This window comes from Acidovorax soli (assembly GCF_014207955.1).
GTDB classification, from domain to species: Bacteria; Pseudomonadota; Gammaproteobacteria; order Burkholderiales; family Burkholderiaceae_C; genus Acidovorax; species Acidovorax soli_A.
Genome location: NZ_JACHLK010000011.1, coordinates 52,169 through 164,108 on the forward strand (window position 1 = coordinate 52,169; position 111,940 = coordinate 164,108).

Below are 111,940 nucleotides of genomic sequence, written 5' to 3' on the forward strand. Positions count from 1 at the left end.
GTCACAGCCGCTCAGCGCGCAAGACGCAATGACGAGCATGCTGGGCAGTAGATTTTTCATGCCTTTTTGCGATCCACAGCAGCACCCCTTGGCTCGCTGCGCACATCAACGAAATAGGCAATGACGCGAAACCCCAAATATCCGATGAGCGCCCCCATTGCCAACCCCACCCTCAGATCCAACAAGCCGCGCTCCCTTGCGGGTATGAGCCAAGCCATGACCGCGGCCCCGATGAGTGCACCGCTGAACATGAAAAGAGCTGCGGCAATATGGTTGGGGTTGTGGTGCATGGCCGACCTATGCGCGGTCTTCCTGCAACAGGTCCTGAACCAGGCCTCGGCGCTGCAAGAACTTCAGCACTGGATAGGCGGCCAGTCCCATCAACAAAAACACTCCGCCCAAAATAAATGCCCCCACAACAGCCATCACCAGATCCATCCAAACGGAAGATGCAAAGCTACTGAGATCCCCCCGAAATAGCTCCACCACATACAACAATGGGGTCCAGACCAATGCCCCAACGAATCCTACAAAGAACTGAAGCTTGAGCAATGCAGAGAGTGATTTCATATATAAAAATTTGTGCTTATTTTAGCCTGGCGGATTTCATCGGCATAACAAAATTGATTACTTTCTGACGAGTTCTATGGCGTCCGGATCGACGGAAATCGAATGAAACTCAGTGCTTCCATCTTCTCGTTGCCAGCTTAGGCTGACCCACACGAGACCGTCGTCATACACATCAAATACTTCAAGAACCTGATTGAGCATGGACGAAACGTCTGAATGCTCGGATCCAGCAAGCCGTTTGAGAATAGACGGTCGGATATGAAGCAAGCGAACATGATCTCCTCGCTTCACTTCTTTACCATTTCGATCAAGTCCTGGCTTGTGTGTCATTCATCGCCTTGGGTTGTATGGATTAGGAAGGCCGCCGTTGTTGCTGCACACACAGTGGCACTGCTCGCCCCCAGTAGCGGGCTGCAGGGCCCCTTCATGCAGATGCCAAGCGCCGGTGAGCCGCCTTGAGCCCCCGCACCAGTTGGCCCATGCGCTTGCTCCAGGCGGCGCCCAAATCGGCGTGCTCTTGCGTCACCATCAGCCCACGCAACTCCGAACGCTCAGGGTCTTGCACCGCAGCCAGTGCCAGCAAGGCACGCTGCACCAGGGCCGCCGTGCTCTTGGGCGACCGCCTCTTGGCCCGTTTGGCCAGCGCAGCCATACATTCGTCGCTGGCGATGTCGGCAGCGAAAGCCAGGCCATGCATCTTGGCAAGCACGGTGGCCGCGGCGACCACCTCTGCGCATTCGGTGACCTCCAGGTAGGCGGAGGGCTCGGCTGAGAGAACCTGGTCGAAGGCTTCGTCGATGCGGCCAAGGCCAAGACCTGGCTCTTCTTCCAGCCCGGCCAGCCAGTCGCTCGCGTCGTCGTTTTCTTGCGCTCTGGCGCCCCAGGGGCCTGTGGTGGAGGGGTTGGGGGCCACCTGCATCACCTGCGGTGCCAGTGCGGGCGCAGCAGCAGCACTGCTGCTACTGCCACTGGGGCGCACCTTGTAGTACGCGTGGTTGCCATCGATCAGGCGGTCCACAATCGTGGCGGCGACCAGCGCTGGCTTGTGGCAAAAAAGCAGCCGGTCCAGCCCCGCGACCTCCTTGGCGGTCACGAACTTTTCAGTCCCTTTGTGGGTGACCATGGGCCGCCCCATGGTCCAGGTGTTGCTGTCGTAGTCATAGCAGATCGCCACGGGAGGCGGGAACGAAGCTTCGGCATCCTGGAAAGGCACATGCCCGACCACCAGCCAGGTGCCGTCCTTGATCGCCGAGTCGGTGCCGGAGACAAAGAACGCGATCGGGTGGGTCGCGACTTGCGCCAAAGGCTCGGGCTTTGCCGACCAGTGCGCGAATATGCCGAAGGTGTGGTCTTCGAAGATTCTGGCGTAGGCGAAGCGGGCTTCGGGCAGGGGGATGGTGACGATGTCACCGGGCTTGTATTTGATTTTTCCAGATTTGGCCATAGCCTCCTCAAGTCATCTCATTGACGTTGCACTCACGCATGCTTGAACACTGCCGCGATTGATCGGCACGGGGCCTGAGGCGATGGGCAGGCACAGGCCATTGCTCGTACTCGTTTTTTTCGCTAAACCCACTTTCCTTTTGCCTTCGACAGCTTCGGAAAGCCCAACGCTTTGGCGCGTTGAATAGCCCCATCAACCACGGCGGGCAGAGCCAGTAGGTCAACTATCGCCACGCCAATCTCCTGCGCCTCATGCCCCCAATACACGCGCCCCTCGCCATTGTCAGGGCTCAGATCGGACGTCTCGCCAATGGGTTGCATTTCTTGCCCCAACTGGGTGCCCAATCCAAACCGCACGACAGAGACCGCATCCTGGAAGTAGTACCTGGCCGAGCCGTCAGGAGGTGGGTCGAATAGGTTCATACCTGCATATACCATTGGCTCAATGCCCGGCATCGTGTGAGCTACGTCCGCGTATGTGATTCGATAGTAAGTTGCACCTACCTCGAGCGAATTGACATCCATGCTGTATCTCAATAAATAGCAATAAGCATCATATCCAAACCGATTACCCCCGCAAACTGCATCGGTTTTTAATCAACACTATGGCACAGGTCATTTTTGGGTCGACGGCAAAACTCTAGGCGTTATGCATTGCGAGAAGCTCGCTTTCGAGACTCCTTCAACAACATTGACCCTGCCGGATCAAAAGGTGTGCCATCGGGCGTAGTTAGTTTGCCTCCATAGACCCTTACCAGGTTCTGCAGAAACGATTCAACGAACTCCAACGCCGCAACCAGCGCCTCCATCTCATCCTCCCCAAACATCTCGGTAGTAAGCTCTGGGTCGTCGCACGTAAGGACAAGACAGGCCGCGTACTTCTCCATACCTGCTGTTCTAGCATCCGCGTACGGAGCCCCAACGGCCACATGAACAGGGGTCTGATGCCCATCAGATCCAACGAATATCAGATCGCGCTCTGCAATGGCCACGAATGAGATGGTCATGGTTTCGGTGCTGCGTGCTTGAACACTGCCGTGATTGGCATGGAGCCTGAGGTGATGGGCAAGTACAGTAGAGCTCAGGTGTTGCACTTCAACTCTGAGACCTCCAAGTAATTCTCACAGAGCAACAGCGGCATTATTCAAATCAACAATTAGTCCCCCAAAGACTCAACGACTCACGAACCACTCTCAGAGAATTAATGGTTTCAGGACTATTTTTCAATTCAGCAGCCAACCCTTCAAACGGAGGGTGTTCGCGCCAATACTCACTTAGCCTGAGTATTGTATTTTTCTTATACGAATTATCCTTTTTGTCGCAAGAAACACCATCACTCAAATCTACCTGCAACAGGTGGCGATGAATATTTAAATCAATATCAGCCCTAACAATATTAAAATCAGGTGTATTTTTAATTTTTTGAACAATAGTTAAATTCCGGGCGATATCAATAATTGCTTGACCTTCAATCGCCGCTGAAAACCTATTAAATGCAACACCATACCCCAGCATCACGCCCAAAAGAAACATCAATATCACAACAGAACCAGCGATAAAATTATTTTTTACCTGAATCATTTTTTCGGATCCGATGGATTATAAGGATTGCCCGGCAAAGGGGTTAAATCACAATCCGCCTCACAAGAGGCACCAATTTCAAGATAATTTCCCGCCTGAGCTTTTGCTTGACAGCATGCGCGACATGCTTGATAAGTCGGCATCTGCTCATGACATTTGACCCGACGGGTCTTCTTACCTCCCGCCGTAATTACATCCCATAGTCCACACGATTGAGAGGTTTCAGGCGGTTTCCCTATAGGCATGTTTGGGCTTGAAGCCAGTCCGAACGGGTCAATAAAAGATAGAGCATTCCCCTCCACATACCCAAACCGATTGAACCCGCCCTCCAGCCCAATCGGATCGGCCTGCGTATACCGCCCCCGCTCCGCACTGTAGCTGCGGAAGTAGTTGTAGTGCCAAACCCCGGATCCGGCAGTTGACCACGCCAGTGTCCTCCAGTGACCGCATTGACGCAAGCAGGATAAGGCTCCCCTGGGCACCCCGGTTGGGCGATTGACAAGGCGCTATGCACCCGATAGCACCGCGCTCGCCGCACCATGCTGCGTTGCTCGTCCTTGCGCACAACAGTGCGCCGCGTCCTCACGCCTTGCCTGGCACGCCGATCACGGCACCCTCCGGCGCATTCAACTGCCGCATCCAGGGTCGCTCTCCTTGTCGTAGTACTGCCCCGGGTAGCGCAGGTTGAAGGTGGACCTCGGGGATGGTGGTGCTGCCCGTGGTGGGGTTGGTGGTTTCATTGATGAAGCGCTTGGAGCCTAGCGTGGGATCACGCAAAACTCCGAGGACGATGAGAATTTATTCAGCCGCCTGCTAACTACTCGTCTTAGAAATCCCATAACCTCTACGGCGCCTGCCCAAAAAAAATACCGCACACAGGAAAAGAAACAGCTCCCCAATATTAAAAATTAGAGAATTAATAGAAATTTCATTTCCACTTTCCACCACGGAAAAAATCAAAGGCACCAAGAAAAAAATTAGCCAAACCACCAAAACACCGACGAGAAAATATAAAAAATTTTCAACTGAGAAATTAATTTTTCTCAATTTTAGAGCACCATGAAATAGCAAACAAAAAATAGATAAAAATAGCAGATAATGAGTCAACTCATGCAGCGCCAATAAAATGAAATTGGTAAATTTGCAGACAGCCGAGAGATCTGAAATTAATACAGAACATCCAAACACTTTATGACTTACAGTCAAAAAATTTGATGGCAAAAATGGAGTAAACGCATATAGGACAAGAAAAGTATAGAAGTAAATAAAAAAAACTACACCACCTACAAATATCCACCCGATAGCCGCAATTGACTTATCGTAATTTGTATTCGTAAATTTCATGGTGCTTCTTCATTCGGCTTGGAAGGAGGCGGGTTTCCATTGCAACCCAAATTGCATCGATCAAACAAAGCTTTACTTTTGGCTGGAGACATTCCACGCATTATTCTCTTCTGGTGTCTTGCCTGACAACAATCAACGCAACCTCCCGCGTCAGTGCAATTTATATAGCAAGGTTTTTTGGGATCAGGATTTGAGCAATCACTGCATGCGCTCGGGGTAAGTCCCATCGGATCAACAAAACTCAACGGATTTCCATTCACGTAGGCAAACCGATTGAACCCACCATCCAGCCCAATCGGATCGGCCTGCGTATACCGCCCCCGCTCCGCACTGTAGCTGCGGAAGTAGTTGTAGTGCCAAACCCTGGATCCGGCAGTTGACTGCGCCAGTGTCCTTCAGTGACCGCATTGATGCAAGCAAGGTATGGCGCCTTTGGGCACCCCGGTTGGGCGATTGACAGGGCGCTATGCACCCGATCGCACCGCGCTCGCCGCACCATGCTGCGTTGCTCGTCCTTGCGCACAACGGTGCGCTGCGTCCTCACGCCTTGCCTGGCACGCCGATCACGGCACCCTCGGGCGCATTCAACTGCCACATCCAGGGTCGCTCTCTTTGTCGCAGTACTCCCCTGGGTAGCGCAGGTTGAAGGTCACCTCGGGGATGCTGGTGCTGCCCGTGGTGGGGTTGGTGGTTGCGTCGGTGAAGCGCTTGGAGCCCAGGGTGGGCTGTTCGTCGCCAAAGGCGCTGTAGGCCCATTGCCAGAGCACTGATAGCACGGGAGGCAAAAGGCAAGACCTGACCCCTTTATCCCTGCGGTGCCAGTGCGAGGGCATCAAACCGATGCAGCGCTTGACCCAAAACGATCAGCAGGTCTTCGCGATTATCATGGTCCAGCACGATGGGCTCACGCCGGTCCCCCGCGAGGTCACGTGGTAGATGGCACCGGGGAACTCGATTCGCTATGATCTTACCATTTTCAGAATTTCTGCAAACTGACGGCTCAGCTTGGTGATGGATGGGGGGGATTTTCAGAGGGCAAAAGACAAGGCCAGCCCCCTGCATGGCGCCATTTTCCTGGATGCCTGGCGCTGGAGAAGACCAAGCGTGGAGGCTTTGCAGACCTTCCTTAGTCGTTCGACACAACTTTCTCGATTCGCATCCAGACTTCATCTGACATTCGCCCTCCCTTCCAAACCCCACTCAATAGCCGCTTAAAATCAGGATCCGTCTTTGCCCGAACTTCAGCACGATCAATAAATGCAGCTCCATGCATAGACAAAAGATCCTCCAACGGCCCCGCGGATAGATTGTCAAGAACGTAGTCGTTATTGGTCAATTCAAGCACTGCCAAGATCAATGCCCACGCCAATTCTGGATCATTCTGCACGGCATCACTAAAAGCTTCGTAGACCCAAAAAGTCTGTACTTTTAGGTCTGGGTCGCTCCCATAACTCCCGATCTCCTCGTATCTTTTGACCCAAGCGTTTGCCAGTGCATGCTGCTCACCGCTTTGAATTTTCGTATACACACCCTTCATACATGAACCTCTTTCCACAAGGCCAGAAGCGACGGCAATTGTGCAGGGAATTGAGCAATCTGACTCATTTCGCCGGCCTAACTGGAGGCTCGCCCAATTGCACAAGCAGCCTATCCAATGGATTCACCTTACACCCTAACGAATCAGCACGCTCAATCAATTTTTTTAGCGCAGCAATCTTCTCGCCCATTTGACCTTTATGCCCAATCCAAGTTCCATCACGCCTGTTAATTCTGGTTATATGCGCTTTATTATAAAGATCCTTCCTATCCCTAAGCAGCTCAAAGTACCTTGATCGAATTTCATCAGCAAGCGCCCTTATTTGCTGCTCAAGCAAGATGCAATCGTACTGATTGGCGCACCACTCAATAGTTTTAGTAATTACAGGCTCGACAATTGGATAAATTATCCCACCAAGAACTAGGCCTCCGGCGCCTCCACAGGCTACTGGATTGGCTGCACAAATCGGCAGTACCAGCGGCAGCGGAAGTGTTTCTTCTGAAAGCCCTAAAAAATCTACGCTGCTAAGAGCATCCCCCCTCACATACCCAAACCGATTGAACCCACCATCCAGCCCAATCGGATCGGCCTGCGTGTACCGCCCCCGCTCCGCACTGTAGCTGCGGAAGTAGTTGTAGTGCCCAACCCTGGATCCGGCAGTTGACCGCGCCAGTGTCCTCCAGTGACCGCATTGACGCAAGCAGGATATAGCTCCCCTGGGCACCCCAGTTGGGCGATTGACAAGGCGCTATGCACCCGATGGCACCGCGCTCGCCGCGCCAGGCTGCGTTGCTCGTCCTTGCGCACAACGGTGCGCCGCGTCCTCACGCCTTGCCTGGCACGCCGATCACGGCACCCTCGGGCGCATTCAACTGCCGCATCCAGGGTCGCCCTCCTTGTCGTAGTACTGCCCCAGGTAGCGCAGGTTGAAGGTCACCTCGGGGATGGTGGTGCTGCCCGTGGTGGGGTTGGTTGTTGCATCGGTGAAGCGCTTGGCGCCCAGCGTGGGCTGTTCGTCGCCAAAGGCGCTGTAGGCCCATTGCCAGACCACTAATAGCATGGGGGGCAAAAGGCAAGACCTGACCCCTCCCCCTTGCATCGCGCGATCCACAATGCATGGACCGCGAAGCGTCCCGTTATTTTTATCGGGCAAAATACAAGGCCTGAATCCTCCAAAATTTCCAACGCCTTTAGGCTGTATTCATCGACTCCATTAACGATGAAAATTTTGATGCCATTTTTTTATCTTTTGGCAAACCCAAGTCTCCTTGAGTATACGCAGCAACCAGACGCAGACAAGCTAGGCCACTTCCTTCTACTGCCGCTTTTTTGTACCAAATTCGGGCCAACAACAAGCTTCTATCTATAATTACGCCCTCTTCATACCACAACCCCAACAAATACCCACCATACGCCTCGCCAGACTCGTATGCAAGCCCCGCATAATCCATGGCTTTTGCACCATCAAAACCAAAAGGGCTAGCACTAGCGTATTGAAGTGCCAAATTGCATGCCGCCATCCCATAGCCCCCTTGAGATGCCTGCACAGCAAGATCCAAAGCCAACCCCAAATCAACTTCAGTGCCACAACCATACTCATAGCAGTATGAAAGCTCAGCCAGCCCTGGGGGAAAATTGGAGGCTGCCGCGATTTTTGCGTATTTTAATGCCAAATCACATTTTTGATTAAATCCATTTCCGCGAAATATAATAGAACAAAGCGTAGCGGCATATGCATCCCCCCCCATTGCAGCAGCTTCAAATTCTCCAATCGAATCCCGATTAATTTCCGGCCAAATGGAAACCAAACTCCGCCCCAAAACTTGCAACTCGGTCAACTCCCCATTGACCATGATCAAGTATCTATGCAATGGACTCAAAACATTCATCATTTACCAACTCACTTTGAGTAGAAGTCGTCTATCAAATCCCGAGGAGGCTCCGATGGAGCAGAGGGTTCAGTATATGGACCACAATCTGCAATGTACTTCCTTCGCAGTATCTGATAGCTAGCCCACGCCTGCGCTTTCGCCATCGCCGGAAAATCTGGCCTCGATAGCATTCTTATATACGCATAGTAATATTGGTCCAGTATTTTTTTCATTTCTTCGCAATAACAGCCACCGCCACCTCCACTACCGCCGCCAAAAATTGGGTCATTTGCGGCACCACCCCAAGGCACGCCAACTGGCGGCCTTGGCTTTGGTATGGGTTGAAGTCCCTTCGGATCAGCTTGATTTAGTGCATTCCCCTCCACATACCCAAACCGATTAAACCCACCCTCCAACCCAATCGGATCCGCCTGCGTATACCGCCCCCGCTCCGCACTGTAGCTCCTGAAGTAGTTGTAGTGCAGGTTGCTCTCTTTGTCGTAGTACTGCCCAGGGTAGCGCAGGTTAAAGGTCACCTCGGGGATCGTGGTGCTGCCCGTGGTGGGGTTCGTCGTTTCGTTGGTGAAGCGCTTGGCGCCCAGCGTGGGTTGTTCGTCGCCAAACGCACTGTATGCCCATTGCCAGGCCACCTGGCCGTCGGGCTGTGTCAACTTTCGGGGCGTGTTCAGGTGGTCGCTGTGCACGGCATAAGCTGTTCCATTGACGATGGCGGCAATGGGCATGGGGCCGTTGGCCGTGGGCAGGTAGATGTATTGGGTGGTGCCGGTGCTGGCGCTGCCGCCCATGCCGTATTCGCCCAGCAGGGTGCCGTCCTGGCCGTAGACATACGCGAAGCCGAGCTTTTGCGCGTCGCTGCTGCCGGGGCTCCACAGGCGGGTGAAGAATTCGTAGGCGGTCTGGATGAAGCCTTTGTCTTCCTCTTCCTGGTCTTCGGGGTCGGCCAGGATGTTGTTGAGGTTTTTGCTGCTGGTGGTGCTGCCGGTGCCTGATCCGCTACTGCTGCTTGCGAACAGCGGCTCGGTCTTGAACACGCGCTGGCCCAGCGCGTTGTGGGCGTACTGGGTGCTGGGGGCGTCCATTCCTGTGCCGGTGGTGACTTTTTCCAGGCGTTCCTGGCTGTCGTACTGGAACGTGCGCAGGCCGTCGTTCAGCAGGTCGCCAGCGGCGTTGTACTGGTAGGTGACGCTGGTGTTGGCGGTGCTGGCACCTGTCTGGGTCTGGCTGAAGCCGGTCTGGCGGTTGGCCGTGAGGGTGTAGGTGCGGTTGGTGGTGGTGCCTGCGCGCTGTTGGCTGCTGGTGAGGCGGTTGCCGTTGGCGTCGTAGGTGTAGGTGACGGTGTTGGCTGCATTGCCGGCTGCCACCTGTTTGGTGAAGCCGGTGATGCGGCCTGCGCGGTTGTAGGTGACGGTCCACGTGGCGGGGGCCTGGGTGACGGTGTTCGCTTGCGCGTCGGTGCTGGCCGGTTGCATCAGGCTCTGGGTGAGGCTGGTGATGCGGCCTGCGGCGTCGTAGGTGTAGCTGCTGAACTCGGTGTTGGTGAGTTGGCCTGCGGTGTTGTACGTGCGGCTGGCCGGGATGGCGGCTGCGCCGCCGGGCAGGCTCCAGCTCCAGCCGGTGGGCTGGCCCAGGGGGCTCCAGGTGATACCGCTGACCAAGGGTTGGCCGGCCCAGGTCAGGCCGGTGAGCTGGCCGGTGGCGTCGTAGACGTTTTGCAGCACTTGGCCACCCGGGTAGGTGGTGCTGGCGAGCAGGCCCGTGGTGGGGTGGTAGCTGTAGGCCAGGGTGCGGGTGTCGTTGTTGATGAGCTTTTGGGTCTGGCTCACCACACGGCCGTGCACGTCGCGCTGGTAGGTGGTGGTACCGCTGGCGTCTTCGATCTCGCTCAGGTAGCCCTTGCTCGCCGGGGTCTGGTCGTAGCGCAGGGTGGTGGTGCCACCGGCGTGCACGATGGAGGTCGGGCGGCCCAGCAGGTCGCGTGTGATGGTGGTGGCCTGGCCCAGGGCATTGGTGATGCTGCTGGGCAGGCCCAGGGCGTCGTACTGGGTGCTTTCGCTGCCGCTGTCGGGGCTGGATTCCGACGTGGCGTTGCCCAGGGCGTCGCGGGTGTAGGTGGTGGTGACGCTCTTGGGGTCGGTGACGCTGGTGACGGCGTCGAGCGCGTTATAGGTCAGCGAAGCGGTGGCGTTCTCGGCATTGGTGATGCTCTTGACCCGGCGCAAGGCATCCAGGCCTTGGCTGGTGGTCTCGTTCAGGCCATTTGTTTCACTAGACAGATCACCGTTGTAGTCATACTTGTAGCTGACACTCTGGCCAGCAGCGCTGGTGCTCGTCACACGGTTCAGGCTGTTAATGGTACGTGCGAGCTGCCAGACCAGTTGCCCCTGGCCACCGCGCACCTCTTCGCTGATACGGTTGCCCATGTTGTCGAGCACATAGCTGCCCGTGCTGCCCCGGTTGTCACTCCAACCAGTGAGGCGCTGGGCCGCATCGTAGCTGTAGGTGATGATTTGGCCGTGCGGCAGCGTGGCGGTCAGCACCTGACCGCCCGGGCTATAGGTGAGCGTAGTGAGTTGCCCTGCGCTGCTGCGGGACAGCATGCGGCCGCGGGCGTCGTAGGCATAGGCGGTCACCAGTCCATTGGGAGCGGCATAAGTAAGCACCCGGCCTCCAATGTCATAGGTAAACGCGCTCACATGGCCTACGGCATTGGTGCTCTGCGTGACGTTGCCCAATGCGTCATACGTATAGCTCGTTACCCCACCATTGGGGGCGGTTTCCGTGGCGACAAGTCCGGCAGCGTTGTAGGTCCACGTGGTCGTACGAGCCGAGCCGCCTGAACTGGCTTCGGCAATGCTCCGGGTGAGCCTATTGCCTGCATTGTCATAGGTATAGCTGGTTGTGCGCCCTGGCGACGAAACGCTAGCAGGCAGGGGCAGGTCAGCATGCCACGTTGTGGTGGTGGTACGCGCTTCCGGTCGGCCAGACGCCTCCGTCACGCTCAATGGCAAGCGGCGAGCAGTGTCCCATTGGTAGGTGGTGTAGACGCTGTTGAAGTCGCCCTCGCGCTCGATCAGCCCAAGGTCATTTTGGACACGGGTATAGGCTTGCGAGTTGCTGGTTGCCGAATGCCAATTGCTACCGATTACTGCAAAATAACCACCTTTGCTACTGTAGTTATAGGTTCTACTTTGACCAAGGGGATCGACAACAGAAGCGGAAGAGCCAAGACTTGGGTATGAAACCGTATATTTATTGACCCCGCCAGCATGTTCTGTGCTGACCACAAGGCCTTTCTGATCATAGGCAAATGTAGAGAATCGCTGCCCCTGAATACTTACACCAGTAAGGAGATTCGCATTCAGGCTATCTTCATAGTGATATGACCTATTTGTCCCATCACCGTACGTCACATTTTGGAGCCGCCCACTCGCATCAAAAGAATAGCCAATGGGGACGCCGTCAGATGGCAAAACGCTGACAAGCCTTCCCGATCCGTCGTAAGTGAATTCCAGCGTGCGGCCAAAATGGTTGCGAACCAGCACAAGCTGCTTGCTCGCATTGTAGGTGTACTGAACCTTCAGGCCACTCCGTTCAGTAACAGAATCCAGTAAGCCGCTCTTAAAGAGAAAAACCACTCCATCCGAGGCCCTCCGCAGCTCGAACTCATCTCCCGCGAAATTAAAAGAATTATTACCACTGAGTAGTCTCCACGGGCCTGGATCTTGACCAAAAGTATCCCGCACAAATACATTTCGCTCACCTCCTGGCAGATCCACATGCAGGATGTTCTCACTAACTTTTCTCAAAAAAGAATTGTGATTATGGCGCCACGCAAGCCCCAATCCTGAATTCTCGTTGCCAGCATCTTTGACCCAGCTGCTGTGAAATAGCCGGATCATCTGGAGGCCATAAACAGCCCCACTGGAATGGTCTACTTCAGCCTGGATCTTATCCCCCGTAGCAGGGGAAATAGGATTTCCTACTGATCCGCCATCAGTCTTTGAAAAATTAGCATTGGAAAAATCAAACGCAGGCCCTGGCTTACTTGGACCTCCTCTTGCCGGGCAGGTATTACCCCCCGGATTCCCTCCTCCAGAGCTATTGTTTGAGGGAAACGTTGGAGGTGGCGGTGAAGGCTTCACCTCAACATACCTTTCGCATCGCCACTCTTTTTTCTGATTGTCCTCAATCAAAAACCATTGCCGGCCACTAGGATAGGTCACACCCTCCTGATCACACTCGGCATGCGCCATAATCTCTCTGGTCGTCGATACATCCGAATTTTGATATATTGTGCGACGAACATCCCACACATACGATGTGGCCACTCCGTTGTAAACGGGATAGCCTGGCTCCGGCCTTACATCGAAAGCTTCATATGTTATGTTCGGCGAATTATAAGTAGCATATTTTGCCCTGACATCAGCAAATGCGGCCGTCAAGGTTCTGTACTTGGTAGTCCAATGGCTAATTCCACTAGCAGTTGTGTAGTAAATGTTCGGATTTTTCCTAATTACCACATCGGCCGCATGCCCCCCAGCATGAGCACACAGCAAAAGCGCAAACAGAACAAAATAGCGACTATTCACAGTCCCTCCCAAGCAGAAATTTTATATAACTCGAAAAATCATCAGACCGCGCATCCACTCAAGGAGAGACGCACGACGCGCGGCTGTACTTTACCCAGTCCTCAAGCAAACCTGCTCAATCCCACGAACTCAGCGCAACAAAATGTTAAAAGCATAGAAAATGCAGCTTAAAAACATCACCCATTTAGGTGAGCAGAGTTGAAACAAGCCAGCGCGAACAGCAAGCAGCCTCTCGGGAGAGTCTTCAAAAGGCAGTTGAAATGAAAAGGGCAGCAGACCAGCACTTCAGCCGACCTGGAGCATGCAGCATGGGGAATCCCCGTGACCCGCCCTGCTCTACACCCTGCTGCGCTGCGCAGATCACAATCAATGGCCGTGCTCGCTCAGTCACAAATCCAGCTTCAGGCTGACAGGGCAGGAGGCCCGCATGACAATCTCGCACGGGTCGGCTATGAGCTGAGGCGAGGTCAGCCCCTTGAGCCAAAACACCATGAGTGAGACTGTGCCGTCGCGTTGGGCCGCGCAGCAGGTTGCGAAGACTGAGGTACAAGGCCACGCTGCGTCTCCTCATGCAGAATGTCCCAATCTGCCCACCGAGAAAGAAGGAGCCCCCATGGAACGCGCCATCGAACTCGCAGGTTTCTTTGCCGCGCACGGCATCTGGTGCGTGGCCGAGGGGGAGCCCCTGACGCCCATGCTGGCCCAGGAGTCGGCGGCCTATGGGCGCAACATGCTGCGCTTTGCGGCCGACCAACTCGAAGAAGGCGTGGCCCAGGCGCAGGACTACCTGGACCAGAACCCGGGCCAGGCGGAGCGTGCGGCCATGGTGTACGACGGTTTCATCACCCTGCCCTCGGGCCGCACGGACGCCTTGATCATCGTGGTGCGCTCGTACGCCAAGCCATCTGCCACCACGCTCACCATGGCCGTGCCCTACCGCAACGCGCAGTCACCCGACGGCTTTGCTGTGCACCGACCCAAGTTCATGGGCTGGCAGGGGCCGGGCACGGCGGACTACAAGGTGCTGGGCGATGCGTTCTTTCGCGGGGTCGAATCGCACGAGGCGGCGGCGCCGGTGTGGGCGCAGCACAATGATGATTCGATCTGATGAAGGGGGCGGTGCGCTGCCTCGCGAGGGAAGCCCCCGCCAACACATGGCCCAGTTTGATGGTGGAGGAAAGCTGCTGTTCTGTGGGCTGGGGGCGCAAGCATGCCAAGACCTGACCCCACCACCGTCTGGTTGTCAGATCGATACCCAAGGTGACAATGGCAGGCATGAGCGTCCGCTTCCAACAGCCCAGTGAGATTCGCCAGCCATCAGTGGACAGAAGACATGTCACTGCAGTCCCAAATTGACGAGCTCGGTGCAAGACTCTCGGGTCTGATCCGTCGCCTCAGTGAATGTGGCTACGTCTTTGACCGGCCAGAAGCGGTGCTCCCAGGCCCCGACCCGCGCGCGGCGGAGGTGATCGACAGGATTTCGCGGGAGGTTGGGCCCGTTCCTGAAGCACTTGCATTGTTCTGGCTTCGCGTGGGGAGCGTTGATCTCTCAGGCTCACATCCCGATTGGAAAGAGCCGGCCCAGTGCCCCGATCAACTGATCGTGTTTCCGGCGTCTCTCGCGCTCTACCACCTTGAGGACGATGAGGGAGGTCGCCTTGAGTACGACCTTCCATTCCAGATCGTTGTTGCGCCAGACGAACTGCACAAGGCAAACACCAGCGGCGGCCCGCCGTACTCGGTTTCGGTTCCTTCGGCAGCGATGGACCCACCTCTCAACAACTCGTCGGAGGCGGAGACGTTCCTGGAGCACATTGACCGCGCACTGCGTTGCGGCGGCTTCCCTGGCTTGGCAGGATGCAAGGACCATGGGTGGCCGCTGGACTCCTTGAAGTGCTGATGGGCAAGCCCCAATGCGCTGGGCTGCAGGCTTTCTTCCCTTCGGGCTGGCCCTGGCATGCGGTGGTGATTCGATCTGAGGCAGCGCCGGGTGGGCCCTATGCCGCGTGGGAGGCATGCCGCTGGATGAACTCCCGCGCCTGCGATGATTTCGTGAGTTCAACCCATTGCAGGTGGCCATACGCCGGGTCCTGGCGCAGCCCTGCGAACTTGACCCGGTTGCGTGCAAAGGTCGAGTACGACCACCACAGCACCGAGTCGCGCGAGAAGAACGCCATGCGCAGTGATTCGCGGTTGCCGTGGGCCAGCTGGGTCCTCAGCAGGCCGCGGCTCACGGTGCGCCAGAGCACGCGCGGGAACACAATGCTGCGCCCATAGTTGAGCCACACGATGTGCGTGGCACGCCCCCACAGCAGCTCGCGCACGGCGGTGTAGTTGCCGTCGGCCACCCAATGCTCGCCCTCGGTCGCAGCGCGCACGCTGGCCTCGAACTGCGCGGGCGGCACGGCAGCCCACCCGGGGCCCCAGTACAGGTTGTCGAGTTCGATGTGCGGGCTGCCGGTGGCCTGCGCGAGTGCCGCGGCAAAGGTGGTCTTGCCGGCACCACTGGTGCCGACGACTACGCAGCGCATGCGGGCATGGAAGAACGATGGCAGTTGCTCATTCATGCCGCCCCGGGCCCCTGCCACCAGGTGAAGGCCTTGCGCGCGGCGGCCACCGAGGGGTAGGCATAGTCGGAGCCGTGTGCATCGGTGATGCGCACGCTGCCATCGCTGAGCTGGTGCCAGGTCCAGCCCTCCACGCCCATGGACCCGCTTTGCAGCACCTCGGCAGCAGGTGGTGGCGGAGCAGGCTCGGGGGCCACCAGCACCGGCGCGGCGACCTGGGGCGCCTGTGCCGCGGCCGCGCCCGGGCCGCCAGGGCGGGCTTCGAGCAAACGGCGGATGGCGGCCAGGTCTTCGGTCTGCCGCAGGGCCTGGAGCACGCGGAAGAACACATACGGGATCACCGCAATCGCGATGGCCAGCGCCGCAATGGCCGCCTCCTGCGGGGCGCTTTGGGCAGTGAACATGCCCGTCAGCAGCACCAGCGCGGCCACGATGGCGCCGAACAGGCTCAAGAATCCAAAGAACTTCATGGGTCTCTATCCTCCCGGTGGTTGCTTGTGGAATGGTCTGCGCCGGCTGCCCCGGTACGCCCAGGGTTTGGAATCGGCGTCAGGCCGTTGAATGTAAGGCAGCGGACCCCAGTTGCCCCGCCGCTACTTCCTGCACCACCGCCTGCAAATGCTCCACCGCGGGGTTTGCAGCGCCCACGCTGTCGCGGTGCAGTGACACGCCCACGGACGGCAGCGCGGGCAGCCCCAGCGGCTTGCCCACCGCGGCCAGGCCCGCGGGCACCTGGGCCGTGGCCCGGGGTGCCACGCCCAGCCCGGCCTGGGCGGCAGCCCAGATAGCCGAGACGCTGGCGCTGGTGAGCACCACGTGCCAGGGCCGGCCCATGCGCTCTAGTGCGGCGATGGCGGCCTGGCGAAAGCTGCAGGGCTGCTCCAGCAGCAGCAGGGGCACAGATGCATCGGGTGGTAGCGGCAGGTCTGGCTGCGCGATCCACTGTGTGGGCAGGCGGGCAATCGTTTGAGCACCGGTCTGCGCGCCTGGCTGCGCGCTGTATGACTCGCCAAACGCCAGCACCAGGTCCATCTCGCCGGCCTGCAGTTGCGCCAGCAGCGCGCTGCTGCGGTCCACGCGGATGTCGATGCGCACTGCAGGGTGCGCCCGCGCGAAGCGGGCCAGCGTGGCGGGCAGCCAGCCATCGGCAAAGTCCTGCGGCATGCCGAAGCGCACGCGGCCCTGCATGCGCGCGCCCTGCAGCGAGAGCACGGCCTCGTCATTGAGCGCAATGATGCGCCGCGCATGGCCCAGCAGCAGTTCGCCCGCCTCGGTCAGCGCCTGCTGGCGGCCCTGCTTGCGGAACAGGGGCGTGCCCACGCGCTCTTCCAGCGCCTTGATCTGCAGGCTCACCGCGCCGGGCGTGCGGTGCAGGCGCTCGGCGGCCTTGCCAAAGCCGCCGAGTTCGACGGCGGTGACCAGGGTTTGCAGGGAAGGCAGATCGAGCAGCATGACCAATAGGTTAGCCGTTTTAAACAATCAAATCAAAACTATTCGATTGTTTAAATCAATGGCGCTTTCTACAGTGCATGGACTTCCACCCTGCCCCACCCTTGAAGGACGCCTGACATGCTTGCCATGCAATACGGATTCGACCTGCCCGATGACTTCGACATGGACACCCTGCGCCGCCGCATCCCGGAGATCGGCGGCCGCTTCGATGCCCTGCCCCACCTGCACCTGAAGGCCTTTTTGCTGGCCGGCCGCACGGCCACGGCACCCAATCGCTACGCTCCCTTTTACCTTTGGGACGACCCTGCGGGCGCTGCCGGCTTTGTCACCTCGCCCGACTTTGCAGCGGTGCAGGCCCGATACGGGCGCCCGCTGGTGCATGGCTGGAACCCCATAGCCCACCTGCAGGGCCCGGCGGCCGGCCAGGTGCCGCGCTTTGCCACCCAGTACTTCGAGAACCTGCCCGACACCACGGACCTGGTGCAGCGCGCCGCCGACGAGCGTGATGCCGCTGCCGAGCTGGCCAGCGCGCCGGTGGTGCACAGCGTGTTCGCGGGCCTGGATGCCCAGGGCTGGCAGGTGAACCGCACGGTGCTGTGGCAGGGCCCGCCGCCGGCGAGTGCCGCGGGGCGGGTGTTCGAGCTGCTGTACCTGTCGGCACCGCGGGGGGTGCGCAGCAGCGGCACGGGGGATGCCGCCCGGACCTAGGCCATCGGGTCTCCCGCTGTTTGTGAGGAATATTGCCGCTTGGCGCCGGGAAACACGGCCACCCTGCTCGTCTAGCGCGGGCAGGCGCACCCACACTTGCTCCCACACCACCACCACCGAGGGAGTACTGCTTGAAAAACAAGATCCATCGCATGGGCCTGACTGCTGCGGCCTTGCTCACACTGTCGCTGCCGTCCACTGCCTCCTTGCCCAAGCCGCCCCCCATCGCCCAGGAATTGCCCGCGGCCGAGTGCCTGGACGATGAGTCACCCGAAAGCCGGCAGCGCCGGGGGTCCCGATTGCTGGTGCATGAGAAGCTGGCCTACCACCTGCAGCGGCTGCGATCGGACAACCACCATCCGCTGGCGGAGTACCGCTGCGAGGGATCGGGCAAGACCTACCACGCACGCATCGCGGACGATGCCGTCACCGTGGAGTCGCGTTACCTGCGCGAGGGCACAGTGCATGCCACCGTGGACTTCCAGAAGTCGCGGCGGCACGGGGTGCTGCGCACCCTGTGGCCCGATGGGGCGGTGCAGTCGGTGGAGTACTACTGCCGGGGCCAGCCGGTGGGGTTTCACCGCTACCAAGACGCAGCAGGCCGCCTGGTGGCGATTGCGGACCATGCCCACAGCGACTACCGCTGGCGGCGGCGCCTGCCGGGCATGACCACGACCATAGAACCCGCGACCGAAGCGGGCAAGTCCGACCGCGTGGTGCAACAGCCCCTGTCCGACATCATCCGCATCCGCATGCTGTTCGGCGTGCAGGGCGCGCATGTGAGCGCCCCTGCACTGCAGCAGCTTGCCGTGGGGGGCTACCAGTCGCTGAACCCCGAGGCGCGCCTGGCGCAACTGGTGACGGCCGGCGACCAGGGGTGGATCACGCTGGAGGGCCGGCGCGTGCGGATCATCAACGCCCCCATGGACTACACGCCCTTCTGGGAGGTGTACGAGCGCGAGCGCAAGGGCCTGCCTGGGGCCGATCCGCTGCCCTCTGAAACCAAGGAGCTGCTGGCCTGCCCCTGGATCGACGAGGCCATGGCGCCGCCGCTGCCGCACCGCGCGCTGGCCCGCCCGGCCGTTGCCGCCCTGACGGATGCAGAGCGCCAAGCCACCCCCCGTGCACGGTATGAGGCGTGCCTGCAGCAGCCGACACCCACCTGCCTGATGCCCTTCGCCCTGCCCCTGGCGCTCAATGAGCAGAGCAGCCGTGAGCTCTTGCTGCGTGCTACTGCGGTGGCAGCACTGGAGACGCGCCAGCCGGGTGTGGCCAAACCAGCCATCGAGGAACTGTTCGCCAAGGAGTCTGGGTTCAACCTGCCCAATCCGCACTTTGCGTTGCCGGAGTTGCTGCGCGCGCAGGCAGCGCTGCGCGCAGGGGACAAGGCGCGTGCCGAGGTGCATGCCAAGGCCGCGCTGGTCCACGCGCAGCGCGTGGCACCGACCTATTCAGTCCAAACCACCCTGAATGCGCTCAAGCGCGTAGGTCCCGAGTTGGCGCGCATGGGCTTTGCAGACCTGGCGAGCAGCGCCTCTGAGCAATTGAAAGCCAGCGACGCACTCAGTGCCGCGGAGATACTGGCAGCCGCGGGCGAGACCCATGCCCGGGCGGGCCGGCTGGAGGCCGCGGCAAACGCGTTGGCGCTGTTGCGCCAACCCGAGGAGGTTCGGCAGGTGCCAGACTCCCCCCGCGGCAAGCAAGAGTGGAGCTATTACTCACCGCCCACAGCCCAGACTCATGCGTTCGCACGGATCGCACAGGCCCTTGCCCAAAAAGGAGACACCGAACAGGCGCGCGCAATGCTGGCCAAGGCCGAAGCAGCATTCGAGCGAACGTCCGGCTCCTTCTTCGACGCCGGGGCGACCCGGCTGGCCTTGGCACTTGCGCATGCTGCGGCGGGCAACCCGACTCCCGCCCAAGGCTTGGCCAAACCGCCCGGCAACGAGCAGTGGAACGATGTGCGCTGGGACGCCATACAGCGGCAGGCGCTGGAAGGCCTGTGCGACGCCGGACGGGCTGCCTACTGGATGGACCGGCGGGCCTACCCGCACGTGCAGATTCCCAAGCCTTCGGAGTCGTTCGCCTTTGCGCGCTTTGGTGCCCTGGCAGCTGCGCACATGCGGTGCGGGCAGGTCCAGCAGGCGCGCTCGCTGTTGGAGCAGGCCAAGAGCTACCGATTGCCAACTCCGCCAGGCGACGTCGTGAACGCGGCACCAAGAAACGAAGGCATTGCCAGCGCGATGCTGGAAGCGGGCCAGTGGGACATGCTGGTCGAGTGGGCGGCAGGGCGCAGCCTGGGCCAGGGGTTTCAGATCCGGTGGGCCGAGCGCCAGGCCGAGGCCGGAGACCGGGCCGCCGCGCGCACCAGGCTGGCCACACTGGCCAACGCGCAAGGTCGCATGGCGGAAGTCACCCGCATCCAGCTGATGCTAGCGCAGGCACGTGTGGAGGCCGGCACGGGCCGGCCCGACTCGGCCCTGTTGTCGGCCGCGCATGCGGCGGCATCGGCCATCGACCGGCCACAGGATCGTGCCCAGGCCCTGCTTGCCGTGGCGCGGGTCTATGCCGCAGCAGGCGAGCCCACCACCAAGGTCAGGCAAGCACTGGTTGCGGCGCGCGCAGGCTTCGATACCGTGCTGGGCGGCAACAGCCCACGGCAGGCTCCCGTGGATTTCAGCTTCGCTGGTATGCAGCTGGGCCTGGTAGCCCAGGAATTCGTAGCCGCCGGATCGCTGGAAGAGGCGCTGGCAACGGCAACCCAACCCTACCTGCGGCCCGGAGCACTGGCCGCAGGGCACCAGACCCAGGGCCTCGATGCACGTGTCGAGGCGGCGATCTGGGCCCACAAGGCCCCTGGCATGGGTCCCCGGGCAGCCCAGTCCGCCTTCGAGGCACTGCCCCCAGGCACCGCCAAGGCTCAAGCCCTCGACCAGGTACTGCGGACCACCGGCACCGGGCGTGCTGCAGCAGCAGCGACCTGGAAGGACATGGCCCTGCGCGAGCTGGCAGCCAACGGCACTTACTTCGAGGCTGCCGCGTCCTCCTACGAGCGGCGGGCACTGGTCGGCCTGTTTGCCAGCTGGATGCGGTCGCTGCAGCCCCACCAGAGCCAGCCCCTGCTGAGCACCACGCAGCTGGAACAACTGGCGCGGCAGGCCCGGCGCATCGGCAATGCAGGATGGCAAGCCCGCAGCCTGTGTGAACTGGGCGCCACCGGCATCTTGCTGGGCCTGCCCGCAGGTGCACCCCTGCTGCAGGAAGGCAGCAAGTTGGCGATCGGGTACGACAGCAAGTTCTATCCCCTCGACCCACCCCCGACTGGTGCTTGTGCCCACTGGTCACGCCAGGCCGGCGAGAAAGAGGCTGCGGCAACCTTGGTGGACCGCACGATGTGGACGCTGCGCGGCGCGGTGACCCGCACGCCCGAAGGTCAGCACCCGACCCAGCCACGCGACCTGCTCAACACATCCCTCGCCCTGTTCGAGGCGGAGCAGGGCGAATTACCGCTGGACTGGGCCCAGCCCTATTGGCGAGACTGATGCGGCAGCATCTTTGGCAGGTTCACGCACCCAGGTACTTGCGCATGAAGGCCTCGTCAACCACCGCATCCCGCGGTAGCGCCTGCAACTCGCCGCGCAGGTCCGCGGTATGCGGGACCTCCTCGGCCTGCTCGGTGTAGCCCTCCATCAACCGCAGCAGCTCGCCCGCCGTGATGGGCCGGGCCGCCGCAATGGCATAGCGCTCGCGCTGGCGCGACAGGCCCAGCCACTGCCCCAGGGATCTGGGCTGCCGGCCTTGCCAGGTGAGTGCGTAGAACAAGCCCCAGGCATCGAGGAGCCAGGCCAGCCCGCCCTCGCCCAGGTGGTTGATGCCGATGTCGAGTTCGCCGCGCTTGGCATCAAGCCGGCCGATGCCGTCGAACCAGCCCTGGGGCGTGATGGCAATGCGCCGGTGGCTGCTGAGGATGAAGGGGGCTTGCATGGCGATCATGGTGCCGCGCGCAGCGGCGTTGCCGGGGTGCCGACGCGGGGGCGAAAGGAAAGTGGGGGGTGATCACCATCACGCGTGACCGGTGCCGCTTGCCCTGGCCAGTATGCCGCATGGTGTATCTTCAATGGTTCGCGCACTGCGCCGCCCGCAACACTTTGTGACACTCTGGGCATGCCCACCCGAAGTCCCATTGAACGACACCACTTTTTCTTCCCCTTCGCCAAGCCGGCCCGCTGTTGATCGCAGCGGCGCCCCTGCCCTGTTGTCCGTGGTCTGCCCCATGTTCAACGAAGAGGCCACGCTGGATCTCTTTTTTGCGCAACTGGTACCGGTGCTGGCGCAGACCGGCTTGGCGTTCGAGATCGTGTGCGTGAACGATGGCAGCCGCGATGGCACGCTGGCGCGGTTGCAGACGCTGCGCGCCACGGTGCCGGGCCTGCGGGTGGTCGACCTGTCGCGCAATTTCGGCAAGGAGGCGGCGCTGACCGCAGGCATCGACCATGCGCTGGGCGCGGCGGTGGTGCCCATCGACGCCGACCTGCAGGACCCGCCCGAGCTGATCCTGGAGATGGTGCGGCTGTGGCAGCAGGGCTTTGACGTGGTGCTGGCCCAGCGCACGGACCGCAGCGCCGACCATGTGCTCAAGCGCAAGACCTCGGAGTGGTTCTACCGGCTGCACAACCGCATTTCCGACTCACGCATTCCGCCCAATGTGGGTGACTTCCGGCTCATGGACCGCCAGGTGGTGGATGCGCTCAAGCGCCTGCCCGAGCGGCGCCGCTTCATGAAGGGCTTGTTCGCCTGGGTGGGCTTTCGCCAGGCGACGATTCCCTACGCCCGGCCGGCCCGCGCGGCCGGGGACAGCAAATTCTCGGGCTGGAGCCTGTGGAACCTGGCGGTGGAGGGGCTGACCTCGTTTTCTACCGTGCCGCTGCGCATCTGGACCTACCTGGGCCTGGCAGTCGCGCTGCTGGCCTTTGCCTACGGTCTGGTGATCGTGGGCCAGGTGCTGCTGTTCGGGCGCGATGCGCCGGGCTATGCCTCGCTGATCACGGTGGTGCTGTTCCTGGGCGGGCTGCAGCTCATCGGCCTGGGCGTGATCGGCGAATACCTGGGCCGGGTCTACATGGAGTCCAAGGGACGCCCCGTCTACATCGTGCGCGAGGAGGCCGATGGCGGCGCCGCGCAGCCCCCGCACCACCGCGACGCCCCCTGACCAGGGCGCGCGCTTTTTTCCTTTTGCCTGCTTTCATGAACACTTCTCGGTCATTGATCGGATTCGCGCTGATCGGTGTGCTGTCCACCCTCACGCATGTGTGCGTTGCCACCTTCTGCATCGAGCTGCTGGGCGCACGGCCGCCCGTGGCCAATGTGGTGGCCTTTGCCGTGGCCACCATGTTTTCGTACACCGCCAACACGCTGCTGAGCTTTGGCCAGCGGCTGAGCGCGGCCACCGCCTGGCGCTTTGGCCTGGTGGCGGGTGCCGGCGGCGTGGTCAGCACCTGCATCACCTGGGTGGTGGAGCAGGCCGGCGGCCACTATGCAATAGGCATCGCGCTGGTGGTGACGGTGATCCCGGCCTTCAGCTACCTGGGCCACCGGTTCTTCACCTACCGCGTGCGCTGATGGGCCCGTCATCGCAACAGGCTGGCTGGCGCCAGAACCTCATCGCCCTGTGCCTGCTGGCACTGCTGGTCTTTGTGCTGCATGGCAGCGCGCTGCACGCCAACTGGCGCTGGGACGACGGCACGCACCTGTTCAACACCACGCAGTACACGCCGTGGTCGGTGTTCCTCAACCCCGAGGTGACGCGCGCCGCATCGGGCAACCAGTTCGCGCCCTGGAACCTGTTCATCTACCAGCTCAACAGCGCCCTGTTCGGCATGGCGCCGCAGGCCTTCTACCTGCACCACCTGCTGTCGCTGGCCCTGGCCGCATGGGCCCTGTACCTGCTGCTGCGCCAGTGGCTGCAGCCCTGGCGCGCGCTGCTGGCGCCGGCCTTGCTCGTGGCGGGTGTGCCGGCCTTCCACATGGCGCAGCAGCTGATGGTGGGGCACTACCTGGATGGGCTGGCATTTGCCTGCCTGGCGCTGTGGGCGCAACTGCGCGCCCTGGAGCGCAGGCAATGGCGCTGGGCCTGGCTGGCGGCCGTGCTGTACCTGGTGTCCACGCTGTGCAAGGAGGTCTATGTGCCGTGGATCGCGCTGGCGCTGTTCATGCCGCTGGGCGCCGCAACCGCCCCCATGCCGTGGTTGCAGCGCTGGCGCTACGCCCTGCCCGCGCTGGCCGTGGCGCTGGGCTATGCGGCGGTGCGCGTTCTGGTGTTCTCGGGCGCGGGCGGCTACCAGCCCAGCACGCTGACCGGCTGGCACGATGTGCCCGGCGTGCTCGGCGCCATGGCCCGCATGCTGAGCCAGGGGCTGGTGGGCCCGGGCCTGCTGGGGCTGCTGGCCACGGCGCTGTGCGCAGCCTGTGCGCTTGCCCACCTGGCCACGCAGCCGCCGCAGGCCCGCCTCAAGGCCCTGGCGGCCTTTGCCGCGGCGATCACGGTGGTCGGCTTTCCGCTTTTGTTCGTGGCGCGGCCGGGGCTGGACTGGCAGCTCCACGCCCGCCTGCTGTGGGTGCCCTGGGCCGCGCTGTGCGTGCTGTGGTGCCTGCCCTGGCCGCAGCGCCTGGCGCGCTGGCATGCGCTGGCGCTGCTGGTTTTCATCGCCGCAGCGGGCCAGCAGGCCTGGGTGCAGCGCCAGCATGACCGCCCCATCGAGGCCATGTTCGACGCGCACTACGGCTTTGCCCTGCAGCCGCCGGCCGGCCAGGTGCTGCTGCCTGTGCAGTTCAACACCCCGGGGTACATGGCCGCGGTCGCCATGAGTGCCCTGGCGGCGCGCGAGCGCATGGAGCCCGGGCGGGCGCACGCCCACCCCGCCCTGCTGCACCGTTGGCCCGCCGATGCCGGCGAGCGAGCGCGCATCCGCGTCTGGCAGGAGGGCTGCCAGTGCCTTGCGCCACTGGACACACTGCCCCCCGCACAGCAGCAGGCCGCACTGCACGCGCAGCTGGACGACCAGGCCATCGCGGCACCGCTGCGCCAGCCCCTGCCCTACATCGCCAACGATTGGGGCGGTGCCATCGACGCCATCACCACCGAAGGCGGCGTGGTGCACGTGCGGGGCTGGACGCCGACCCTGGGCGCTGGCAGAAAGCTGTTCCTGACGGGCTTTGCCGGCGTACCGCCCGTGACCCTGGAAGGCGTGCAGCGGCCCGATGTGGCCAGCGCGCACGGCCGCGCCGACATGCAGGACGCGGGCTTCCATGCCACGCTGCGCTTTGCCAGCCCAGAGGCCGCCCAGGCCGCCGCCGCCAGCCTGTGCGCGGTGGTGGCCGGCCAGTTGCCGGGGCAGGAGCACCACTTCCTGATGCTGCCCATCGAAGGCGGGACGCGCTGCCAGAACGCGCTGATGCCGGCCAGGACACGCCCGCTATGACACAGCAGCGCATGACGATCCCTCCCGCCCAACCCACCCAACCCACCCAACCCAACAAACCCGCCTGGGCGGCCGATCTGGCCGTGCTGGGCGCGCTGTGCCTGCTGGCGTTTGCGGTGCACGGCAGCGCCCTGCAAGGCTTCTGGCGCTGGGATGATGGCCAGCATCTTTTCTTCCTCGGCCTGTACAGCCCCTGGTCGGTTTTCCTGGACCCGCAGGTGACGCGCACCGTCTCGGGCAACCAGTTCGCGCCCTGGAACCTGTTTGTCTACCAGGTCAACCACGCGCTCTTCGGCCTCAACCCCCTGCCCTACTACGTGCACCACCTGCTGTCGCTGGTCGGCGCTGCGGGCGCGCTGTACCTGCTGCTGCGCCGCTGGCTCGGGCGCTGGCAGGCGCTTGTGCCCGCGGCGCTGCTGTTGATCGGGGCCCCTGCGGTCCACATGGCCCAGCAGTTGATGGTGGGGCACTACCTGGACGGGATGCTGTTCGCCTGCCTGGGCCTGTGGGCCTATGTCCATGCCGTGCAGAAAGCGCAGTGGCGCTGGGCCTTGCTGGCCGCGGGGTTCTACCTGCTGTCGACCCTGTGCAAGGAGGTCTACGTCCCCTGGATCGCCCTGTACCTGCTGCTGCCGCTGCCTGCGGGCTCGCCCCGCGGCTGGGCGCGCTGGCGCTTTGCGGGCCCGGCGCTGGCCGTGGCACTGGCGTACGCGGCACTTCGCATCGCCGTTTTTTCAGGCGTGGGCGGATACCACCGGCACGCCCTGGACAGCTGGCGCGCCGTGCTGGCCTTTGCCGGCGAGCTGGCGCGCGTGCTGACCGATGGCCTGCTGGGCACTGGCGTGTTGGGCGTGGCGGCGGGCGCGCTGTGCCTGGCCTGCGCCGTGGCGGGCGTGCTGGCACAGCCTGCCCCGGCACGCCCCCGCATGCTGGTGGGGCTGGGGGCTGCGACCGTGGTCGTGGTCTTTCCGCTGCTGTTCGCGGTACAGGACTATGCGGACTGGATGGTCTACACGCGCTTTCTCTGGGTGCCCTGGGCCGCCGCGTGCGTGCTGTGGTCGCTGAAGTGGCCCGCGCCCCTGGCGCGCTGGAAGACGGCGGCCCTGCTTGTCTTCGTGGCGGCGGCGGCGCAGCAGTCGCTGGCCCAGCGCGCGCATGATCGCCCCATTGACGCCATGTTCGAGGCGCACTACGCCTTCGCCATGCAGCCGCCAGCGGGGCAGATCCTGGCGCCGTTCGAGTTCTTCTCGCCCATCTCCATGACCTCGATGATCATGAACGCGAATGCAGCGCAGTGGATCCTCGAGCCGGGCAAGCCCCATGCGCGGCCGGCCCTGCTGCGTGCCGCACCGGCCGATGCCGCCGAGCGCGCGCGCATCCGGGTATGGAGCGAGAAGTGCCTGTGCCTGGTGCCGCTCACCAGCCTTCCGCCCGGGCAGCAGGATGACGCGGTGCGATCCCACCTGGTCAATGCCGGCGCCGTCCTGCAGCTGGGCAAACCCCTCCCGCCCATGGCCCACGGGTACGCGGGGTCCATCGACGAGATCACCGTCGTGGGCCGCCAGGTGCACCTGTCGGGCTGGACGCCCACCATCGGCACCGGCCGCAAGCTGGTGATCACGGGACTGCCCCCCGAGGCCCAGGCGCGGCTTGACGAATTGGTCAGCACCGAGCGCCCTGACGTCGTGCAGGCCTACCGGCGGCCCGACATGCTGCTGTCGGGTTTTCGCGCAAGGCTCAGCTTTGCCGACGAAGCAAGCGCGCAGGCGGGCAGCAAGGCGCTGTGCGCCCTGTTCCCCGGCCAGTTGACGGGCCAGGAACACCAGTTCCTGCTGCTGCCCGTGCAGGGCCGGCAGCTTTGCAACGAGGCGCTGATACCGGAGGCGACCCGGCTGGCGAGCGGGGACGGGCCATAGATGAGCCCGGGTTCGCGCGAAGCGAAACAGGCGTTGGCTTCGAGGCACACTGCGCCTTTGCGATGCGGCCGGCCGCGGCGGCAGATCCTGGCACCGTTCGAGTTCTTCTCGCCCCCTCTGCATGACCTCGATGGTTATGAACGCGCATGCGGCGCAGGGGGCTGGAGCCGGGCCAAAAGCGCTGTGACCGTGTGCGGACAACCAAGGCGACCCGCGGATGAAGGGCATGGCGCTGAGCCATGCCCCCCGGCTCAGCGCCTGAGCGCGTTGTTGACCAGCACCGTGCGCATTTCGGGCCGCAGGCTGTGCAGCAGGTCCAGGTCGGCCAGCAGGTCGTTGCTGACCCAGACGGCCGCGGAAGACGGCACCGTGCGGCCGAAGACATTCGTACCTGCGAGAAGGCGCGCGGTGTGTGAGCCCACATAAGTCACCTCACCGGCCTTGATCACGAACTCTTTCGGTCCTGCCATGGGCGGCTTGGCCGTGTAGGTGTAGTAGCCCCCGATGTACACGTATTGCTCGGTGAAGACATACCTGCCGGGCTTCATGCGATACCCGATCAGAAGCCGGGTGTCACCTCCCGAAGTGCGCACGGCCGCGGGCCAGTCGGTAAAGCCGCCGGTGACCCGGCGGGACGGGCCGGTGGTGTTGATGTACGACAGCTCCGGGTTCGCAGGGTCGGCACTCCGAAATCCAAGCGTCAGCGAAGGCGGGTTGGCCGCCAGGCCCGGGTCTTGCGGCACCGTGTAACCCAGCGTCGCCAGCAGCAGCCCGGTATCCGGACCGACCAGGGGCTTGTCGGCAGAAAAAAGATGCTGGTTGGGTGCAGCGCATCCGGCAAGAACGGCGCAGGCAATCACCGCCAACCCAAAACGTCGGTTCACAAAAGTTTCCTTCATTGTTGTCTGTCATTCACGGCCAGAGTGCGTGCAAGAAGCGAGCACCCGGCATCCCCCTCCGGCAGCGAACATAGCGTATCCCGGCGCGATGGTCATGAAGAATGCAGACCAGGAGCCAGCACTGAGGACGAACCGCAACACTGCGCGATGCGGCTCCGAAAGCCAAAGCCAGTTTCAGCGCCCGCGGTTCTCCGCCAGCATGTTGCAGAACAAAGCGCCCTGCTCGATGGCATCGTCCAGCGCCACATGGTTGTGCGGGAGCTTGTCGAACCAGCGCGCGGGCATGTTGCGTTTGGTCGTGGCCCGGTAGTCGGTCTTGAGCTGTGCCATGGCAAAGGATTTGATGTCCAGGGCCGAATGACTGAACGGGCTCTCACCCGCAAAGCGCATCAGGTACCAGTGCATGAAAAGGAAATCGAAGCCCGCAGGATAGGCCACAAAGACCGGCTTGCCGGGCAGGCCCTTGATCCATTGCACGCAGTGGCGCATGGCGGTCTCGGGCTCCTGCAGATCGGTGCGGCAGGCGGCCCAGGCCTTGGGCTGGGTGGTCCACCATTCGGCGGTTTTGGGGTCTGCAGCAGCGCCCGGCAGGGTGTGCAGGTTGGCGCTGAAAGTGGACACCAGGGTCTTGTCGGCCGTGTACGCGGCGCAGCCAAAGCTGAGCATCGAATGTGGGCCGGGGATGGGGCCGTCGGTTTCGACGTCCGTGCTGATGTAGATCTCGGTCATGCTGTTTCAGGTTTTCTTGTTGTTGGATGAACGGCTGCCGGCCATGCACTGCGGCCGGGCCATGGCACACGCCATGCCGCTGGTCGGCGCATTGCACCATGGTGTGTCGATTGCGGCGCCAGACGGGGGCGCAGGATGGCTGCGCGGCGAGGGTGGGGGTCCTGGGCGGGGTGCCGACGCACGCTGCCAGGACATGGGCGCCGGTCAGCGCCCCTTGGGCGACGAGGGCTTGCCCGACAGCGGCGCCTGCTTGCTGCTGGGCACACCGGCGAGCTTGCCGCGCGCAGTTTCCAGCGGCGCGGGCAGGCTGCCGCGCGTGGTGGCGATGCCGCCTGCGCGCGTGGGCGCAGGTGCGGGCGGGCGCACCTTGGGGGCGGGCACCACGCGCAGCGAGCCTTCGTCGGCCAGCTTGTCGCGCATGCGCCGCGTCATGGACTGGGTGCTGTTGTCCGGCGCGGTGAACAGGAACAGCGTGCCGTGCGGGCTGGTCCAGGTGAGCTGGGTGCGCACGGCGCGGCCGTTGGTGATGAGCTCGACCCAGGCGCCCACGACGAATTCGGCATACGGCTCGGCGGGAGCCGCAGGCGCAGAGGGTGCGGCCGGGGCAGCGCTGTCCACGGGGGCCTGGGCGCTGTCGTCGTAGCCAGCGACCGCTGCCACGGAGTCCATGGGGTCGCGCGAGTCCGGCGCCGGCTCCTCGGGGTCGAGGGTGATCTTGGCGAAGTTGGCGCGCTCGAAGGCGTCCTGGTGCAGGCCCACCAGGCGCTCCAGGAAGGCGCTGGTCTTGGCGGCCGGGTGGTCGATGGTCTGCAGGCCTTCGCGCAGCTTGACCAGCAGGCTGGGGATGGCTTCGGACAGTCGGTCGGGCTCGGCCCGGGTGAGTTCGGGCTGGGCGCTCCACAGCAGCACGGGCACCAGGGCCAGGTAGCCGCCCGGGTCGTCTTCGCCATTGTCGCCCTGCGAGACCTGGGCCAGGGCCACCACCTCGGCCCAGGGGCCGGCGGCAAAGTCGAGCACGTCGGCGGGCACGCGCTCCAGGTCGGGCAGCTTCCGGATGTCGGCGGCGATCTTGCCGGCCAGCATTTCGCGCTGCTCGGCGATGAGCTGGGCCTTGTCCTTCTCGGCCTGGCGGGCCTTGGCCTTTTGCACCTGCGAGTTCCAGGCGGCCTGCAAGGCCTTGAGCACGGTCTCGAAGGGGGTGGCGTCCTTGATCTCGATGCCCGCCAGGTAACCCACGGATTCGTTGAGCAGGCGGATGAAGCGCGCAAAACCCGGGGCCTTCTCGTCGGGGAAGGCCAGGCTGCGCTGGGTCATCTCGTCGAGCAGCACGCGCGCGGGGTGGCTGGGCTCGGTGAAGAAGCTCTGGTCGCGGCGCACCAGGTGCTTGAGCGCGGGCTCCAGGTTCTGCACGGCGCGCTGCACGGAGGGCAAGAGCCGCGAATCGCGGGCGATGTTCTCCATCATCCGGCCCACCACCTCGGCGGCCATGGCCGGCGGGTCGTGCGGGGCCACCACGGGCACGGTATAGATCTGCTGGTAGGGCCGGCCCGGCACGGTGTACAGCTGCTGCGGTGCGGTGCCGGGCATGGTGGCCGCCCAGCCGGCCTGGGGCACGGCGGCCTGCGGCATGGCTGCCACGGCGGCGGCCTGCGGCCCGCCGGCCAGGCGGCCGACCAGGCGTTCGAGCTGGGCCATGTCCTCGATGGCCTCGGCCGCCGCTGCAGCGGCAGGGTTGTTGTAGCCGCTGCTGCCGCCCAGGCCCGAGTGCATGCTGGCCGGCTGCGAGGGCACGCCGCCGCCCATCACCGGCATGCCGCCACCACCGCCCGCTCCGCCATAGGAGCGCGGATCGAACGGGTCGCCCCCGGCCAGCATCTGGCGCAGGATGCCCACGGTGAGCAGCGCCTCTTCGGCCGCTGCGGCCTGCGGCGACATCATGGGCATCTGGGGCTCGCCGCTCCAGTTGTTGCCCGGGTCGCCACTCCAGTTGTTGTTGCCGCCATAGCCGCCGCGGCCGTAGCCGGTGTTGCCATAGCCGGTATTGCCGTAGCCCGGGCTGCCGTAGCCGCTGGGGCCGGCCATGGGGCCGCCATAGTTGTTGGCCATGTAGCCACCGCCATAGCCGGTGTTGCCGCTGCCACCGCCGTAGCCGCCACCCGAGCGCGTGCTGCCGCCGGGCGCCCCCACCACGGCGTAGCCCACGGGCTCCACGCCGTTGTCGCGCAGGGCCTTGACCATGGTCTTGTATTCGTCGACCAGGAGCTTGCCCAGCAGGTCGCGCATGTGCTGCATCCACAGGCCGCGCACGTCGGCGTTCACGCCGGTCTCGCCCACCACCTGCTGCAGGGCGCGGATGTAGCTTTCGGGCCGCAGCGGGTTGCGCTCGGGCTGCACGCTGCGCAGGCCCTGGGCGGAGCTGACCAGGGTGTTGAGCTCGGCCAACACGGCCTCGGTGGCGTGGGAGGCGAGCTGCTGGGCGCGCGCCAGCTCGACCTGGTTTTGCACCTCGCTCTCGTCCATGAGCGTGAGTTCACCAAAATCCAGGGCCGAATCGTCGCTCGCCCGGGGCTTGGTGCCCGGGGTGGCGGCCGGGCCTTCGGCAAAGATCTCCAGCAGGGCCATGGAGTAGCCCTTGACCAGGGCCGCCTCGTGCTGGCCCAGGAGGCGCAGGCTGTCGCTGGCCAAGTTGCGCTGCTGGATGTTGCGCACCGAGGCTTCCTCGGCCGTCAGCGCGTTGCGGGTGACCGCCACCAGCTTTTCCATGAGCGCCTCGCCCCCACGCACCGCGTTGACCACGCAGGCACGGAAAACGTTTCTCGAACTGGACACTGGCTGGGACATGGTGGGCGGGAAAAGGCAGGAGAGGAAAAGTCGAAAAAATCGTTTCCAGCTGCAATCCTACTTGACCTGAAGACCCTGTGCACAATTCCCCGCCGACCGGTGGCAACAGAGCCCCCGGCGGCACATGGCTTCTTTACATATCCTTACCCGCGCGCCCGAAAAAACCCGCTGACTTTCGCTGTGCAGCACCGGGAACGGGCGCAAAAACTGGCGCGGCCGATGCCAGTGCCCCCGTGCAAGGGCCGCCCCGCCGCACCGGGGGCGTCCCCCTTCCCGCATTGCGCAGCAATGCGAGAGAAGGGGGAAGGCGCGCAGCGCCTCAGGGGGTTGGACCTTATTTCAAGGCCTTGTAACGCATGCGCTTGGGCTTGGCGCCCTCTTCGCCCAGGCGCTTCTTCTTGTCGGCTTCGTACTCCTGGTAGTTGCCGTCGAAGAAGGTCCACTGGCTGTCGCCTTCGGCGGCCAGGATGTGGGTGGCGATGCGGTCCAGGAACCAGCGATCGTGGCTGATTACCAACACTGTACCCGCGTATTCGAGCAGCGCGTCTTCCAGCGCACGCAGGGTTTCCACGTCCAGGTCGTTCGAGGGTTCGTCCAGCAGCAGCACGTTGCCGCCGGCGATCAGGGTCTTGGCCAGGTGCAGGCGGCCGCGTTCACCGCCCGAGAGCATGCCCACCTTCTTTTGCTGGTCGCCACCGTTGAAGTTGAAGCGGCCGGCATAGGCGCGGCTGGCCATGGTGAACTTGCCGATGTTGATCATGTCCAGGCCGCCGGAGATGTCTTCCCAGACGGTCTTCTCGTCCGAGAGGGCGTCGCGGCTCTGGTCCACGTAGGCCATCTTCACAGTGGAGCCGATCACCACCTCGCCGCTGTCGGGCTGCTCGCGGCCGGCGATCAGCTTGAACAGCGTGGATTTACCCGCCCCGTTGGGGCCGATGATGCCGACGATGGCGCCGGCCGGGATGTTCATGGACAGGTTGTCGATGAGCACACGGTCGCCGAAGGACTTGGTGACGTTCTTGAACTCGATCACCTGGGTGCCCAGGCGGTCGGCCACAGGAATGAAGATTTCCTGCGTTTCGTTGCGCTTTTGGTATTCGTAGTCGCTCAGTTCCTCGAAGCGGGCGATACGCGCTTTGCTCTTGGCCTGGCGGCCCTTGGCGTTCTGGCGCACCCACTCCAGTTCCTTCTTCAGGGCCTTGGCGCGGGCCTCCTCGCCCTTTTGCTCGGACTCCAGGCGGGCCTGCTTCTGGTCCAGCCAGGTGCTGTAGTTGCCCTTGTAGGGAATGCCGTAGCCGCGGTCCAGTTCCAGGATCCACTCGGCCGCGTTGTCCAGGAAGTAGCGGTCGTGGGTGATGGCCACCACAGTGCCGGGGAAGCGGTGCAGGAACTGCTCGAGCCAGTCCACGGACTCGGCGTCCAAGTGGTTGGTGGGTTCGTCGAGCAGCAGCATGTCGGGCTTGGAGAGCAGCAGGCGGCACAGCGCGATGCGGCGCTTTTCACCGCCGGAGAGCACGCCCACCTTGGCGTCCCAGGGGGACAGGCGCAGCGCGTCGGCGGCGATTTCGAGCTGGTGCTCGGAGTCGGTGCCAGCGGTGGCGATGATGGCTTCCAGGCGGGCCTGCTCGGCGGCCAGGGCGTCGAAGTCGGCATCGGGCTCGGCATAGGCGGCGTACACCTCTTCGAGCTTGGCCTTGGCGGCGAAGACCTCGCCCATGGCCTCTTCCACGCTCTCGCGCACGGTGTGCTCGGGGTTGAGCTGGGGCTCCTGGGGCAGGTAGCCGATCTTGATCCCGGGCATGGGGATGGCTTCGCCTTCGATTTCCTTGTCCACGCCGGCCATGATCTTGAGCAGGGTGGATTTGCCCGAGCCGTTCAGGCCCAGCACGCCGATCTTGGCGCCGGGGAAGAAGCTCAGGGAGATGTCCTTCAAGATCTGCCGCTTGGGCGGCACGGTCTTGGAGACGCGGTTCATCGAATAAACGTATTGGGCCATTGGTTTCTAACCTGCAAGAGAGGGAAGTTTGCAAAAAATGTTTGCGTTCAGGGGGAGATTATCAGGCCATGCGACAATACGTTCCGCGGCGGGCTCCAGTTGCCCACTGCATCAGCACACTGCTGGGGACGAAAGAAGCAATTTCTGGGCTCCCACCCTTGAACCACATTGGCTTGAGACTGGCTCGGCAACCCCCCCGGTTGTACGACAGGCCGATACCCGGCGCCCCGGACGGGCGCATTCAACGACATGACATTTGACGAACTGAACCTGGCTCCTGCCATCCTGAAGGCCGTGCACGAAACGGGCTACGAGACGCCCACCCCCATCCAGGCCCAGGCCATTCCCGCCGTCCTGGAAGGCCATGACCTTCTCGCCGGCGCACAGACCGGCACCGGCAAGACCGCCGCGTTCACCCTGCCCATGCTGCACCGCCTCTCGCAAGGCACGGTGCCCAAGAACAAGTTCGGCGGCAAGGGCATCCGCGCCCTGGTGCTGACCCCCACCCGCGAACTGGCCGCGCAGGTGGAAGAGTCCGTACGCGAATACGGCAAATACCTGGACATCAACTCCACCGTCGTCTTCGGCGGCGTGGGCATGAACCCGCAGATCGACCGCATCAAGCGCGGCGTGGACATCCTGGTGGCCACCCCCGGCCGCCTGCTGGACCTGCAGCAGCAGGGCTTCATGGACCTGTCCACCGTGGAAGTGCTGGTGCTGGACGAAGCCGACCGCATGCTGGACATGGGCTTCATCCACGACGTGAAGAAGGTGCTGGCCCTGGTGCCCCGCGAAAAGCAGAGCCTGCTGTTCTCGGCCACCTTCAGCGACGAGATCCGCGAGCTGGCCAACGGCCTGCTCAAGAACCCCCAGAGCATCCAGGTCACGCCGCGCAACACCACGGTGCAGCGCATCACCCAGGTGATCCACCCCGTAGGCCGCGGCAAGAAGAAGCAGGTGCTGCTGCACATCATCCAGCAGCACAACTGGAGCCAGGTGCTGGTGTTCACGCGCACCAAGTTCGGCGCCAACAATGTGGCCGAGTTCCTGACCAAGAACGGCGTCTCGGCCATGGCCCTGCACGGCAACAAGAGCCAGAGCGCCCGCACCCAGGCCCTGGCCGGCTTCAAGAGCGGTGACATCCGCGCCCTGGTGGCCACCGACATCGCCGCGCGCGGCATCGACATCGACGAGCTGCCGCACGTCGTGAACTACGAAATCCCCAACGTCTCGGAAGACTACGTGCACCGCATCGGCCGCACGGGCCGCGCCGGCAACAGCGGCGAAGCCGTGAGCCTGGTGTGCATGGACGAAGAAGGCTTCATGATGGAGATCGAGCGCTTCACCAAGCAGCAGATCCCCGTGCAGGTCATCGAAGGCTTCGGCCCCGAACCCGGAGAGAAGGCCGAGCCCATCGCCATGGGCCGCCAGACCATCTGGGGCGGCGCCGGCAAGCCACCGAGCCGTGACGTGATGCAGGCCGCCGCCAAGGCCGCCCGCAGCGAAATGATGGAACGCATCCGCACCAACAAGGCCGCACAGGGCGGCGGTGGTGGTGGCGGCGGCCAGCGCCAGGCCAACGGTGGTGGCGGCGGCAATGGTGGTGGCCGTGGCGGCCGCTCCGGCGCCAACAGCAACGGCCCGGCCCATGGTGGCGGCGGCAATGGCGGTGGCGGCGCACGCGGTGGCGCCCAGTCGGCCGGCCGCGGCGGCCGGGGTGGCCGCTCGGGCGGTGGTGGTGGCGGCAACGGCGGTTACGATGGCGGCAGCAGCCGTTACGACGACCAACCGCCACGCGCCAATGCCCACCTGGGCACGCATTCGGGCCACAGCAACCCCGGCCACCGCCATTCCGGCAATGGCGGCGGCGGTCAGCCCGACCCGATGCGCACCAGCGTGGACAGCATGGGTGGCGGCCGCCGTGGTGGCGGCGGTTATCGTGGCGGCAACGGTGGAGGTGGCGGCTATGGTGGTGGCGGTGGTGGCCGGGGCAACGGGTCTCGTGGGCCGGGCGGTTCTCGCGGATCTTTTGGCAGGTAATTCCCCGGCGGCGCCCGGTGGCGCGCCGCCCGAGGTGCATGTGCTGCATGCCCAGGGCCGGCGTGCGCCGGACCTCGCACCCCATCCACGGCTGCACCTGCATGCCGTGGATTTCTCCACGCTGGGCGCCAGGCCCGTCGTACCGGGCCTGCCCGGGCAGGTGGACGACGTGTACATCACACTCGGAACCACCATCAAGGCCGCAGGCAGCCAAGAGGCCTTTCGCGCCGTGGACCTGGATGCCGTGATCGCCACGGCACGCACCGCGCTGGCGGCGGGCGCCACGCGCTGCGGCGTGGTCACCGCCATGGGCGCCGACGCCCATTCCCGCTTCTTCTACAACCGCGTCAAGGGCGAGGTGGAGCAGGCGCTCAAGGGCCTGGGCTTCGCCACGCTCGTGATCGCCCGCCCTTCCCTGCTGCTGGGCGAACGCCAGGCCCTGGGCCAGGCGCCGCGCGCAGCCGAATCGCTGTCCATCCGCGCGTTCAAGCTCTTGGACCCGCTGATCCCCGCCAGCTACCGCGCCCGACCGGGTGCCGATGTGGCGCGCGCCCTGGTGCGCGCCGTGCAGGCCGGGCCGCGCGAGGGGGTGCCGCAGGTGCGGGTGCTGATGGGGCGGGAGCTGGAGGCCTGAACAAGAAAGGCCCTACGCCGGCTAGATCAGCATCCGGTCGAATCAGGCCTTGAACTCACAGGCATTTTTGAACGTAGAGCTAAGCCGCCAGGAGTGCCGACGCGACATGGTTGGCAGCGCCTTGAGCCGTGTCACAACGAATTAACTTTACGCCCCGAGCCTTAGATTCAGACTCGATGTAGAAGATTGATTCGTGGAAGCTGTCGACCTCACGATGTGAGAAGGACTCCAACGCGCTTTCAGCTGGACAACCGACCAGAACCTCCGCCGAGTCAATCGGCAACACCTGTTCGCGGCGCAACCCCTGCAAATCAAACACCTTCAGTTTGAGAGACCGCATATCAGCCCCTATATGCCCCGGGCGAAGCACTCCAAAATTTGCAGCATACGAATGTTTCAGCACGCCAAACCTCAGATGTCGGCCAGCCACCTTTAGCCGGATGTTGAATGCCTGCAGGGCCTGCTGAGCAGCATCGACTTCACGCCGCTGAAGAAGTGCCAACTTAACCCTTTCAGCCCAATCGTCGAAAGCCTGCTTCGATGAATCGGCAGCCTCACTCTGCTTGCCAAAAGCAGACTGGCCAAAAGCACTGGAGAGACGGACAGCGACGTCGAACACTTCGTTGAAATCCCTCGCAACGCAGTCTCTCGGAAGCCCAAAATCGAAACCTCCAAACGGAGGCATCACTTGATCGGCCGGGATCCCTTTATCAAGTTGCTGCTGTATCGAGATGACGCTAGCCGTGACCATCGTCCCTACGCCCTTTCCTGCAGCCGGACCGAATAGGGAGCTGAACACAGCGGGCTGCACCGATTGGCGGATAGCACTCTGGCCGCTTGCAGCTTTAACGAGCACAGCCACCGTAATCACCTCTCCGCTGCCTGGAATTGTCTCCATGCGCAATGGTCGCCATTCGGCTTCAAAGCTAGGAAGTTCGATTGGCATCATTTTTGACAGGTGCTTCAGGTGGCTCTTCGAGGTAACGCTGCTCAGGCAAGAATCGCTGGCTTACAAGTCGATCAATGTGCAAGAGACGGTCTTCAAGGAACTGTACCAAAGACTCATAGATGCGAACACCGTCCTGTGAGTACTGTGCCGCAAGCGGGGCAGCGCCAAGTGAAGCATGCCGCAATGCCGCCAATCGTGCTCGTACTTTGCGCAGAAAAGTCGCACGCTCCTCAAGGGTCATGCCCTCAGCAATTCTCTGTGCCAGCCAGTTTGTTAACGCCACGCCCGGCTCCAGCCCCTCGCCAATGGCAGCCTCGTGATCGATCAAAAAAATTCTGGATTCGGGTGACACCAGAATGTCGGATGGACTGCGAACATCGTTGCAGATCCATTCATCGAACGCACATGCCAAGTCTGCGACTTTCAGTCTGTGAAGCAGGTCAAGGAGCATTTCGAGCGCGCGGATGGGGCGCGCCATTGACTTGCTGCTCACGTCCAACGCACCAAAAGCAAGGATCTTTGAACCGGCAGGTCGACCAACATGGATCGGATTCACTGTCACCAAGTACGGATCAGGGCAATCCAAACCTACACACTGAGCCAACTGGGCGCACAACGCCTCTACCATCATTGCTCTGGTAGAAAGGTTGAGCTTGATGTAGAGCATCAAAGGTGCTTGACTGAGCCCATAGGCGTGGCACAGCCAAATTTCATTGCGGGAGCCAGTAATGAGATTCCCTTTTCCCGCTGTGGCTGCGATGCCGAGTGGCGGAAGCTGGCTACCTCTGAACGGTCTGACATTGTCGGTTGAGCTTGGCATCTCTCCTCGGCTTTCCCCCTCAGCCACGAGGGATCCCTCGACGCTTGCCTATGATTTGGACTACAACTGTATCAGGAGCCCGAGAGCGCTAACCATGCCTACTGCTACACACAGCAGGAGTGCCAGGCTGGCTCCGGCGCAAAGGTAGGATGGAGTACTCCCAGATGCATGAGGCACACACGTAGCGCAAGCATCTACAAAGCTCCTCGATTACTTCTTGCCCGCCAACGCCACCCGCACCGCATCCGTCTTGGCCACCACGGCTTCGGCGCATGCGGCGATGCGCTCCACATCGCAGGTCGCCAGTTGCCGGTCGATCAGCGTGTCCTTGCGCGACGCCACCCAGGTTGCCGAGTAGACGATGGAGCCCGCGTCCTGCGCCGACATGGTGGCGATGCGCACCGTGAGCTGGGCCTTGGCCGCGGCGTTCTGGTAGCGCATGGAGCTGCTCTTGCGGATGCCCTCGGTCACCAGCGCGCCCAGGCGCTCGGCCTGCGGACCGTCGACCTCGGCCACCACGGCAACGTCGCGCACGGGGCCGGGTTGCTGCTGTGCATGCGCCTGCGCCGGCAGCAATGCCAGGCCGGCCATGGCGGCGGTGGTGGCGATGACCGCTGCGGCGGTCTTGGCGATGGTGGTCGTGGTGTGCTGGTCGTTCTGGGCCATGGTGTCGTTCTCCCTCGGATGCCTGGTTGTTCACGCGAATCGCGGGCAAGAATAGGCGCCCGCAGCCCGCACAAATGCAAGCCTTCGTAACATCGGGGCCAGGCGGCACAAAAAGCAACAAGGCCATGCAAGCACGGCATGGCGGCCCTTGCCGTTGCGCATGAAGGGACAGTAGCGGCCCCAGGCTTGCATCGAACAGGCCTTGGGCCAATACTTCACACCCACCTCATAGGGATGGCGACCAGGGCCTGTTCACCCTAATTTCGGGGTCGCGAAGGCCCTTGCCGGCGTGCCAATCTAGGCGCGCGACGCAGCGTGTGCATGTGCACACGCAAGGAGCGCAACGACGAGTGGCGCGCCGGCAAGGGACTTCCCTTCGGGTTGCCCGGCCTGGGGGCCGTCTGCGGCGTTGCCCGCGCTTGCAAGGTGCCCACCTTGCTGCGCACGGGCGCCTAGCATTCAGCCCCCAGGCCGGGCAACGCGATCCCCGGAATTAGTGTGAACAGGCCCTGGGCACGCAACAATCGGGCACCATCGACCGGACTCTCGCCGCTCCGCACCCATGCCAGCACTACAACACCGCTTTCTCGCCCGCTTCACCCAGGCGGTGCTGACCGGGTCGGCCGTGGCGCTGCTGGCGCCCCTGCTGTTGGTGCTGGTCGAGTTCGCCTCGCTGCCCCTGCTGCTGCCCGACGGCACACCCGACGACGGCTACACCCACACGATCACCTCGACCCTGATGGCCTGGCCGGTGCTGTACCTGGTGGTGGCCGTGTTCCACGCGGGGCTGTTCGGGCTGCTGGCGCGGCTGGGCCAGCTGCGCTGGCCGGTGGCCATGGGGGTGTCCGCCGCCTGGCCCTGCGCGGTGTTTCCGGCAATGGGGGGTGGGATGCTGGCCACGGTGGTGCTGTCCGCATCGTTCGCGGCGGGGGCCTGGGTGGTGTGCAGGATTGCGGCGGCACCCAAGACCCGGGGCGCCACCTGAGCTACTCGAGGCTCTGCCCGATGCGCCACAGCACGCTGGTGGGATCCACCAGGCAGAAGTCCCGGATGCCCCAGGGCTGGTCTTGCGGCGCAATGGTGCGCACGCCGTAGCGGCCGGCCAGGTCCTGGGCGACGACCCTTTCCCACCAGGCTTCGACGTCGGCCACCATCAGGTGCATCATGAAGTTCTCGGCGTGCTCCTTCACGTAGAAGTTCTGCAGCAGAAAGCTGCAGTGGCCGGCGTTGAAGTAGGCCATGTCGGGCGAGAGCAGCTCTTCGCGAAAGCCGAGGTCGGTGTAGAAGCGGCGCGACAGCGCGAAGTCGCGCGCCGGGACATAGGCCTTGATTTCCAGCGTTTCCATTCCCATGCGGTCGTCTCCCAGAGAGTCCATTCCTTGGAGCGGATTGTGCCCGGTGTCACAGCGGCCGCGTGCTGGCTTGGTTGCAGCGCGTGCACATGAAGAAGTAGACCAGCGGCCCCTGGGCGATGGCGCGTGCGGATTCGGGCGGCACGCCGAGGTCGAAGAAGGCGCCCGACCCCTCGTCATAGATCGAGAGGTAGCTTGCCGGGGCCCCGCAGCAATCCACGGTCAGGCCATCGAGGTGGTGCGGCCGGCGAAAGCGCTGGAGGCGGTCCGCATCGCTGGCCGGCCGAATGGCGCGCAGGAACCCTCTGTCGCGCGACCAGGCTGCACACAGCACGGCGCCCGCTCGCACCGGGGCGTGGCCGGCCAGGTCCTCGTCCAGCCTCACGAGGGCGCCTTTCTCATCCTCGGCCAACAGGGTGAAGCCTTGCAATGCCTTCTGGTGCGCCCCGCCCAGGTTTGAAAAATCGTCGGGAACAAGCAGGTGCATGGGTTCCTTTTTCTTCGCCCGGCCTACCCCTGCGGCCGGCTTGGCAGACGCGCATTGTCTGTCAGGATGCGCGCGGGGCGGGCCCGCCGCTCCCTTGAACGCGCATTGCCGCACCGCGCGACAGGCAGCAGGCATCGGCCGCATAATGAATGCTCACCTTCTCGAAGCGCCCGTGCCGCCGCGCCCGGGCGTGGACCACCCGCCGCCGCCCCATGAGATCTGCCGACCGACGCCCCCGCGTTGATGAACCCCTGCCCCGCGGCCATGCCGTGGCCAGCGGACCGCTCCAAAGCCACCACACCGACCGCCGCCCCCGCTGGACCTTGCCGCTGGCCATCGCCGGCCTGGTGCTGGCACTGGCAGGCGGCCCGGCCCTGTCCAAGGATTCGGGCAGCAAGTCCAGTAGCAGCGGCAGTGGCAGCAGCTCGAAATCGGCGCCATCGTCCGCTCCCCGGCAGAGCTTTGGCTCCTTCGGCTCCTCGTCCTCCTCGTCTGCCAAGCGCGAGAGCACTGTGGCGCCGTCGCGCTCGGCACCCGCAGCCGCCCCATCGCGCGCCGACGACCGCCCGACCCGCTTCGGCTCGTTCGGCAGCGCGCCCGCCAAGAGGGATGCGCCCCCCGCCGACCAGGCCTCCGGGCGGCCAGAGCGCAAGCCCCAGCCGGCGACCAGTTTCGGCAGCTTCGGCAGCGGCAGCCAGAAGGCGGACGCCACCAGGCCATCCCCCACGGCCCCGCCCCTGCAGGCCGCCCGGCCGAACAGCTCGGTGGCCAACGACCTGTCGAATACCACCGCGCGCAACCAGGCGATGCGCACTTTCGATGGCAGGCAGCCACAACCCGCGCAGCAGCCATCGCCCCAGGCTGCGCGCGCCGAAGCGCAGGCGGCCACGGCCGTTGCCAACGCGCGCCAGTCGTCGGCGGCCGCGCTGGCGCAGCGCCAGCCGGCCCCCGCCACGGCATCGAACTTCGGCGGCTATGCGCCTGCAGGCGCGGGCGGTGCCGCAGCGGCTTACGAGCGGGATCGGCGCATCCAGGCCGAACGGCTGGCCGACCAGCGCCAGCGCGACCTGGACGAGGCCAACGCGCGGGCCTACCGTGCGCAGCGACAGCAGCAGGCAGCCCAGTGGCCGGCAGACGACCGGCCCTCGCGCCCCTCAGCCCCGCGCAATGGCATGGGAATGGGCACAGGCGTGGGCATTGCCGCTGGCGCCGTGGCTGGCGCGGCCCTGGCCACGGCGGCCACTGCGGGAACAGCCCCGCCCTCGGCAACGGGCCCCGACAGCGGTGGATCGGCTATCGGGGGCCTGACCACCGTGGGCGATGGCAGCACCCCCTTCAAGGATGCCGCAGCGCGCGTGCCGCCTCCTTCGCCGGATTCTGGGCTGGGCGGTGCGTGGATCTTCATCACGCTCGGGGCCTTGGTGATCGGCCTGTACATCCGGTCCAAGCGGCTCAAAGCCCAGGCCGCAGCGCAGACCCAGAGGTACGTGCTGTGAGCTGGTCGCAGGCGTTTGCCAAGGCGCGGGGCCTGCTGGGCGGGCGCAGCAGCGATGCACAACCCGCGGCGGCGGCCGATGCCGGCGTGCCCCTGGGCGGGCGCATCGGCGGCTCGATCAGCTTCGATGCCGCGCCCTTCCGGCTCGCCGATGATTCCCTGGTGCCCGCCCCTGCCGACCTGGTGCAGATCGAGTCCATCTCGCGCCTGCGCTCGGCCGACCTGCAAGGCGCCGTGCACCGCCTCTACACCGCACGCGGCGACGCTGGCGACGGCCCCGAGTGCTTTCTGCAGATCTACACCGACCCCGAGGGCGAGGCCCGAGAGCTGGTCTACTACCACCGCCTGCTGCGGCTGTTCCCTGCGAGCCCCGAGGAGCAGGCGGCCTTTCTCGGCGAAGGCGGCACGGGCCTGGGCGAAGCCAGCTTCCGCCTGCACCGCGAGCAGTTCGCCGGGCTGGTCTTGCCCCAGGCGCTGGTGGACCGGGCCTTCGGCGAGAGCGATACCCTGGAGTACACGCGCAGCGCCGGGAGCCCCGCGCAAGAGCACATCGCGCCGTTTCGCGGCACCGAGAACCGCATCGACGACCGCCAGGGCCGCAACGGCCTGCGCCAGGACGTGGTGTTCATGCCCTACCGCCGCAGCGTGGCGGGCAGTGGCGAGGAGCAGTTGTTGATCTGCACCGAGATCGTCGAAGAGCAAAACGGCGACAGCGCGCGCCGCGAGATCCATGTGGACTTCATGGTGGGCCTGGTGCTGGGTGCGGACTTCGTGGCCGTGCACTGAAGGCGTATTGCGACAATCGGCCAAAACCAGACATTCATTGAACAATGCGCACCATCGTCACAACCGGCACTGCCACCCTGGTCCTTTTCGACCCCGCGTGCATGCGGCATCGCCTCGACGACGATGCCGATTGGTGGTCGCTACCCCAGGAAGAACTGCTGGAGGTCAACCGGGGGAATGCTGCGTTCATGAACGTCGGCGGCGACGGACGCTATGAACTGGAAGTCGTGGCAGAGGCGGGGCTGCCGGACGCGGACGTGGAGCTGGTGCTGCGAAACACCAGCGGGCGGTTCTTCCTGGGTGCGGGTGAATTCATGACATCCGATGGCCTGGAACCGGAGGCCGGGTATGGAAACGTATTCTTCGATGCCGAGCCGGGCTCCTACCTCGTTCGTGCGCGCCAGAGGGGTAGCACGGTCGTCATCTCATTGGCGGCGACGGACCTTCCCGCCTCGAACGCGTTGGGCGGACTGGTGCGACTTGGAACGTGAGTGCGAGACGGCCATGTCGCGCAATGACCTCACGCCTTGAGTATGGTGGCGTCAATCTCCACGAGTTGCCCCACGTAGCCCAGTCCGGCAACACCGAGCAGGGTGGCAGGTGGAACCTGGCCACCAAACCCATCGGCGACCGCGGACCATGCCGCAGAGAGGCTTGCTTGATTGCCGACCACGTACACGACCAATTGCCGAATGTCCGTGGCTTGAAATCCGTGCACTGCGAGCAGCCGTTCCAGGTTGCGCAGGCACTGCACGGCCTGTGCGCCCGGGTCTTCGGGACCTACCAGGTGGCCATGGGAGTCGAGAGGCACCTGGCCGGCCACAAACAGACGATCGCCGACGCGATCCGCGTAGCGGTACTGCGGTGTGGCTGGGAGTCCTGCATTGCGTTCGGCTTCATTCATCGGGCTTCATCACCAAGTGGTTGAGATTGGGGGGGCTTGGCTGCCATCTGCTCGGCATCTGAAAGCGGCGCAGCGAATGCTCGTAAACGCCCAACGCAATTCAGACCGCAGAACCCGGCAAGCATCAACCCGGCAACCATGGCTTTCCAGCAGTCAGGGACCGGACACTTGTGCATCACATTTTGGACTGCAAACCAGCGGGTAGTGAATCGATGGTCACTTAGGCGTAGTACTGTCCAACGACGGCTTCGGGCCCAAAGCCGTCGTTGGGAAACGCCATCCAGAAACTGCCATTGGTTTGTGGCCCGCTGGCTCAAACCAAACGTGCCCTTGGGAATCTCGGTCAGAGCAGCTGGCAAGCTCTAGTCGGCCGAATTGACACCTGCCGGCTTTCTCGGACTTTCTACCTGGATTTTAAACAGGCCATTACCTGCAAGCCTATATTGCAAGCCATCTCCAGGAGAGACTTGCGCCCAGAACGTCTCGCACGATCCAGTTATCCCGTAGGTTTTAGGGATACATCATCACGTTAGCCTTATGAACCGTTTCTTCATCGCACTCATTTCTAGCCTCCTTCTTGCAGGCCCATGTCATGCAGAAGAAAATTCAAAGGAACCACTGGGACCTGACAAGTGGCCAGTGACAGTCGAAGCAACTGTAAAGGACATACTCTCCAGCATGTCGGAACAGAGCAGGAAGACTGTTCGAGACACACCTGAAGGAGACCTCATCATGTTCCACAGGGGTTGGGGAACAGGAATTCGAAACCATTACGGCCTATGGCGCGGAAATCGCAGTCTCTTGGAGAACGCTTGTGGCAAGGGCTGCCATCCAGACGAGGCGTCTATGGTCATCATCAAAGCCGTATGGCGAAGGCTCCAAGACAAGAGTTAACCCCTTAGTCGAGTTGCCCCGTTGCAGCAAGCTTCAATGGGAAACTCCGTACAGCCGCAGTTCACGAAGAGTGATACCTCGAGAAAATTCGAGAACGATTTGCCTCAGAAGCGCCGTTCAGTGAATTTACGCTTCTAGCCGCTACTCGACCGTCGAGCTATCCAATCATTCTGATGAAATCGCGGACGCTGGCCGCGATCTTGAGGTCAGCGCCGAGCTTGTGGTCCCAGTGGCGAACCGAGCCATCACAGTGTCTCAAAAAGAAGTTCCCGCTCTCATCGGCACCGATGATGCACACACTTTTCCCGCGCCACCATGAGGCACTGAGCGGACGCCACTCGCTTTCAGGGATGAGCAGCACTATAGAAACCTCCCTCTCGCCGACTCGCACACGGTTTCTACCGAATAGTGCTTTCACTGACACGGAAGATACATCTTCAGATTTCATGAGCAGGTGAGGCAGTGGCGGAGAGACTCAAACGACCGCTTGGCCGACTGCGCAAGTCTAGCTGGCAGCGCCCGTGCCTTGTATCCCCCAAGAAGGCGACCCAGCGAAGCCGAGCAGATGGTCATCGCCAGCGACCTGGGAGTGTCCACGAGGGCCGGTCGCGGTGTTCAATTCATTCCGCTCCTGCAGTCCAACTGCATTCGCTCCGACGACCCAGCAGTGACCGAAATATGCAACTGAGCGGCCAGACCCCCTCCAGCGTCGTGCCTCAGCCCAGCAGCACCAGGCAGCAAAGATCCTCCGAGCCCTACTCAGCCCGGTGGCGCCCCCGGGCCGGCCCCACATCGGCCAGCATGCCGATCAGCGTGTCCGGGCTCACAGGCTTGACCAGGTGGTGGTCGAAGCCCGCCTCCCTGGCCCGGCGCATGTCCTGCGCCTGGCCCCAGCCGGTGATGGCCCACATCTGCGCCAGGCTTCGGGTTCCGAGCGCGCGGATGGCCTCGCAGGCCTCGTAGCCGTTGAGCCGGGGCATGCCGATGTCCAGCAGCACCAGCTCGGGGTCGACAAGCCGCGCGGCCTCCACGGCCGCCTCGCCGTCGTAGACGCGGTGCACGCTGTGGCCCAGGGCGCCCAGCAGCTCGGCCAGGGCATCGGCCGCGTCCTGGTTGTCGTCGGCCACGAGGATGCGCAGCGGCCGCACCGGCCTGGCGGCCTGCCCGCTGCCCTCCGGCAGGGCCATGGCGGCAGGCGCGGCCGGGCCGGCCAGGGGCAGGCGCACCACGAAGGAGCTGCCGTGCCCCACGCCCTCGCTCAGGGCCGCGATGGAGCCGCCGTGCAGCTCGATCAGGCGCCGCGTGAGGGCCAGCCCGATCCCCAGGCCGCCGCGCGAGCGCGACAGGGCCGCCTCCTCCTGCGAGAACATCTCGAACACTTTCTCCAGCCGGCCCGGCGCGATGCCGATGCCCTGGTCGGTCAGCGTGACCCGGGCCTCGTCGGCCGAGGTATCGACCGTGAGCTCGATGCGCCCGCCGGCGTCCATGTACTTGGCCGCGTTGAGCAGCAGGTTCATGAAGACCTGGGCCAGGCGCGTCGGGTCGCCGTCGAGCGTGAGCGACGGGGGCGGCAGCTGCAGCACCAGCGTGTGCCGCTGCTCATCGATCATGGGCCGGGCCGCGTCGATGGCGTCCTGCAGGATGCCGGCCAGCTCCACGCGGCTGCTGTGCAGCTGGATCTTGCCCTGGTTGATGCGGCTCACGTCCATGAGGTCGTCGATCAGCCGGCTCATGGCCTTGACCTGGCGGTCGATGAGGTCGGCCGAGCGCTCGACATGCGGCTGCGATGCGCCTTTGAGGCGCAGCAGGCGCAGCGCATAGGCCACGGGCGCGAGCGGGTTGCGCAGCTCGTGCGCCAGCGTGGCCAGGAACTCGTCCTTGCGCCGGTCGGCCTCGCGCAGCTGGGCATCGCGCAGCTGCAGCGCATGGGTGCGCTCCTGCACCCGGCGCTCCAGCGTCTCGTTGAGCAGGCGCAGCTGCTCCTGGGCGGTCGCGCGCTCGGCGACCTGCTGCACCAGGGCCTGGTTGACCTGTTCCAGCGCCAGGGTCTTGCGGTACAGGTCGGCGAAGATGGCCACCTTGGAGCGCAGCACGCCCACGTTGAAGGGCTTGTGCAGGTAGTCCACGGCGCCGCTGCCATAGCCTTCCACCACATGCTGGTCGTCGTTGAAGTAGGCGGTCAGAAAGATGATGGGCACATGCGCCGTCTTCTTGCGCTGCTTGATGAGCTGCGCCAGCTCGAAGCCGGTCATGTCGGGCATGTTGACGTCCAGCACCAGCACCGCGAACTCGTGGTTCATCAGCGCCATCAGCGCCTCGGAGCCCGAGGAGGCATGCACCAGGGTGTAGCCCGAGTCCTGGAAGACGGCCTCCATCACGGCCAGATTGGAGGGCTCGTCATCCACCACCAGGATCTTGACGGGCCCGCTGCCGCCGCCCTCGCCCGCCGCCAAGGCGGCCTCGGGTGCTACGGCGGGCGCGGGCGGCACCGGGAGGTCGGGTGTGGCGGGGAACATGGTGCGTGGGCCCGGGCTCAGCGGTACAGCCATACGCGCATCAGCGAGAGCAGCTGGTTGGTGTTGACCGGCTTGGCGATGTAGTCGCTGGCGCCGGCCTCCAGGCATTTCTCGCGGTCTCCCTTCATGGCCTTGGCCGTGAGCGCCAGGATGGGCAGCGTGCCAAAGCGCCGGTCCTTGCGGATCTCGCGCATGGTCTCGTAGCCGTCCATCTCGGGCATCATGATGTCCATCAGCACCATGGACAGCTCGGGCGTGCGGTCGATGATCTCGATGGCCTGGCGGCCGTTGGTGGCGCTGATGACCTCCACGGCATGGTTCTCGAGCACCGAGGTCAGCGCGAAGATGTTGCGCGCGTCGTCGTCCACCACCAGCACCTTGCGCCCGCGCAGCGCGTCCGACGAGTTGTGCAGGCGCTCCAGCATGGCCTGCTTCTCGGGCGGCAGCGCGGTGACCACGCGGTGCAGGAAGAGCGCGGTCTCATCGAGCAGGCGCTCGGGCGACTGCACGTCCTTCAGGATGATGCTGCGCGACAGCGCCTGCAGTCGCTCCTGCTCCTCGCGGCTCAGGTCCTTGCCGGTGAACACCACCACCGGCAGCTGCGACCAGGCGGGCTCGGCGCGCACCTGCTCGAGCAGCTCGAAGCCGCTCATGTCGGGCAGGCGCAGGTCCAGCACCACGCAGTCGAAGGGCTCGGCGCGGAGCGCCTGCAGCGCCGCGCTGCCGCTCGGAGCGGGCACGATCTCGATGTCGTCGTTGCCCAGCAGTTCGAGCACGGCCGCGCGCTCAATGTCGTTGTCTTCCACCACCAAGAGGCGCTTGGTGCGCGGCACGATGAAGTCCTTGATGCGGCCAAAGGCGGCCTCCAGCCCGGTGGTGGTGGGCCCCTTGACCAGGTAGGCGAAGGCGCCGTGCGACAGGCCGTGCTGGCGCTCTTCCTCCTGGGTGATGATCTGCACCGGTATGTGGCGCAGCGCCGGATCGAGCTTGAGCTGGCTGAGCACCGTCCAGCCCAGCATGTCGGGCAGGAAGATGTCCAGGCACACGGCCGCCGGCCGGTACTCGCGCGCCAGCGCCAGGCCCAGGGCGCCCTTGTTGGCGACAATGCCCTTGAAGCCGTGCTCGCGCGCCAGGCCCAGCAGGATGCGCGCGTAGTGCGGGTCGTCCTCGATGATAAGCAGCACCTGGTCCTGCGGGCCGATGGCCTCGCGGTCGTCGGCCACCTGCTCCTCGCGCAGGCCACCCAGCGTGGCCAGCGCTCGGGCGGGGGGCTGCTCGGCCAGGTCCGCCGGCCCGCGCGGCCCGGGGGTCTCGGCGTCCACATGCTCCAGCGGCAGGTACAGGGTGAACACGCTGCCCTGGCCGAAGACGCTGGTCAGCCGGATCTCGCCGCCCAGCAGCACCGCCAGCTCGCGGCTGATGGCCAGGCCCAGGCCCGTGCCGCCGTACTTGCGCGAGGTGCCGGCATCGGCCTGCTGGAAGGCCTCGAAGATGAGCCGCTGCTTTTCGGGCGCAACGCCGATGCCGGTGTCCTCCACCGCGAAGGCGACGACCTGCCGCGCCTGGCGCAGCACCGGGTGGTCCGGCGTCCAGCCGACCTTGGCGATGCCCACGCGCACCTCCACCTGGCCCTGGCTGGTGAACTTGACGGCGTTGGACAACAGGTTCTTCAGGATCTGCTGCAGGCGCTTGGGGTCGCTGGCCATGGAACGCGGCAGGTCGCGCTCGAAGCGGATGTGGAAAGGCAGGTTCTTGGCCTCCGCCACATGGCGGAAGTTGCGCTCGATGTTGTCGCGCAGCGCCGCGAAGCCGATCTCCTCGACATCCACCGTGACCGTGCCCGATTCGATCTTGGACAGGTCCAGGATGTCGTTGATCAGGTGCAGCAGGTCGGTGCCCGAGGAGTTGATGTTGCGCGAATACTCGATCTGCTTGGACGAGAGGTTGCGCGAGCCGTTCTCGGCCAGCTGCTGGCTCAGGATGAGGATGGAGTTGAGCGGCGTGCGCAGCTCGTGCGACATGTTGGCCAGAAACTCTGACTTGTACTTGGAGGTCAGCGCCAGCTCGGAGGCCTTTTCTTCCAGGGCGCCGCGCGCCTGCTCCACCTCGGCGTTCTTGCGCTCGACCTCGGCGTTCTGCTCGGCCAGCAGGCGCGCCTTGGTGCCCAGCTCTTCGTTGGTCTGCTGCAGCTCGCTCTGGCGCGACTGCAGCTCGGCCGTGAGCTGCTGCGACTGGGTGAGCAGGCCTTCGGTGCGCATGGTCGCCTCGATGGTGTTGATCACCGCGCCGATGTTCTGCGCCAGCTGGTCCAGGAAGTTCAGGTTCACCGCGGTGAAAGGCTGCAGCGAGGCCAGCTCGATCACGGCCTTGGTCTGGTTCTCGAACAGCACCGGCAGCACCACCACGTTCACGCGCCGGGCCTCGCCCAGGCTGGAGCCGATGCGGATGAAGTCGGGCGACACGTCCGTGAGCAAAATGCGCTTTTGCTCCAGCGCACACTGGCCCACCAGGCCTTCGCCCAGGGCCAGGCGCTCGGCCAGGCGCGCCTGGCCGACCTGCGCATAACCCGACAGGCGCGCCAGCCCTGCCCCGTCCTGGCCGTCCTGCCCGTCCAGGTGGTAGACCGTGCCCTGGTGGGCGTCGACCAGGGGCGCCAGCTCCGACAGCAGCAGCTTGCCCACGGTGGTGAGCTCGCGCTGGCCCTGCAGCATGCCGGTGAAGCGCGCCAGGTTGGTCTTGAGCCAGTCCTGCTCGCGGTTGCGCTCGGTGGTCTCGCGCAGGTTAGAGATCATGGTGTTGATGTTGTCCTTGAGCTCGGACACCTCGCCCTTGGCATCGACCTGGATGGAGCGCGTGAGGTCGCCCTTGGTTACCGCGGTGGCCACCTCGGCAATGGCACGCACCTGGGTGGTGAGGTTGGCGGCCAGCAGGTTGACGTTGCCGGTCAGGTCCTTCCAGGTGCCCGCCGCGCCGGGCACGTTGGCCTGGCCGCCCAGGCGCCCGTCCACGCCCACCTCGCGCGCCACGTTGGTCACCTGGTCGGCAAAGGTGGCCAGGGTGTCGGTCATGCCGTTGATGGTGTCGGCCAGCGCCGCCACCTCGCCCTTGGCCTGCACTGTGAGGCGCTGGCTGAGGTTGCCATCGGCCACGGCGGTCACCACCTTGACGATGCCGCGCACCTGCTCGGTCAGGTTGCTGGCCATGAAGTTCACGTTGTCGGTCAGGTCCTTCCAGGTGCCGCCCACGCCGCTCACCTGCGCCTGGCCGCCCAGCTTGCCCTCGGTGCCCACCTCGCGCGCCACGCGCGTGACCTCGCCGGCAAAGGAGTTGAGCTGGTCCACCATGGTGTTGATGGTGTTCTTGAGCTCCAGGATCTCGCCCTTCACGTCCACCGTGATCTTGCGGTTGAGGTCGCCGCGCGCCACGGCCGTGGTCACCTCGGCGATGTTGCGCACCTGGCTGGTGAGGTTGGCGCCCATGGTGTTGACCGAGTCGGTCAGGTCCTTCCAGGTGCCGGCCACGCCGGGCACCACGGCCTGCACGCCCAGGCGCCCCTCGGTGCCCACCTCGCGCGCCACGCGCGTCACCTCGGCGGCAAAGCTGCGCAGCTGGTCCACCATGGTGTTGATGGTTTCCTTGAGCTGCAGGATCTCGCCGCGCACGTCCACCGTGATCTTCTTGGACAGGTCGCCATTGGCCACGGCAATCGTCACCTCGGCGATGTTGCGCACCTGGCCCGTGAGGTTGCTGGCCATGGAGTTGACGTTGTCGGTCAGGTCCTTCCAGGTGCCCGCCACACCGGGCACGGCCGCCTGGCCGCCGAGCTTGCCCTCAGTGCCCACTTCGCGCGCCACGCGCGTGACTTCACTGGCAAAGGCCGAGAGCTGGTCGACCATGGTGTTGATGGTCTCCTTGAGCTGCAGGATCTCGCCCTTCACGTCCACCGTGATCTTGCGGCCCAGGTCGCCGCGCGCAATGGCGGTGGCCACGTCGGCGATGTTGCGCACCTGGCCGGTAAGGTTGTTGGCCATGGAGTTGACGTTGTCGGTCAGGTCCTTCCAGGTGCCGGCCACGCCGGGCACCTGGGCCTGGCCGCCGAGCTTGCCGTCGGTGCCCACCTCGCGCGCCACGCGGCTCACCTCGGCGGCAAAGCTGCGCAGCTGGTCCACCATGGTGTTGATCGTTTCCTTGAGCTCCAGGATCTCGCCGCGCACGTCCACCGTGATCTTCTTGGACAGGTCGCCGTTGGCCACGGCGATCGTCACCTCGGCGATGTTGCGCACCTGGCCCGTGAGGTTGCTGGCCATGGAGTTGACGTTGTCCGTGAGGTCCTTCCAGGTGCCGGCCACGCCCTCCACCGCGGCCTGGCCGCCGAGCTTGCCCTCGGTGCCCACCTCGCGCGCCACGCGGCTGACCTCTTCGGCAAAGGCGTTGAGCTGGTCCACCATGGTGTTCATGGTCTGTTTGAGCTGCAGGATCTCGCCCTTGACCTCCACCGTGATCTTGCGCGAGAGGTCGCCCCGGGCAATGGCGGTGGCCACGTCGGCGATGTTGCGCACCTGGCCGGTGAGGTTGCTGGCCATGAAGTTCACATTGTCCGTGAGGTCCTTCCAGGTGCCCGCCACGCCGGGCACGGCCGCCTGGCCGCCGAGCTTGCCCTCGGTGCCCACCTCGCGTGCCACGCGCGTGACCTCGCTGGCAAAGCCGTTGAGCTGGTCCACCATGGTGTTGATGGTGTTCTTGAGCTCCAGGATTTCGCCGTTGACCTCCACCGTGATCTTGCGCGAGAGGTCGCCGCGCGCCACGGCCGTGGTCACGTCGGCGATGTTGCGCACCTGGCCCGTGAGGTTGTTGGCCATGGAGTTGACGTTGTCGGTCAAATCCTTCCAGGTACCGGCCACGCCGCGCACCTGGGCCTGGCCGCCGAGCTTGCCCTCGGTGCCCACCTCGCGCGCCACGCGCGTCACCTCGCTGGCAAAGCCGTTGAGCTGGTCCACCATGGTGTTCAAGGTGTTCTTGAGCTCCAGGATCTCGCCCTTCACGTCCACCGTGATCTTTTTGGACAGGTCGCCGTTGGCCACGGCTGTCGCCACGTTGGCGATGTTGCGCACCTGGGCCGTGAGGTTGCTGGCCATGGAGTTGACGTTGTCGGTCAGGTCCTTCCAGGTGCCGGCCACGCCGGGCACCTGGGCCTGGCCGCCCAGCGCCCCTTCGGTGCCCACCTCGCGCGCCACGCGGCTCACTTCGCCAGCAAAGCCGTTGAGCTGGTCCACCATGGTGTTGATGGTGTTCTTGAGCTCCAGGATCTCGCCGCGCACGTCGGCCGTGATCTTCTTGGACAGGTCGCCGCGCGCCACGGCGGTGGTCACCTCGGCGATGTTGCGCACCTGGCCCGTGAGGTTGCTGGCCATGAAGTTCACGTTGTCCGTGAGGTCCTTCCAGGTGCCCGCCACGCCGGGCACGGCCGCCTGGCCGCCGAGCTTGCCCTCGGTGCCCACCTCGCGCGCCACGCGCGTGACCTCGCTGGCAAAGCCGTTGAGCTGGTCCACCATGGTGTTGATGGTGTTCTTGAGCTCCAGGATCTCGCCGTTGACCTCCACCGTGATCTTGCGCGAGAGGTCGCCGCGCGCCACGGCCGTGGTCACGTCGGCGATGTTGCGCACCTGGCCCGTGAGGTTGTTGGCCATGGAGTTGACGTTGTCGGTCAAATCCTTCCAGGTGCCGGCCACGCCCGGCACGGCCGCCTGGCCGCCCAGCTTGCCCTCGGTGCCCACCTCGCGCGCCACGCGCGTCACCTCGCTGGCAAAGGCGTTGAGCTGGTCCACCATGGTGTTGATGGTTTCCTTGAGCGCCAGGATCTCGCCCTTGACCTCGACCGTGATCTTGGAAGACAGGTCGCCCTTGGCGATGGCGGTGGCCACGCCGGCGATGTTGCGCACCTGGCCCGTGAGGTTGCTGGCCATGGAGTTGACCGAGTCGGTCAGGTCCTTCCAGGTGCCGGCAATGCCGGGCACCTGGGCCTGGCCGCCAAGCTTGCCTTCGGTGCCCACCTCGCGCGCCACGCGCGTCACCTCGGACGAGAAGCCGTTGAGCTGGTCCACCATGGTGTTGATGGTTTCCTTGAGCTCCAGGATCTCGCCCTTGACGTCCACCGTGATCTTGCGCGAGAGGTCGCCGCGCGCCACTGCCGTGGTCACGGTGGCGATGTTGCGCACCTGCGAGGTCAGGTTGTTGGCCATGGAGTTGACCGAATCGGTCAGGTCCTTCCAGGTGCCGGCCACGCCGGGCACCACGGCCTGGCCGCCCAGGCGGCCGTCGGTGCCGACCTCGCGCGCCACGCGCGTGACCTCGGAGGCAAAGCTGCGCAGCTGGTCGACCATGGTGTTGGTCGCCTCCTTGAGCTGCAGGATCTCGCCGCGCACGTCCACCGTGATCTTCTTGGACAGGTCGCCGTTGGCCACGGCAATCGTCACCTCGGCGATGTTGCGCACCTGGGCCGTGAGGTTGCCGGCCATCTGGTTGACCGACTCGGTCAGGTCCTTCCACACGCCCGAGACGCCCTTGACCTGGGCCTGCCCGCCGAGCTTGCCCTCGATGCCCACCTCGCGCGCCACGCGCGTGACCTCGGAGGTGAAGACCGAGAGCTGCTCGATCATGGTGTTGACGAGTTCGGCCGAGCGGTGGAACTCGCCCTTGAGCGGGCGGCCGTCGACCTGCAGCTCCATGGGCTGGCCCAGGTCGCCCTTGGCCACCGCGCCAATGGTGCGCGCAATGTCGGTGGTGGGGCGCACCAGGTCGTCCACCAGGGTGTTGAGGGCGACGACCTGGGCCGCCCAGCTGCCCTGCGCCGCGGGCGCCGAGATGCGCTGCGCCAGCCGGCCTTCCTTGCCCACGGTCTCGCTCAGGCGGGCGACCTCGCCGGTGAAGCCCGCGGCCTGGCGGATGGTCTGGTTGAAGGCTTCGGCGATGCGCCCGTCCGTGCCCGGCCAGTCGACCGGCAGCCGCGCCGCAAAGTCCCCTTCAGAAAACGACAGCAGCGCCGAGAGGATCTGCCGCGAGCGCGCCTCGGCCAGCGGGTCCGGTGCCGCAAGGCCCGGGGCGGGGTCGCGGGCAGGGGGCAGCAGGTCCAGGGACTCCGGTGCAAGGGTTGGTGTCATGGGACTGCACTCGCCTTTCGAATACTACTTGTTGGGACCAAACAACCAAGCGCCTGCCTCCCCCCAGAGAGTGCGAAATGAGTGTAGCCCTTTGTAAATTTATGGATGTAGGAGAGAACCGACAGCAGCGGCCCCTGGGGAAACGGCGTATGCACCCCCTGCCATATCACCCATTTGAGTGCTGCCCGAGCGCAGGGAATCTCGCCACAATGGCGCCCACATTCACCTTGCAGCCCTTGCCGATGCTGACCCTCGCCGCCCTGTTGCTGATTGCCGTGCCCCTGGGCCTGGCCGCGGCCATCGCCTGGGGCGGGCCGCGGGACATCGCGCCGCTGGCCAGTGTGAACAGCCCGTTCGACGGGGTGGATTTCAGCGGCCTGCCGCCCGTGCAGCACTGGGTGGCACGCGATGGCACGCGGCTGGCCTGGCATGCCTATGCGCCGGCGGGCCCGGTGGCCGCGCCGCGCCGGCGGGTGGTGCTGGTGCATGGCTCCTCGTCGCGCGCGCGCTCCATGCATGTGCTGGCCCAGGCGCTGGCCAGCGCGGGCCATGAGGTCGCGGCGCTGGACATGCGCGGCCACGGCGATTCCGGCCCGCGCGGGCAGGCGGCCTACCTGGGGCAGATGGAAGACGACCTGGAAGACTTCCTCCAGGCCGTGCCCCATGCGGGGCCCCAGACCCTGATGGGGTTCTCGGCCGGCGGCGGCTTTGCGCTGCGCTTTGCCGGCAGTGCCCGGCAGGACCTGTTCGAACACTATGTGCTGCTGGCGCCCTTTCTGCACCAGAGCGCGCCCACAGCGCGGCCCGATGTCGGGGGCTGGGCCTCGGTGGGCCTGCCACGCCTGATGGCCCTGCGCGTGCTCAACGGCCTGGGCATCACGGCGTGGAACCACCTCGATGTGCTGCGCTTTGCGCTGATGCCGCATCACGCCCGCACCTCACGCCCAGCTATTCGTACACCGTGGCGATGAACTTCCGCCCCCAGGCCGACTACCTGGGCGATATCCGCCAGGCGCGCGGGCAGCTCTCCATCGTGGCCGGGCAGGACGACGAGGTCTTTCACGCCGACCGCTATGCCCCCCTGTTCGCGCAGGCCGGCCGGCCCGTGCCCGTGGCCGTGGTGCCCGGCACCAGCCATATCGGCCTGGTCCTGGAGCCGCGGGCCGTGCAGGCCGTGGCCCAGGCCTGCACCGCCTGATGTCCGCCGACGCCCATGCCCCATTCCCTGCCGCATCTTGATGAGTCTCCCGCCGTATGAACCTCACCATCTCACCCAAAATGAAGCTCTCTGAACTGCGCATGGCCAGCCTGGAGTTTGCCTTCAGTGCTGTGCTCCCCCTGGGCGTCTGGTTCGTTCTGCTGTCGCCAGACGCCTCCTCCAACGTGCCTTTCCTACAGAACGCGGGCTCCTTCCTGGCCTATGCGTTCACCGACACCGAGGTGTCGCCCACCCTGCGGGTGCACTACATCCTGCTCACGGTGCTGCCGGCCCAGCTCTTGCTGCTGTCGGTCATGACCTGGCGCCAGGCCAGCGCCAAGGCCCGCTGCCACTTCTGGTGCATCTACCTGGGTTGGGTGGCCACGGTGATCGCGATCGCGCTGTTCTACTGGCCGTCTGCCATTGCCTCGGCCCTGGCGACCTACCACGCCGGCAAGGCCGCGTCCGCCTGAGCCCCGGCCCCACCGGTGTTTCCACGAGCCAGCAACGCACACCCCCAGCAGCCCATGGCACTCGACTTCATCGCCGGCAACGGCCCCCAGTTGCGCAACCCGGCCCACCATGTGGGCAGCATCGGCCACCACGAGCTGCCGGCGATCCTGCGCCTGCTCGCGCAGGCCGACTCGTTCTTCCTGCACCGGATCTTCGGCCTCTACGAGGACCAGACCTTCTCGGCGCAGGAGGTCGAGCAGGCACTGGCGCACCTGGTGCCGCTGCTGGCCAGCCCGCTGGAGAGCGACGACCGCACCCTGCTGCACAAGCTCATCGCGGTGCTGGCCTATGCCAAGGTCACCCAGCAGTCATTGCACGGCGTGGCACTGACCGAATGAATGAGTGAGTGAATGGGTAAGTGAACAAGCGGGCGGGCGGGCAGCCCCGCCCCGCTGAAGCACCCGGCGCGGCGCCCTGCCGCACCTTGGCGCGCGCCCCGGGCCCGGGCGCAACCGGGACGTGACGGAAATCACCGTTCAACCACCCGGCCTCGCGCCACAATACCAGAGCTTTCGATTTTCTGATGCGCCCTTTGCCGGGCGCCTTTTTTCGCCATTTTCAGTTTCCGATCGCACCGGGGGATGGATACTCCTCGCCCTGGATTTTCGCAATCCGTTTTTCTTCCATGGTCGTGGCAACGGGGGGCAGCCACGGTATTTTCACAGGACCGGGCCATCCGCCCGGGGCGAACCGATTCATCCCAACACCGATACCAAAGAGCAGAGAGATAATCCGATGCAAGCCACCCTGGATGCGAACGCACTGGCGCCGACCACGCGCCATGGGCATGTGCCGCTGCGCAGCACCACGGTGGTTTCCGCCACGCGCCCAATGCAGCGCCCCATTTACTTCGGATTATTCTGCCTCGCATTTTTTCTGGCCTGCGCCCTGGCGCGCCTGATTCCCGCCTTTCAGTCGCCGGACGAGGTGGCCCATCTCCTGCGCGCCGACATGATCGGAAACGGCCAATTGCTGCTGGAGAAACCCGCGCCCGGGGCGGCAGGTTATAGCGGCGGCCATACGGACCAGCACCTGGTCTATTTCGCCAGGTGGATGCTCAGGATCGCGGGGGACAGCAAGGAAGGGCTGTCGCCCACCTGGCTCATGGAGCAGGCATCGCAGCATGGGTGGGCCAACGACAGGAAATTCATGGACGTCGCGGGCACGGCCTATTACCTGCCCTTGATCTACCTGCCGCATGCGGTCGGCCTGTCGGTATCGCGCCATCTGGACTGGTCGATGCGCGCCAGCTACGACTTCACGCGCGCGCTGGTGACATTCACGGTGCTGGCCCTGCTGGCCTGGGCCTGGCAGTTGCTGCCCGCCAACCTGTTGGTGCGTGCGCTGGTGCTGATGCCCATGTCGGCCTTCCAGATCCTGTCGCCCACCATCGACGGCCTGTGCATCGCCATGACGCTGGTGCTCGCCGGACTGGCCATCGCGGAGTACCAGGCCGGGTTGCGGGGCGGCAGCGCGCCACCCAGCCGCTGGCGTTTTGCCGCCATCCTGGGCTTCACCTTCGTGCTGGTCACCTCGCGCACCCACCTGCTGCCGCTGCTGGCCCTCCCGCTGTTGCTGCTGTGCCAGCGCTTCTCCTGGGCTCGGCTCGGTGGCTTCGGGCTGCTGTGTGGGGCCAGCCTGGGCTGGACACTGTACGTGCTGCTGACCACGATGGACGGGCGCGTCGAGCGCACGCATTCCACGCTGCAGATCGTGCAGATCTATCTGGCGGACCCGCTGTACTTCCTGGGCCTGGCCGGCAGCACCCTGGCCGATCCGGACAAAGGGCCCTTCCTGGCCCACTCCTTCGTGGGCGTGCTGGGCTGGCTCGACACCTTCATCCCCAAGCCGGCCATGCGCGGCATCTGGGCGGTGCTGGCGCTCATGGCACTGCTGGCAACGGCCTATGCGCAGCGCGAGGAGCGGCCTTACACGGCACTGCGCGCCGTGCTCACGGCCTGCGCCGTCAGCAGCACGCTGCTGGCCTTCTTCGCCCTCGCAGTCACCTGGAACGACTACCCCGTGGCAGCCATTTCGGGCTTGCAGGGCCGCTACTTCATCATGTCGGCCCTGCTGTTCGCGCTGGCCATCGGGCCCCTGGAGCATGAGCGAACGCCGCTGCAGCAGGCCACCGAGTTCGGGCTCGGCTGCGCTGTGGCCGCGTATTTTCTGCTGGTGCTGGCGGTGACCCTGCACAGCCGCTACCAGCTGGCACTCTTTTGAGCCGACATATGCGTTGCAGACAAAGCCGCTAGGATGGGCCTCCCCCATCCTCCTGTCGCCACCCGGCTCCGTCCATGCGCCCTACCCCTGCCGACCACACGCCCCCGCCCCTGGCCACACTGATGGTGGCCACCTGCAATGTGCTCAACCTGGCCAACCCCGGGCGCCTGTTCTACCCCAACCAGGAGGCCTACACCGAGGCCGAGTACGAGCGCAAGATCGACTGGCTGGGCAGCCGGTTTCGCACGCTCAATGCCGATGTGCTGGCGGTGCAGGAGGTCTGGGACGAGGCGGCGCTGAAGGCGGCCATCGCGCACAGCGGGCTGCGCTACGACTTCGTGGCGGTGCCCGGTGCGGAAAACGACGACAAGCGCCACGGCGCCCAGGGCACGCCGCGCGTGGGCATTGCCACGCGCCTCAAGGTGGAGGCGCTGCAGTCGTTCGCGCAGTTTCCACCGGCCTTCCAGGTCGATGTGCCAGGCCTGGGGCTGCACACGCGCTTCGAGCGCCCGCCCCTGGTGGCCACCTTGCGCATGAAGCACGGGCAGCGCGTGAACGTGCTCACGGCGCACCTCAAGTCCAAGCGCCCCAAGTTCCTGCAGGACGCCAATGGGCATGTGCTGGAGGACAAGGACGACCGCAAGGTCGGCGCCCTGGCCTCGCTGCGCTCGCTGGTGATGCGCGGCGCCGAGGCCATGGCCCTGCGCTGCCTGGTGATCGACCTGCTGCAGCGCACCAGCGTGCCGCTGGTGGTGATGGGCGATTTCAACGACACGCCCGACAGCGTGACCACCCAGCTCATCTGCGCCACCACCGAGATCGCCTATGACCGCTCGGCGCGCGACGTGGCGCTGTTCAACGCCTACGACCTGCAGGGCGAGATGGCGCTCAAGAAGGACGTGGCCTTCTCCCACATCCACCAGGGCTCGCCCTCGGTGCTCGACCAGATCCTGGTGAGCGAGGAGTTTCTGCCGCGCGGGCGCAACAGCCTGGGCGATGTGCGCCGGGTGGACTATTTCAACGACCACCTGCACGAGGGCCGCGACCGCACGCGCTCAGACCACGGTTTCGTGCGCGCGCTGCTCAGGCTGCAGATGGAGGAAAAGCACGCGCCTGCGCCAGGCCCGTGACGCCGGGCCGGCGGCACAGCCCGGCACCGCGCCGCATCACCCATTTGCCTTTGCACAGCAGCGCATGGCGGTGCTACATTCCAGCGCGATTCAGAGGAAGCGATCGATGCGTTGGAGAATGATGGTGTTCGTATGCCTGGGCCTGGCGGCCCTGTCTGCGAGCGCGCAGGTGCACCGCTGCAAGCAGGCGGACGGCAAGATGGTCTACAGCGACCAGCCCTGCACCCGCAGCCAGACGGGCGGGGTGATACTGCCCGACCCCAGCGTGCGCGAAGTCGCCTGGGAGCAGGCACGCAACCGGGCGCAGGGCGCGGGCACGCCCAACTCCGCCCCCTGCCGCGCCGCCAAGGAGGAAATGGCCCAGCTCATGGCGTTGCGCACCCTGCCGCCCGAGGAAAAGCGCATTCGCCTGGAAGGGCAGGAGAACCGCGTGGCCGCCGCCTGTGGCACCGTGCCCCCGGGAGCGAACCAGCCCCCGCTGGCCGGCAAGGCGCCCGCCGCCAGCACGCCCGTGGTCATCGTCTACTGCGACGCCGGCCTGTGCCATGACAACAAGGGCGGCGTGCACATGAAGAGCGGGCCGGACTCTGTGGACCCGGCCACCGGCAGGCACTGCGCACGCGTGGCCGGGCAGACGGTCTGTGCGGACAATAACCGGAAGTAGCCAAGGGTCAGGCAAGCCCGGCAGCGGCTTGCTCTGCAACACGGCGTGCCGGCTGACACAAGTGGTAACGAGCCCCCCAGTAAGATGCCGCCCCATGCGCCCCTCCATTTGCCCGGGCGACGAGACGACCATGACATTGCCCTGCGCTCCTACCTCCACGCCGACCCGGCACCCTGACACCCCCGCCAGCCGCTGGCCCACCCGCACCGCGGCGGCCGCCCTGGTGGCCGTGCTGCTGGCGGCCTGCAGCAGCACGCCGCTGCCGCCCTGGCCTTCGTCCGGCGCCGCCGCGCCGCGCCCCAATGCCCCGGCACCGCTGCCGCGCACGCAACCCGGCAAGGTGGTGCCCGCACCGCTCGGCACGGCGGGGCAGCCGCAGCCCCCGTCGGCCCAGCCCGCCGCCACGGGTGCGATTGCCGCGCCGCTGCCACCCGCCGCGCCCATCGTGGGCCGCAACGAGCCCCTTGCGACCCCATCCACACCACCCTACGGCCCGGCCGTGATGGCGCGCTTCCCCGAGCCCCAGGTGCGCTACAGCACGCCGGGCCTGGCGCCCGACCGCCGCGCCTTCACCACCAATGCCGAGCTGGAGCAGTGGCTGCAGTCCGTGGCCCAGGGCTCGGCCGGCGGCCCCTCGCGCGCCAGCGTGCTGCGCCTGGGGGCCTCGCAGCGCGGCGAGCCCCTGCTGGGCCTGCTGCTCACGCGCGCCCAGGGCGATGACCCGGCCAGCCTGGACGCCGGCAAGCGCCCCACCGTGGTCCTGATCGGCCAGCAGCATGGCAACGAGCCAGCCAGCGCCGAGGCCCTGCTGGTGATTGCGCGCGAGCTCGGCCAGGGCCTGCTGGAGCCCCTGCTCCAACGCATCAACGTGATCGTGGTGCCGCGCGCCAACCCCGACGGTGCCCAGGCCGACACGCGGGGCACGGCCAACGGCATCGACATGAACCGCGACCACCTGCTGCTCAAGACGCCCGAGGCCCAGGCCATCGCGCGCCTGGTGCGCGACTACCGCCCCATCCTGGTGGTGGACGCGCACGAGTACACCGTGGCCGGCCGCTACAAGGAAAAGTTCAACGCCGTGCAGCGCTACGACGCGCTGCTGCAGTACACCACCACGGCCAACTACCCCGAGTTTTTGACCAAGGCCTCGCAGGAGTGGTACCACCAGCCCATGGTGGCGGCACTCAAGGCCCAGGGCCTGTCCAGCGAGTGGTACTACACCAATGCCACGGGCGCCGATGACCGCACCCTGTCCATGGGCGGCGTGCAGCCCGATACGGGCCGCAACGTGCACGGCCTGAAGAACACCGTGAGCCTGCTCATCGAGACGCGCGGTGTGGGCATAGGCGCGCTGCACCTGCAGCGCCGCGTGCACACCCAGGTCACGGCCATCACCAGTGCGCTGCGCTCCACCGCCGAGCGCGCCGCCAACCTGGAGCAGGTGCGCAGCTTCGTGGTGCGCGACATCTCGGCCAAGGCCTGCCGCGACAACGTGGTCGTCGAAGCCGGCCCCACACCCATGCAGCGCGAGGTGGTCTTCATCGACCCCGAGACCGGCATGGACCGCGCCATGCGCGTGGACTGGAACTCTTCGCTGAACCTGCGCACCCTCAAATCGCGCGCCCGCCCCTGCGGCTACTGGGTAGCGAGCCAGGCCGCGCCGGTGGTCGAGCGCCTGAAGCTGCTGGGCCTGCAGGTGCTGCGCATCGGCGAAGGCGGCTCGCTGCTGGCCGACACCTACCGCGAGACCGCGCGCGAGACCTCGGAGCGCCGCGACGTGCTGGGCAGCATCGGCGGCGACGCCGACATCCTGCGCGTGCAGGTGGCCCCCGTGCGCGCCGCCATCGACGTGCCTGCGGGCAGCTTCTACGTGCCCCTGAACCAGCCCCTGGCCCACCTGGCCGTGGCCGCGCTGGAGCCCGACACGCAAAACAGCTACTTCGCCAACCGCCTGGTGGAAGACCTGTCGCAGACCGTGCGTGTGATGTCCACGCCCTCGCTGGTGTTCGAAGAGACGGATTGAAATGAAGCCCCCCCTGAGGTGCTTCGCGCCTGGGGGCCACCGCCAGAGTCGGCGGCTCTTCGGGCACGTCCAAGCCTGCGCAGGCAGGCTTGGAGCCGCGGCCCTCTGGTCGTGCGCCCCGGGTGGCGAACTGCACGATAGGTCGCGAAGAAGCCACTGGCGTCGCGGGGCTGCCAGCGAACGGAATCGGCGCCACGGCCCAGGGTTGACCCTGGGCTGATTGCTACAGCCTGTTACCGTAAGATGGGTGGACCCCGCATGCGCAGGCCCGGCCGGGCGCGCGCATGCATCCGACCCCCTTGAACGCGATGCCTGTCGCCACCCGTCCATGACACCCGCACCCGCACCGCAGGAACACCACTTCACCCAGCGCCTGGACCAGGCCCCGGGCCAGTCCGATCTCATCGGCCTGATGGCGCTGATGTTCAATGCCCCGCCTGGCGGCTGGATGGCTGCGCTGACCCAGGTGCGCAGCGAGGCAGGCTCGCTCACAGCCCTGGCCGACCTGCTGGCCGGCACGCCCCAGTTCCAGGGTCGCTTTGCGGGCAAGACCACGCCCACGCAGATCCTCGACACCTTTCTGTCCTTCATCGGCCTGGTGCCGGGCACACAGGCCCATGCCGCAGCAGGCACTGCCGTGCTGGCCCAACTGCAGGCCGGGGCCAGCGTGGGCACGGTCATGGTGCAGGTGCTGCAGTTTTTGCAGACCACCACCGAGCCCCTGTTCCAGCCCGCGCGCCAGTACCTCACCAACATGGTGGAGGTGGCCACCTACCACACGGTGACACTGGGGCTCAAGAGCACCTCGGTGGACGACATGCGCACGCTGCTGGCCAAGGTCACCTCCGACCCGGCGAGCGTGACACAAGCCAAGCAGGCGCTGGACCAGCTGGTGGCACCGCCCGCCCCCAGCCCTTCCGCCCCCCCACCTCCACCGCCACCGCCCGCGCTCACGAGCGCGGACTCGGTGGGCGACATCAACACCAAGATGGGCGCCTACGCAGGCACGGGGGCCACGGCCAATGCCAGCGGCATGACGGCCCAGCAACTTGAAGCCCTGGGCAACCACGCCGCCAAGCTCCAGGCCAATGGCCTCACCGGCCTCACCCTGGATCTGGGCGCAGCGCAGATGACCGACGCCATCAGCGCCGCCCTGCTGGGCAAGGCCAGCGCAGCCAGCGTGGTGGCCACGAATGCCACCTCTGCCGAGGTGGACAGCCTGGTCACGCTGGTGGCGCATATCACGGCGGGCGGCATCACGGGCACCCTGCCCGTCACGCTGGCCCAGTTGGCCGATGTGCGCGGCGCCCTTGCGCCCAAGCTGGCGGCAGGGCTGACCCTGGCCGTCAGCGGCACCGCCGCGGCGAACAGCATCGACCTGACGGGCCTGGCCAACACGGCCACGGCTGCCGGCGGCGCGGACGATGACACCTACATCGTGGACAGCACCACGCACACCATCGTCGAAGCCAGTGGCGGCGGCACGGGCATCGACACGCTGCAAAGCAGTGTCTCCATCACCCTGGCCACCAATGTAGAGGTGCTCAGCCTCACGGGCAGCGGCAACCTCAGCGGCACCGGCCTGGCGGGCAACGACACGCTGCAGGGCAACAGCGGCGACAACCTGCTCTCGGGGGCCGGGGGCAGCGACGCCATCAACGGCGATGCGGGCAACGACACCCTGGATGGCGGCACCGGGGCCGACGCCCTGGTGGGCGGCACCGGCGATGACCGGTATGTGGTGGACGATGCGGGCGATACCGTCACCGAAATCGGCGGCCAGGGCGTGGACACCATCGAGGCGTCCGTCACCTACACGCTGGCCGCCAATGCCGAGGTGCTCAGCCTCACGGGCAGCGGCCATATCAACGGCACGGGCACGGCGGACAACGACACCCTCATCGGCAACAGCGGCAACAACGAGCTGTCGGGTGCAAACGGCCACGACTCGCTGCAGGGCGGCGATGGCAACGACACGCTGCAAGGCGGCGACGGCGATGACACCCTGCTGGGCGGAACAGGGGCCAATGTGTTCGATGGCGGCACGGGCACGAACACCATCATCCTCGATGCGGGCGCCACCTCCAACCGGGTGATCGCAAGCCTCACCGGATCCGGTCTTCAGAACATCAGCAATTTCAACCCCTCGACGGACGTGATCGACGTGGGCCAGGCATTGGGCTTCTCCTTCGAGGTGGACAGCGGGGCCTTCCAGGAAGACGACTACGATGGCGCCGGCACGGTCTTCATCCTGGCCAACGGGAACCAGGAGCTTTGGTTCGACGCGGATGGTGCCAATGGCAGCGCGGCGGTGCAGATCGCCCATTTCGCCGGCGGCGCCGCCATCTCGGCCGCCAACATCGAGCCCGGCAACAACAACCTGACCGGCACCTCAGGCGCCGATTCCTTGATCGGCACCGGCGCCAACAATCTCATCCAGGGCTTGGGGGGCGACGATACGCTGGAGGGCGGGGGTGGCAATGACACCCTGGATGGCGGAACCGGCATAGACTCTCTGGCCGGCGGCACGGGCGATGACCTGTTCGTCGTGGATGATGCCGGCGATGTCGTCACCGAATTCGGCGGCGAGGGCACCGACACCCTCCAGTCGTCCATCACCTACACACTGCCCGGCAACGTGGAGGTGCTCAGCCTCACGGGCAGCGGCAACTTCGACGCCACGGGTACCGTGGGCAACGACACCCTGATCGGCAACAGCGGCAACAACTGGCTCCAGGGGCTGGACGGAAACGACCTGCTGCAGGGCGGCGACGGCGACGACCAGTTGGATCAAAGCGCGGCCACCACGGCGGGGGCCAGCAGGCTGGAAGGCGGCAATGGCAGCGATTCGCTGCTGGGCGGCGCCGCCCGCGACACGCTGGAGGGCGGCGCGGGGCTGGACACCCTTGCAGGCGGGGGAGACGCCGATGAGTTCCTCTTGGGGAGCCTGTCTTTGGCGATGGACACCGACCGGATCACGGATTTCGGCACGGGTGGGGCGGACATGCTCCATATCAACAACCCAGGCTTCGGACTGAGCAACGGAACGCTGACCCCGACCAACTACTATGAGCCGGGTTCAGGCACCTTCACCCAGAACGCCTATGGCGGCAACACGAACCCTGTCTTCATCTTCATCCAGAATCCGGGGGTCGATGGCGGAAAGCTCTATTTCGACCAGGATGGCGAAGGCACGGGGTCCAATGCATTCCTGATCGGCATCATCCAGAACGGGGGCTCACCCGCCACCATGGACCACACCAGCATCGTGCTGGTATAGGCACCGTGCCCGCCTGCTTGGCAGCGCAGGGCAGCCGCCTCCGGGGCCCGGTCTTCAAGCGGGCGCCTGACCCGCCTGTCGGGCCAAGGCCTCGCACAACCGGGCCACGGCGTCGCCCCACTCCCCCGCCCGCTCCTGCCGGAACAGCCGTGCGCTGGGGTACCAGGGGTTGCCTTCGCGCTGGTGCGCCACCCAGTGCCAGCGGGCCTCGTGCGCCAGCAGCACCCACACAGGCTTGCCCAGGGCACCGGCCAGGTGGGCGGTGGCGCTGCAGGCGGTGACCACCAGGTCCAGTCCGGCCATGGCCTGCGCCACGGCATTCCAGTCGGTGAACCCAGAGCCTGCGGGCTCGATGGGCGGCATGCCCGGGGGTGCCCCATGGCCCGGCGGCTGCAATGAGAACCAGGCGATGCCCGGCAGGTCCAGCAGCGGCTGAACCTGGTCCCAGCGCAGGCCGTGCACCGGATCCCGTGCCGTGCCGCTGTCCCAGGCGAGGCCGACACGCAGGCGCCCATCGCCAGGCTGCTGCGGCGTGGCCGTGCGCAGACTGGGCTGCGCTGGCAGCATCTCCAGCGTGGTGATGCCCAGGCGCAGGGGCAGCGAGCCAATGGCTACATGCCTATCGAAAGGCGGCAAGGGCGCATCGGCCCCCAGCACTGCGGCCAGGCCGGGCCAGGCCTGCGCCGCCACCAGGGCCTGGAGCGGCGCGGGCACTTGCAGCAATAGGCGCACGCCCTGGCCCTGCAGGCTGGCGGCCAGGGCCGGTACGAAGCGCAGGAACTGGATCACCTCGCCCGCGCCCTGCTCGGTGTGCACCAGCAGGGTCTTGCCTGGGATGGGTTCGCCCTGCCAGGCAGGCTGGGCGAAGCCTGGCCGACGGGTGGGAAAGCCGCTCCACTGCCAGCGCCATTCGTACTCGGCAAAGCCTTCGGCCAGGTGGCCCGCGGCGAGCAGCGTGGTGGCCTTGTTCCAGTGCACCTGGGCGTCCTGCGGGGCGATGGCCAGGGCGCGGTCGTAGTCCTGCACGGCCTCTTCCAGCCGCTCCATGGCGCGCAGCAGGTTGGCCCGGTTGGCGTACGCGATGGCGCTGGCGGGGTCGAGCGCAATGGCCTGCGCATAGGCCTGCAGCGCTTCTTCACTGCGCCCCAGCCGGCGCAGCAGCGCCCCGCGGTTCACCCAGGGGCCGGGGCGGGCCGGGTCGTGCGTGCTGGCGCGCTCGAAGGCCGAAAGCGCCAGGGGCAGCTGTTGCAGGCCGCGCAGGGCATTGCCCAGCGCGAACTGGGCATCGGCCGTGGCGGGCGCACGCGCCACCATCTGCTGCACGATGAGCGCGGCACGCGCGCCGTCGCCCAGGGCGGCCACGGCGCTGGCCAGGCCGCTGGCCGCACGCAGGCTGTCGGGCAGCAGGTTGAGCGCCGCCTCCAGCGCTTGCGCGGCCGCGGCGTGGCGGCCGCGCTGCAGCAGCAATTCGCCCTGCTCCAGGTACAGGTCGGGGTGGGTCCCGGGCTGCTGCAGGCCCTGCGCCAGCGCCGCCAGGGCATCGTCCCAGCGCTGCTCGCGCCGCGCCAGCAGGGCCAGGGCCAGGTGGTGCAGTGCCTCGCCGGCACCGGCCGCCAGGGCGCGCCGTGCTGCGGCAGCCGCCGGTTCGACCAGGCGGCCGGCCAGGGCCACGCGCACACGGCGCAGCTCCAGCGGCAGGGCGGGCTGGGCGTGGGCGGCGCCCACCGTGTCCAGCCAGGCGAGGGCCTGGGCAAACTCGCGCCGGCCCAGCCATTGCGCCAGGCGCCGGTCCACGGCGAGCAGGGTCATGGGTGCGGGGGGCGATGCAACAGGCTCGGTGGTCATGGGGCAACAGAAGGCAGCAGGGATGGGGTGCCTGCATCGAGCACCTGCGGTGGCAGCGGCGGCGGCGCCTCGGGGCGCCGCCCCTGGGCCAGGTCTTCTAGCAGGCGCGCCAGGCGCGGCACGCAGTGGCGCTGCTGGTCGTAGCTGGCCAGGATGGTGGCGCGCGCGGCGTCGCGCAGGGCTTGCAGTTCGGCGCGGCGCGCCAGCGCATCGGCCAGGGTGGTGGCGATGGCATCCACGTCGAAATAGTCGACCAGCAGGCCGTTGTGGCCGTGGCGGATGAGTTCGCGCACGGGCGCAGTGTCGGAGCCCACGAGCAGGCAACCGGCCGACATGGCCTCGGTCATGGACCATGCCAGCACGAAGGGGATGCTCAGGTAGGCGTGCACCGACGACACCTGCAGCAGCTTCACATGCTCGGCAAATGGCAGCGAGCCCATGAAGTGCGTGCGCAGCGGGTCCAGGCGCACCAGGTCCAGCACATGGTTCTTCCAGCTGCGGCCATCGGCCGGGGCCTTGCCGTAGCTCACGCCTTCGCCCCCGGCGATGACCACGTGGGCGTCGGGCCGCAGGCGCTGCACCCGCTCGGCCGCACGCAGGAACTGGTCGAACCCGCGCTGCGGCTCCAGGTTGCGCGCGACGAAGGTGAGCACCTCGTCCTGCGCGCTGAGCACTCGGCCCGTGGGCAGCAGCAGGCGCGCCCCGGGGTCGGGGCGCACGGTGTCGGTGTCGATGCCGTCGTGCAGCACGCTCATGCGCGCATGGGCGTCTGCCGGGTGCTGGGACTTCTGCCAGGCTGTGGGCGAGAGGCCCCAGTCCATGGCCTCCAGGCTGAGCGACAGGCCGGCATTGCGCGCGCGCAGGTTCATCTCGCGCGCCAGCGAACGCTCGCCGATGAAGCCGTAGTCGCCGCCACGCGAGCGGTAGTAGAACTCGCAGTAGTGCAGCAGCGGCACGGCGGGAAACACCTCCTTGGCGAACAGCGATTCACCCCAGCCGGGGTGGGCCGCGATCACATCGGGGGTGAAGCCCTCGGCCTTGAGCCGCTGCATCACCTCGGCCGCCGCGCGGCCGTGCACCATGAAACTGTCGAAGGCAGAGCCCGGCTGGTCGCCGCCAAAGCCCTCGTAGCGGTTGTGCACGCGGTAGCTGCGGTACTGCACGCCAGGCACGGCATGCACCAGCGGGCGCTTGTGGCTGCCCTCGCCCTGGCGCCGGCCCAGCACCACGATGCGGTGCCCGCCCTGCTGCGCCAGGTGGGCCACGATGTGGCGCCACTGGCCGGGCATGTTCTGGTGGATGAAGAGATAGTTCATGCCGCCCGGTCTGCGCCGCGGGGCGGAAAAAGGTCGGCGGGGAAACGGAGATGGCGGCTGCGAGGCATGGAGGTGGGGGCGGAACGGGAAGTGCCCAGGCAGTCTACCGGGCCCCGCCAGGAAACCACATGTAACAAAATTTTGCCCAATTGCAAGGGGATTGTCCCTTGGCACGGCGGGCCAGGGCTGCGCCCATACTGTGCAGGAGCGCGGCGGGGCTGGCAGGACACCGAGGCAGGCCACACGCCGCTGCCCATGGAGCGCCGTCATGCCCAGCGAAATCGTTCATACCATCGGCTGCACCATCTATCTGGTTTTTGCCCTCCTGTTCCTGTGGATGGGCAGGGTCCCCCGGACCAACGCCGGGCCCGGCTGGTGGGCCGGGGCCATGCTGTTCGCGCTGGCCTCGCGCCTGGCCTACTTTCTGCTGCTCAGCCGCACCGACCTGGCGCTGGCCGTGTTCGTCTACGCCAGCCTGGTCGCGGTGGAAAAGGCGCTGCTGGCCATCGGGCTGGTGGAGTTCCTGGGCCTCCAGGTGCGCCACCGCTGGCTCTGGGCGGCCCTGGCGGCCGCCGAGCTCTGGGTGCTGCTGGCCTGGCTGTCGGACGTGCACCCGGTGGCGCGCAGCCTGGGCCTGGCCTTGTTCAACGCCGGCTTTCTCAGCTTCATCGCCTGGACGGCCTACCAGCGGCGCAACGACGTGCCCAACCACCTGATGCTGCTGACCGCGGTGGTGAGCGCGGCGCTGGTGCTGCACTGGATGTCGGCCTTCGTGATCTTCCAGGCCGTGCCGGGCTGGCGCGTCACCGGTTTCCTGCTGGGCACGTTGCTGGTGCTGGTGCAATACATGTCGCTGCTGGCGGCGGTGCTCATGGATTTTCAGCGGCGCCTGGTGCAGGCCGAGGCGAATGCACTGGACATGGCCTTCCAGGACCCGCTGACCGGGCTGAACAACCAGCGCTACATGAACACCTTGTTCGAGAAGGCGCTGGTGCTGGCCAACCGGCCCCACCAGTCGGCCGCGGTGATCTTCATCGACCTCGACAACTTCAAGCCCATCAACGACCTCGCAGGCCACCATGTAGGTGATGAGGTGCTGCGCACGGTTGCAGGGCGACTCAAAAAGAATACCCGCAGCACGGACATCTGCGCGCGCATCGGCGGCGACGAGTTCGTGGTGATCTGCACCCAGTTGGACCGTGCCGAGCAGGCCGGCGACATCGCCAGCAAGCTGCTCACGGAGCTGATCCAACCCATCACCGTGGAGGAGCGCCATTTTGCGCTGGGCGCCAGCATCGGCATCAGCCTGTACCCGGCGCACGGCGACACGCTGGCCAAGCTGCTGGAATATGCGGACAGCGCCATGTACCAGATCAAGCGCTCGGGCAAGAACGGCTACCAGATCCACCCAGGGGCAGGCGCTGCCGGGGCCGCAGCTGCTGCGGCATAGGGTGCAGGGCAGAATGCGCTCCATGGCCCCTGAAGACTCTGCCCCACCACAACCACCGCTGTACCAGGGCAGTTGCCTGTGCGGCACCGTCCGCTACGAAGCCCGCGCCGAGATCAAGGCGCCATCGCACTGCCACTGCGGCATGTGCCAGAAGGCCCATGGTGCAGCCTTTGGCTCCTATGGCAATGTGCCGGTGGGCAGCTTTGCCTTCACGCACGGGGCCGACCGGGTGAAGCACCGCGAATCATCGCCGGGCGTCACGCGCAGCTTCTGCACGGAATGCGGCTCGCCCCTGACCTGGCACAGCGAGCATGGCGATGCGGCAGCGTGGATGTCGTTCTCGCTGGGCACGCTGGACACGCCGTTCGTGCCGAAGAAGGCGCTGCGCAGCATCCATGAAAATGCGGTACCGGCTTGGCATGGACATGCCGGCGAGCGCGGTAGCTGAACGGCGGCGGCAGGCCGACCCACCACGCCCCATGAATTTCCAGATCCGCCGTGCAGGCGCCAACGATGCCCCGGCCGTGGGCCGCCTGACCCGCGCCGCCTATGCCAGGTGGGTGCCGGTGATCGGGCGCGAGCCCCTGCCGATGAAGGCGGACCACGCCGCCGCAGTCAGAGACCATTGGGTCGATCTGCTGGAGGTCGACGGGGCGCTCGCGGGCCTGATCGAGATGGTGGCGCAACCGCAATGGCTGTTGATCGAGAATCTGGCGGTGGACCCCGCCTTCCAAGGCCGTGGCTGCGCACGCCTTCTGCTCGAACAGGCGCAGCGGATCGCCCTGGCGCAGCAGCTCCAGGGCCTGCGGCTGTACACCAACAAGCAGTTCGCCTCGAATGTGGACCTGTACCTGCACCATGGCTTTGCCGTGGACCGCGAAGAACCCTTCATGGGCGGATTCACCGTCTACATGCGCAAGCCGCTCGCACCCGTCAGCAATCCACCTGTCGCCCCGGCTGCATGAGGCCCCCGGTTCCGTGGCACCATCGCGCCACCGCCAGTGGCCGGTAGACGGCAAGGCCCTGCGGCATCGAAAATAAGTCCAAGAATCCAACAAGGGGGTCACCATGACAAAAACACCAGGTACACAGCCAGGAGCACACCATGCCTGATACCTACAACGGCATAGGCACGTCCTACCTGGGTAGGGCCTGTTAACACTATTTTCAGGGTCGCGAAGGCCCTTGCCGGCGTGCCAATCTAGGCGCGCGATGCCGCGTGTGCCCTTGCACACGCAAGGAGCGCAACGACGAGTGGCGCGCCGGCAAGGGACTTCCCTTCGGGTTGCCCGGCCTGGGGGCCGTCTGCGGCGTTGCCCTCGCTTGCAAGGTGCACACCTTGCTGCGCACGAGCGCCTTGCATCCAGCCCCCAGGCCGGGCAACGCGATCCCTGAAAATAGTGCTAACAGGCCCTGGTGCAAGTTCGAGCAGGACGACTCGTTCGTCACCACCAAGTGGTTCCAGATCGTCGCGCCGATCTTTCCGCTGGGCAGCGTGCGGTTGCGCGACCTGGGCAGCGAGGGCGTGCCTTTTCTCAAGCGCACCACCAACTACGAGTTCATCGAGGATGTGCCGCTCGATGTGATGCAGGTGCTGCGGACCTATGCCTACACCATCTTCATCGTGGCCTGGTTCGGCCACTGGGCCTTTGGCAACAAGCCGCCGCTGATGCGCTTCATCATGATCACGCTGGGCATTCTGCTGCCCTTTGTGCTGCGCTTCCTGTCCAAGCGCATGTCGCAGTAAGCGCCTGGCAGGCGGCCGCGGCGCTCAGCGCCGGGCACGCTTGCGCGGCGCCCCGGCGGCCAAGGGCACGGCCCCCTCGCCCAGCAGCTCCTGCGCCACCTGGGCCACTAGCGTGCGCAGCCAGCGGTGTGCGGGGTCGTCGCGGTAGCGCACATGCCAGCCCATGTGCAGCGGAAAGCGGCCCAGGTCTGCGGGCGCGGGCAGCACCCGAAGCCGCGTGTCGTGCGCCAGGCGCCGGCAGATCAGCTGCGGCAGCGTGGTGCAGTAGTCGGTCATGGCCACCATCTCGGGCACGGCCAGGAAGTGCGTGACCGAGACCGCCACCTCGCGTTTCAGACCCTGGCGCTCCAGCGCCTGGAACAGGCCGGCGCGCAGCCGGCCGGGCGGCAGCACGTTCACATGGCGCAGCTGCTCATACACCTTCTTCGTCAGACGGGTGCCGACCTCGGGGTGGCCGGCGCGCACCATGCAGGCCAGGCCGTCGTCGCCCAGGTGCTGCACAACCAGGTTGTCGGGCGCGTCGACGATGCGGCCCAGCACCAGGGCCGTGGTGCCTGAGACCACGCCGGTCTCGGCCAGGTCGGTGCCGTAGGGCGCCAGGCGCAGGCGCATGCCGGGCGCCTGCTCACGCAGCCGCGCCACGATGGCCGGCATGAGCGCGAATTCCATGTAGCTGTTGGCCGCAATGGTCACCAACTGGTCGGCGCTGGCCGGGTCGAACGCCTGCTGGCCCAGCACGATGCCATCGAGCACCCCCAGGGCCTGCGCAATCTGCGGCGCCAGCGCCAGGGCGCGCGCGGTGGGCTGCATGCCGTAGCGCTCGCGCACGAAGAGCGGGTCTTGCAGCAGCGTGCGCAGGCGCGTGAGCGCATTGGACAGCGCGGGCTGCGTGGTGCCCAGGCGCTCGGCGGCACGGGTGACGCTGCGCTCCTCCATCAGGGCGAGAAAGACAGGGAGCAGGTTGAGGTCGTAACGCATAGATATGCTTTTAACCGTATATCTGGAATCCAGCAAATAAATTGGATGAATTTCACCAGGGCGCGCATCCTTCGTCCTGTGCCAGCCCTGACCCATCCACTTTCGACTTTGCAAGGAACTACCATGACCACCACCGCTACCACCACCGAAACCCTGTTCACCCCCACCCGTGTGGGCGCCATCGAGGTGAAGAACCGCATCGCCATGGCCCCGCTGACCCGTTCACGCGCCGGCATGGACGGCGTGCCCTCGGCCCTGGCCGCGCGCTACTACGCCGAGCGCGCAAGCGCCGGGTTGCTGATCGCCGAGGCCACCAACATCTCGCGCCAGGCGCGCGGCTATGCCTGGACCCCCGGCATCTACACCGATGCCCAGGTGGCCGGCTGGAAGCAGGTGACCAACGCCGTGCACGCGGCCGGTGGCCGCATCGTGCTGCAGCTGTGGCATGTGGGCCGCATGTCGCACACCAGCCTGCAGGAGAACGGCGCTGCGCCCGTGGCACCCTCGGCGCTGCAGGCCGGGGGCAGCGTGTTCACCGAGGCGGGCTTCGAGGCGCCAAGCGCACCGCGCGCGTTGACGCTGGAGGAGATCGCCGCCATCGTCGAGGACTACCGCCAGGCCGCGCTGCGCGCCCAGGCCGCAGGCTTCGATGGCGTGGAGGTGCATGCCGCCAACGGCTACCTGCTGGAGCAGTTCCTGCGCGACAGCACCAACCGGCGCGAGGACCAGTATGGCGGCTCCATCGAGAACCGCGCGCGCCTGACGCTGGAAGTGACCGAGGCCGTGGCCGGTGTGTGGGGCGCGGGCCGCGTGGGGGTGCGCCTGTCACCGTTGTCCACCGCCATCGGCGACACGCCGCTGGACAGCACGCCCATGGAAACCCATGCCTACCTGGCCCAGCGCCTGGGTGCCATGGGCCTGGCCTACCTGCATGTGGTGGAGGGGCAGATGCATGCCGAGGACGGCACCAGCCGCTTCGACAACCAGGCCCTGCGCGCAGCCTTTGGCAAGGGCGGTGCCTACATTGCCAACAACGGCTACGACCGCCAACGCGCCGTGGCGGCCACGGAATCGGGCCATGCCGACATGGTGGCCTTTGGCCGCGACTTCATCGGCAACCCGGACCTGGTGGAGCGGCTGCAGCACCGGCTGCCGCTGTTCAATGCGCCGGCTGCGGGCTACTTTGGCGGTGGGGCCGAGGGCTATACCGAGTTCACGACCGCACAGGCCGCGTGAGCCCCCGGGGCCGTGGTCACGCCCGCAGCGTCGCCATGGTCAGCCGCAGCACCACCGGCCGCACGAAGAGCACGCAGACAAAGGCCACCGGCATGGCCAGGGCATAGGCGCTGAGCACGCGCCCCAGGTAGCCGCTGGACAGGCCGGTGCCCGCACCGACGATCACCGCGCACATCAGAAAGGCCATGATGCCCGCCATGTAGAAGGCAAAGACCACGGGCATGAAGCGCTGGGGGAGCTTCCAGAAAGGTGGGCGTGCAGCAAAGGCTGGGTGTGCGGGTTGGGACATCGGTGAACCGTTGGCAAAGATGGAAGAATGGACGCCACTGTAGAAGCCGCCGCCCCGGCGCGGTAGGCCAGCACAGGCACTTTCAGTGCTAATCTCAACTTATGAATCAGCTCTCTCATTCATAAGCAATGGCTACGTCCAACCTGCGCGGCATCGAAACCTTTGTCCGGGTCGTCGAAGGCGGCAGCATTGCAGCCGCGGCGCGCCAGCTCGGCATCACGGCAGCAGCGGCCAGCCAGAACCTGGCCCGGCTGGAGAAAGATCTGGGCACCCGGCTGCTCACGCGCACCACCCGCTCGCAGGTGCTCACGGCGGCGGGCGAGGCCTACTTTGCCCAGGTGAGCCCCCTGCTCGACGGCCTGGCCCAGGCGCGGACCGAGCTGTCGGCGCTGCAGGGTGCCGTGCAGGGGCGGCTCAAGATCGCCTGCTCGGTGGCTTTTGGCCGGCATGTGGTGGCGCCGCTGGTGCCCGCCTTCATGGCCCGCTACCCGGAAGTGCGGGTGGAAATGGTGATGGCGGACCGCAATGTGGACCATCTCAAGGAAGACGTGGACTGCAGCATCCGCTTTCGCCATGTATTGGAGCCCGGCCTGGTGGCCCGGCGCATCGCCAACGCGCCCATGGTGTTCTGCGCGGCGCCGGCCTACCTGCGCGCGCACGGCCGCCCCAAACGGCCGGAGGACCTGGCACACCACCCCTGCCTGTCCTTCCGCATGCCGTTCGACGGGCGCTTGATGCAGTGGCCGTTCTTGCGCGGCGGCGAGCGCTTTGCGCCGGCCATCCAGACCGCAGCGGTGTGCAATGACATCGACACCCTGGCTGCGCTGGCAGTGGCCGGGGCTGGCGTGACGCGGCTGGGCAGCTTTGTCGCCAACCCCCTCATCGCCGCCGGCCAGCTGGAGCCCCTGTTCATGGCCGGAAGCGGCCGAGCACGCACGCTGGCCGACCCGGAGCCGCTGGAGTTCTTTGCCTGCTTTCGCGACCGCCAGCACCTGCCGGCGCCGGTGCGGGTGTTCGTGGACTTTGTTGCCGAGGCCTTGCAGGACCACCCGCTGCTGCGCGTGCCCGTGTGGCCTTTGGCCAGGGCCTGAACATAGCGAGCAAGGTCTTGCCGCCCTGCCCTGCAGCTAACGCCCAAGGCTGCTACGCTGCCGCTTCCGTCCATTACCGATGAAGCGCGCAAGACCATGATCGACCTGCACTACTGGCCCACTCCCAATGGCTGGAAAATCTCCATCATGCTGGAGGAATGCGGCCTGCCCTACCGCACCCTGCCGGTGAACATCGGCAAGGGCGAGCAGTTCAAGCCCGACTTTCTGGCCATCAGCCCCAACAACCGCATGCCGGCCATCGTGGACCACGAGCCGCCGGGCGGCGGTGCGCCGGTGCCGGTGTTCGAGAGCGGCGCCATCCTGATGTACCTGGCCGAGAAGACCGGCAAATTCTGGTCCACCGACCTGCGCCAGCGCTACGAGCAGATGCAGTGGCTGATGTGGCAGATGGGCGGCCTGGGCCCCATGTCGGGCCAGAACGGGCACTTCAAGAACTATGCGCCCGAGAAGGTGCCCTATGCCATCGACCGCTATGGCAAGGAAGTGAACCGCCTGTACGGTGTGCTCGACGGCCAGCTGGCACGCACGGGCGCGTACGTGGCGGGCGATGCGTATTCGATTGCCGACATGGCCAGCCTGCCGTGGATACGCTCGCACGTGGCCTACGAGATTCCGCTGGAGAACAATTTTCCGCACCTCAAGCGCTGGCACGACACCTTGATGGAGCGCCCCGCCGTGCAGCGCGGCCTGGACCTGCTCAAGGACCTGCGCAAGCCCATGACGGACGAGCAAAAGAAGGTGCTGTTCAACCAGACGGCGGAGAGCGTGCGCGACAGCGCGAAGCAGGCGGCGCAGTGACTTGAGGCTCAAGGCCCGAAAGCAGGACATCCAGGGCCAGCACGGCCCTGAGATTCCGCCCAGCGCTTGTGCGGCGAGAAACTCCGAAAACGAGTCCGTTGTGCGTACCGTCGTCCTCGAACGATGGATTCAAGCCTCGTCGCGATTTCGGAGTCGATCAGTGCGCCTTGCTGGAGCCACCAGATCGCAAGCGCGGGCCCATATCGGAGGGCATGGCGAGTCATCTGCTTTTGGCCCACTGCGGGTTATCCCATGCGCTCTCCAGCTTCAGCACGCGGATAGATGATGGTGAAGTCTGCAGGTCGCTCCGTCTGATCGAGCGGTGTAGTCCCCACCTTGGCTGAATCGGCAAGCCGGTTCTCGCAGATGATTTCGTTCTCCAAGACTTCGATCACGAAGTAGAGCGCTGCTTCCAGGTTTGCCGTGGAAAGATAGATGAGCATCGCATTCGTGGTCTCCTCGTAGTCGTAGCCGCTGTCTACGAGCAAGCCGTTCGAAACCTCAGCCAAGCGATCAGGCACGATGTACCGAAGATCGGCATCTGGATTGACCATGTGGCGGGGATCGAGACGGATCAGGACTAACGGCATATTCCCCTCTCCACTTTTGGATGACCCGTTTGCGGTAACTCAGCCCCTGCAACCGAGTGACTCCTTGTGGCCGCTTGCCGAAGTCTAGCTGCTCGCGCCCGAGCCCCGCATCACCCAAGAAGGCGACTTGGCGGAGCCGAACAGAGATCCTGTGAGCTGGGCCCCTGGGCCGGGCAGCGGGCCACCGAGTGCCAGCACGGCACTGCGCTGAACAAGGGCACGCACAGCGGGCTCTGGGCCTGGCGGGGAGCAATGCCGGGCGCAGTTGGCCTGGGGGGTCAACCGGGAAACGCTGCGTGCAGGAACGTCAGCGGCGACGGACGCTATGAACTTGAAGTCGTTGCACCGCAAGGGCTACCAGACGGGGACGTGGAACTGGTGCTTGGGAACGCCAGCGGGCGGTTCTTCTTGGGCGCAGGGGAATGGATGACTTGCGATGGTCTGAAACCGGAAGCCGAGCATGTCTGGTCAACCCGAGGCAAATCAGATCGACAGTGTCTTCAGCCTTTTGGGGATCTGTTCCGCGAGAAACGCCATCAGTGCCCGGACTGTGGGCGATTGATGGCGTTGCGTGGGGTAGATCAGCTGGACTTTCAGCGCGGACATGTGCCAGCCTTCCAGCACCCTGACCAATTGACCTGATGCGACCAGCGGCGCCGCCTGGAACTCGGGCAGTACGGCGATTCCCAGTCCATCCAATGTGGGGGCGACCAAGGCGTCGGATGGGCCGATGATCAAACGTGAACGCAAAAGTCCTCTGGCGGTTCTGGTTCGCGAATGCAGCTTGATTTCTGCGGCTTCCTTCGACTGCAGAAGGCCGGCGTGCGCGCTGAGTTCACCTGGATGTTGCGGCAACCCGTACTGGCTTGCATAGGCGGGGCTTGCAAACAGGGCTGGGCGTACGGTGCCGATGGCACGGGCCTTCAGGCTGGAATCGGCAAGTTCGCCAATGCGCACTGCCAGATCAATGCCTTCTTCGACGATGTTGACGTGGCGGTTGCTGAGCTTGACATCCAGTTCCAGATGTTCGTGTTGGAGCAGGTACTCGGTCACCAGCGGGAGCAGCACGACTTTGCCAAATGTCGCTGACGCAGCCAGACGAACGCGACCCGCTGGCGTTTGATCCTGAGAAAAAACCTCCTGGGTGACGGCGTTCAGTTTATGGATCAGTGGACCTGTTCCGTCCAGCAGGCGTTGGCCAGCGTCGGTCAATGCGAAGGCGCGGGTGTTGCGCTTGACGAGGCTGACCCCTGCTGCCGTCTCCATGCGCGCCAGGCGGCGCGACAAGGTTGATTTTGGAACATCCAGTTGGCGAGAAGCCCGTGACAGGCTGCCTGCCTCCGCGATCTTGATGAACCACTGCAGATCGTCGATCGAGTAGCTTTCATTGTTCATATTTTGGTACGCCGGTGTCTACACAACGAGTCTATTGGAACAAAGTCAAACCATCAACAATGGGGCTTGTTGCCGGGTCGAACGAGCCCACATGGATCGCCTCCTTGCCTGGCCGCAGACCCGCTTCATTCAACCATTGCACACTTTCAAGCAACTCAAATGACCATACTCGTTACGGGCAGCACGGGGCTTATCGGCTCACACCTTGTGGCACTTCTGGCCGCGCAAGGCGCAGACGTTCACGCCCTCACCAGAACACCAGAAAAGCGACAGTTTCCGCCGGGCGTTACGGCGGTCAAAGGGGACTTTCAGGATGTGGATTCGATGCGCGCTGCCATGGGTTGCGCAAGAACGCTTTTCTTGCTCAACACGGTGGCCGCAGACGAAGTCACCCAGGCACTGATTGCACTCAATCTGGCGCGCGAGGCGGGTATCGAGCGCATCGTTTACCTGTCTGTCATGCACAGCGACCGCTTCACCGATGTTCCGCATTTCACGGGGAAGCACACGGTTGAACGCATGATCGAACAGCTTGGAATGCACGCGACCATTTTGCGTCCCGCTTACTTCATGCAGAACGACGATGCCTTGATACAGTCCAGTGTTCTGGAGCGGGGCGTGTATCCCATGCCTATCGGCAGTGCAGGCATCTCCATGGTGGACGCACGTGACGTGGCACAGCTTGCCGCACGGCATCTGCTGCGCCGAGATGCCGCAAGCGAACTCTTGCCAACCGAGGTGTTGGATGTCGTGGGGCCCACAGCGTTGTCGGGCCAAACCGCCGCTGCGGTGTGGAGCGATGTGCTGGGCAAGACCATCCGGTACGCAGGTGACGATATCGGCCCTTTTGAAGCACAGTTCCGGAGCTTTGCACCCGGGTGGATGGCGTATGACATGCGGCTCATGATGGCGCGCATGCAGATGGATGGCGAGCTGGGCTCCGCTGCCGCAGTCGAGCGCATGCAGCAAGAACTGGGCACCCCGTTGCGCAGCTACCGCGACCATGCGCTGGAAACGGCCGCGCGCTGGAGGGCTGCCCAATGAAGGCAGAAAACACCACGCCTTCCATTGTCGTTGTCTACCATTCCGGCTACGGCCATACCCAGAGACTGGCACAGGCCGTTGCCCAGGGCGCGCAGGCCGCATTGCTGGCGATTGACGCGCAAGGTACCCTGCCCGAGTCCGCCTGGATGCAATTGGATGCCGCGGATCTGATTGTGCTGGGCTCACCCACCTATATGGGAAGCGCGAGTTGGCAGTTCAAGAAATTTGCCGACGACTCTTCTGCTGCCTGGATGGCCCAAAAATGGAAAGACAAACTCTTCGCGGGCTTCACCAACAGCGGGAGCATGAGCGGCGACAAGCTGTCCACCTTGCAGTTCTTCATGACATTTGCCATGCAACACAGTGGCCTGTGGGTGGGCACCGGCATGATGCCCTCCAATACCAAGGCGGCCCTGCGCAATGACCTGAACTATGTCGGTTCCTCTTCAGGCGCGATGGCCACCACCCCGGTCGATGCGGGCGTCGACGAGGTGTTGGAAGGCGATATCGAGACGGCCCGACGCTTTGGTGAACGGCTGCGGGACGTTGCGCAGCGCTGCCCGAATGCGTCGCCCCACGCGGCGTAACGGGGAGCTCCTTTCAGCATCTGTTGCCCACGCTCGCCCATCGGGCCAAAGCGGCCCATCGGCTTTCATGCCTGCTTTTTGGCGGTAGATCTGACTTGGCCAAATTCCGCCATGGCCCCAAAACGCAGGCACCAGCCAGACGGCGCGCGCTGGCAGACGGCCAGCGCGCGCCGAGCCGGCCCCTGGCCGGCATGCCCTCGGTGCCTCAGCTGGGCGACTTCACATAGCAAGCCTTCGCCTGGATGGCCTCGTCCGTGTCCTGCTCCACGCTGGCGATGGTCGGGTAGTCCTTGACGGGGGCGGGCTGGTTGGACGTCTTGCGCGGCAGCAGGCACAGGTAGGGGCCTTTGCGGGCCCACACCACGGCCCGGTTGCCCGTGCTGTTGGTCTGCGTGCCCCAGAAGGCGGTGACCGAGCCGCGGGTTTCCTGGCGGTCGAGCACGACGCTTTCCGCCGGCTGGCCGACCAGCGCGTCGCTGGCGGGGCCGGGGCAGAACGCGAAAAGCTTGGTCACCGAGCCCTGGGTCACGATGGCACGCGAATCTCCTTGGCGCACAATGTTCAAATACTCGCGCGTGGTGAGATCGAAGCCCTGGAAGCAATACTCGGCCGCCCAGGAGCCCTCGGGCGCGGCCTGGGGCACGCCGGTGCAGGTGACCTGCACGGAGCGCACGTCGCTGCCGCTGCCCACCGTGCCGCTGGCGTTGGCCACGCTGCAGGTCTGGCCGGCCGGCTGCGTCTGCACCTGCACTGCGTAGGCGGCGCCGCTGGCCACCGGCGTGTTGAAGAAAAAGCGCCCATCGGCCTTGACGGTCAGGTTGTCGCCCTGGTTGTTCTGCAGCACCAGCGGGCTGCGCGGCACCAGGCCCGTGACCACGCCGCTCAGGTTGCGGGTGCCGGCGGGCAGGTTCTCGCAGCGCACGGAGACGTCGGTCATGTTGGCCTCGCGCACCAGTTGCGTTGGCTGCGCCACGCTGCAGCGCTGGCCTTCGGGGTGCGAGGCCACGGTGACGACGGCAGTGGTGAACCGCTCGAAGCGGCGCCCCATCACGAAGCTGCCGTTGGCGGCAACGGTCAGATCGTCGGCGCCCTGCACCTGCAACACCAGGTTGCGCCCCTCGCCCAGGCCTGCAACGGTACCTCCCACGGTGTAGCCGGTGCCGGGCGGCGGGGTCACCGGCTGCTCATCGTCACCACCGCCGCCACCGCAAGCCGCCAACAGCACCAGCGGCAGTGCCGCCAGCGCCAGGCGGGCCGCAGGCGCGCGGCCACTGCGGCCGTGCTGCTGCTGCCGCAGGCGCGGGGCGCGCGAAGGGCTGGACAATGGGGTGGTGGTAGTGGTGGTGGTCGTGGTTGACACTGGCATGCTCAAAACCCTCTCGGCTCAAAAGATATAAAAGACAGCCCCCGTGCCGCGCGCAGCAGTGCGGCGGCGCAGTGCGCAGCGCAGCGAGGTGCGCACGCAAGGGTGGGGAGCACCGATCTTGATCGAACCGCGGTGATTCGTCGGTGTCGGGTGTCACAAAGATGGTGCGTACACCCATTTGGGTGAGGCTGGGCGGTGGGCGGGCCAGGCCCGCGCGGCGGCCGTGGTATGTACGGAAGCGGCTGCGCCGTGCGGGAGGAAATCAGCCAGGCAAGCCCACAGGTGCGGTGGCCCTGTGTGGGGTGAGGACAAGACCAGAAGCCCGTTGCAGGCCACTAGACTGCAAAGCCTTCGCCTCTTTTCATTCACCAAAGACACCATGGCCACATCCCCCGTGCTTCGCCGCCTGCTCGCCCTTCAACAACGCCTGGCCGACCTCGACGCCGAGCAGCGCCAGGCGGACGCGGAGGATGACTACGACGAGGACGATGACGAAGCCGGCGAAGAAGTGGAGGCCGCCCCCGCCACCCTGGAGGCCAGCCACCAGCTGATGTTCGCCCCCATCGGCGAGCGCTGGCATGTGCACTACCACGGCCCCGCCGCGAGCACCGGCGACACGGAGCAGCCCATTTTTGCCGAGCTGCTGGACACGCTGGCCGAGCCCGCCATTGCCAAGGCCTTGCATGCACTGACCTTCACCGGGCCCGACGAGGGTGCCAACGGCACGCGCGAATGGGTGTTCACGCCGCTGATCGAACGCGGCGTGCCTTTCACCCACCTGCGCCACCTGGCCATTCCCCAGGCCGACAACACGGCGCACAACGAGGTGTGCATCGTGCGCGAGGGCGAGATCCTCGACGACGCGGGCGATGTGGGGCGGCTGGTCGCGCTGATGCCTGCGCTCGAATCACTGGAGCTGCCGCAGGCCCCCGACCCGGCCTTCTTCAAGGTGCCGCTGCCCGCGCTGCAGCGCCTGAAGATCGGCGCGGGCCACAACCCCAATGGCTTCATCGCCCACCTGGCGCGCCATGCCGCGCAGTACCCTGCCCTGCGCCAGCTGGACTTCAGCGACGTGCGGGGCCCGTTCATGGAGCCCGAGGGCGACTGGCCTGCGACACCGTTCGAGGACTACGAGGCGCTGTTCCAGTCCGCCATCGGCCAGCAGATCTGGTCCATGGTGCTGCGCAATGCGCAGCTGACCGAGGCGCAGTACCGGCAGTTGCACCAGATGCGGCCCAATGCCTCGCTGCAGGTGACGCACAACTTCCCCGGGTGCTATGTGAGCCACTGGAAGCCGAAGGGTTTCGAATGGAAACATCTGCTGATAAATGGGTGAGGCAGGTGCCGGCCGGTTGCAACAGAACCGGCCGGCGCCCACAATGGCTCTGCAAACAGGGGCTTGCGCGCCCCGGAAAGGTGGCAACCCCCATGAAGTGGACGACTCGCATCCTGGCGATCATTGCCCTGGTGATCACAAACTTGGTCCTGCTTGCGGGCCTGCCCCAGGTAGGCGGGCCGCTATTGCTGATGGCGCTGGTGTGCCACATGGTCTACTCCGCCTTGACCGGCAAGCAGAGCAACGACGGCGTGCGATGAAGGCCCTGCGCGGGCAATGCCTGTGCGGCGATGTGCAGTACACGGTGGCCGATGCGTTCTCGTACGCGCTCAACTGCCACTGCTCCCACTGCAGACGCGCCACCGGCTCGGCGTTCAAGGCCTTCGCGGGCATCGAGCGCCACCAGCTGCAGATCGTGCAGGGCGCAGACCGCTTGCTCATCTTTGGCGGCACCATCGACCACGACGTCCATTGCGGGCGCTGCGGCTCACTGCTGTACTCCCAGGTTCGCGATGGGCAGTACCTGCATGTCACGCTCGGCACGCTGGTGGACTCGCCCACGATCCGCCCGTCTGCGCACATCTTCGTCGGCTCCAAGGCGCCCTGGTTCACCATCACCGACGACCTGTCGCAGCACGAGGGATTTGCCTGAACAGGGGCGCGCCAACCTCGCCCATGCACCCTGGCCAACGCTGACGATGGCCTCGGTCGCTGGCAACAGCGGACCCGGTCTTGGCCCCACGTGTCAATCGACTAAACGGGTGGCGCCACCTGCCACACGGCCAACAGCGCTTCGGTGTATCTTCCAGAGCCATCCAAGAAGAGTGGGTACAGGCCACGGAACGCCTCGCACACCTGCCAGAAAAAACAAGGACGGTTCCGCCATCGGGAGGGAGAACGCAAACCACAAGCAGTTGACAACGAACGCATGCCGCATTCGCTGCGCTTGCGCGCCCGTCACCAGACTGCGGACAAGAACGTACCAGGCACCTTCATCCAATCCGGCGCGCCCGGCTCCGGTCAGCGCCACCTTCTTCTTCCTTTCCCGGCCTTCCCCATCGCACCACACCATGCGGGGTCCTGCAGCTGCACGCCCCAACTGCTGCGTGGCGGATCGCCCGAACGCATCACATCGCATGAAAATCCAGCGCCATCTCTCCCTTTCTCTCCTGCTCCCCCTGGCCTTCGTCGCAGGTTGCGCAACCAACACCCCGGCCCCAGCCAGCAAGCCCGTCGCCCAGGTCCCCACGCTGACGGTGAAGCTCGATTGCGGCAGCTGCAAGGTCAACCCCAAGGTACCCTCGCTGCTGGTGGACGGCTACAACGCAGCCGCCTCGCAAGCCGGTGCCGTGGTGGTCGCAGACAAGCAGGCCACGGTGACCATCAAGTCCTACGCGGCGCGCAATGATGCGGCCCGCTTCTGGGCGGGAGCCTTGGCCGGCAAGGATGAAATCCAGGCCGAGGTGGCCTACCAGAACCAGAAATTTGCCGTGGAGGACTACTACCGCAACGCGTGGCAGGGCATCGAGCCCCTGGCCAAGAAAATCGGCGAGATGACGTTTGAGAAGCTGAAGTAAGGGTCAGATCACCGGCCGGCCCGAGAGCGGTCGGGCGCAGGGGCCTCGCAATCGATCACCCCGACGCATGCAGCCGCGCCAGGTCGCCACACTGGTGTTGCAGCGCGGCGGTCTGGGCAAGCCTGTGCGTTCGTCGCTCAGTCCGTGATGCGCACGCCCTGCACCTGGGCGCCCAGCTTGAGGTACAGCACCCCATCGGCGCCCATCCACCATGTGGCGGTGGGTGCCGGCACCTGCGCCGCATTGCCCTCGGGCAGCACCCACTGCGGCACCAGGCGCCAGGTCTGGCCGGCCAGGGTCAGTACCATGGCACCATCGCTGCTCGCCGGCTGCATTGCCACCACGGAGCCCGGCAGCGCCGTGGTCAGCAGGGTGTTGGCCTGCACGGGGCTCAGCAGCGCGGGCAGCAGCAGCTGGCGGGCGCCCTGTCCTGCCTGCAGGTAGATGCGGCCTTGTTCGTCCACGCCGATCTGCGGGGCGCCGGTGGTGGCGGGGCCGCCGCCGGTCCAGTCGGGCCGCAGCACATAGGTGTGGCCACCGGTGCGCAGTTGCAGCACGCCCTCGGCGCCGAGCTTTGTCCGTGCATCGGGCAGCAGCGCCGTGATGGCGTTGGCCAGGCCCGCCAGGTCGGCCACGGCGGGCACAAACTGCAGCACCACCCCACCACGCACCCAGCGCAGCAGGCCCAGTGGGGTGAAGGTGATGCCATCGGGCAGCGTGGCGTCGATGGCGATGGGCTGCACGGGCAGCAACTGGTAAACCTGCGCGCCACTGCGCACCAGCACCACGCCCGAGGGCGCAATCTCCAGGCCCTGGGCCAGGCTGGCGCCCGAGAGGCGCGCCACGGCGCCACCGAGGCGGGCATAGGCCGCGCCGTCCACGGTGGTGCTGGCGGGCAGGTTGGCAAACGCCATGGCATCACCGGGCTGTGTGGTATCGCCCTTGAGCGAACCCAGGGCAATGGCAACCAGCGCACCCCGTTCATTGACCTGCAGCTTCTCACCCGCCAGCAGGCCCGTGCGGCCCACCTGGGGCAAGCTGCCTGCGGGTGGAACAAGGGAGCCCACCAGCACGGCCACCGTGAGCGGCTGCGCCTCGATGGCGGTGCCGGCGCTGCCCGCGCTGAGCAACACCTCGCCCGCCAGCACCAGGGGCTGGCCCACCGCGCTGGAGGTCATCGACGCCCAGCCCTGCAGCACCACCAGCACCAGCACGCTCTGGCCATTGACCTGGGCCACCTGCAGCTGGGTGCCCGGAAGCGCCGTCACCGTGAGCGGCTGGCCATTGACCGTGACCTGCAGCGTGACCGGCGTGGTGCCCGTGCCCGGCAGCACGATGGTGGCGCCCCCGGCCCCGGGGCCGACCACGATGGGGACCGACGGGTTGGTGATGGTGATGGTACTGCCCGGCTGGTTGACCTGCACCGGCGTGGGCGCCGACGGGCCCGATGCCGGGGCTTCGGCGGGCGTGACCGCCGCGCTGGCGGCCGATGCCGCGCTGTCGCCCACCCCATTGGTCGCCTTGACGACGAAGGTGTAGGCCGAGCCGTTGACCAGGCCAGGTACCGTGCAGGTGGTGGGCAGCGGGCTGCCGGTGTTGACCGTGCAGGTCTTGGCCGGGTTGGTCACTGCGGTCACCGTGTAGGCGGTGATGGCGCTGCCACCATCGCTGGCGGGTGCCGTCCAGACCACGCGGGCCTGGCCGTCGCCGGCGGTGGCGGTCACGGCAGTGGGGGCGCCGGGGACATCGGGCACCAGCAACAGCCGAGCGCGTGTCGGCGCCGCCGCGAAGTACGCCGCATCGGCGCCTGCACCGCCGGCCTGGCTTGCCAGCACACCGCACCAATGGCCGGCTTTGCCGGCCAGCACTGTCAGCGTGGTGCCGCTCACGGTGCAGACATCGGGCGTGAAGGATTCGAAGGCCACGGCCAGGCCGCTGCTGGCCGTGGCCGACAGGGTGGCAGTGGCGCCTGGGACAGGGGCCGCGAAGGGAGCGGGCAGGTCGATGGTCTGCGCTGTGGCAATGCGCGTTGGCACGCTGCGGCTGACCGTGCTGCCATTGCCCAGTTGGCCGCTACCGTTGGAGCCCCAGCACTGCACGGCCCCGGCCGTGGTCAGCGCGCAGCTGTGGGAGGCCCCAGGTACCGCAATGGCCGCCACCCCGCTGGCCAGGCCCGGCACGGGCTCGGGCGTGGTTTTATTGGCCGTGCTGCCATCGCCCAGTTGCCCATAATCGTATTTGCCCCAGCACTGCACGCCCCCGGCGGTGGTCAGCGCGCAGTTGTGGTAAGCCCCCGTCGTAATGGCCGCCACCCCGCTGGCCAGGGCCGGCACGGGCTGGGGCGTGGTCTGGTTGGTGGTGCTGCCATCGCCCAACTGGCCGAAATTGTTTTTGCCCCAGCACTGCACGCCCCCGGCCGTGGTCCGCGCGCAGGTGTGGTCGACTCCCGCCGCAATGGCGGCCACCCCGCTGGCCAGGCCCGTAACGGGCTGGGGTGTGGTTTTGTTGGCAGTGCTGCCATCGCCCAGTTGGCCGCTTGCGTTGAAGCCCCAGCACTGCACGCCCCCGGCCGTGGTCAGCGCGCAGGTGTGCTGGATTCCCGCCGCAATGGCCGCCACCCCGCTGGCCAGGGCCGGCACGGGCTGGGGTGTGGTTTTGTTGGCAGTGCTGCCGTCGCCCAGTTGGCCCAATGCGTTGTAGCCCCAGCACAGCACGGCCCCGGTCGTGGTCAGCGCGCACGTGTGGGTGGCTCCCGCCGCAATGGCGGCCACCCCGCTGGCCAGGCCCGTGACGGGCTGGGGCGTGGTTTTGTTGGCCGTGCTGCCATCGCCCAGTTGGCCTGCAACGTTGTAGCCCCAGCACAGCACGCCCCCGGCCGTGGTCAGCGCGCAGGTGTGGCCGCCTCCTAGCGCGATGGCGGCCACCCCGCTGGCCAGGCCCGGCACGGGCTGGGGCGTGGTTTTGCTGGTGGTGCTGCCATCGCCCAGTTGGCCTTGAGCGTTGGAGCCCCAGCACTGCACGCCCCCGGCCGTGGTCAGCGCGCAGCTGTGGCCGATCCCCGGCGCCGTGGCCGCCACCCCACCGGCCAGGACGGCGACGGGCTGGGGCGTGCTTTTTTGGGTGGTGCTGCCATCGCCGAGTTCACCGTCATCGTTGTAGCCCCAGCATCGCACGGCCCCGGCCGTGGTCAGCGCGCAGGTGTGGCTGTCCCCCGCCACAATGGCCGCCACCCCACTGGCCAGGCCGGTGACGGCCTGGGGTGTGGCTTTGTCGGTGGTGCTGCCATCGCCGAGTTGGCCGTAAAAGTTGTAGCCCCAGCACTGCGCGGCCCCGGCCGTGGTCAGCGCGCAGGTGTGATCGCCCCCCGCCGCAATGGCCGCCACCCCGCTGGCCAGGCCGGTAACGGGCTGGGGCGTGCTTTTGTTGGTGGTGCTGCCATCGCCCAACCGGCCGTAGGCATTTTTGCCCCAGCACTGCATGGCCCCGGCGGTGGTCAGCGCGCAGGTGTGGTACGTCCCTGTCGCAATGGCCGCCACCCCGCTGGCCAGGCCCGTGACGGGCTGGGGCGTGGTTTTGTTGGTGGTGCTGCCATCACCCAGCTGGCCGTCCGCATTGCCGCCCCAGCACTGCACGGCCCCGGCCGTGGTCAGTGCGCAGGTGTGCTGGATTCCCGCCGCAATGGCCGCCACCCCGCTGGCCAGGCCCGGCACAGGCTGGGGCGTGGTTTTGTTGGTGGTGCTGCCATCGCCCAGTTGGCCGTTGGCGTTTTTGCCCCAGCACTGCACGGCCCCGGCCGTGGTCAGCGCGCAGGTGTGGTCGGCTCCCACCACAATGGCCGCCACCCCGCTGGCCAGGCCCGTGACGGGCTGGGGTGTGGTTCTGTTGATGGCACTGCCATCGCCCAGTTGGCCGTCAGCGTTCCAGCCCCAGCACTGCACGCCACCGGCCGTGGTCAGCGCGCAGGTGTGCTGGGCTCCCGCCGCAATGGCCGCCACGCCGCTGGCCAGGCCGGTGACGGGCTGGGGCGTGGTTTTGCCGACCATGCTGCCATCGCCCAGTTGGCCTTGGCCGTTGTAGCCCCAGCACAGCGCGCCCCCGGCAGCAGTCACCGCGCAGGTGTGGATGGTGCCCGCAGACACCTGCTGCACAGGCTGGCCCAGCACCGATGCCGGCACGGCCCCTTGGGCCCGCGCGGGCGTGGCGGCTGACAGCAGCAACAGCCAGGCCATCACCAGCCACAGCAGCAGCATGGCCAGCGGGGTGGCGGCGCGGCGCCCGGCCAGGGGCCCTGCCATGGCGAGGGTGCTTGAGAAAGTGGGCGGGCGGGTGGGCATGGGGGCAGCTTTCGTGATGGGAATGCCGGTGCAGGAGGTGCAGGTGGGCGCACAGGCGATAGCGCTGGAATCTATCGGCTTGCGGCCGGCTTGTATGTCCCTAGAACTAGTGACAAGCGTGGCGGCGCGGCAACGGCGCCCTGGGCGCCTGGTGGGCGCCTGGTGGGCGCCTGATGGGTGCTTCAAGGCCGCGCCTACGGCGCAGCCGGGTGGCCTGGCGCCTGCAAGGGCAGCCACAGCACGCAGCGCGTGCCGGCCGCCGTGCTGGCCCAGACCAGGCGGGCGCCGATGGCGTCGGCCCGGCGCAGTTGGTTCTTCAGGCCCCGCCCGCGCGCCTGCAGCCCGGCGTCGACGTCGAAGCCGCGGCCGTCGTCGAGCACGCGCACCTCGATGCCGCCGGCGCAGGCCTCGCACTCGACGCGGATGCACGAGGCCTGCGCGTGCTTGACCACGTTGGCAAAGCACTCCTGCAGAATGCGCAGCAGGTTCAGCGCGCTGCCGGCGTCAAGCCATGGCAGGGGCGGCACGTCCTGCACCTCCCAGCGCAGCGCCATGCCCAGGCCCTCCAGCCGGGGCGCGAGCCGAAAGCGCAGCGTGGCCAGCAGCAGCAGCAGGTCGGCGTCCACGGGCTCCATGGAGTCGATGGCCAGCTTCAGGTCGTCCATGCACTCGGCCAGCACCTGGGCCAGTTCTTCGGTGCCGGCCTTGCCGTGGCGCACCAGGTGCAGCGCGCTGGTGAGCGAGGAGCCCAGGCCGTCGTGCATGTCCTGCATCAGGCGCTGGCGCTCCTGCGCCAGGGTGGCCCGGTGCTCGGTCTCGCGCAGGCGCTCGTAGCTCAGGGCCAGCTCGCTCTCGCGCTCGCGCAGGCGCTGCTCCAGCTGGGCGTTCACGCGCTCCATGCCGCCCAGGGCCGCCAGGTAGCGGCGCAGCATGATGTACGAGAAGAGGAAGAACACGCCGATGTTGCTGTAGGGCCCCAGGTAGATGCCCTCCACGCTGACCAGCAGGTTGTTCTGCAGCAGCCAGTCGTAGCAGCCGGACATCATGCTGATCAGCCCCCAGCCGCCGAGCAAGCCGGCCTCCTTGGAGCCCACGCGCCAGGCATCGCGGCAGGCCACGGCCAGCAGCGCGGTGCCCAGCACCAGCAGCACCCCGTACAGAAGCGGCGATATGACCGCCGCGTGGGGCAGCGCCGGCAGCAGCGGCAGTGTCAGCAGGCTCGCCAGCGCCGTGACCACGCAGGCCGCGATGGTCAGCCTGCGGTGGTGCACACCATGCAGGGTGCTCAGGAGCAGGTACGAGATCAGCACCTGCCAGAACAGTGCGCTCACGGTGAGGCCGCTGAACCATGCATCGCTGATCGGCACCCGTTGGCGGCTTACGAAGTAGTGCAGCGTCCTCACGAACGCCACCCCGGACGCGATAAAGAACAGCAGGTACAGCGGCTCATGCCGCCGGCGCAGCCACACGCCCAGCGCGAAGATGCCCGCCGCCAGGAAGGCGGCGCTGCTCATGGCCGGAAAGTCGGACTGCAGCCAGTGGCGCGCCTGGTAGCGCCAGCCGATGGCCGCGCTGGAGCCGACCCACGCGGTGGAGATGGCCGCACCGGTGTGCCGCAGGCGCTGGCCGCGGATCTGCACCTCGCGCACGGCGGGCGCCCCGGCTGTGCCCTGCAAAGGAATCCACAAGGGCAGGTTCACCGCGTTCCACAGGAATTTCGCATCCGTCTGGTAGAGCAGCCGCCCATCGGCATAGACGGCGATCTGGCCGTCCGACTTCCAGCGCGGCAGGTACAGGTACAGGGGGCCGGCCTCTGGCGCGAGCGGGGGCACCGCCAGGCGGTACCAGACCTCAGTGGTCGGGGGCGGCCCCTGCTGCGACGCCGGCCGCTGCACCTGCGGCGACTGGGCGAAGGGCAGCGCCACCGGCTCCCAGGTACCCTGCGGCAGGTCGCCCTCGTGCAGCGCATAGGGCGGGGGCGTGAACCCGACGCTGGGGCGCTCCAGCCGTTGCGCCTGCACGATGTGCACCGCTTCCTGGTCGGCAGGCGGCGGCTCGGGCGCAGCCGCCGGCAGCACGCCGCTGCACAGCAGGCAGCAGGCCAGCACCAGGGCGCGCGCCAGGGCGGTCTTCAGATCAGGCCCCGCACACGTGCTGCGTGGACGGCCGCAGGGCCGTCGTTCAGGGCATGCAGCCCCCGCGCCAGCGTGTCGGCCACCCAGAGCGGGCGCCTGTCGTGCGTCAGCCGGATCGCCGAGGCGACAGCGGCCTGGAACTGCGGGTCGTCCGGCACGATCGCAATGCGGATGGTGGCGGGGCTGGCAATGGCGGCTGGCATAGGAGGGGCGGCGTCTGTTTCGAGGGGGATGCGGTGGGTGCCCGGGAGTTTCCCACAGCGCCGGCCCGCGCGCCTGGAAAAGGTGCGCAGCAGAAGGCGCATCGGCTGCAACGCCCGATCAACCGGTCTCGCCGCGCACTACCTGCGGCGCCCCGGGGCGCACTCTGGGCTTGCCAGTACCGCCCTCCCCCACACCCTGCGGCCTGCCCGAACCGGCACGCCGCCCGGGTGGCTGCCGCCAGGCCGCTCAGCCGCTTTCATGCAAGCGCGCCGGCGTCGTGGACGTGCCGTGGCTCGCCATCTCGTTCGCCCTCACCAGCACATGCCGCACCATGGCCTGGGCCAGGGCTTCGTCGGCGAGGAAGACGGTGCCGCCGTTTTCTTCCTCCAGCAGGCGGGCCTCCTGCTCGTTGTGGCTGCGGATCACGGTTTCGATGCTGGGGTTGAGCAGGCGCGCGGTGGCGATCATCTGGCGCACCTTGATGGTGTCGGGCGTGGCGATGACCAGCATGGCGGCACGCGCGATGTGGGCCTGGATCAGCACGGCGGGCTCTTCGGCGTCGCCGAACACGGCGGCGATGCCCTTGCCGCGCAGGTGCTCGACCAGCTCGCGGTTCTGCTCGGCCACGACAAAGGGCACGTCGTTGGCGGCCAGGGCCGCGGCGATGCGCCGGCCCACCTTGCCATAGCCCACCAGCACCACCTGGTGCGCGAGGAATTTGGCGTGCGTGCTCATGGGCAGCTCGGCCAGCGGGTCGTCGCGCTCTTCGAGCCGGCGCGCGAAGGCCGAGCGCTTGCGCAGCCAGGCCTGCAGCGGCGCGATGGCGTGGAACAGCATGGGATTGAGCGCCATGGAGATCAACGCGCCGGCCAGCACCAGGCTCGTGCCCTCGGCCGGCAGCAGGCCCAGCGATGCGCCCAGGCCCACCAGGATGAAGGAGAACTCTCCTATCTGCGCCAGGCTGGCAGACACCGTGAGTGCGGTGTTGAGCGGGTAGCGGAACGACAGCACCAGCGCGGCGGCCGCGAGCGTCTTGCCCAGCATGATGATGGCCACCACGGCCAGTACCTGCAGGGGACGGTCCCACAGCACGGCGGGGTTGAACAGCATGCCCACCGAGACGAAGAACAGCACGGCGAAGGCGTCGCGCAAGGGCAAGGACTCTTGCGCGGCACGGTGGCTGAATTCGGACTCGCGCATCACCATGCCGGCAAAGAACGCGCCCAGCGCGAACGACACGCCGAACAGCGCGGCCGAGCCAAAGGCGATGCTCACGGCGGCCGCCACCACGCACAGCGTGAACAGCTCGCGCGAGCCGGTGCGCGCCACCTGCCACAGCACCCAGGGGAACACGCGGCGCCCCACCACCAGCATCAGCACCACGAAGCCACCCACCTGCAGCAGCGTGAGGCCCAGGGTCTTGAGCAGGCCGGAAGCATCGGCGTTGGCATCGGCACCCGCGCCGCCCAGCACGCCGGCCAGCGGGGGCAGCAGCACCAGCACCAGCACCATGACCAGGTCTTCGACCACCAGCCAGCCCACCGCGATGCGGCCGGTGTACGTCTCCAGAATGCCCAGGGTTTCGAGCGCGCGCAGCAGCACCACCGTGCTGGCCACCGACAGCGACAGCCCGAACACCAGCGCCCCGCCCAGCCCCCAGCCCCACCAGTAGGCCAGGCCCATGCCCATGAGCGTGGCCACCATGATCTGCACGATGGCCCCTGGCACGGCGATCTTGCGCACCGCCAGCAGGTCGCCGAGCGAGAAATGCAGGCCCACGCCGAACATCAAGAGCATCACCCCGATCTCGGCCAGCTGGCTGGCCATGGCCGCATCGGCCACAAAGCCGGGCGTGAAGGGCCCGATCACCACGCCCGCGAGCAGGTAGCCCACCAGGGCCGGCAGGCGCAGCCGCGACGCGACAAAACCCAGCGCCAGCGCCAGCCCCAGGGCGGCGGCGATGGTGTTGATGAGGTTGACGCTGTGGGGCATGGTGGCGGGAGTTCTTGCAAAAAATAGGTTGCGGGAGCGTGCACACGCACGCAAGGCACACCAGCAAAAGGCATGCCCTGAATATCTCGGTACGTGTTTGCCAATCTTATAACCCGAAGCGGCAGAGGGTGCAAAAATCAGGGCTACTGACTACTGTTTCGTTTCGGGCCCTGCCCTTCTCTCCCATGAACCTGGCAACGACCACCCCCCGCCCCATTCACCTCATCGCCCTGGCCGGCATGGCATTGGCCCTGGCGCTGCCCGCCGCCTGGGCCCAGCAGCCACCGCCCAAGCTCAGCAAGAGCTACTACGAGCGGGTGGACGAGCTGCAGGACCGGGTGAACGAAGGCAAGCTCGCCGAGGTCGCCGGCACCATCGTGCCCACCACCGAGCGCAAGACCTTCGAGGTGGACAAGCTCAACGACGACCAGACCTGGTGGCAGTACGAGGACGACACCACCTTCATCCACATGGAGAACAGCACCGGCCAGACCATCGCGGGCGTGGTGCTGGCCTTCTGGATCGACAGCTGCCAGGAGAAGAAGCAGCCGCCCAACATCGTGCACGTGCTGCTCAAGAAGCCCCTGCGCAGGAACGCCCAGGCCGTGGTGGTGATACCGCCGAGCAAGCTGCTGCACACCAAGAACGAGGTGAGCTGCCTGAGTGTGCGGGGGGCGTGGGGCGGGTAGCCGCAAGCAGCCCTGACTGCAGGCCGATGGCAGAAGCCTGAGGGCTTGGCGGCTGGGCCCCGCCCCCCGCTCATGGTCCCCTGGTCAAATATCAAAGCGACTTGTTCTTCGCCTTCTTGATCTCTGCAATACAAGCCTCTTCGTTGGTAAACGCATATGAAACGGTGATGTAGCCGGCCTCCGTTCCTTCCGCCGTCGCGAAAATGCGGATGATCGACAACTCATTGGGGAGTGTGATCTTGCGGCCCCCCTTCTTGTCGGGCTCAGCATCCCAGAATGCTGTAAGCGTGCGTTCCTTCTTGAACAGCGCCATCATCCAATCACGCGGCTCATCCCAGATGCTTCCTTGGCGCAGGCGATCGAAATCGCTCGTCGGCTTGCCGTACTTTTCAGTCAGTGCGGCTTTGAGTGACGCATATCCGTTCCTCAGCTCGTTGCCATAGACACTGGTCTTGATGGTCTTTCCAATGGCAGACATCTTGCACAACCCCGCGTCAGGTGTCGCTATGTAGGTGTAGACCTCAAAGGCATCGTGGGGGCTGGGCGCGGTGTCGGACAGAAACACCCGAGGCTGCTCGGTATCCTCCAGCTTGATGGCCTGGCGCAACTCGTCCACTGAGAGCCCCATCTTGACGCCCATGGGCCCTTCCCACACTTTGGCAACCGGCGGTGGCGGCGAAGGTGGCGCGGGAACTGCAGGTGCCGATGCCGCAGGCAAGGGCTGTGCAGCCGACGAAGCGCTCTCCGATTCCGATTGCTTGCCGCAACCCACAGTGCCCAAGGCCGCCACCAACGCGGCAGAAATCCACAATCTCATCCCTCTCTCCTCATTTCTACGGTATCCGTGTCTGTTATGCGCATTCGATCCGGTCTCCGGCCCCAATGCTGCCACTTCTATCCGGCGATTCTCTCGTGAAGCACTTCAACCTTGCAGTATCCCGCCAGGTCGCAAGGCCATCAGGGCCAAGCACCCTCGCGGGTACCACAGGTGCTCTACCTACCGATGGATATTGGCGTGCAGGCAAGCCACTGAACCGGCTGCGCCGGCAAGCCCCCCGAAGAGTACGGTAGCAAGCGAAACAAGATCGTCGACGAGCGGCAGGCGGGCTTCGGCGGCCGGGGCCTGCCAACACCAATCATGGGGTCGCGTTGCCAGAAAATAGTGTGAGCAAGCCCTGGTGCGCACCCCTCTGGCGGCGCGTTCACAATGGCCGGGCCCTCACTCCCACAACCACCACCCCGGAGACACGACGCATGGCCTATGGAAACCTGCCGCCCGAGTTCTACGCACTGCCCCCGGGCCCTAAGAACCTGTTCAAGATCTTTTTGCAGCTCCAAAAAGATCTTGAACAGGTTCTAACAGCCTGCCCGACCTGGTCATCGTTGCCGTCCAGTTCTCCCGCAACCACGGCGTGGTGCGGGTGTTCATCGTGCCCTCCGATCCCGCGTCCACGGGCTACTGGTGCGAGCGCTTCGAAGCCGATGGCGACGACGCCATCCAATGGAGCATGCGGTTCGCCAACCAAAAAATCCGGCAGTACTCGCATGCGCAGCGCGCAGGCTCGCCGGCCGCCCTGGCACCGTTCACGCTCACCTCCTTTGACGACTGGGTGACCCTGTCGGTCCAGCACCGCCTGGGCTACTACCCCATGCTGCAAGCCGCAGCGGCCCAGGCGCAGCCCGTGGCCGCCCAGGAGTACCTGGGGGAGAAGCTCAAGGTCCATGAGGTGCAGATCACGCCGGAGCATTTTCAGGGGGCGTGAGTGGGCGGGTGGGTAGGCAGAGAGCGAGCGAGCGCCTCACCACGTCAACGCTACCCAGGCAAGCCCCAGCACGATGCAGGCCGCCCCGCCCACGAAGGCGGCGCTGCGGTCGGTGAGCACCCGTTGCCCGTCGCGCACAAAGCTCAGGGCGCCGGCTGCGCCGTGGATGCGGGCTTCGTCGGCGCCGCGCTCGCCGCGCCAGTGCCCGAGGGTCAGGGCATAGACGATGGCTTTGCCGATGTAGACGAAGACATAGTTCACCAGCACATAGATAAGCAACTCAAAAAGCATCTCGAACAATGTGCGGACTCCTGCTGCAAGCGGGTGGCCGCCATGGTAGCGCAGCAGCCGTAGAGGGCCCGCAGCTTGCGGCCCTGGCCGTGGCCGTCAGCGCACCGCCGGCATGCGCGCCACGGCGGCCAGTTGGTCGCGCAGGGCCGGCCGGTCGCGCGGCGTGGCCAGGCCGATGCCGACGGCCAGTGCATCGCCCTCGGCCAGCGCGCGGTAGGCCACGCCCGCGCGCCGCAGCCCGGTGAACGAGCGGGGCAGCAGCGCCATGCCGCGCCCGCTGGCCACCTCGCCCAGCAGCACATGGTGGTCGGTGGGCTCGCGCAGCTTGGGCGGGGCAAAGCCGTGCTGCGCAAACACCTTCTGGCAGTGGTCGTAGAAGGCGGGCTGGCGCGCGCGCTCGAACCAGAACACGGGCTCGCGCGCCAGGTCGGCCAGGCGCAGCACGCGGCGCCGCGCCAGCGGGTGGGTCGATGGCAGGGCCAGCACCATGGGCAGCCGGTCGAGCGCCAGCACATCCAGGCCCTGGGCATCGGTGGGCAGCGCGATGAAGGCCGCATCGAGCTTGCCCGCGCGCAGTTGGCGCACCAGCCGGGGCGAGGTGTCGGACACGGTGGTCGCCACCGTGCCCGGGTGCGTGGCCTGCACGCGCTGCGCGAGGCCGCCAAACCAGGCCGGCTCCACCGCGCTGGTGAACCCCAGCCGCAGCGTGGCCGGCACGGCCGGGGCCGCCAGCGCCGCCTCGGCATCGCGCAGCAGCTGGGCCATGGCGCGCGCATGGGGCAGCAGCCGCTGGCCCGCCGCCGTGAGGGCCACGCCCTGCGGGCTGCGCTCGAACAGGCGCGTGCCCAGGCGCTCCTCCATCTGGCGGATGGCCCGGCTCAGCGGCGGCTGCGACAGGTGCAGCGCCTCGGCCGCCTGCCGAAAACTCAGGGCATCGGCCACGGCCAGGAACAGCGCGAGCGAGCGGGAATCGAGGCGGTTGGACATATACCAAAAAGGTATCACGAAATCGGTCATTCCGCCGGCGGCGCGGCGTTTCTACAGTGCGCTCCGTTCCCCTTTTTTGGAGCCTTGCATGACCTCTTTTGTTGCTTCTTCTTCGTCGCCTTCACCCGAGGCCACTGCTACCACCATCACCACCCCACCCTCCGAGCGCTACGCACGCGGCACCCGCATGCTGGCCGCCGTGGACGGCCCGGCCGGCCTGGCGGTGGTCGAAGGCCTGGCCCAATCGTTCCCCGACTTCGCGCGCTACGTGCTCGAGTTCCCTTTCGGCGACATCTACGCCCGTGAAGGCCTGGGCCTGCGCGAACGCGAACTGGCCACCGTGGCTGCCCTGTGCGCCCTGGGCAACGCCGCCCCCCAGCTGCGCGTGCACGTGCACGCCGCCCTGCACGTGGGCTGCACCCCGCACGAGGTGGTCGAGGTGGTGATGCAGATGGCGGTGTACGCGGGCTTCCCCGCCGCGCTCAATGGGCTGGCCGTGGTGCGGGAGGTGTTGGGGGAGGCGGGGGTGGCGTTGCCGCTGGGGTGAGAGGCGGGGGCCGTGCTCTGCAGCCAATGCCATTGCAACGGGGCACGTGCAAGCCAGTCTTCTTCCGGCACCGCGTACGCGGCCGGGACCACATCCCAGATGAGGGCCTCATGGGCACTCCACTGCAGATGGCCCTGCAGGACACCCTCGCCGCGGTAGAGGCGGACGTTGGCGGGCGTATCGGCCGGGGGGCGGCTGTAGGAGCCCGCTCCAATACAAAACCCGGCACCGGCTCGATGACACCAAAATCGCAATCCGCGCGCTTTAGCGACCGCTTCCGACCGGTTGCCATCATGGTGGCAATGGCTGGTGCGCGCGAGCCATGGGCCTCACGCAAGCAAACCCAATCGACGTAAATGCTGGAACACATGTCCCACTGCGCGGTCTTTGTATTTGAAGTCGCCAGACCGAGACTTCCAACGGATTTTTCCACCGCTGTGCAAATGGAACGTCAAAGCGTGGCGGCGGGACATGAACGCCCACCTGAGGCCATACAAGCCGGCAAGTCCGAGCATGCCGACGGGAACCGTGGTACCAGGCTGCAAGCTATCCCAATAGACGCCAATGTAGTAAAAGATCGCACACAAAAGCGCGATGAGGACACCACCGGCCCCAATGCGCAAGGGCGCCAGCCCCTGCTTGTATTCGGCACGCGATATATGCGCCATCGGCACCTGTTCAATTTGGTAGGGCGTCTGAATCGAGAATTTTCTGCGGATTATCCGAAGGTGATGCGTTCCGACACTGGCCACTTCGCCGATGTGGTACGCGTACTCCTCAGGCGAGGTAAGGATTGCTATCGTTTCTTCTTCCATGTCTGGGTTACGTCCGCTCTTGGCTGCCAATGGCCCCTATCTTGGGTTGACCGACAACGACTTTACCGTGCCATCATCCCCAACGACGATGGCCATCTGGCCGCCGAACTGTGCCTGCCGAGCACCAATGTGCCAATTGCCCGCTCTGCGGCCGAGAGTGAATGCGGGAGCCCATAGCTGCCCCTCTTGAAGAGCGTAGCTCTTTGCAGCGCGAAAAGCCGCGACAGCCGCCAGGCCGCCGGGTTCATCAATGAACTGGCCGTCGCTCTGGCGGAATCGGAGTGTCATCTCGAAATCGAGAGTCACATGCCATTCGCCATCATGAAGATTCCACCAGAAGCTTGGCAAGGCGGATCCCCAGCGTGCCTTTGCCATTTCGATCGCCTGCGAGAGTGCTTCAACTTCATCCATCGTTCGGGTTGCCTTTTCTTGCCGAATGTTGTCTGAGACCTGGTCGGTGCGCGGGCCCCCTGGGCGGGGTTGCCGTCCGCTATTGGCTGCATTCTGCACGCAGCTACCTGGCAGCCATCTCGCACCGGGCCTGTTGGTAGTCCCACGCGCCGCCGCGGTCCAGGCAACTGTCGATCGACATTTCGCAATCCAACCAGATACCGCCAGCCACCACCGCTGCGGCGATCGACAGGATGATTCCTACGCGAAGAAGTTGGGTCATGGGATGCCTGTACGTGGCCAGTTGCAGCAGTCTGGTCTCGGCCTCCATCAACGGCCCGCCGCAAGGCGCCGCAACTCCACCTCTCTTGGCGAGGGCTCCACGGTGAAGTCAGAGGACGCGGCAATCCCATCGAATGTGGCCTGCAGGCCCTGCCTCAGCGGCGTCTGGGGGCGCTCGCTCCACGCTGCCAGCTTTTGCGTCGACAAGACCAGGTGGGCCTTGCGGAAGGGAAAATACTCGCGTGCCGGGATGGTCGGGTCCGCGACATGGACCACATGGCTCTGGCGGCCGGTGATCTGGCCCAGCAAGGCGATGTACTGGTTGAAGGAAACATACGTCTCGGATGCCAGGTTGTAGATGCCGGGCGCCACGGTGCACTGCGGGTCCAGCAAGCCGGCGATGACGCGCGCTACATCGTCGATGCCCACAAACTGGATCAGCGTTTCTCCATCTCCAGGCACAAAGATCGGCTCGTTGGCCAGCTGCCGGGCCCATACGAAGCGCTCGCGGTCCAGGTTGTTGCCGGGGCCGTAGATGTACGGCGGTCGAAGCACGAAGGGGCGGGGAACCGCGGAGGCAGAGAGCAGCACCGCCTCGGCCGCCGCCTTGTCGCGGCCATAGGGGCCCCAGATCTCATCGCCGTGCGCGGGCGATGCCTCGGCAAACGGAAGCGGCGCGGTGGAGCGCTGATAGACCGCGGCAGAGCTGAGCAGCACATAGGTCGTGGGCAGCGCCGGCAGCGCGGCCAGCAGTGCACGGCAATCCTCGGGGCCGTAGCACGAGGCGTCGACCACGGCGTCAAAGGTATGCCCGCGCAAGCGCGAGGCCAGTTGCTGCACATCGCGCCGGTCGCACGCGATGTGGTGTGCCGCGCCCCACTCAGTTGGGACCAGCCCCCGCGTCACCGCCGTGACGTCAAAGCCCTGCGCGACCAAGCGCTGCCGCAATGCGCGGCCGACGAACACCGAACCTCCGAGAAGCAGTAGCTTTTGCATGGACAGTAGAGCCTTTGCGCTTGGGGTTGGTCAGGGCCTGTTCACACGGCTTTCGGGGTCGTCTTGAAAGCGGTCTTGCGGTGCAGGCTACTGGACCGGCTGCGCCAGCACACGGCAGATTCCCGAGGCGCACGCCATGTGCAACTGTTTGCCGTCGGTGCAGGCTGCGGCGAAGAGCGTGTCCACGCCAGCCAGGCCGGTTCTTTCCACCTGGGGGGTTTCCTGGCATTGCTTCTCCTTGGACAGGGCCCGAGCGGCAGCGATGTCGGCATCTTGCAGTGACACCGCGGGAGCGGCAGGCTGCATGGATGCCGGGTTCCGGATCTGCCGGATGCCTTGCTCAGCCATGTGCCGGGCCATGGCCCATATCTGCGACCGGCTGGCATCCACCTGCAAGCCCAACTCACGGCCCGCACGATTGGCGTTCGAGACCGCCAGGGTATATTTCTGGACCAGCCACAGCAGGTTGTTGCTATCGATGGGCAACGCGTTCGGGTAGTCCAGCGCATTGTCGCGGTTGGCATAGAACTCGATGGACTTGATCCACAGCGCGCCCGCGTCGTTGTAGGCGGCAAGGGACTGCTCCAGCTGGTTGCTGGGCAAGCCACCTGCCTTCTGCTTGTACACCGCCAGTGCACGTGCCAGGTCCAGCACCGCGGCTTGGTAGTCCCGGTAGGACATGCCCACGCCCAGACCCGCCTGCATGGCACCGAATGCCTGCTCCAGCGTATCGATGGCCGTATCCTTGGGCGCCCCCGCCCCCATGGCGGCCTTCAGGCATTCCAGGCGCTTGTCGGCGGCCGCAATGGCATTGCAGGCCTCGATCAGCACGAGGGGCGTCTGGGCTTGTGCGGCCCCTGCAAGCAGCAGGCCTGTGGTCAATGCGGCAGCGATGTACTTCATCCCTCTTTCCCATCCATCGAATCTCTGGGCCGATCATGGCGCACCAGCCCGGTCGAAGGCCCGCGGTTTGGCCGATCAGCGGGCCCGAGCAGGTATCATTGCGTACCTGCACAGCGTGAATTCGCGGGCCGCCCCGCGAATACTATCGAAATAATAGCGCCAAACCGTGTTTTGGCGCTGTCTGCCTGTAGCTCAACTGGATAGAGCAATAGCCTTCTAAGCTATAGGTCGGGGGTTCGAGTCCCTCCAGGCAGGCCAAATTCTTCCCCTCCTGCGCCCAGGCGCACCGTTCGCACACGCACCGGCCGGTCAGCCTGGCAAGGCCACCAGGTGCCATGCCCCCTCGCCCTGCCATGCGATGTCCGCATCGGGCTGGCTGAGCGCGCAGGGCGGCATGGCCCCGGCAGCCCCGGGCAGCACGCACACCGACAGCAGCACGGCATGGCCGTCGGCCGTGGCGCCGTGCCATGAGCTGGCATGCGCCACCAGCACTTGAGCCGGATCGGCCGGGCCTGCGGGCCGGCACTCGATGCGCCGGATCGCCGAAAAATCGACGCCCGTGCCCGTGCACTTGAAATACGCCTCCTTGAGGCTCCAGATCTGCAAGAAGTGGCGCTGGCGCGCGGGGCCGTCGGCCAGCGCCTGCAGCTGCGCCAGCTCGCCCGGTGAGCAGGCCATGGCGGCCAGGGCGAGCACGTCGCGCCGGCCGGGGCTCTGGATGTCCTTGACCTCCAGGTCGACGCCCACGGGTTGCGGCGCCACAGCGCAGGCCAGCCAGGCGCCGCTGTGCGACAGGGACAGGCGGGTGGCGGCAGCCGCCGCGGCGCCGTGGTGCTGCGCGTTGAGCTGGGGCGCCCTGCCCTCGGGCGCGTCCAGGCGCCAGTCGCTGGCCGGGGTATTGCTACCCATGGCCAGCAGGTGGCGCAGGGCCCAGCGGCAGGCCATGAACTCCTGGCGCCGGGCCGAGTGCCGCATGCCGGCCAGGCGGGCCTCTTCATCTGCCGTGAGCCACCCGGGCACCGCCTGCTGCGCCCGCGCTGCCAGGGGGGCCTGCGCGGCGAGCAGCAGTTGCAGCGGTGGTGCCAAGGGAAAAGGCGACGTCACTGCCCCATGCGGACGTAGGTGCCCTTGAAGGTCACGCCGGTGAGCATGTTGCCCGCGTGGCATTCGTAGTTGACGGGGTCCTTGTAGACCTTGCCCTTGAAGACGCTGTGCAGGTCCACCACGGCGTTGGCGCCGCGCTTCTTGGCGAACTCTTCGAGCGAGATCAGTGTGGACAGGGCCACCCAGTGGCAGGCCTCTTCCTTGCTGCGGCCGCCCGATGCCGTGCGGCGGTTGGCGGTTTCCTCGCCGATGGCGGTGCCGCCTTCGGGCGTGGGCGCGCCCGACAGGTAGAACTTGACGCTGCCGTCGAGCTTCTTTTGCGCCAGGCCCAGCTGCACGGCCTCTTCCAGGGGCAGCATCAGCACTTTTTCGGCGTGGGCGGCGGTGCTTGCACCCGCCAGGATGGCCAGGGCCAGGATGGTTGTCTTCACGGTCATGCTTTTTTGCTGGTTGGATGGTTGCTTGCGGCCGCAAGCGGGCCCGATTCAGGGCGCCGTGCGCACGTAGGTGCCCTTCAGGGTCACGCCGGTCATCATGTTGCCGGTGTAGCACTCGAAGTTGATGGGGTCCTTGAAGGTTTTTTCCTTGAAGAAGCTGTGCAGGTTGACCACGGCATTGGCCCCCCGGGCCTTGGCGTTGTCCTGCAAAGCGATCAGGCTGGACAGTGCCGCCCAGTGGCAGGCAAACACGGGTTCCTTGCCCCCGTTGCTGGTGCGGCGGTTGACATGCTCCTCGCCCAGGGCCGCGCCCTGCACCGGGGGCGTGGGCGCACCCGAGAGGTAGAACTTCACGCTGCCATCGAGCTTGCCTTCCTTGATGCCCAGGCGCACGGCTTCTTCCAGCGGCTGCAGCGAGACCTTGTCACGCGCCTGCGCCAGCGGGGTGGCAGAAAGTACCGCCAGGGCCAGAGCCCATGGCTTCATCATTTTCATCATTGGTTGTCCCTCATTGAAAATCCCACGCCACGCAACTGGCGCACTCATAGCCAGCGCCCCCGTGCAAGGGCCGCCACGGCATGCAAATGTCGTCAGCACTCCGTGCGCTGGGGGCGTCCCCCTGGGGGATGACGCGAAGCGGCTCAGGGGGGCTTACACCTTTGCGAAAGTACCCTTGAGCGTCACCCCGATCACCACCGCGCCGGCATGGCACTCGTAGTTGGCGGGGTTCTTGTAGGTGGCACGCTTGTAGTAGCTGTGCAGGTCGACCACGGCGTTGGCGCCCTTTTGCTTGGCCGATTCCTGGAAGGCGATCAGCGCCGACAGCGCAGCCCACTTGCAGCCATAGGCATCGTCCTTGCCGACGCCGTTGGTCTTCTTGTTGGCGATGTCTTCGCCCAGGCGGGCGCTGACCTTGGGCGTCTTGGCGCCCGAGAGGTAGAACTTGACGCTGCCGTCGAGCTTGCCCTGCTCCACGCCCATGCGCACCACTTCATCGAGGGGCAGCGTCAGAACCGTGTTGCGTGCGTGCACTGCGCCCATGGCCGACAGGGCGGCCAGTGCCAGGACCCATTTCTTCATGCGGATTCTCCTGTGGTGTGCCCCTCTTTGCAGAAGGGCGGTTTCGGATGCTTTGCGCGAACTGTGGGCCGCCGGGCCCCTGCCCTCCTTGCGCCGCGCGCCGGGCTTCATCAGCCGCCGCTGATGCGCTGCATGAGATTGCGGATCCAGCGGTTGTAGTTGGGGTGGATGTGGCGGCCCGCGCCCGCCTCGGCATAGTTGAGGTTGTAGCTGTTGACGTAGTCGATCTTGTAGCCGGCGTGGTCGTAGCGCACGGCGATGGCCGCCATGTGCTTGCCCTGCTGCTTGTCGTACTGCAGCTCCACCAGGCCCGGGGCTTCGCGGGTCACGGCCCAGCCCAGCGACTGGCCGGCCTGGATGATGCGGTCGCGCACCTGCGCCGCCGTGGGCGTGTAAGCACCCGAGAAGACGACCTGCGGCGCGTCGTAGAGCGCTTCGGCGCGCGCATGGGCGGCGCCGCTGTGCAGGGCCAGGGCCAGCACTGCCGCGGTGGCCAGCGCGCTGGCGCGGCCGGTGGATGTGTGAAGAACTGCCATTTTTTACTGCTCCCTCCAACGTTTGAAAATCAAGGATGTGTTGACCCCGCCGAACGCGAAGTTGTTGCTCATCACGATGTCGGTGTCGAGCTGGCGCGCCTGGCCCATGATGTAGTCCAGCGCGCCGCAGCGCGGGTCGGGCTCGGTGAGGTTGGCGTTCTGGGCGAACCAGCCCTCGCGCATCATCTCCAGCGTCATCCAGGCCTCCAGCGCGCCGCAGGCGCCCAGGGTGTGGCCCATGTAGCTCTTGAGCGTGCTCACGGGCACGCTGCTGCCAAACACCGCATGCGTGGCATGGCTCTCGGCGATGTCGCCCTGCTCCGTGGCCGTGCCATGGGCGTTGACGTAGCCGATGTCGCCCGGTGCCAGGCCGGCATCGTCAAGCGCCATGCGCATGGCCTGGGCCATGGTGGCGGAGTTGGGGTGGGTGACGTGGGTGCCGTCGGAGTTGGTGGCAAAACCGATGATCTCGCCCAGGATCTGCGCGCCGCGCGCCTGGGCGTGGCCGAGCTCTTCAAGCACGAAGGTGCAGGCGCCCTCGCCCAGCACCAGGCCGTCGCGCGCCGCGTCGAAGGGCCGGGGGGTGAGCTCGGGCGTGTCGTTCTTGGTGCTGGTGGCGAACAGGGTGTCGAACACCGCCGCCTGGATGGCGTCGAGCTCTTCGGCGCCGCCGGCCAGCATGGCCAGCTGCTTGCCGCTCTGGATGGTTTCGTAGGCGTAACCCAGGCCCTGGCTGCCCGAGGTGCAGGCGCTGGAGGTGGTGATCATGCGCCCCGTGGCGCCGAAGAACACGCCGATGTTCACGGCCGCCGTGTGCGACATCATCTTGATGTAGGTATTGGCGTTGATGCCCTCGGTGTTCTTCTCGGCGATCATGCGGCCGAAGTCGCCGATGGCCGAGGGCGTGCCCGCCGACGAGCCGTACGAGATACCCATCTGCCCGCTCTTGACGAAGGGGGCGCCCAGCAGGCCGGCGCTCGCCAGCGCGATCTCGGTGGCGCGCGTGGCCATCACGGCCACGCGGCCCATGCTGCGCATGGTCTTGCGGTTGTAGTGCGCGGGCAACTCGAAGGGCGCCACATTGCAGGCCAGCTGGGTGCTCAGGCCTTCGTAGATCTCCCACTCGTGCATGCGTCGGATCACGTTGCGCCCGCTGAGCAGCTGGCTGCGCACGGTGGTCCAGTCGTTGCCCAGGGGGCTGAAGGCACCGACGCCGGTGATGACCACGCGGCGGCGGGTGGTGGTGGAAGTGCTCATCCGACCATCCCCCCGTTGACCGAGATCACCTGGCGCGTGATGTACGAGGCCTCGGCCCCCAGCAGAAAGGCGACCGCGCCGGCCACCTCGTCCACCGTGCCCATGCGGCGCATGGGAATCATCTCGAGCGCGTGCTCCAGCACCTCTTCGCTCACCATCTCGGTGTCGATCAGGCCCGGCGCCACGCAGTTGACGGTGATGTTGCGCTTGGCCAGCTCGATGGCCAGCGTCTTGGTGGCGGCGATCACGCCGGCCTTGGCCGCGCTGTAGTTGGCCTGGCCGCGGTTGCCCATGAGGGCCGAGACCGAGGCCAGCGTGACGATGCGCCCGGGCTTGCGCCGGCGCACCATGGGCATGACCACGGGGTGCAGCACGTTGTAGAAGGCGTCGAGGTTGGTGTGCACCACGCGGTCCCACTCCTCGCCGGTCATGGCGGGGAAGGCATTGTCCATGGCGATGCCGGCATTGCAGACCACGCCGTAGTAGGCGCCATGGGCTTCCATGTCGGCCTCCAGCGCGGCGGCGCAGGCGGCGCGGTCGGCCACGTCGAACTGCAGCACGCGCGCGCTGCGGCCCAGGGCCTCGATTTCGGCCACGGCGCTGTGCGCCTGCTCGATGCCGCTTCTGCAGTGCACCACGATGTCGTGGCCGTCACGGGCCAGGCGCAGCGCGATGGCCCGGCCGATGCCCCGGCTGGAACCGGTCACCAGCACGGTGGTGGCGGCAGCCGCTGGTGCTGCTGCCGCGGGCGCGGCGCCGGTCGTCGTCTTCGTCGTCAGCTCATTCATTCTCGGTATCGGTTGTAACCTGTTGTTGTATCTATTTTTTGCCAGCCATCACTGGCCCGATGGGGGCGATGAAGGCGATGGGGAAATATAGGCGCTACCGTCCTCGGGTTCAAAGACGGAAATGCGCGCACTTGCCAATTCCGTCGCATCTTCGGCATGGATGCGGCAGTCGAACATGCCCAGGCCGTTGTCGCCCATCATGTCGCAGTCCACGCTGACCCTGAGCAGCGCGCCCGGGGCAAAGTAGGCCTGGGCCGTCTCGTACTTGCGCGAACCGAGCAGAAAGCCGATCTTCACGGCCTGGCCCTTGCGCAGCGCGTTCCAGCCGGCCCAGGCGGCCACCGTCTGCGCCATGTACTCCATGCCCACCCAGGAGGGCATGCCGGCGTCGTGCAGGAACAGGCCGCCGCGCGGCACCCGGACCTCGGCCACGGCACTGTCCACGCCGGCGGCCACCAGCCGGTCCAGCAGCAGCATGGCACCCCGGTGGGGCACATAGTTCTCTATGGGTAACAGTTCGGTGGTGATGGTGGTGCTCATCGATCGGCTCGTCGTCATTCGTCAGGCGGCCTCGAACAGCAGGCTGCTGTTGCTGCCGCCAAAGGCAAAGGAGTTGCTCAGCACGGCCCGGGCCGCGCGCGAAAGCTGGGTGCCCGGCGCCACGGCGGCCAGGGCCGGCATGGCGGGGTCGGCCGCGCCGTCCCACCAGTGCACGGGCAGCTTGCCCCGCGGATTGTCCTGCAGCACATGCCAGGCCACCGCCGCCTCCAGCGCGCCGGCGGCGGCCAGGGCATGGCCGGTGAGCGGCTTGGTGGAGCTGACCGCGACCTCGGTGCCCAGCACCGCCTGCACCGCCCGGCTCTCCATGGCATCGTTGTGCGGCGTGGCCGTACCGTGCAGGTTCACATAGTCCACACCCGCTGGCTGCATGCCGGCGCGCCCCAGCGCCTGCTGCATGGCCGCAGCCGCCCCCTGGCCCGTGGGGTCGGGGGCGGACATGTGGTGCGCGTCCTGCGACTCGCCCCAGCCGGCCAGGCGCACCGGGCCGGGCTCGCGGCTCAGCACGAAGAAGGCCGCCGCCTCGCCCAGGTTGATGCCCCGGCGGTTGGCAGACAGGGGGTTGCAGCGCTCGGCAGAGACCGCCTCCAGCGCGCTGAAGCCGCCCACGGTGAAGCGCGCCAGCGCATCCACACCCCCGGCCAGCACCACGTCGGCCATGCCCGACTGCAGCAGCCGCGCGGCCGAGGCCAGGGCCTTGGCGCCCGAGGAGCAGGCGGTAGAGATGGTGTGCGCCGGCCCGCGGATCCCGAGGTGCTGCGCCAGGAACTGGGCCACGTTGCCCATCTCCTGCACGGCATAGGCAAAGCCGGGCGGAAAGCCGCCCTGGTGCAGCAGGTGGCGCGCGGCCACCTCGCCTTCTTCGATGCCGCCCGTGCTGGTGCCCACCACCAGGGCCACGCGCGCGGCGCCGTGGCGGGCGATGGCCTGGGCTACATCGGCCTGCAGCGCCTGCACGGCACCCCAGGCCAGCGCGTTGTTGCGCGAGCGCTGGTGCACGGGTGCAAAGTCCAGCGCGGGCAGCACGGCGTCTGCCGGCAGGCAGCCCAGCGGCAGCAGGCGACCGGGGGAGTAGCGCTCCGTCCACTGCAGGGTGGCGGGATCGGTGGCGGCAAACAGGTGCGCGCGCATGGCGGCGGCGCTGAGCCCCAGCGCGCTGTGGGCCGATGCGGCGTTCAGGTAGACATGCGGGCGTGCCATCACGAAGGCTCCTGCGCCGGGGCGCACAGTCGGGAGCCCCCGGGCGATTCGACGCGCAAGGTGAAGGCCCCCTCGGGGTAGATGATCTCGACGGCGGTGCTGCCGACGAACTGCACGCGCACCTGCTCCCGCCCATCGCGCAACAGGCGGCGCCCGGTGGCGGAGGCCTCCACGCTCCAGGGTGGCTGCACGGCGCGCTGCACGGCCCGCGCGGGCCAGAAAGCCAGCTGCAGGTCGCTGAGTATCTGCTCGGGCGTGAGCTGCGCGGGCCAGTGGCGCGACAGCTCCTTGTGCCACTGCCAGCCGTCCCACACCATGCTGCCCACGCCCTGCCCCACCACGAAGAAGGCCAGGCGCACGGCCTCGGCATCGACCTCGAGCAGGGCTTCGAGCTGCTGCGCCGGGCGGCCGGGCAGCTCCACCGTGATGCGCTGCTGCACCGCCGCCTCGCAGCGCAGGGCGGCGGGCGCCAGGGCCAGCGGCGGGGTGCGCGCGGCCTGCGGTGCGCCCAGGGAGGCACAGCCCGCCAGCAGTGGCAGCAGCAACGCCGTGGCCGCCCAGCGGCCTGCCATGGCGGATCTCATGCGGGCACGCCTCCCCGCTGCAGCGGCTGCTGCCCGCGGCACAGCTCGCCCAGCACCTGCAGGCGGCGCTGCGGTTCGGCGACATAGGGGTTCTTCGCATCCCAGGCGTAGCCGGCCAGGATGGAAGCGATCATGCGGCGGATCTCGGGGCTGTGCTGGGCGTGGAAGATCACGTCCTGGAAGCCCCCGTCGTACCAGCCCTGCACGAAGGCGCGGAAGGTGTTCATCCCGGCCTGCAGCGGCACGGCGTAGTCCTGCTGCCAGTCCACCGCCTCGCCGCGCCAGGCGCGGCCGATGCAGCGCGCAGCCAGGCTGGCCGAGGTGACGGCGATGGTCACGCCGCTGGAGAACACCGGATCGAGGAACTCACCCGCATTGCCCAGCAGGGCATAGCCCCGGCCCCACAGCGCGGTGACGTTGGCCGCGTAGCCGGTGATGGAGCGGCCCGGCGTGTCCCACACGGCGTTGCGCAGCACATGGGCCAGGCTCGGGGTCTCGGCGATGATGGCGCGCAGGCGCTCGACCTCGCTGCCCTCATAGCGCGCCAGGTACTCGGGCGTGGCCACCACGCCCTGCGAGCAGCGGCCGTTGGAGAACGGAATGGTCCAGAACCAGACTTCGTGGTGCACCGGGTGCACCGAGATCAGGATCTTGCTGCGGTCCATGTCGCCGTGGGCGATGCCATCTTCAATGTGCGTGAACAGCGCGCCGCGCACCGGGAAGTCCGAGGGGCGCTCGAGCTGCAGCATGCGCGGCAGGATGCGCGCGAAGCCGCTGGCGTCGAGCAGAAAGCGCGCGCGCACGGTGTACTCCTCGCCTTCGGGCGAAGTGACCGATACCTCGGGCTGCTCGCCCGACACGTTCACCGCCGTCACGGTGTGGCGGTAGCGCACCTGGGCACCGGCCTTGGCGGCGGCATCGGCCAGCACCTTGTCGAAGTCACCGCGCTGCACCTGGTAGGTGGTGCCCCAGCCGGGCGAGAACTTGTCGCGGAAGTCGAACTCCGTGCGCAGATTGCCCTTGGCGAAGGCCGCGCCGTTCTTGTACTGGAAGCCCGCCTCCACCACGTCCTGCAGCATGCCGGCCTCTTCGATGTAGGCCATGCTCTGGGGCAGCAGGCTTTCGCCGATGGAAAAGCGCGGAAAGCTTTCTTTCTCAATCACCAGCACCTGGCGGCCCTGCTTGCGCAGCAGGCCGGCGGCCACGGCGCCCGAGGGGCCCGCGCCCACGATCAGTACCTCGGTCTGTTCCACTCGGCGGTTTTGCATCAATGTTCCTTGGAGACGGTGGGGCTGCGAAACAGCGGTGCCAGCACCAGCACCAGCGGCAGGCCCAGCATCAGCGTGAGGCCGAAGGCCTTGAGCGCGGGCGTGGCCGACAGGCCCAGCAGCCCGAACGACAGCCAGGTGCTGCCCGCACCGATGACCACGGCCAGCCAGGCGTGGGGGTCGTCCTCGTGCTCCTGCAAAAAGATGCCGTAGTCGATGCCCACGCCCAGGAGCAGCATGAGCGCCAGCACGTTGAACAGCTGCCAGGGTGCGCCAAACGCCGTGAGCGCGGCCACCACCGCCAGGCTGGCCAGCACGGTGGGCATCCAGGCGCGCCAGGCCTTGCGGCCAAAGCGCAGCCACAGGGCGGCCAGCACGAGCACGTGGCCCAGCAGCAGCAGCTCGGTCATGGAGATGCGGTAGCGCTGCAGCAGGGCCGAGATCTCGGCGGGCTTGTCCACCCAGGCCACGCCTTCGAGCCCCTGGGCGGCACCGGCCAGCGCGGGCAGCGACTGCAGGTCGGCCACGCCGCGCAGCATGACCAGGCTGCGGTAGCGGCCTTCGCGCTCGCCCAGCCACAGCGGGCGGGCGGCGGTCGCAATCGGCTGGGCCAGCCAGGCCTGCACGGTGAGCGGCGCGGGCGCGGGGGCATCGGCGCGGGCAAAGCTTTCGCCGAGCGCGGCGTTCACGCCCTGGTAGACGGCCTCGTGGGCGCGCGCCACCAATTGCGCATCGCTGTCCTGGCGGCGGGCCGAGGGCACCCAGTCGGACACGGCGCTGTAGCCCGCCAGCAGCTGGCGCGCGACCAGGGCGTCGAGCTTGTCCTTGAGTTCTTCTTCGCGCTGCAGCACCTGCTCGGGCGTGTCGCCCTGCACCAGGTAGAACTGCGCGGGGCTGGGCAGGCCCAGGATCTCGCCCACCTGGCGCTGCTGGGCCAGCAGGGTGGCCGAGCCGTTTTGCAGCTGGCGCACATCGTCCTGCGCGCGCAGGCCGCCCAGCAGCCACAGCGCCAGTGCCATGGCTGCGCACGCGGCCAGCGAGCCGGGCAGCGCCTGGCGCCAGCGCGGCCAGGCCATCAGGGTCTGGCCAATGCGATCGGCCACGCGGCTGTGCGGCATGGTGCCCCGGTCCAGCCAGGGGAACCAGCAGACCACGGTGAGCATGGCGGCCGTGAGCCCCACCACCGAGAACACCGCCATCTGGCGCAGGCCCGGGAAGGCCGCGGCCCCCAGCGCCAGGTAGGCGATGGCGCTGGTGCCCAGGGCCAGCCACAGCGCCGGCATGAGCCCGCGCATCAGCCCGTGCGGGCTGCGCCCGGGCGCACCCTGGCGGCTGGCGAAGTAGTGGATGCCATAGTCTTCGGCCACGCCCACCAGGCTGGCGCCGAACACCAGGGTCAAGAGGTGCACCTGCCCGAACAGCAGCGCTGTGGCCGACAGCGCCACCGCGCAGCCCACCAGCAGCGACACGCCCACCAGCGCCACCGGCCGCAGCGAGCGAAAGGCCAGCCAGGCCAGCAGCAGCACGCCCGCGAGCGAGCCCCAGCCGATGGTGTTGATCTCCCAGTGGGCCTGCACCGCGGCCGCCTCGGCATGCAGGGGCACGCCGGCCGTGACCATGCGGGCGCCAGGCCACTTGGCATGCACCTGACCCAGCGCGTTCTGCAGGGCGCCGTCGAGCACGGGCTCGCCCGAGAGGCGGAAGGCCGAGCCCTCCAGCGTGTACTGCAGCACGGCCCACTGCAGGCCGTCGGCCGCCACCCACAGCTCGCCATCGCGCGGGCGGGCCTGGCTTTGCGCGCCGCGCGCGGCCCACCACTGGGTCCACAGGCCCAGCGGGTCGCCCACCCAGTCGGACAGTCGGGCCTGCACGGCGGGCTGGTACAGGTCCTGCAGGGCCTTTTGCACCAGGGCCGCATCGGGCGTGCCGGCCAGCATGGCGCGCTGCTGCGGGGTGAGCAGGCGTTCGCGCCAGGGCTGGTAGAAGCCGAGCGCGGCGTCCATGGAGGTCTTTTGCGCCACGGCGTCTTCGCGCAGGCGCGCGCCGGCACCGCTGGCCAGCGACTGGCGCGGCACCTGCACGGCAGCGCGCGCGTCGGCCCACTCGGCGGCGCCGATCAGCACCACCACCTGGCGCGACATCTGGCCCACCAGTTGCTCGGTGGCCAGGGCCACGTCGGGGGCCTGCTCGTTCACAGGCAACAAGGCCATCACGTCGGTGTCGATGCCGTCGTGCTTCCAGAACTGCCACTGGTGCAGGCCCACGGCCAGCACCACCAGCAGCCAGGCCAGCGCAGCCATGCGCCAGAGCCCGCCGGGGGCGGCGTCGTGCGCGGGGGTCGCGCCCGTCATTCGAACTGGGCCGCGTCCTGCGGGCGCAGGGCGTTTTCGGCCACGGGCGCGAGGATGCGGATCACACTGGCGTCACCGCGCGCCTCCTGCAGCTTCACCTCCTGCACGAACTGGCTGCCCTGCAGGTCCACCGCGCTGAGCCACTGGGCCAGCGTGGGGTCGCGCGGCACCAGGCGCAGTGACCAGCCCTTGGCTGCCACCTGCCCCGTCACCTCGAAGTGCTGGGCCAGCTCGGCCAGGTTGGCCGACATCACGGCGAACAGCATGGCGTTGACGGTGCGCAGCACGGGTTCGTCCTGCGCGCGCATCTGGGTGGTGAGCTTGCCGTCGCTGCCGCGCGACTGCAGGCTGTCGGGCCGCACCACCAGGGTGGACTCGAAGGGTTTGAGCACATGCCAGACGATGCCCTTGCCGCGCGCCACGATGAAGTCGCCGCTGGAGCGCAGCGGCTGCTTGAAGCCCTTGACGGTTTTGAGCTGCTCGAACTCGCCACGCACCACGGGCGCATCC

Annotated in this window: 106 protein-coding genes, 1 tRNA gene and 1 pseudogene (2 of these 108 cut by a window edge); 43 read left to right on the top strand and 65 right to left on the bottom strand. The window is 66.2% G+C overall.

Annotated elements, in window-relative coordinates; all coding sequences use genetic code 11:
* The 17 genes from HNP48_RS23830 to HNP48_RS35685 form a co-directional block, all read right to left on the bottom strand.
* A protein-coding gene (locus tag HNP48_RS23830) for a hypothetical protein (protein ID WP_184861783.1) crosses the window boundary here: on the bottom strand, window positions 1–60 show its beginning. Its footprint begins 651 nt before the window's first position; only the first 60 of its 711 coding nucleotides appear in the window; the start codon lies at window positions 58–60; the stop codon falls past the left edge of the window.
* A complete protein-coding gene (locus HNP48_RS23835) occupies window positions 57–290 on the bottom strand; it encodes a hypothetical protein (RefSeq protein ID WP_184861785.1) in 234 nt (77 codons plus the stop codon). Before HNP48_RS23835 ends, HNP48_RS23830 begins: the two co-directional genes overlap by 4 nt.
* Window positions 291–297: 7 nt before the next feature.
* Window positions 298–570: a hypothetical protein gene (locus HNP48_RS23840; RefSeq protein WP_184861787.1), complete on the bottom strand. Its 273-nt coding sequence runs from the start codon at window positions 568–570 to the stop codon at window positions 298–300.
* 57 nt (window positions 571–627) lie between these two features.
* Window positions 628–900 carry a hypothetical protein gene (locus HNP48_RS23845; RefSeq protein WP_184861789.1) on the bottom strand — a complete coding sequence of 91 codons (273 nt, stop codon included), beginning with the start codon at window positions 898–900 and terminating at the stop codon, window positions 628–630.
* Window positions 901–994: 94 nt separating this feature from the next.
* Window positions 995–2,014, bottom strand: coding sequence for a DUF4259 domain-containing protein (locus HNP48_RS23850; protein ID WP_184861791.1), 1,020 nt, complete (start codon window positions 2,012–2,014; stop codon window positions 995–997).
* A 122-nt stretch (window positions 2,015–2,136) separates the two neighbouring features.
* Window positions 2,137–2,538 (bottom strand): hypothetical protein, encoded by a 402-nt coding sequence (locus HNP48_RS23855; RefSeq protein ID WP_184861793.1) that lies wholly within the window; start codon window positions 2,536–2,538, stop codon window positions 2,137–2,139.
* A 122-nt stretch (window positions 2,539–2,660) separates the two neighbouring features.
* Window positions 2,661–3,020 carry a hypothetical protein gene (locus HNP48_RS23860; protein WP_184861795.1) on the bottom strand — a complete coding sequence of 120 codons (360 nt, stop codon included), beginning with the start codon at window positions 3,018–3,020 and terminating at the stop codon, window positions 2,661–2,663.
* Window positions 3,021–3,162: 142 nt separating this feature from the next.
* Window positions 3,163–3,594 (bottom strand): hypothetical protein, encoded by a 432-nt coding sequence (locus tag HNP48_RS23865; RefSeq protein ID WP_184861797.1) that lies wholly within the window; start codon window positions 3,592–3,594, stop codon window positions 3,163–3,165.
* A complete protein-coding gene (locus HNP48_RS35835) occupies window positions 3,591–4,076 on the bottom strand; it encodes an RHS repeat-associated core domain-containing protein (protein ID WP_184861799.1) in 486 nt (161 codons plus the stop codon). The genes HNP48_RS23865 and HNP48_RS35835 overlap by 4 nt, the downstream gene beginning before the upstream one ends.
* Window positions 4,077–4,407: 331 nt before the next feature.
* Entirely contained in the window at window positions 4,408–4,938 is a 531-nt protein-coding gene (locus HNP48_RS23875; RefSeq protein WP_184861801.1) for a hypothetical protein, read from the bottom strand.
* Window positions 4,935–5,327 (bottom strand): RHS repeat domain-containing protein, encoded by a 393-nt coding sequence (locus tag HNP48_RS23880; protein ID WP_184862079.1) that lies wholly within the window; start codon window positions 5,325–5,327, stop codon window positions 4,935–4,937. Before HNP48_RS23880 ends, HNP48_RS23875 begins: the two co-directional genes overlap by 4 nt.
* Window positions 5,328–5,522: 195 nt before the next feature.
* Window positions 5,523–5,714 (bottom strand): hypothetical protein, encoded by a 192-nt coding sequence (locus HNP48_RS23885; protein ID WP_184861803.1) that lies wholly within the window; start codon window positions 5,712–5,714, stop codon window positions 5,523–5,525.
* 350 nt (window positions 5,715–6,064) lie between these two features.
* Window positions 6,065–6,475 (bottom strand): DUF6869 domain-containing protein, encoded by a 411-nt coding sequence (locus HNP48_RS23890; protein ID WP_184861805.1) that lies wholly within the window; start codon window positions 6,473–6,475, stop codon window positions 6,065–6,067.
* Between the two features lie 64 nt (window positions 6,476–6,539).
* Entirely contained in the window at window positions 6,540–7,199 is a 660-nt protein-coding gene (locus tag HNP48_RS35840; protein WP_184861807.1) for an RHS repeat-associated core domain-containing protein, read from the bottom strand.
* Window positions 7,200–7,343: 144 nt separating this feature from the next.
* The gene (locus tag HNP48_RS23900) at window positions 7,344–7,535 is read right to left on the bottom strand and encodes a hypothetical protein (protein ID WP_184861809.1); all 192 of its coding nucleotides are present in this window, start codon (window positions 7,533–7,535) and stop codon (window positions 7,344–7,346) included.
* 130 nt (window positions 7,536–7,665) lie between these two features.
* Window positions 7,666–8,367 (bottom strand): tetratricopeptide repeat protein, encoded by a 702-nt coding sequence (locus HNP48_RS23905; RefSeq protein ID WP_221480322.1) that lies wholly within the window; start codon window positions 8,365–8,367, stop codon window positions 7,666–7,668.
* A gap of 8 nt (window positions 8,368–8,375) precedes the next feature.
* Window positions 8,376–12,620, bottom strand: a complete 4,245-nt coding sequence (locus HNP48_RS35685; protein WP_311773856.1) for an RHS repeat-associated core domain-containing protein — start codon at window positions 12,618–12,620, stop codon at window positions 8,376–8,378.
* A 949-nt stretch (window positions 12,621–13,569) separates the two neighbouring features.
* Here HNP48_RS35685 and HNP48_RS23915 point away from each other — a divergent pair.
* Both HNP48_RS23915 and HNP48_RS23920 read left to right on the top strand, forming a co-directional pair.
* Complete coding sequence (locus HNP48_RS23915; RefSeq protein WP_184861815.1) at window positions 13,570–14,064, top strand: hypothetical protein; 495 nt, start codon at window positions 13,570–13,572, stop codon at window positions 14,062–14,064.
* A 225-nt stretch (window positions 14,065–14,289) separates the two neighbouring features.
* Entirely contained in the window at window positions 14,290–14,856 is a 567-nt protein-coding gene (locus HNP48_RS23920) for a hypothetical protein (RefSeq protein WP_184861817.1), read from the top strand.
* A 97-nt stretch (window positions 14,857–14,953) separates the two neighbouring features.
* Here the strand turns inward: HNP48_RS23920 and HNP48_RS23925 are convergent, their stop codons facing one another.
* From HNP48_RS23925 to HNP48_RS23935, 3 genes are all read right to left on the bottom strand, one after another.
* Window positions 14,954–15,487: a toxin gene (locus HNP48_RS23925; protein ID WP_184862081.1), complete on the bottom strand. Its 534-nt coding sequence runs from the start codon at window positions 15,485–15,487 to the stop codon at window positions 14,954–14,956.
* Window positions 15,488–15,519: 32 nt separating this feature from the next.
* A complete protein-coding gene (locus tag HNP48_RS23930; protein WP_184861819.1) occupies window positions 15,520–15,993 on the bottom strand; it encodes a hypothetical protein in 474 nt (157 codons plus the stop codon).
* Window positions 15,994–16,072: 79 nt separating this feature from the next.
* On the bottom strand, window positions 16,073–16,975 hold the full coding sequence (locus tag HNP48_RS23935; protein ID WP_184861821.1) for a LysR substrate-binding domain-containing protein: 903 nt from the start codon (window positions 16,973–16,975) through the stop codon (window positions 16,073–16,075).
* A gap of 117 nt (window positions 16,976–17,092) precedes the next feature.
* Here HNP48_RS23935 and HNP48_RS23940 point away from each other — a divergent pair, with 117 nt between their 5' ends.
* Together HNP48_RS23940 and HNP48_RS23945 are read left to right on the top strand one after the other, a co-directional pair.
* Complete coding sequence (locus HNP48_RS23940) at window positions 17,093–17,683, top strand: DUF4865 family protein (RefSeq protein WP_184861823.1); 591 nt, start codon at window positions 17,093–17,095, stop codon at window positions 17,681–17,683.
* A gap of 131 nt (window positions 17,684–17,814) precedes the next feature.
* On the top strand, window positions 17,815–21,225 hold the full coding sequence (locus tag HNP48_RS23945; RefSeq protein ID WP_184861825.1) for a hypothetical protein: 3,411 nt from the start codon (window positions 17,815–17,817) through the stop codon (window positions 21,223–21,225).
* Between the two features lie 22 nt (window positions 21,226–21,247).
* Here the strand turns inward: HNP48_RS23945 and HNP48_RS23950 are convergent, their stop codons facing one another.
* Window positions 21,248–21,667, bottom strand: coding sequence for a hypothetical protein (locus HNP48_RS23950; RefSeq protein ID WP_221480324.1), 420 nt, complete (start codon window positions 21,665–21,667; stop codon window positions 21,248–21,250).
* Between the two features lie 133 nt (window positions 21,668–21,800).
* Here HNP48_RS23950 and HNP48_RS23955 point away from each other — a divergent pair, with 133 nt between their 5' ends.
* The 4 genes from HNP48_RS23955 to HNP48_RS23970 are packed head-to-tail and all read left to right on the top strand — an operon-like array spanning window position 21,801 to window position 27,077.
* On the top strand, window positions 21,801–22,892 hold the full coding sequence (locus HNP48_RS23955; protein ID WP_184861829.1) for a glycosyltransferase family 2 protein: 1,092 nt from the start codon (window positions 21,801–21,803) through the stop codon (window positions 22,890–22,892).
* A gap of 35 nt (window positions 22,893–22,927) precedes the next feature.
* Entirely contained in the window at window positions 22,928–23,302 is a 375-nt protein-coding gene (locus HNP48_RS23960) for a GtrA family protein (RefSeq protein ID WP_184861831.1), read from the top strand.
* The gene (locus HNP48_RS23965; RefSeq protein WP_184861833.1) at window positions 23,302–25,161 is read left to right on the top strand and encodes a glycosyltransferase family 39 protein; all 1,860 of its coding nucleotides are present in this window, start codon (window positions 23,302–23,304) and stop codon (window positions 25,159–25,161) included. Before HNP48_RS23960 ends, HNP48_RS23965 begins: the two co-directional genes overlap by 1 nt.
* A gap of 11 nt (window positions 25,162–25,172) precedes the next feature.
* A complete protein-coding gene (locus HNP48_RS23970; RefSeq protein ID WP_184861835.1) occupies window positions 25,173–27,077 on the top strand; it encodes a glycosyltransferase family 39 protein in 1,905 nt (634 codons plus the stop codon).
* A gap of 251 nt (window positions 27,078–27,328) precedes the next feature.
* Here HNP48_RS23970 and HNP48_RS23975 read toward each other — a convergent pair whose 3' ends face one another.
* The 4 genes from HNP48_RS23975 to ettA form a co-directional block, all read right to left on the bottom strand.
* Window positions 27,329–27,976 carry a hypothetical protein gene (locus tag HNP48_RS23975; RefSeq protein ID WP_184861837.1) on the bottom strand — a complete coding sequence of 216 codons (648 nt, stop codon included), beginning with the start codon at window positions 27,974–27,976 and terminating at the stop codon, window positions 27,329–27,331.
* A gap of 174 nt (window positions 27,977–28,150) precedes the next feature.
* Window positions 28,151–28,705 carry a 3'-5' exoribonuclease domain-containing protein gene (locus HNP48_RS23980; protein WP_184861839.1) on the bottom strand — a complete coding sequence of 185 codons (555 nt, stop codon included), beginning with the start codon at window positions 28,703–28,705 and terminating at the stop codon, window positions 28,151–28,153.
* Window positions 28,706–28,909: 204 nt separating this feature from the next.
* On the bottom strand, window positions 28,910–31,546 hold the full coding sequence (locus HNP48_RS23985) for a DUF1631 family protein (RefSeq protein ID WP_184861841.1): 2,637 nt from the start codon (window positions 31,544–31,546) through the stop codon (window positions 28,910–28,912).
* A 334-nt stretch (window positions 31,547–31,880) separates the two neighbouring features.
* On the bottom strand, window positions 31,881–33,542 hold the full coding sequence (gene ettA, locus HNP48_RS23990) for an energy-dependent translational throttle protein EttA (protein WP_184861844.1): 1,662 nt from the start codon (window positions 33,540–33,542) through the stop codon (window positions 31,881–31,883).
* Window positions 33,543–33,791: 249 nt separating this feature from the next.
* On the opposite strand from ettA, the gene HNP48_RS23995 reads away from it, so the two are divergent.
* Window positions 33,792–35,582, top strand: a complete 1,791-nt coding sequence (locus HNP48_RS23995; RefSeq protein ID WP_184861846.1) for a DEAD/DEAH box helicase — start codon at window positions 33,792–33,794, stop codon at window positions 35,580–35,582.
* Window positions 35,572–36,216: a nucleoside-diphosphate sugar epimerase gene (locus HNP48_RS24000; RefSeq protein ID WP_260420353.1), complete on the top strand. Its 645-nt coding sequence runs from the start codon at window positions 35,572–35,574 to the stop codon at window positions 36,214–36,216. Before HNP48_RS23995 ends, HNP48_RS24000 begins: the two co-directional genes overlap by 11 nt.
* Window positions 36,217–36,295: 79 nt before the next feature.
* Here the strand turns inward: HNP48_RS24000 and HNP48_RS24005 are convergent, their stop codons facing one another.
* The 3 genes from HNP48_RS24005 to HNP48_RS24015 all read right to left on the bottom strand — a co-directional run bounded on the left by HNP48_RS24005 (window position 36,296) and on the right by HNP48_RS24015 (window position 38,651).
* Window positions 36,296–37,165, bottom strand: coding sequence for a hypothetical protein (locus HNP48_RS24005; RefSeq protein WP_221480325.1), 870 nt, complete (start codon window positions 37,163–37,165; stop codon window positions 36,296–36,298).
* Complete coding sequence (locus HNP48_RS24010; RefSeq protein ID WP_221480326.1) at window positions 37,143–37,832, bottom strand: HipA family kinase; 690 nt, start codon at window positions 37,830–37,832, stop codon at window positions 37,143–37,145. Before HNP48_RS24010 ends, HNP48_RS24005 begins: the two co-directional genes overlap by 23 nt.
* Before the next feature lie 363 nt (window positions 37,833–38,195).
* The gene (locus HNP48_RS24015; RefSeq protein ID WP_184861854.1) at window positions 38,196–38,651 is read right to left on the bottom strand and encodes a hypothetical protein; all 456 of its coding nucleotides are present in this window, start codon (window positions 38,649–38,651) and stop codon (window positions 38,196–38,198) included.
* Between the two features lie 321 nt (window positions 38,652–38,972).
* Here HNP48_RS24015 and HNP48_RS35455 point away from each other — a divergent pair, with 321 nt between their 5' ends.
* On the top strand, window positions 38,973–39,107 hold the full coding sequence (locus tag HNP48_RS35455) for a hypothetical protein (protein ID WP_260420354.1): 135 nt from the start codon (window positions 38,973–38,975) through the stop codon (window positions 39,105–39,107).
* A gap of 106 nt (window positions 39,108–39,213) precedes the next feature.
* Window positions 39,214–39,636 carry a hypothetical protein gene (locus tag HNP48_RS24020; RefSeq protein ID WP_184861856.1) on the top strand — a complete coding sequence of 141 codons (423 nt, stop codon included), beginning with the start codon at window positions 39,214–39,216 and terminating at the stop codon, window positions 39,634–39,636.
* Window position 39,637: 1 nt separating this feature from the next.
* On the opposite strand, the gene HNP48_RS24025 is transcribed toward HNP48_RS24020, so the two are convergent.
* On the bottom strand, window positions 39,638–40,027 hold the full coding sequence (locus HNP48_RS24025) for a VOC family protein (RefSeq protein WP_260420355.1): 390 nt from the start codon (window positions 40,025–40,027) through the stop codon (window positions 39,638–39,640).
* A 25-nt stretch (window positions 40,028–40,052) separates the two neighbouring features.
* A complete protein-coding gene (locus tag HNP48_RS24030) occupies window positions 40,053–40,490 on the bottom strand; it encodes a hypothetical protein (protein ID WP_184861858.1) in 438 nt (145 codons plus the stop codon).
* 212 nt (window positions 40,491–40,702) lie between these two features.
* Between HNP48_RS24030 and HNP48_RS24035 the strand changes: the two genes are divergently transcribed.
* The 3 genes from HNP48_RS24035 to HNP48_RS24045 are packed head-to-tail and all read left to right on the top strand — an operon-like array spanning window position 40,703 to window position 43,262.
* Window positions 40,703–41,986, top strand: coding sequence for a hypothetical protein (locus HNP48_RS24035; RefSeq protein ID WP_184861860.1), 1,284 nt, complete (start codon window positions 40,703–40,705; stop codon window positions 41,984–41,986).
* Complete coding sequence (locus tag HNP48_RS24040; RefSeq protein ID WP_184861862.1) at window positions 41,983–42,771, top strand: DUF2491 family protein; 789 nt, start codon at window positions 41,983–41,985, stop codon at window positions 42,769–42,771. The genes HNP48_RS24035 and HNP48_RS24040 overlap by 4 nt, the downstream gene beginning before the upstream one ends.
* Window positions 42,772–42,815: 44 nt before the next feature.
* A complete protein-coding gene (locus tag HNP48_RS24045) occupies window positions 42,816–43,262 on the top strand; it encodes a DUF6386 family protein (RefSeq protein WP_184861864.1) in 447 nt (148 codons plus the stop codon).
* Between the two features lie 29 nt (window positions 43,263–43,291).
* On the opposite strand, the gene HNP48_RS24050 is transcribed toward HNP48_RS24045, so the two are convergent.
* Complete coding sequence (locus HNP48_RS24050; RefSeq protein WP_184861866.1) at window positions 43,292–43,675, bottom strand: RidA family protein; 384 nt, start codon at window positions 43,673–43,675, stop codon at window positions 43,292–43,294.
* A gap of 537 nt (window positions 43,676–44,212) precedes the next feature.
* Between HNP48_RS24050 and HNP48_RS35845 the strand changes: the two genes are divergently transcribed.
* A complete protein-coding gene (locus HNP48_RS35845) occupies window positions 44,213–44,569 on the top strand; it encodes a DUF6794 domain-containing protein (RefSeq protein WP_409362581.1) in 357 nt (118 codons plus the stop codon).
* A 755-nt stretch (window positions 44,570–45,324) separates the two neighbouring features.
* On the opposite strand, the gene HNP48_RS24055 is transcribed toward HNP48_RS35845, so the two are convergent.
* Window positions 45,325–47,085, bottom strand: coding sequence for a response regulator (locus HNP48_RS24055; protein ID WP_260420356.1), 1,761 nt, complete (start codon window positions 47,083–47,085; stop codon window positions 45,325–45,327).
* A gap of 17 nt (window positions 47,086–47,102) precedes the next feature.
* A complete protein-coding gene (locus HNP48_RS24060; protein ID WP_184861870.1) occupies window positions 47,103–54,242 on the bottom strand; it encodes a HAMP domain-containing protein in 7,140 nt (2,379 codons plus the stop codon).
* A 242-nt stretch (window positions 54,243–54,484) separates the two neighbouring features.
* Between HNP48_RS24060 and HNP48_RS24065 the strand changes: the two genes are divergently transcribed.
* The 9 genes from HNP48_RS24065 (at window position 54,485) to HNP48_RS24100 (ending at window position 65,273) form a co-directional block, all read left to right on the top strand.
* Window positions 54,485–55,213 carry an alpha/beta hydrolase gene (locus HNP48_RS24065; RefSeq protein ID WP_260420357.1) on the top strand — a complete coding sequence of 243 codons (729 nt, stop codon included), beginning with the start codon at window positions 54,485–54,487 and terminating at the stop codon, window positions 55,211–55,213.
* A complete protein-coding gene (locus tag HNP48_RS35460; protein ID WP_260420358.1) occupies window positions 55,204–55,440 on the top strand; it encodes a hypothetical protein in 237 nt (78 codons plus the stop codon). The genes HNP48_RS24065 and HNP48_RS35460 overlap by 10 nt, the downstream gene beginning before the upstream one ends.
* Window positions 55,441–55,496: 56 nt before the next feature.
* Window positions 55,497–55,913, top strand: coding sequence for a hypothetical protein (locus HNP48_RS24070; RefSeq protein ID WP_184861872.1), 417 nt, complete (start codon window positions 55,497–55,499; stop codon window positions 55,911–55,913).
* A 54-nt stretch (window positions 55,914–55,967) separates the two neighbouring features.
* Window positions 55,968–56,291 carry a hypothetical protein gene (locus tag HNP48_RS24075; protein WP_184861874.1) on the top strand — a complete coding sequence of 108 codons (324 nt, stop codon included), beginning with the start codon at window positions 55,968–55,970 and terminating at the stop codon, window positions 56,289–56,291.
* 397 nt (window positions 56,292–56,688) lie between these two features.
* A complete protein-coding gene (locus HNP48_RS24080; protein WP_184861876.1) occupies window positions 56,689–58,176 on the top strand; it encodes a DUF2142 domain-containing protein in 1,488 nt (495 codons plus the stop codon).
* A gap of 74 nt (window positions 58,177–58,250) precedes the next feature.
* Entirely contained in the window at window positions 58,251–59,306 is a 1,056-nt protein-coding gene (locus HNP48_RS24085) for an endonuclease/exonuclease/phosphatase family protein (protein ID WP_184861878.1), read from the top strand.
* A gap of 106 nt (window positions 59,307–59,412) precedes the next feature.
* Window positions 59,413–59,970: a DUF4124 domain-containing protein gene (locus HNP48_RS24090; RefSeq protein ID WP_221480327.1), complete on the top strand. Its 558-nt coding sequence runs from the start codon at window positions 59,413–59,415 to the stop codon at window positions 59,968–59,970.
* Window positions 59,971–60,100: 130 nt separating this feature from the next.
* Window positions 60,101–61,993 carry a M14 family metallopeptidase gene (locus tag HNP48_RS24095; RefSeq protein WP_184862085.1) on the top strand — a complete coding sequence of 631 codons (1,893 nt, stop codon included), beginning with the start codon at window positions 60,101–60,103 and terminating at the stop codon, window positions 61,991–61,993.
* 328 nt (window positions 61,994–62,321) lie between these two features.
* A complete protein-coding gene (locus tag HNP48_RS24100; RefSeq protein WP_184861882.1) occupies window positions 62,322–65,273 on the top strand; it encodes a calcium-binding protein in 2,952 nt (983 codons plus the stop codon).
* A 54-nt stretch (window positions 65,274–65,327) separates the two neighbouring features.
* On the opposite strand, the gene HNP48_RS24105 is transcribed toward HNP48_RS24100, so the two are convergent.
* A complete protein-coding gene (locus HNP48_RS24105; RefSeq protein ID WP_221480328.1) occupies window positions 65,328–67,118 on the bottom strand; it encodes a tetratricopeptide repeat protein in 1,791 nt (596 codons plus the stop codon).
* Window positions 67,115–68,434 carry a glycosyltransferase gene (locus tag HNP48_RS24110; protein WP_184861886.1) on the bottom strand — a complete coding sequence of 440 codons (1,320 nt, stop codon included), beginning with the start codon at window positions 68,432–68,434 and terminating at the stop codon, window positions 67,115–67,117. Before HNP48_RS24110 ends, HNP48_RS24105 begins: the two co-directional genes overlap by 4 nt.
* A gap of 268 nt (window positions 68,435–68,702) precedes the next feature.
* On the opposite strand from HNP48_RS24110, the gene HNP48_RS24115 reads away from it, so the two are divergent.
* The 4 genes from HNP48_RS24115 to HNP48_RS24130 all read left to right on the top strand — a co-directional run bounded on the left by HNP48_RS24115 (window position 68,703) and on the right by HNP48_RS24130 (window position 71,631).
* Complete coding sequence (locus HNP48_RS24115; RefSeq protein ID WP_184861893.1) at window positions 68,703–69,884, top strand: diguanylate cyclase; 1,182 nt, start codon at window positions 68,703–68,705, stop codon at window positions 69,882–69,884.
* Window positions 69,885–69,906: 22 nt separating this feature from the next.
* Complete coding sequence (locus HNP48_RS24120) at window positions 69,907–70,332, top strand: GFA family protein (RefSeq protein ID WP_184861894.1); 426 nt, start codon at window positions 69,907–69,909, stop codon at window positions 70,330–70,332.
* Between the two features lie 31 nt (window positions 70,333–70,363).
* On the top strand, window positions 70,364–70,849 hold the full coding sequence (locus HNP48_RS24125) for a GNAT family N-acetyltransferase (RefSeq protein ID WP_184861895.1): 486 nt from the start codon (window positions 70,364–70,366) through the stop codon (window positions 70,847–70,849).
* A 374-nt stretch (window positions 70,850–71,223) separates the two neighbouring features.
* Window positions 71,224–71,631 (top strand): hypothetical protein, encoded by a 408-nt coding sequence (locus HNP48_RS24130; protein ID WP_184861896.1) that lies wholly within the window; start codon window positions 71,224–71,226, stop codon window positions 71,629–71,631.
* Between the two features lie 24 nt (window positions 71,632–71,655).
* Here HNP48_RS24130 and HNP48_RS24135 read toward each other — a convergent pair whose 3' ends face one another.
* Window positions 71,656–72,609 carry a LysR family transcriptional regulator gene (locus tag HNP48_RS24135; protein ID WP_184861897.1) on the bottom strand — a complete coding sequence of 318 codons (954 nt, stop codon included), beginning with the start codon at window positions 72,607–72,609 and terminating at the stop codon, window positions 71,656–71,658.
* Between the two features lie 123 nt (window positions 72,610–72,732).
* Here HNP48_RS24135 and HNP48_RS24140 point away from each other — a divergent pair, with 123 nt between their 5' ends.
* Window positions 72,733–73,845 (top strand): alkene reductase, encoded by a 1,113-nt coding sequence (locus HNP48_RS24140; protein WP_221480329.1) that lies wholly within the window; start codon window positions 72,733–72,735, stop codon window positions 73,843–73,845.
* Window positions 73,846–73,861: 16 nt separating this feature from the next.
* Here the strand turns inward: HNP48_RS24140 and HNP48_RS24145 are convergent, their stop codons facing one another.
* Window positions 73,862–74,134, bottom strand: coding sequence for a DUF2798 domain-containing protein (locus HNP48_RS24145; protein WP_184861899.1), 273 nt, complete (start codon window positions 74,132–74,134; stop codon window positions 73,862–73,864).
* A gap of 128 nt (window positions 74,135–74,262) precedes the next feature.
* Here HNP48_RS24145 and HNP48_RS24150 point away from each other — a divergent pair, with 128 nt between their 5' ends.
* Together HNP48_RS24150 and HNP48_RS24155 are read left to right on the top strand one after the other, a co-directional pair.
* Window positions 74,263–75,225, top strand: a complete 963-nt coding sequence (locus HNP48_RS24150; RefSeq protein ID WP_184861901.1) for a LysR family transcriptional regulator — start codon at window positions 74,263–74,265, stop codon at window positions 75,223–75,225.
* Window positions 75,226–75,321: 96 nt separating this feature from the next.
* A complete protein-coding gene (locus HNP48_RS24155; protein ID WP_184861903.1) occupies window positions 75,322–76,044 on the top strand; it encodes a glutathione binding-like protein in 723 nt (240 codons plus the stop codon).
* 245 nt (window positions 76,045–76,289) lie between these two features.
* Here HNP48_RS24155 and HNP48_RS24160 read toward each other — a convergent pair whose 3' ends face one another.
* Window positions 76,290–76,634 carry a hypothetical protein gene (locus HNP48_RS24160; protein WP_184861905.1) on the bottom strand — a complete coding sequence of 115 codons (345 nt, stop codon included), beginning with the start codon at window positions 76,632–76,634 and terminating at the stop codon, window positions 76,290–76,292.
* A 252-nt stretch (window positions 76,635–76,886) separates the two neighbouring features.
* Between HNP48_RS24160 and HNP48_RS35850 the strand changes: the two are divergent.
* Window positions 76,887–77,081 (top strand): annotated as a pseudogene (locus tag HNP48_RS35850) (hypothetical protein); the annotation flags it as partial.
* Between the two features lie 36 nt (window positions 77,082–77,117).
* Here HNP48_RS35850 and HNP48_RS24165 read toward each other — a convergent pair.
* Entirely contained in the window at window positions 77,118–78,029 is a 912-nt protein-coding gene (locus HNP48_RS24165; protein ID WP_184861907.1) for a LysR family transcriptional regulator, read from the bottom strand.
* Window positions 78,030–78,188: 159 nt separating this feature from the next.
* Here HNP48_RS24165 and HNP48_RS24170 point away from each other — a divergent pair, with 159 nt between their 5' ends.
* Both HNP48_RS24170 and HNP48_RS24175 read left to right on the top strand, forming a co-directional pair.
* Window positions 78,189–79,073: an NmrA/HSCARG family protein gene (locus tag HNP48_RS24170; RefSeq protein ID WP_184861909.1), complete on the top strand. Its 885-nt coding sequence runs from the start codon at window positions 78,189–78,191 to the stop codon at window positions 79,071–79,073.
* Window positions 79,070–79,660: a flavodoxin family protein gene (locus HNP48_RS24175; protein ID WP_184861911.1), complete on the top strand. Its 591-nt coding sequence runs from the start codon at window positions 79,070–79,072 to the stop codon at window positions 79,658–79,660. The genes HNP48_RS24170 and HNP48_RS24175 overlap by 4 nt, the downstream gene beginning before the upstream one ends.
* A 205-nt stretch (window positions 79,661–79,865) precedes the next feature.
* Here the strand turns inward: HNP48_RS24175 and HNP48_RS24180 are convergent, their stop codons facing one another.
* Window positions 79,866–81,026 (bottom strand): hypothetical protein, encoded by a 1,161-nt coding sequence (locus HNP48_RS24180; RefSeq protein ID WP_184861913.1) that lies wholly within the window; start codon window positions 81,024–81,026, stop codon window positions 79,866–79,868.
* 379 nt (window positions 81,027–81,405) lie between these two features.
* On the opposite strand from HNP48_RS24180, the gene HNP48_RS24185 reads away from it, so the two are divergent.
* From HNP48_RS24185 to HNP48_RS24200, 4 genes are all read left to right on the top strand, one after another.
* Window positions 81,406–82,362 (top strand): hypothetical protein, encoded by a 957-nt coding sequence (locus HNP48_RS24185; protein WP_184861915.1) that lies wholly within the window; start codon window positions 81,406–81,408, stop codon window positions 82,360–82,362.
* A gap of 92 nt (window positions 82,363–82,454) precedes the next feature.
* Window positions 82,455–82,622, top strand: a complete 168-nt coding sequence (locus HNP48_RS24190) for a hypothetical protein (protein WP_184861917.1) — start codon at window positions 82,455–82,457, stop codon at window positions 82,620–82,622.
* The gene (locus HNP48_RS24195; protein WP_184861918.1) at window positions 82,619–83,014 is read left to right on the top strand and encodes a GFA family protein; all 396 of its coding nucleotides are present in this window, start codon (window positions 82,619–82,621) and stop codon (window positions 83,012–83,014) included. The genes HNP48_RS24190 and HNP48_RS24195 overlap by 4 nt, the downstream gene beginning before the upstream one ends.
* A gap of 484 nt (window positions 83,015–83,498) precedes the next feature.
* Window positions 83,499–83,939, top strand: a complete 441-nt coding sequence (locus HNP48_RS24200) for a hypothetical protein (protein ID WP_184861920.1) — start codon at window positions 83,499–83,501, stop codon at window positions 83,937–83,939.
* A 137-nt stretch (window positions 83,940–84,076) separates the two neighbouring features.
* Here the strand turns inward: HNP48_RS24200 and HNP48_RS24205 are convergent, their stop codons facing one another.
* The 4 genes from HNP48_RS24205 to ybaL all read right to left on the bottom strand — a co-directional run bounded on the left by HNP48_RS24205 (window position 84,077) and on the right by ybaL (window position 92,604).
* Entirely contained in the window at window positions 84,077–88,234 is a 4,158-nt protein-coding gene (locus tag HNP48_RS24205; protein ID WP_184861922.1) for a fibronectin type III domain-containing protein, read from the bottom strand.
* A gap of 233 nt (window positions 88,235–88,467) precedes the next feature.
* On the bottom strand, window positions 88,468–90,381 hold the full coding sequence (locus tag HNP48_RS24210) for an ATP-binding protein (protein WP_311773851.1): 1,914 nt from the start codon (window positions 90,379–90,381) through the stop codon (window positions 88,468–88,470).
* A 23-nt stretch (window positions 90,382–90,404) separates the two neighbouring features.
* Entirely contained in the window at window positions 90,405–90,611 is a 207-nt protein-coding gene (locus tag HNP48_RS24215; RefSeq protein ID WP_184861924.1) for a hypothetical protein, read from the bottom strand.
* Between the two features lie 247 nt (window positions 90,612–90,858).
* Window positions 90,859–92,604 carry a YbaL family putative K(+) efflux transporter gene (ybaL, locus tag HNP48_RS24220; RefSeq protein WP_184861926.1) on the bottom strand — a complete coding sequence of 582 codons (1,746 nt, stop codon included), beginning with the start codon at window positions 92,602–92,604 and terminating at the stop codon, window positions 90,859–90,861.
* A 185-nt stretch (window positions 92,605–92,789) separates the two neighbouring features.
* Here ybaL and HNP48_RS24225 point away from each other — a divergent pair, with 185 nt between their 5' ends.
* Entirely contained in the window at window positions 92,790–93,293 is a 504-nt protein-coding gene (locus HNP48_RS24225) for a hypothetical protein (protein WP_184861928.1), read from the top strand.
* A 91-nt stretch (window positions 93,294–93,384) separates the two neighbouring features.
* Here the strand turns inward: HNP48_RS24225 and HNP48_RS24230 are convergent, their stop codons facing one another.
* Window positions 93,385–94,110 (bottom strand): hypothetical protein, encoded by a 726-nt coding sequence (locus tag HNP48_RS24230; RefSeq protein WP_184861930.1) that lies wholly within the window; start codon window positions 94,108–94,110, stop codon window positions 93,385–93,387.
* 613 nt (window positions 94,111–94,723) lie between these two features.
* On the opposite strand from HNP48_RS24230, the gene HNP48_RS24235 reads away from it, so the two are divergent.
* Window positions 94,724–95,056: a hypothetical protein gene (locus HNP48_RS24235; protein ID WP_184861932.1), complete on the top strand. Its 333-nt coding sequence runs from the start codon at window positions 94,724–94,726 to the stop codon at window positions 95,054–95,056.
* 36 nt (window positions 95,057–95,092) lie between these two features.
* On the opposite strand, the gene HNP48_RS24240 is transcribed toward HNP48_RS24235, so the two are convergent.
* Both HNP48_RS24240 and HNP48_RS24245 read right to left on the bottom strand, forming a co-directional pair.
* Window positions 95,093–95,356 carry a hypothetical protein gene (locus HNP48_RS24240; protein ID WP_184861934.1) on the bottom strand — a complete coding sequence of 88 codons (264 nt, stop codon included), beginning with the start codon at window positions 95,354–95,356 and terminating at the stop codon, window positions 95,093–95,095.
* 87 nt (window positions 95,357–95,443) lie between these two features.
* Window positions 95,444–96,334 (bottom strand): LysR family transcriptional regulator, encoded by an 891-nt coding sequence (locus HNP48_RS24245; RefSeq protein WP_184861936.1) that lies wholly within the window; start codon window positions 96,332–96,334, stop codon window positions 95,444–95,446.
* A gap of 187 nt (window positions 96,335–96,521) precedes the next feature.
* On the opposite strand from HNP48_RS24245, the gene HNP48_RS24250 reads away from it, so the two are divergent.
* Window positions 96,522–96,881 carry a carboxymuconolactone decarboxylase family protein gene (locus tag HNP48_RS24250; RefSeq protein WP_260420368.1) on the top strand — a complete coding sequence of 120 codons (360 nt, stop codon included), beginning with the start codon at window positions 96,522–96,524 and terminating at the stop codon, window positions 96,879–96,881.
* 329 nt (window positions 96,882–97,210) lie between these two features.
* On the opposite strand, the gene HNP48_RS24255 is transcribed toward HNP48_RS24250, so the two are convergent.
* The 5 genes from HNP48_RS24255 to HNP48_RS24275 all read right to left on the bottom strand — a co-directional run bounded on the left by HNP48_RS24255 (window position 97,211) and on the right by HNP48_RS24275 (window position 100,267).
* A complete protein-coding gene (locus HNP48_RS24255) occupies window positions 97,211–97,696 on the bottom strand; it encodes a hypothetical protein (protein WP_184861941.1) in 486 nt (161 codons plus the stop codon).
* Window positions 97,697–97,732: 36 nt separating this feature from the next.
* Window positions 97,733–98,107: a hypothetical protein gene (locus tag HNP48_RS24260; protein WP_184861943.1), complete on the bottom strand. Its 375-nt coding sequence runs from the start codon at window positions 98,105–98,107 to the stop codon at window positions 97,733–97,735.
* Window positions 98,108–98,210: 103 nt separating this feature from the next.
* Window positions 98,211–98,369, bottom strand: a complete 159-nt coding sequence (locus tag HNP48_RS24265) for a hypothetical protein (protein ID WP_184861945.1) — start codon at window positions 98,367–98,369, stop codon at window positions 98,211–98,213.
* Window positions 98,370–98,416: 47 nt separating this feature from the next.
* The gene (locus tag HNP48_RS24270) at window positions 98,417–99,364 is read right to left on the bottom strand and encodes an NAD-dependent epimerase/dehydratase family protein (RefSeq protein WP_184861947.1); all 948 of its coding nucleotides are present in this window, start codon (window positions 99,362–99,364) and stop codon (window positions 98,417–98,419) included.
* An 87-nt stretch (window positions 99,365–99,451) separates the two neighbouring features.
* On the bottom strand, window positions 99,452–100,267 hold the full coding sequence (locus tag HNP48_RS24275) for a hypothetical protein (RefSeq protein ID WP_184861949.1): 816 nt from the start codon (window positions 100,265–100,267) through the stop codon (window positions 99,452–99,454).
* Between the two features lie 181 nt (window positions 100,268–100,448).
* Between HNP48_RS24275 and HNP48_RS24280 the strand changes: the two genes are divergently transcribed.
* A tRNA-Arg gene (locus HNP48_RS24280) sits at window positions 100,449–100,525 on the top strand.
* Window positions 100,526–100,576: 51 nt separating this feature from the next.
* Here the strand turns inward: HNP48_RS24280 and HNP48_RS24285 are convergent.
* The 13 genes from HNP48_RS24285 to HNP48_RS24345 all read right to left on the bottom strand — a co-directional run.
* On the bottom strand, window positions 100,577–101,353 hold the full coding sequence (locus HNP48_RS24285; protein WP_184861951.1) for a 4'-phosphopantetheinyl transferase superfamily protein: 777 nt from the start codon (window positions 101,351–101,353) through the stop codon (window positions 100,577–100,579).
* Between the two features lie 14 nt (window positions 101,354–101,367).
* Window positions 101,368–101,808, bottom strand: a complete 441-nt coding sequence (locus HNP48_RS24290; protein WP_184861953.1) for an excinuclease ATPase subunit — start codon at window positions 101,806–101,808, stop codon at window positions 101,368–101,370.
* 48 nt (window positions 101,809–101,856) lie between these two features.
* The gene (locus HNP48_RS24295) at window positions 101,857–102,294 is read right to left on the bottom strand and encodes an excinuclease ATPase subunit (protein ID WP_260420359.1); all 438 of its coding nucleotides are present in this window, start codon (window positions 102,292–102,294) and stop codon (window positions 101,857–101,859) included.
* Window positions 102,295–102,459: 165 nt separating this feature from the next.
* Complete coding sequence (locus tag HNP48_RS24300; protein ID WP_184861957.1) at window positions 102,460–102,888, bottom strand: excinuclease ATPase subunit; 429 nt, start codon at window positions 102,886–102,888, stop codon at window positions 102,460–102,462.
* Between the two features lie 110 nt (window positions 102,889–102,998).
* Window positions 102,999–103,424: a hypothetical protein gene (locus HNP48_RS24305; protein WP_184861959.1), complete on the bottom strand. Its 426-nt coding sequence runs from the start codon at window positions 103,422–103,424 to the stop codon at window positions 102,999–103,001.
* A 3-nt stretch (window positions 103,425–103,427) separates the two neighbouring features.
* Entirely contained in the window at window positions 103,428–104,681 is a 1,254-nt protein-coding gene (locus HNP48_RS24310) for a beta-ketoacyl-ACP synthase (protein WP_184861961.1), read from the bottom strand.
* Window positions 104,678–105,469, bottom strand: coding sequence for a 3-ketoacyl-ACP reductase FabG2 (fabG, locus tag HNP48_RS24315; RefSeq protein ID WP_260420360.1), 792 nt, complete (start codon window positions 105,467–105,469; stop codon window positions 104,678–104,680). The genes HNP48_RS24310 and fabG overlap by 4 nt, the downstream gene beginning before the upstream one ends.
* 48 nt (window positions 105,470–105,517) lie before the next feature.
* Complete coding sequence (locus HNP48_RS24320; protein ID WP_184861963.1) at window positions 105,518–106,009, bottom strand: hotdog family protein; 492 nt, start codon at window positions 106,007–106,009, stop codon at window positions 105,518–105,520.
* 21 nt (window positions 106,010–106,030) lie between these two features.
* Window positions 106,031–107,227, bottom strand: a complete 1,197-nt coding sequence (locus HNP48_RS24325; RefSeq protein ID WP_184861965.1) for a beta-ketoacyl-ACP synthase — start codon at window positions 107,225–107,227, stop codon at window positions 106,031–106,033.
* Window positions 107,227–107,799 (bottom strand): DUF3261 domain-containing protein, encoded by a 573-nt coding sequence (locus HNP48_RS24330; protein WP_184861967.1) that lies wholly within the window; start codon window positions 107,797–107,799, stop codon window positions 107,227–107,229. The genes HNP48_RS24325 and HNP48_RS24330 overlap by 1 nt, the downstream gene beginning before the upstream one ends.
* An 8-nt stretch (window positions 107,800–107,807) precedes the next feature.
* On the bottom strand, window positions 107,808–109,079 hold the full coding sequence (locus HNP48_RS24335) for an NAD(P)/FAD-dependent oxidoreductase (protein ID WP_184861969.1): 1,272 nt from the start codon (window positions 109,077–109,079) through the stop codon (window positions 107,808–107,810).
* Entirely contained in the window at window positions 109,079–111,430 is a 2,352-nt protein-coding gene (locus HNP48_RS24340) for an MMPL family transporter (RefSeq protein ID WP_184861971.1), read from the bottom strand. The genes HNP48_RS24335 and HNP48_RS24340 overlap by 1 nt, the downstream gene beginning before the upstream one ends.
* Window positions 111,427–111,940 carry the 3' portion of an outer membrane lipoprotein carrier protein LolA gene (locus HNP48_RS24345; protein ID WP_184861973.1) on the bottom strand. 122 nt of this gene lie beyond the right edge of the window, so the window shows 514 of its 636 coding nt (coding positions 123–636); its start codon lies off the right edge, out of view — the gene reads right to left on this strand; it ends in the stop codon at window positions 111,427–111,429. Before HNP48_RS24345 ends, HNP48_RS24340 begins: the two co-directional genes overlap by 4 nt.

Bases quoted from the DNA above. Each gene is read 5' to 3' on its own strand.
- HNP48_RS23835 (WP_184861785.1), bottom strand. From the start codon at position 290: ATGCACCACAACCCCAACCATATTGCCGCAGCTCTTTTCATGTTCAGC.
- HNP48_RS23840 (WP_184861787.1), bottom strand. From the start codon at position 570: ATGAAATCACTCTCTGCATTGCTCAAGCTTCAGTTCTTTGTAGGATTC.
- HNP48_RS23845 (WP_184861789.1), bottom strand. From the start codon at position 900: ATGACACACAAGCCAGGACTTGATCGAAATGGTAAAGAAGTGAAGCGA.
- HNP48_RS23850 (WP_184861791.1), bottom strand. From the start codon at position 2,014: ATGGCCAAATCTGGAAAAATCAAATACAAGCCCGGTGACATCGTCACC.
- HNP48_RS23855 (WP_184861793.1), bottom strand. From the start codon at position 2,538: ATGGATGTCAATTCGCTCGAGGTAGGTGCAACTTACTATCGAATCACA.
- HNP48_RS23860 (WP_184861795.1), bottom strand. From the start codon at position 3,020: ATGACCATCTCATTCGTGGCCATTGCAGAGCGCGATCTGATATTCGTT.
- HNP48_RS23865 (WP_184861797.1), bottom strand. From the start codon at position 3,594: ATGATTCAGGTAAAAAATAATTTTATCGCTGGTTCTGTTGTGATATTG.
- HNP48_RS23875 (WP_184861801.1), bottom strand. From the start codon at position 4,938: ATGAAATTTACGAATACAAATTACGATAAGTCAATTGCGGCTATCGGG.
- HNP48_RS23890 (WP_184861805.1), bottom strand. From the start codon at position 6,475: ATGAAGGGTGTGTATACGAAAATTCAAAGCGGTGAGCAGCATGCACTG.
- HNP48_RS23900 (WP_184861809.1), bottom strand. From the start codon at position 7,535: ATGCTATTAGTGGTCTGGCAATGGGCCTACAGCGCCTTTGGCGACGAA.
- HNP48_RS23905 (WP_221480322.1), bottom strand. From the start codon at position 8,367: ATGATGAATGTTTTGAGTCCATTGCATAGATACTTGATCATGGTCAAT.
- HNP48_RS35685 (WP_311773856.1), bottom strand. From the start codon at position 12,620: ATGGCGCATGCCGAGTGTGATCAGGAGGGTGTGACCTATCCTAGTGGC.
- HNP48_RS23915 (WP_184861815.1), top strand. From the start codon at position 13,570: ATGGAACGCGCCATCGAACTCGCAGGTTTCTTTGCCGCGCACGGCATC.
- HNP48_RS23920 (WP_184861817.1), top strand. From the start codon at position 14,290: ATGTCACTGCAGTCCCAAATTGACGAGCTCGGTGCAAGACTCTCGGGT.
- HNP48_RS23925 (WP_184862081.1), bottom strand. From the start codon at position 15,487: ATGCGCTGCGTAGTCGTCGGCACCAGTGGTGCCGGCAAGACCACCTTT.
- HNP48_RS23930 (WP_184861819.1), bottom strand. From the start codon at position 15,993: ATGAAGTTCTTTGGATTCTTGAGCCTGTTCGGCGCCATCGTGGCCGCG.
- HNP48_RS23935 (WP_184861821.1), bottom strand. From the start codon at position 16,975: ATGCTGCTCGATCTGCCTTCCCTGCAAACCCTGGTCACCGCCGTCGAA.
- HNP48_RS23940 (WP_184861823.1), top strand. From the start codon at position 17,093: ATGCTTGCCATGCAATACGGATTCGACCTGCCCGATGACTTCGACATG.
- HNP48_RS23950 (WP_221480324.1), bottom strand. From the start codon at position 21,667: ATGCAAGCCCCCTTCATCCTCAGCAGCCACCGGCGCATTGCCATCACG.
- HNP48_RS23955 (WP_184861829.1), top strand. From the start codon at position 21,801: ATGGTTCGCGCACTGCGCCGCCCGCAACACTTTGTGACACTCTGGGCA.
- HNP48_RS23960 (WP_184861831.1), top strand. From the start codon at position 22,928: ATGAACACTTCTCGGTCATTGATCGGATTCGCGCTGATCGGTGTGCTG.
- HNP48_RS23965 (WP_184861833.1), top strand. From the start codon at position 23,302: ATGGGCCCGTCATCGCAACAGGCTGGCTGGCGCCAGAACCTCATCGCC.
- HNP48_RS23970 (WP_184861835.1), top strand. From the start codon at position 25,173: ATGACGATCCCTCCCGCCCAACCCACCCAACCCACCCAACCCAACAAA.
- HNP48_RS23975 (WP_184861837.1), bottom strand. From the start codon at position 27,976: ATGAAGGAAACTTTTGTGAACCGACGTTTTGGGTTGGCGGTGATTGCC.
- HNP48_RS23980 (WP_184861839.1), bottom strand. From the start codon at position 28,705: ATGACCGAGATCTACATCAGCACGGACGTCGAAACCGACGGCCCCATC.
- HNP48_RS23985 (WP_184861841.1), bottom strand. From the start codon at position 31,546: ATGTCCCAGCCAGTGTCCAGTTCGAGAAACGTTTTCCGTGCCTGCGTG.
- ettA (WP_184861844.1), bottom strand. From the start codon at position 33,542: ATGGCCCAATACGTTTATTCGATGAACCGCGTCTCCAAGACCGTGCCG.
- HNP48_RS23995 (WP_184861846.1), top strand. From the start codon at position 33,792: ATGACATTTGACGAACTGAACCTGGCTCCTGCCATCCTGAAGGCCGTG.
- HNP48_RS24005 (WP_221480325.1), bottom strand. From the start codon at position 37,165: ATGATGCCAATCGAACTTCCTAGCTTTGAAGCCGAATGGCGACCATTG.
- HNP48_RS24010 (WP_221480326.1), bottom strand. From the start codon at position 37,832: ATGCTCTACATCAAGCTCAACCTTTCTACCAGAGCAATGATGGTAGAG.
- HNP48_RS24015 (WP_184861854.1), bottom strand. From the start codon at position 38,651: ATGGCCCAGAACGACCAGCACACCACGACCACCATCGCCAAGACCGCC.
- HNP48_RS35455 (WP_260420354.1), top strand. From the start codon at position 38,973: ATGTGCACACGCAAGGAGCGCAACGACGAGTGGCGCGCCGGCAAGGGA.
- HNP48_RS24020 (WP_184861856.1), top strand. From the start codon at position 39,214: ATGCCAGCACTACAACACCGCTTTCTCGCCCGCTTCACCCAGGCGGTG.
- HNP48_RS24025 (WP_260420355.1), bottom strand. From the start codon at position 40,027: ATGGACTCTCTGGGAGACGACCGCATGGGAATGGAAACGCTGGAAATC.
- HNP48_RS24030 (WP_184861858.1), bottom strand. From the start codon at position 40,490: ATGCACCTGCTTGTTCCCGACGATTTTTCAAACCTGGGCGGGGCGCAC.
- HNP48_RS24035 (WP_184861860.1), top strand. From the start codon at position 40,703: ATGAGATCTGCCGACCGACGCCCCCGCGTTGATGAACCCCTGCCCCGC.
- HNP48_RS24045 (WP_184861864.1), top strand. From the start codon at position 42,816: ATGCGCACCATCGTCACAACCGGCACTGCCACCCTGGTCCTTTTCGAC.
- HNP48_RS24050 (WP_184861866.1), bottom strand. From the start codon at position 43,675: ATGAATGAAGCCGAACGCAATGCAGGACTCCCAGCCACACCGCAGTAC.
- HNP48_RS35845 (WP_409362581.1), top strand. From the start codon at position 44,213: ATGAACCGTTTCTTCATCGCACTCATTTCTAGCCTCCTTCTTGCAGGC.
- HNP48_RS24055 (WP_260420356.1), bottom strand. From the start codon at position 47,085: ATGTTCCCCGCCACACCCGACCTCCCGGTGCCGCCCGCGCCCGCCGTA.
- HNP48_RS24060 (WP_184861870.1), bottom strand. From the start codon at position 54,242: ATGACACCAACCCTTGCACCGGAGTCCCTGGACCTGCTGCCCCCTGCC.
- HNP48_RS24065 (WP_260420357.1), top strand. From the start codon at position 54,485: ATGCTGACCCTCGCCGCCCTGTTGCTGATTGCCGTGCCCCTGGGCCTG.
- HNP48_RS24070 (WP_184861872.1), top strand. From the start codon at position 55,497: ATGAACCTCACCATCTCACCCAAAATGAAGCTCTCTGAACTGCGCATG.
- HNP48_RS24075 (WP_184861874.1), top strand. From the start codon at position 55,968: ATGGCACTCGACTTCATCGCCGGCAACGGCCCCCAGTTGCGCAACCCG.
- HNP48_RS24080 (WP_184861876.1), top strand. From the start codon at position 56,689: ATGCAAGCCACCCTGGATGCGAACGCACTGGCGCCGACCACGCGCCAT.
- HNP48_RS24085 (WP_184861878.1), top strand. From the start codon at position 58,251: ATGCGCCCTACCCCTGCCGACCACACGCCCCCGCCCCTGGCCACACTG.
- HNP48_RS24090 (WP_221480327.1), top strand. From the start codon at position 59,413: ATGCGTTGGAGAATGATGGTGTTCGTATGCCTGGGCCTGGCGGCCCTG.
- HNP48_RS24095 (WP_184862085.1), top strand. From the start codon at position 60,101: ATGACATTGCCCTGCGCTCCTACCTCCACGCCGACCCGGCACCCTGAC.
- HNP48_RS24100 (WP_184861882.1), top strand. From the start codon at position 62,322: ATGACACCCGCACCCGCACCGCAGGAACACCACTTCACCCAGCGCCTG.
- HNP48_RS24105 (WP_221480328.1), bottom strand. From the start codon at position 67,118: ATGACCACCGAGCCTGTTGCATCGCCCCCCGCACCCATGACCCTGCTC.
- HNP48_RS24110 (WP_184861886.1), bottom strand. From the start codon at position 68,434: ATGAACTATCTCTTCATCCACCAGAACATGCCCGGCCAGTGGCGCCAC.
- HNP48_RS24115 (WP_184861893.1), top strand. From the start codon at position 68,703: ATGCCCAGCGAAATCGTTCATACCATCGGCTGCACCATCTATCTGGTT.
- HNP48_RS24120 (WP_184861894.1), top strand. From the start codon at position 69,907: ATGGCCCCTGAAGACTCTGCCCCACCACAACCACCGCTGTACCAGGGC.
- HNP48_RS24125 (WP_184861895.1), top strand. From the start codon at position 70,364: ATGAATTTCCAGATCCGCCGTGCAGGCGCCAACGATGCCCCGGCCGTG.
- HNP48_RS24135 (WP_184861897.1), bottom strand. From the start codon at position 72,609: ATGCGTTACGACCTCAACCTGCTCCCTGTCTTTCTCGCCCTGATGGAG.
- HNP48_RS24140 (WP_221480329.1), top strand. From the start codon at position 72,733: ATGACCACCACCGCTACCACCACCGAAACCCTGTTCACCCCCACCCGT.
- HNP48_RS24145 (WP_184861899.1), bottom strand. From the start codon at position 74,134: ATGTCCCAACCCGCACACCCAGCCTTTGCTGCACGCCCACCTTTCTGG.
- HNP48_RS24150 (WP_184861901.1), top strand. From the start codon at position 74,263: ATGGCTACGTCCAACCTGCGCGGCATCGAAACCTTTGTCCGGGTCGTC.
- HNP48_RS24155 (WP_184861903.1), top strand. From the start codon at position 75,322: ATGATCGACCTGCACTACTGGCCCACTCCCAATGGCTGGAAAATCTCC.
- HNP48_RS24160 (WP_184861905.1), bottom strand. From the start codon at position 76,634: ATGCCGTTAGTCCTGATCCGTCTCGATCCCCGCCACATGGTCAATCCA.
- HNP48_RS24165 (WP_184861907.1), bottom strand. From the start codon at position 78,029: ATGAACAATGAAAGCTACTCGATCGACGATCTGCAGTGGTTCATCAAG.
- HNP48_RS24170 (WP_184861909.1), top strand. From the start codon at position 78,189: ATGACCATACTCGTTACGGGCAGCACGGGGCTTATCGGCTCACACCTT.
- HNP48_RS24175 (WP_184861911.1), top strand. From the start codon at position 79,070: ATGAAGGCAGAAAACACCACGCCTTCCATTGTCGTTGTCTACCATTCC.
- HNP48_RS24180 (WP_184861913.1), bottom strand. From the start codon at position 81,026: ATGCCAGTGTCAACCACGACCACCACCACTACCACCACCCCATTGTCC.
- HNP48_RS24185 (WP_184861915.1), top strand. From the start codon at position 81,406: ATGGCCACATCCCCCGTGCTTCGCCGCCTGCTCGCCCTTCAACAACGC.
- HNP48_RS24190 (WP_184861917.1), top strand. From the start codon at position 82,455: ATGAAGTGGACGACTCGCATCCTGGCGATCATTGCCCTGGTGATCACA.
- HNP48_RS24195 (WP_184861918.1), top strand. From the start codon at position 82,619: ATGAAGGCCCTGCGCGGGCAATGCCTGTGCGGCGATGTGCAGTACACG.
- HNP48_RS24200 (WP_184861920.1), top strand. From the start codon at position 83,499: ATGAAAATCCAGCGCCATCTCTCCCTTTCTCTCCTGCTCCCCCTGGCC.
- HNP48_RS24205 (WP_184861922.1), bottom strand. From the start codon at position 88,234: ATGGCAGGGCCCCTGGCCGGGCGCCGCGCCGCCACCCCGCTGGCCATG.
- HNP48_RS24215 (WP_184861924.1), bottom strand. From the start codon at position 90,611: ATGCCAGCCGCCATTGCCAGCCCCGCCACCATCCGCATTGCGATCGTG.
- ybaL (WP_184861926.1), bottom strand. From the start codon at position 92,604: ATGCCCCACAGCGTCAACCTCATCAACACCATCGCCGCCGCCCTGGGG.
- HNP48_RS24225 (WP_184861928.1), top strand. From the start codon at position 92,790: ATGAACCTGGCAACGACCACCCCCCGCCCCATTCACCTCATCGCCCTG.
- HNP48_RS24230 (WP_184861930.1), bottom strand. From the start codon at position 94,110: ATGAGATTGTGGATTTCTGCCGCGTTGGTGGCGGCCTTGGGCACTGTG.
- HNP48_RS24245 (WP_184861936.1), bottom strand. From the start codon at position 96,334: ATGTCCAACCGCCTCGATTCCCGCTCGCTCGCGCTGTTCCTGGCCGTG.
- HNP48_RS24250 (WP_260420368.1), top strand. From the start codon at position 96,522: ATGCTGGCCGCCGTGGACGGCCCGGCCGGCCTGGCGGTGGTCGAAGGC.
- HNP48_RS24255 (WP_184861941.1), bottom strand. From the start codon at position 97,696: ATGGAAGAAGAAACGATAGCAATCCTTACCTCGCCTGAGGAGTACGCG.
- HNP48_RS24260 (WP_184861943.1), bottom strand. From the start codon at position 98,107: ATGGATGAAGTTGAAGCACTCTCGCAGGCGATCGAAATGGCAAAGGCA.
- HNP48_RS24265 (WP_184861945.1), bottom strand. From the start codon at position 98,369: ATGACCCAACTTCTTCGCGTAGGAATCATCCTGTCGATCGCCGCAGCG.
- HNP48_RS24270 (WP_184861947.1), bottom strand. From the start codon at position 99,364: ATGCAAAAGCTACTGCTTCTCGGAGGTTCGGTGTTCGTCGGCCGCGCA.
- HNP48_RS24275 (WP_184861949.1), bottom strand. From the start codon at position 100,267: ATGAAGTACATCGCTGCCGCATTGACCACAGGCCTGCTGCTTGCAGGG.
- HNP48_RS24290 (WP_184861953.1), bottom strand. From the start codon at position 101,808: ATGACCGTGAAGACAACCATCCTGGCCCTGGCCATCCTGGCGGGTGCA.
- HNP48_RS24295 (WP_260420359.1), bottom strand. From the start codon at position 102,294: ATGAAGCCATGGGCTCTGGCCCTGGCGGTACTTTCTGCCACCCCGCTG.
- HNP48_RS24300 (WP_184861957.1), bottom strand. From the start codon at position 102,888: ATGAAGAAATGGGTCCTGGCACTGGCCGCCCTGTCGGCCATGGGCGCA.
- HNP48_RS24305 (WP_184861959.1), bottom strand. From the start codon at position 103,424: ATGGCAGTTCTTCACACATCCACCGGCCGCGCCAGCGCGCTGGCCACC.
- HNP48_RS24310 (WP_184861961.1), bottom strand. From the start codon at position 104,681: ATGAGCACTTCCACCACCACCCGCCGCCGCGTGGTCATCACCGGCGTC.
- fabG (WP_260420360.1), bottom strand. From the start codon at position 105,469: ATGAATGAGCTGACGACGAAGACGACGACCGGCGCCGCGCCCGCGGCA.
- HNP48_RS24320 (WP_184861963.1), bottom strand. From the start codon at position 106,009: ATGAGCACCACCATCACCACCGAACTGTTACCCATAGAGAACTATGTG.
- HNP48_RS24325 (WP_184861965.1), bottom strand. From the start codon at position 107,227: ATGGCACGCCCGCATGTCTACCTGAACGCCGCATCGGCCCACAGCGCG.
- HNP48_RS24330 (WP_184861967.1), bottom strand. From the start codon at position 107,799: ATGGCAGGCCGCTGGGCGGCCACGGCGTTGCTGCTGCCACTGCTGGCG.
- HNP48_RS24335 (WP_184861969.1), bottom strand. From the start codon at position 109,079: ATGCAAAACCGCCGAGTGGAACAGACCGAGGTACTGATCGTGGGCGCG.
- HNP48_RS24340 (WP_184861971.1), bottom strand. From the start codon at position 111,430: ATGACGGGCGCGACCCCCGCGCACGACGCCGCCCCCGGCGGGCTCTGG.